Origin of the sequence: Brevibacterium atlanticum, assembly GCF_011617245.1 — a bacterium.
Lineage (GTDB): Bacteria > Actinomycetota > Actinomycetes > Actinomycetales > Brevibacteriaceae > Brevibacterium > Brevibacterium atlanticum.
The window spans coordinates 745,920-861,262 of sequence record NZ_CP050152.1 but is presented as its reverse complement, the minus strand read 5'-3'; the positions used below and the strand labels follow the sequence as shown (position 1 = coordinate 861,262).

At 64.5% G+C, this 115,343-nt stretch carries 95 protein-coding genes (2 of these 95 cut by a window edge); 34 read left to right on the top strand and 61 right to left on the bottom strand.

What is annotated here, in order from left to right:
• Positions 1-325, top strand: the 3' portion of a protein-coding gene (locus tag GUY23_RS03675) for an IclR family transcriptional regulator (RefSeq protein ID WP_208085461.1). 266 nt of this gene lie to the left of the window's left edge; the window shows 325 of its 591 coding nt (coding positions 267-591); its start codon lies off the left edge, out of view; it ends in the stop codon at positions 323-325.
• Between the two features lie 480 nt (positions 326-805).
• Positions 806-2,035, top strand: coding sequence for a cobalamin-independent methionine synthase II family protein (locus tag GUY23_RS03670; protein ID WP_166969843.1), 1,230 nt, complete (start codon positions 806-808; stop codon positions 2,033-2,035).
• Between the two features lie 131 nt (positions 2,036-2,166).
• On the opposite strand, the gene GUY23_RS03665 is transcribed toward GUY23_RS03670, so the two are convergent.
• The 7 genes from GUY23_RS03665 to GUY23_RS03635 form a co-directional block, all read right to left on the bottom strand.
• Positions 2,167-3,567, bottom strand: a complete 1,401-nt coding sequence (locus GUY23_RS03665) for a TIGR01777 family oxidoreductase (protein ID WP_166969841.1) — start codon at positions 3,565-3,567, stop codon at positions 2,167-2,169.
• Between the two features lie 128 nt (positions 3,568-3,695).
• Positions 3,696-5,270, bottom strand: a complete 1,575-nt coding sequence (betC, locus tag GUY23_RS03660; RefSeq protein WP_166969839.1) for a choline-sulfatase — start codon at positions 5,268-5,270, stop codon at positions 3,696-3,698.
• A gap of 17 nt (positions 5,271-5,287) precedes the next feature.
• Positions 5,288-7,462 carry a BCCT family transporter gene (locus GUY23_RS03655; RefSeq protein WP_208085459.1) on the bottom strand — a complete coding sequence of 725 codons (2,175 nt, stop codon included), beginning with the start codon at positions 7,460-7,462 and terminating at the stop codon, positions 5,288-5,290.
• A gap of 338 nt (positions 7,463-7,800) precedes the next feature.
• Positions 7,801-8,115, bottom strand: coding sequence for a DMT family transporter (locus tag GUY23_RS03650; RefSeq protein WP_166969837.1), 315 nt, complete (start codon positions 8,113-8,115; stop codon positions 7,801-7,803).
• The gene (locus tag GUY23_RS03645; RefSeq protein ID WP_166969835.1) at positions 8,112-8,471 is read right to left on the bottom strand and encodes an SMR family transporter; all 360 of its coding nucleotides are present in this window, start codon (positions 8,469-8,471) and stop codon (positions 8,112-8,114) included. The genes GUY23_RS03650 and GUY23_RS03645 overlap by 4 nt, the downstream gene beginning before the upstream one ends.
• Positions 8,468-9,025: a TetR/AcrR family transcriptional regulator gene (locus GUY23_RS03640; protein ID WP_166969833.1), complete on the bottom strand. Its 558-nt coding sequence runs from the start codon at positions 9,023-9,025 to the stop codon at positions 8,468-8,470. Before GUY23_RS03640 ends, GUY23_RS03645 begins: the two co-directional genes overlap by 4 nt.
• Positions 9,026-9,076: 51 nt before the next feature.
• Positions 9,077-11,383 (bottom strand): S9 family peptidase, encoded by a 2,307-nt coding sequence (locus tag GUY23_RS03635; protein WP_166969831.1) that lies wholly within the window; start codon positions 11,381-11,383, stop codon positions 9,077-9,079.
• Positions 11,384-11,645: 262 nt separating this feature from the next.
• Here GUY23_RS03635 and GUY23_RS03630 point away from each other — a divergent pair, with 262 nt between their 5' ends.
• The 3 genes from GUY23_RS03630 to GUY23_RS03620 are packed head-to-tail and all read left to right on the top strand — an operon-like array spanning position 11,646 to position 14,906.
• Positions 11,646-12,686: a Bug family tripartite tricarboxylate transporter substrate binding protein gene (locus tag GUY23_RS03630; protein WP_228282719.1), complete on the top strand. Its 1,041-nt coding sequence runs from the start codon at positions 11,646-11,648 to the stop codon at positions 12,684-12,686.
• Entirely contained in the window at positions 12,683-13,357 is a 675-nt protein-coding gene (locus GUY23_RS03625; RefSeq protein ID WP_228282717.1) for a tripartite tricarboxylate transporter TctB family protein, read from the top strand. The genes GUY23_RS03630 and GUY23_RS03625 overlap by 4 nt, the downstream gene beginning before the upstream one ends.
• A 1-nt stretch (position 13,358) precedes the next feature.
• Entirely contained in the window at positions 13,359-14,906 is a 1,548-nt protein-coding gene (locus GUY23_RS03620) for a tripartite tricarboxylate transporter permease (protein WP_166969825.1), read from the top strand.
• 216 nt (positions 14,907-15,122) lie between these two features.
• Here GUY23_RS03620 and GUY23_RS03615 read toward each other — a convergent pair whose 3' ends face one another.
• Positions 15,123-16,658 (bottom strand): MFS transporter, encoded by a 1,536-nt coding sequence (locus tag GUY23_RS03615; protein WP_166969823.1) that lies wholly within the window; start codon positions 16,656-16,658, stop codon positions 15,123-15,125.
• 141 nt (positions 16,659-16,799) lie between these two features.
• On the opposite strand from GUY23_RS03615, the gene GUY23_RS03610 reads away from it, so the two are divergent.
• Together GUY23_RS03610 and GUY23_RS03605 are read left to right on the top strand one after the other, a co-directional pair.
• Positions 16,800-17,321: a TetR/AcrR family transcriptional regulator gene (locus GUY23_RS03610; RefSeq protein WP_166969821.1), complete on the top strand. Its 522-nt coding sequence runs from the start codon at positions 16,800-16,802 to the stop codon at positions 17,319-17,321.
• 351 nt (positions 17,322-17,672) lie between these two features.
• The gene (locus GUY23_RS03605; protein WP_228282715.1) at positions 17,673-18,482 is read left to right on the top strand and encodes a hypothetical protein; all 810 of its coding nucleotides are present in this window, start codon (positions 17,673-17,675) and stop codon (positions 18,480-18,482) included.
• 127 nt (positions 18,483-18,609) lie between these two features.
• Here the strand turns inward: GUY23_RS03605 and GUY23_RS03600 are convergent, their stop codons facing one another.
• A complete protein-coding gene (locus GUY23_RS03600; RefSeq protein WP_166969819.1) occupies positions 18,610-20,430 on the bottom strand; it encodes a flavin-containing monooxygenase in 1,821 nt (606 codons plus the stop codon).
• A 187-nt stretch (positions 20,431-20,617) separates the two neighbouring features.
• On the opposite strand from GUY23_RS03600, the gene GUY23_RS03595 reads away from it, so the two are divergent.
• On the top strand, positions 20,618-21,778 hold the full coding sequence (locus GUY23_RS03595; RefSeq protein ID WP_166969817.1) for a helix-turn-helix domain-containing protein: 1,161 nt from the start codon (positions 20,618-20,620) through the stop codon (positions 21,776-21,778).
• 3 nt (positions 21,779-21,781) lie between these two features.
• On the opposite strand, the gene GUY23_RS03590 is transcribed toward GUY23_RS03595, so the two are convergent.
• From GUY23_RS03590 to GUY23_RS03580, 3 genes are all read right to left on the bottom strand, one after another.
• The gene (locus GUY23_RS03590; protein WP_166969815.1) at positions 21,782-22,828 is read right to left on the bottom strand and encodes an NAD(P)-dependent alcohol dehydrogenase; all 1,047 of its coding nucleotides are present in this window, start codon (positions 22,826-22,828) and stop codon (positions 21,782-21,784) included.
• A gap of 167 nt (positions 22,829-22,995) precedes the next feature.
• Positions 22,996-23,409, bottom strand: a complete 414-nt coding sequence (locus tag GUY23_RS03585; protein ID WP_166969813.1) for a VOC family protein — start codon at positions 23,407-23,409, stop codon at positions 22,996-22,998.
• 127 nt (positions 23,410-23,536) lie between these two features.
• Complete coding sequence (locus GUY23_RS03580; protein WP_166969811.1) at positions 23,537-24,397, bottom strand: helix-turn-helix transcriptional regulator; 861 nt, start codon at positions 24,395-24,397, stop codon at positions 23,537-23,539.
• A gap of 86 nt (positions 24,398-24,483) precedes the next feature.
• Here GUY23_RS03580 and GUY23_RS03575 point away from each other — a divergent pair, with 86 nt between their 5' ends.
• Positions 24,484-25,116, top strand: a complete 633-nt coding sequence (locus GUY23_RS03575; RefSeq protein ID WP_166969809.1) for a GntR family transcriptional regulator — start codon at positions 24,484-24,486, stop codon at positions 25,114-25,116.
• 136 nt (positions 25,117-25,252) lie between these two features.
• Here GUY23_RS03575 and GUY23_RS03570 read toward each other — a convergent pair whose 3' ends face one another.
• From GUY23_RS03570 to GUY23_RS03555, 4 genes are all read right to left on the bottom strand, one after another.
• Positions 25,253-25,909 carry a flavin reductase family protein gene (locus GUY23_RS03570; protein ID WP_166969807.1) on the bottom strand — a complete coding sequence of 219 codons (657 nt, stop codon included), beginning with the start codon at positions 25,907-25,909 and terminating at the stop codon, positions 25,253-25,255.
• Positions 25,910-25,982: 73 nt separating this feature from the next.
• The gene (locus GUY23_RS03565) at positions 25,983-27,377 is read right to left on the bottom strand and encodes a purine-cytosine permease family protein (protein WP_228282713.1); all 1,395 of its coding nucleotides are present in this window, start codon (positions 27,375-27,377) and stop codon (positions 25,983-25,985) included.
• Between the two features lie 189 nt (positions 27,378-27,566).
• Positions 27,567-28,853, bottom strand: coding sequence for an adenylosuccinate synthase (locus GUY23_RS03560; RefSeq protein WP_166969805.1), 1,287 nt, complete (start codon positions 28,851-28,853; stop codon positions 27,567-27,569).
• Between the two features lie 148 nt (positions 28,854-29,001).
• The gene (locus tag GUY23_RS03555; protein ID WP_166969803.1) at positions 29,002-29,523 is read right to left on the bottom strand and encodes a DinB family protein; all 522 of its coding nucleotides are present in this window, start codon (positions 29,521-29,523) and stop codon (positions 29,002-29,004) included.
• Positions 29,524-29,726: 203 nt separating this feature from the next.
• Between GUY23_RS03555 and GUY23_RS03550 the strand changes: the two genes are divergently transcribed.
• The gene (locus GUY23_RS03550) at positions 29,727-30,977 is read left to right on the top strand and encodes an aminotransferase-like domain-containing protein (RefSeq protein ID WP_166969801.1); all 1,251 of its coding nucleotides are present in this window, start codon (positions 29,727-29,729) and stop codon (positions 30,975-30,977) included.
• Positions 30,978-31,074: 97 nt separating this feature from the next.
• Here GUY23_RS03550 and GUY23_RS03545 read toward each other — a convergent pair whose 3' ends face one another.
• From GUY23_RS03545 to GUY23_RS03530, 4 genes are all read right to left on the bottom strand, one after another.
• Entirely contained in the window at positions 31,075-33,648 is a 2,574-nt protein-coding gene (locus GUY23_RS03545; RefSeq protein WP_166969799.1) for an ABC transporter permease, read from the bottom strand.
• Positions 33,645-34,493, bottom strand: a complete 849-nt coding sequence (locus GUY23_RS03540) for an ABC transporter ATP-binding protein (RefSeq protein WP_166969797.1) — start codon at positions 34,491-34,493, stop codon at positions 33,645-33,647. The genes GUY23_RS03545 and GUY23_RS03540 overlap by 4 nt, the downstream gene beginning before the upstream one ends.
• A 130-nt stretch (positions 34,494-34,623) precedes the next feature.
• Positions 34,624-35,466, bottom strand: a complete 843-nt coding sequence (locus GUY23_RS03535) for a response regulator transcription factor (protein ID WP_166969795.1) — start codon at positions 35,464-35,466, stop codon at positions 34,624-34,626.
• Positions 35,463-37,088 (bottom strand): sensor histidine kinase, encoded by a 1,626-nt coding sequence (locus GUY23_RS03530; RefSeq protein WP_166969793.1) that lies wholly within the window; start codon positions 37,086-37,088, stop codon positions 35,463-35,465. The genes GUY23_RS03535 and GUY23_RS03530 overlap by 4 nt, the downstream gene beginning before the upstream one ends.
• A gap of 253 nt (positions 37,089-37,341) precedes the next feature.
• Here GUY23_RS03530 and GUY23_RS03525 point away from each other — a divergent pair, with 253 nt between their 5' ends.
• From GUY23_RS03525 to crcB, 3 genes are read left to right on the top strand one after another with little or no spacing between them, the layout of a single operon-like run.
• Positions 37,342-37,605, top strand: coding sequence for a hypothetical protein (locus GUY23_RS03525; protein WP_166969791.1), 264 nt, complete (start codon positions 37,342-37,344; stop codon positions 37,603-37,605).
• Entirely contained in the window at positions 37,602-38,096 is a 495-nt protein-coding gene (locus GUY23_RS03520; RefSeq protein WP_166969790.1) for a fluoride efflux transporter FluC, read from the top strand. Before GUY23_RS03525 ends, GUY23_RS03520 begins: the two co-directional genes overlap by 4 nt.
• Entirely contained in the window at positions 38,093-38,473 is a 381-nt protein-coding gene (gene crcB, locus GUY23_RS03515) for a fluoride efflux transporter CrcB (RefSeq protein ID WP_166969788.1), read from the top strand. Before GUY23_RS03520 ends, crcB begins: the two co-directional genes overlap by 4 nt.
• Positions 38,474-38,512: 39 nt before the next feature.
• On the opposite strand, the gene GUY23_RS03510 is transcribed toward crcB, so the two are convergent.
• The gene (locus GUY23_RS03510; protein WP_166969786.1) at positions 38,513-39,691 is read right to left on the bottom strand and encodes an aromatic acid exporter family protein; all 1,179 of its coding nucleotides are present in this window, start codon (positions 39,689-39,691) and stop codon (positions 38,513-38,515) included.
• Positions 39,691-41,055, bottom strand: a complete 1,365-nt coding sequence (locus GUY23_RS03505; protein WP_166969784.1) for an alpha,alpha-trehalose-phosphate synthase (UDP-forming) — start codon at positions 41,053-41,055, stop codon at positions 39,691-39,693. Before GUY23_RS03505 ends, GUY23_RS03510 begins: the two co-directional genes overlap by 1 nt.
• A 295-nt stretch (positions 41,056-41,350) precedes the next feature.
• Between GUY23_RS03505 and GUY23_RS03500 the strand changes: the two genes are divergently transcribed.
• Complete coding sequence (locus GUY23_RS03500; RefSeq protein ID WP_166969782.1) at positions 41,351-41,623, top strand: GlsB/YeaQ/YmgE family stress response membrane protein; 273 nt, start codon at positions 41,351-41,353, stop codon at positions 41,621-41,623.
• Positions 41,624-41,836: 213 nt separating this feature from the next.
• Complete coding sequence (locus GUY23_RS03495) at positions 41,837-42,493, top strand: TetR/AcrR family transcriptional regulator (protein WP_166969780.1); 657 nt, start codon at positions 41,837-41,839, stop codon at positions 42,491-42,493.
• Between the two features lie 171 nt (positions 42,494-42,664).
• Here GUY23_RS03495 and GUY23_RS03490 read toward each other — a convergent pair whose 3' ends face one another.
• The gene (locus GUY23_RS03490) at positions 42,665-44,194 is read right to left on the bottom strand and encodes an MFS transporter (RefSeq protein ID WP_166969778.1); all 1,530 of its coding nucleotides are present in this window, start codon (positions 44,192-44,194) and stop codon (positions 42,665-42,667) included.
• Between the two features lie 84 nt (positions 44,195-44,278).
• Positions 44,279-45,355 carry an NADH:flavin oxidoreductase/NADH oxidase gene (locus GUY23_RS03485; protein ID WP_166969776.1) on the bottom strand — a complete coding sequence of 359 codons (1,077 nt, stop codon included), beginning with the start codon at positions 45,353-45,355 and terminating at the stop codon, positions 44,279-44,281.
• A gap of 232 nt (positions 45,356-45,587) precedes the next feature.
• Here GUY23_RS03485 and GUY23_RS03480 point away from each other — a divergent pair, with 232 nt between their 5' ends.
• The gene (locus tag GUY23_RS03480) at positions 45,588-45,911 is read left to right on the top strand and encodes an ArsR/SmtB family transcription factor (protein WP_166969774.1); all 324 of its coding nucleotides are present in this window, start codon (positions 45,588-45,590) and stop codon (positions 45,909-45,911) included.
• A 564-nt stretch (positions 45,912-46,475) separates the two neighbouring features.
• Here GUY23_RS03480 and GUY23_RS03475 read toward each other — a convergent pair.
• The 3 genes from GUY23_RS03475 to GUY23_RS03465 form a co-directional block, all read right to left on the bottom strand.
• Positions 46,476-46,934, bottom strand: coding sequence for a cupin domain-containing protein (locus GUY23_RS03475; protein WP_166969772.1), 459 nt, complete (start codon positions 46,932-46,934; stop codon positions 46,476-46,478).
• Between the two features lie 100 nt (positions 46,935-47,034).
• Complete coding sequence (locus tag GUY23_RS03470) at positions 47,035-48,261, bottom strand: acyl-CoA dehydrogenase family protein (protein ID WP_166969770.1); 1,227 nt, start codon at positions 48,259-48,261, stop codon at positions 47,035-47,037.
• An 8-nt stretch (positions 48,262-48,269) separates the two neighbouring features.
• Complete coding sequence (locus GUY23_RS03465; protein WP_228282711.1) at positions 48,270-48,758, bottom strand: MaoC/PaaZ C-terminal domain-containing protein; 489 nt, start codon at positions 48,756-48,758, stop codon at positions 48,270-48,272.
• A 168-nt stretch (positions 48,759-48,926) separates the two neighbouring features.
• Between GUY23_RS03465 and GUY23_RS03460 the strand changes: the two genes are divergently transcribed.
• Positions 48,927-50,480 (top strand): acyl-CoA carboxylase subunit beta, encoded by a 1,554-nt coding sequence (locus tag GUY23_RS03460; protein ID WP_166969768.1) that lies wholly within the window; start codon positions 48,927-48,929, stop codon positions 50,478-50,480.
• 114 nt (positions 50,481-50,594) lie between these two features.
• Here the strand turns inward: GUY23_RS03460 and GUY23_RS03455 are convergent, their stop codons facing one another.
• Complete coding sequence (locus GUY23_RS03455; RefSeq protein ID WP_166969766.1) at positions 50,595-51,473, bottom strand: SDR family NAD(P)-dependent oxidoreductase; 879 nt, start codon at positions 51,471-51,473, stop codon at positions 50,595-50,597.
• A 171-nt stretch (positions 51,474-51,644) separates the two neighbouring features.
• Here GUY23_RS03455 and GUY23_RS03450 point away from each other — a divergent pair, with 171 nt between their 5' ends.
• The 8 genes from GUY23_RS03450 (at position 51,645) to GUY23_RS03415 (ending at position 60,789) form a co-directional block, all read left to right on the top strand.
• A complete protein-coding gene (locus GUY23_RS03450) occupies positions 51,645-52,280 on the top strand; it encodes a TetR/AcrR family transcriptional regulator (RefSeq protein WP_166969764.1) in 636 nt (211 codons plus the stop codon).
• A gap of 168 nt (positions 52,281-52,448) precedes the next feature.
• Positions 52,449-53,978: a class I adenylate-forming enzyme family protein gene (locus GUY23_RS03445; RefSeq protein ID WP_166969762.1), complete on the top strand. Its 1,530-nt coding sequence runs from the start codon at positions 52,449-52,451 to the stop codon at positions 53,976-53,978.
• Between the two features lie 122 nt (positions 53,979-54,100).
• Entirely contained in the window at positions 54,101-55,864 is a 1,764-nt protein-coding gene (locus tag GUY23_RS03440; RefSeq protein ID WP_166969760.1) for an acetyl/propionyl/methylcrotonyl-CoA carboxylase subunit alpha, read from the top strand.
• A complete protein-coding gene (locus GUY23_RS03435) occupies positions 55,864-56,739 on the top strand; it encodes an HpcH/HpaI aldolase/citrate lyase family protein (RefSeq protein WP_166969758.1) in 876 nt (291 codons plus the stop codon). Before GUY23_RS03440 ends, GUY23_RS03435 begins: the two co-directional genes overlap by 1 nt.
• 10 nt (positions 56,740-56,749) lie before the next feature.
• A complete protein-coding gene (locus GUY23_RS03430) occupies positions 56,750-57,202 on the top strand; it encodes a MaoC family dehydratase (protein ID WP_166969756.1) in 453 nt (150 codons plus the stop codon).
• Between the two features lie 108 nt (positions 57,203-57,310).
• Complete coding sequence (locus GUY23_RS03425; protein ID WP_166969754.1) at positions 57,311-58,687, top strand: MFS transporter; 1,377 nt, start codon at positions 57,311-57,313, stop codon at positions 58,685-58,687.
• A 27-nt stretch (positions 58,688-58,714) separates the two neighbouring features.
• Positions 58,715-59,542 (top strand): fumarylacetoacetate hydrolase family protein, encoded by an 828-nt coding sequence (locus tag GUY23_RS03420; RefSeq protein WP_166969752.1) that lies wholly within the window; start codon positions 58,715-58,717, stop codon positions 59,540-59,542.
• A gap of 140 nt (positions 59,543-59,682) precedes the next feature.
• Positions 59,683-60,789 carry an alkene reductase gene (locus tag GUY23_RS03415; RefSeq protein WP_166969750.1) on the top strand — a complete coding sequence of 369 codons (1,107 nt, stop codon included), beginning with the start codon at positions 59,683-59,685 and terminating at the stop codon, positions 60,787-60,789.
• A 127-nt stretch (positions 60,790-60,916) separates the two neighbouring features.
• On the opposite strand, the gene GUY23_RS03410 is transcribed toward GUY23_RS03415, so the two are convergent.
• From GUY23_RS03410 to nagB, 12 genes are all read right to left on the bottom strand, one after another.
• Positions 60,917-61,597, bottom strand: coding sequence for an EthD domain-containing protein (locus GUY23_RS03410; protein WP_166969748.1), 681 nt, complete (start codon positions 61,595-61,597; stop codon positions 60,917-60,919).
• Between the two features lie 33 nt (positions 61,598-61,630).
• On the bottom strand, positions 61,631-62,401 hold the full coding sequence (locus GUY23_RS03405; RefSeq protein ID WP_166969746.1) for an SDR family NAD(P)-dependent oxidoreductase: 771 nt from the start codon (positions 62,399-62,401) through the stop codon (positions 61,631-61,633).
• A gap of 88 nt (positions 62,402-62,489) precedes the next feature.
• Complete coding sequence (locus GUY23_RS03400) at positions 62,490-63,929, bottom strand: aldehyde dehydrogenase family protein (protein ID WP_166969744.1); 1,440 nt, start codon at positions 63,927-63,929, stop codon at positions 62,490-62,492.
• A 25-nt stretch (positions 63,930-63,954) separates the two neighbouring features.
• A complete protein-coding gene (locus GUY23_RS03395; RefSeq protein ID WP_166969742.1) occupies positions 63,955-65,010 on the bottom strand; it encodes a zinc-dependent alcohol dehydrogenase family protein in 1,056 nt (351 codons plus the stop codon).
• 93 nt (positions 65,011-65,103) lie between these two features.
• Positions 65,104-66,087 (bottom strand): helix-turn-helix transcriptional regulator, encoded by a 984-nt coding sequence (locus GUY23_RS03390; protein ID WP_166969740.1) that lies wholly within the window; start codon positions 66,085-66,087, stop codon positions 65,104-65,106.
• Between the two features lie 30 nt (positions 66,088-66,117).
• A complete protein-coding gene (locus GUY23_RS03385; RefSeq protein WP_228282709.1) occupies positions 66,118-66,438 on the bottom strand; it encodes an EthD family reductase in 321 nt (106 codons plus the stop codon).
• Between the two features lie 596 nt (positions 66,439-67,034).
• Complete coding sequence (locus GUY23_RS03380; RefSeq protein ID WP_166969738.1) at positions 67,035-67,496, bottom strand: DUF3151 domain-containing protein; 462 nt, start codon at positions 67,494-67,496, stop codon at positions 67,035-67,037.
• 89 nt (positions 67,497-67,585) lie between these two features.
• On the bottom strand, positions 67,586-68,500 hold the full coding sequence (locus tag GUY23_RS03375; protein WP_166969736.1) for a hypothetical protein: 915 nt from the start codon (positions 68,498-68,500) through the stop codon (positions 67,586-67,588).
• Positions 68,497-69,576, bottom strand: a complete 1,080-nt coding sequence (locus GUY23_RS03370) for a glycosyltransferase family 2 protein (protein ID WP_166969734.1) — start codon at positions 69,574-69,576, stop codon at positions 68,497-68,499. Before GUY23_RS03370 ends, GUY23_RS03375 begins: the two co-directional genes overlap by 4 nt.
• A gap of 85 nt (positions 69,577-69,661) precedes the next feature.
• Positions 69,662-70,561, bottom strand: a complete 900-nt coding sequence (locus GUY23_RS03365) for a CoA transferase (protein WP_166969732.1) — start codon at positions 70,559-70,561, stop codon at positions 69,662-69,664.
• Positions 70,561-71,589: an alpha/beta fold hydrolase gene (locus tag GUY23_RS03360; RefSeq protein ID WP_166969730.1), complete on the bottom strand. Its 1,029-nt coding sequence runs from the start codon at positions 71,587-71,589 to the stop codon at positions 70,561-70,563. The genes GUY23_RS03365 and GUY23_RS03360 overlap by 1 nt, the downstream gene beginning before the upstream one ends.
• Positions 71,590-71,632: 43 nt before the next feature.
• A complete protein-coding gene (gene nagB, locus GUY23_RS03355) occupies positions 71,633-72,415 on the bottom strand; it encodes a glucosamine-6-phosphate deaminase (protein ID WP_166969728.1) in 783 nt (260 codons plus the stop codon).
• Positions 72,416-72,644: 229 nt separating this feature from the next.
• Here nagB and GUY23_RS03350 point away from each other — a divergent pair, with 229 nt between their 5' ends.
• From GUY23_RS03350 to GUY23_RS03340, 3 genes are all read left to right on the top strand, one after another.
• Positions 72,645-73,832, top strand: coding sequence for an SPFH domain-containing protein (locus tag GUY23_RS03350; RefSeq protein WP_228282706.1), 1,188 nt, complete (start codon positions 72,645-72,647; stop codon positions 73,830-73,832).
• 334 nt (positions 73,833-74,166) lie between these two features.
• Positions 74,167-74,667, top strand: a complete 501-nt coding sequence (locus GUY23_RS03345) for a MarR family winged helix-turn-helix transcriptional regulator (protein WP_166969724.1) — start codon at positions 74,167-74,169, stop codon at positions 74,665-74,667.
• Positions 74,668-74,700: 33 nt separating this feature from the next.
• The gene (locus GUY23_RS03340; protein ID WP_166969722.1) at positions 74,701-75,123 is read left to right on the top strand and encodes an organic hydroperoxide resistance protein; all 423 of its coding nucleotides are present in this window, start codon (positions 74,701-74,703) and stop codon (positions 75,121-75,123) included.
• 279 nt (positions 75,124-75,402) lie between these two features.
• Here GUY23_RS03340 and GUY23_RS03335 read toward each other — a convergent pair whose 3' ends face one another.
• Positions 75,403-76,608 (bottom strand): NAD(P)-dependent malic enzyme, encoded by a 1,206-nt coding sequence (locus tag GUY23_RS03335; RefSeq protein ID WP_166969720.1) that lies wholly within the window; start codon positions 76,606-76,608, stop codon positions 75,403-75,405.
• 875 nt (positions 76,609-77,483) lie between these two features.
• Between GUY23_RS03335 and GUY23_RS03330 the strand changes: the two genes are divergently transcribed.
• The gene (locus tag GUY23_RS03330) at positions 77,484-79,991 is read left to right on the top strand and encodes an HNH endonuclease signature motif containing protein (protein ID WP_166969718.1); all 2,508 of its coding nucleotides are present in this window, start codon (positions 77,484-77,486) and stop codon (positions 79,989-79,991) included.
• Between the two features lie 222 nt (positions 79,992-80,213).
• Here the strand turns inward: GUY23_RS03330 and GUY23_RS03325 are convergent, their stop codons facing one another.
• The 3 genes from GUY23_RS03325 to GUY23_RS03315 form a co-directional block, all read right to left on the bottom strand.
• Positions 80,214-81,650 carry an MFS transporter gene (locus GUY23_RS03325; protein WP_166969716.1) on the bottom strand — a complete coding sequence of 479 codons (1,437 nt, stop codon included), beginning with the start codon at positions 81,648-81,650 and terminating at the stop codon, positions 80,214-80,216.
• A gap of 71 nt (positions 81,651-81,721) precedes the next feature.
• Positions 81,722-82,624, bottom strand: a complete 903-nt coding sequence (locus GUY23_RS03320) for a CoA-transferase subunit beta (protein ID WP_166969714.1) — start codon at positions 82,622-82,624, stop codon at positions 81,722-81,724.
• Positions 82,621-83,535 carry a CoA transferase subunit A gene (locus GUY23_RS03315; protein ID WP_166969712.1) on the bottom strand — a complete coding sequence of 305 codons (915 nt, stop codon included), beginning with the start codon at positions 83,533-83,535 and terminating at the stop codon, positions 82,621-82,623. Before GUY23_RS03315 ends, GUY23_RS03320 begins: the two co-directional genes overlap by 4 nt.
• A gap of 172 nt (positions 83,536-83,707) precedes the next feature.
• On the opposite strand from GUY23_RS03315, the gene GUY23_RS03310 reads away from it, so the two are divergent.
• Both GUY23_RS03310 and GUY23_RS03305 read left to right on the top strand, forming a co-directional pair.
• Positions 83,708-84,613, top strand: coding sequence for a LysR family transcriptional regulator (locus GUY23_RS03310; RefSeq protein WP_166969710.1), 906 nt, complete (start codon positions 83,708-83,710; stop codon positions 84,611-84,613).
• 197 nt (positions 84,614-84,810) lie between these two features.
• Positions 84,811-85,542 (top strand): histidine phosphatase family protein, encoded by a 732-nt coding sequence (locus GUY23_RS03305; RefSeq protein WP_166969708.1) that lies wholly within the window; start codon positions 84,811-84,813, stop codon positions 85,540-85,542.
• 307 nt (positions 85,543-85,849) lie between these two features.
• Here the strand turns inward: GUY23_RS03305 and GUY23_RS03300 are convergent, their stop codons facing one another.
• The 9 genes from GUY23_RS03300 to GUY23_RS03255 all read right to left on the bottom strand — a co-directional run bounded on the left by GUY23_RS03300 (position 85,850) and on the right by GUY23_RS03255 (position 103,579).
• Entirely contained in the window at positions 85,850-88,183 is a 2,334-nt protein-coding gene (locus GUY23_RS03300; protein ID WP_166969707.1) for a helix-turn-helix transcriptional regulator, read from the bottom strand.
• A 303-nt stretch (positions 88,184-88,486) separates the two neighbouring features.
• The gene (locus GUY23_RS03295; RefSeq protein ID WP_166969705.1) at positions 88,487-90,001 is read right to left on the bottom strand and encodes a hypothetical protein; all 1,515 of its coding nucleotides are present in this window, start codon (positions 89,999-90,001) and stop codon (positions 88,487-88,489) included.
• A gap of 528 nt (positions 90,002-90,529) precedes the next feature.
• Positions 90,530-91,954 (bottom strand): copper amine oxidase, encoded by a 1,425-nt coding sequence (locus GUY23_RS03290; RefSeq protein WP_228282704.1) that lies wholly within the window; start codon positions 91,952-91,954, stop codon positions 90,530-90,532.
• Positions 91,955-92,004: 50 nt separating this feature from the next.
• On the bottom strand, positions 92,005-95,514 hold the full coding sequence (locus GUY23_RS03285) for a choice-of-anchor G family protein (protein ID WP_166969703.1): 3,510 nt from the start codon (positions 95,512-95,514) through the stop codon (positions 92,005-92,007).
• Between the two features lie 550 nt (positions 95,515-96,064).
• Positions 96,065-97,603 (bottom strand): HTTM domain-containing protein, encoded by a 1,539-nt coding sequence (locus GUY23_RS03280; protein WP_228282702.1) that lies wholly within the window; start codon positions 97,601-97,603, stop codon positions 96,065-96,067.
• Positions 97,604-97,755: 152 nt separating this feature from the next.
• Entirely contained in the window at positions 97,756-100,302 is a 2,547-nt protein-coding gene (locus GUY23_RS03270; protein ID WP_166969701.1) for a choice-of-anchor G family protein, read from the bottom strand.
• A gap of 451 nt (positions 100,303-100,753) precedes the next feature.
• Positions 100,754-101,437, bottom strand: coding sequence for a response regulator (locus GUY23_RS03265; protein WP_166975531.1), 684 nt, complete (start codon positions 101,435-101,437; stop codon positions 100,754-100,756).
• 58 nt (positions 101,438-101,495) lie between these two features.
• Positions 101,496-103,175, bottom strand: a complete 1,680-nt coding sequence (locus GUY23_RS03260) for an ATP-binding protein (RefSeq protein ID WP_228282698.1) — start codon at positions 103,173-103,175, stop codon at positions 101,496-101,498.
• Entirely contained in the window at positions 103,172-103,579 is a 408-nt protein-coding gene (locus GUY23_RS03255; protein WP_166969697.1) for a hypothetical protein, read from the bottom strand. Before GUY23_RS03255 ends, GUY23_RS03260 begins: the two co-directional genes overlap by 4 nt.
• 202 nt (positions 103,580-103,781) lie before the next feature.
• Here GUY23_RS03255 and GUY23_RS03250 point away from each other — a divergent pair, with 202 nt between their 5' ends.
• Positions 103,782-105,128: a cation:dicarboxylate symporter family transporter gene (locus GUY23_RS03250; protein ID WP_166969695.1), complete on the top strand. Its 1,347-nt coding sequence runs from the start codon at positions 103,782-103,784 to the stop codon at positions 105,126-105,128.
• 197 nt (positions 105,129-105,325) lie between these two features.
• Here the strand turns inward: GUY23_RS03250 and GUY23_RS18900 are convergent, their stop codons facing one another.
• The 8 genes from GUY23_RS18900 to GUY23_RS03210 all read right to left on the bottom strand — a co-directional run bounded on the left by GUY23_RS18900 (position 105,326) and on the right by GUY23_RS03210 (position 114,485).
• Entirely contained in the window at positions 105,326-105,970 is a 645-nt protein-coding gene (locus tag GUY23_RS18900) for an RES family NAD+ phosphorylase (RefSeq protein WP_166969693.1), read from the bottom strand.
• Positions 105,967-106,560 carry a hypothetical protein gene (locus tag GUY23_RS03240; RefSeq protein WP_166969691.1) on the bottom strand — a complete coding sequence of 198 codons (594 nt, stop codon included), beginning with the start codon at positions 106,558-106,560 and terminating at the stop codon, positions 105,967-105,969. The genes GUY23_RS18900 and GUY23_RS03240 overlap by 4 nt, the downstream gene beginning before the upstream one ends.
• A 77-nt stretch (positions 106,561-106,637) precedes the next feature.
• The gene (locus tag GUY23_RS03235; protein WP_228282696.1) at positions 106,638-108,302 is read right to left on the bottom strand and encodes a hypothetical protein; all 1,665 of its coding nucleotides are present in this window, start codon (positions 108,300-108,302) and stop codon (positions 106,638-106,640) included.
• 47 nt (positions 108,303-108,349) lie between these two features.
• Entirely contained in the window at positions 108,350-109,429 is a 1,080-nt protein-coding gene (locus tag GUY23_RS03230; RefSeq protein WP_166969689.1) for a cupin domain-containing protein, read from the bottom strand.
• Positions 109,430-109,477: 48 nt separating this feature from the next.
• On the bottom strand, positions 109,478-110,455 hold the full coding sequence (locus tag GUY23_RS03225) for an alpha/beta hydrolase fold domain-containing protein (protein ID WP_166969687.1): 978 nt from the start codon (positions 110,453-110,455) through the stop codon (positions 109,478-109,480).
• Complete coding sequence (locus GUY23_RS03220; RefSeq protein ID WP_166969685.1) at positions 110,452-112,299, bottom strand: FAD-dependent monooxygenase; 1,848 nt, start codon at positions 112,297-112,299, stop codon at positions 110,452-110,454. The genes GUY23_RS03225 and GUY23_RS03220 overlap by 4 nt, the downstream gene beginning before the upstream one ends.
• A complete protein-coding gene (locus GUY23_RS03215; protein ID WP_166969684.1) occupies positions 112,296-113,543 on the bottom strand; it encodes an MFS transporter in 1,248 nt (415 codons plus the stop codon). Before GUY23_RS03215 ends, GUY23_RS03220 begins: the two co-directional genes overlap by 4 nt.
• A 57-nt stretch (positions 113,544-113,600) precedes the next feature.
• A complete protein-coding gene (locus tag GUY23_RS03210) occupies positions 113,601-114,485 on the bottom strand; it encodes a fumarylacetoacetate hydrolase family protein (protein ID WP_166969682.1) in 885 nt (294 codons plus the stop codon).
• Positions 114,486-114,547: 62 nt separating this feature from the next.
• Here GUY23_RS03210 and GUY23_RS03205 point away from each other — a divergent pair, with 62 nt between their 5' ends.
• Together GUY23_RS03205 and GUY23_RS03200 are read left to right on the top strand one after the other, a co-directional pair.
• Positions 114,548-115,279 carry a FadR/GntR family transcriptional regulator gene (locus tag GUY23_RS03205; protein WP_166969680.1) on the top strand — a complete coding sequence of 244 codons (732 nt, stop codon included), beginning with the start codon at positions 114,548-114,550 and terminating at the stop codon, positions 115,277-115,279.
• Positions 115,280-115,299: 20 nt separating this feature from the next.
• Positions 115,300-115,343 carry the 5' portion of a DUF3500 domain-containing protein gene (locus GUY23_RS03200; RefSeq protein WP_166969678.1) on the top strand. 1,213 nt of this gene lie beyond the right edge of the window, so the window shows 44 of its 1,257 coding nt (coding positions 1-44); it begins with the start codon at positions 115,300-115,302; the stop codon falls past the right edge of the window.

Genomic DNA, 115,343 nt, shown 5'->3' with positions numbered 1-115,343 from the left:
ACTGTGCCTCGTCAGCGAGTCAGCCCCACAGGAGCTCCACGTCGAACTGCGCGAGGGAACACTGCTCCCCTTGGCAGACGGCGGCACGGCCGCACGAGTCATCAATGGCGAAACCTCGACCGACGGGTGGGTGCTCACCGTCTCGGAGCGCACTCCCGGGCTGACCAGCATCAGCGCTCCGATCCATTCCGGTGACGGGCTTCTCGGCGCCGTCTGCATTGTGGCTCCCGTGGCCAGAGTCAGCAGCGACCTCGGCGAACTTTACGGCACGCGTCTGCTCGTCACAGCCTCTGCCATCGAGCGCGCCCTGCATCCCGTCGCTTGACAGTTCAGTCAGCTCAAAAGAATAGTCGGTCCTCCCATCACATCAGCGAGTTCCGCCCAGCCGATGATTCGTGACGCCAGCTGCGATGCCGGGATCAGTAGGGCCGCTGGTTCTCCTGGCAGTTCGGATCCTGGCTCTGTTGAGATGAAGGAGCGGGCCGAGTCTGCTTTGCCGCCGATCGAGGATGAGCCGCGCTGCCTAGTCGCCGCGGCCAGCGCCCCGCTGGGTGACATGAGCGCGGAGGGGCCATTGACGATGAACATGCGGGCCACAGTGAGCGCCGACAGCGAGGACGACACCGATCAATAGGATCCACCAGCGGCGATTGCGCACGATGTTCCAACCGCAGAACACCGCCGGCACACGTGACCCAAGATGACAGGGAGCACACATGCGCGATCACGAATGTGATTGCCTGAAGGGGACTGCTGCGGCACAACCGCCGCGGCCGAACTGCACGATCGACCAGAGGAGTCAGACATGGCGACGATTCGCACATCCCACGCAGGATCCTTACCCCGCACCCCCGAACTCATCGAGGCGAACAAGGTCAAACACGCCCAGTACACCGCTCGCCTCGCCGGCGAGGAGGTCACCGAGGAGCAGACGCGTGAGTTCGACGAGCTGCTGGCCGCCAGCGTGACCGACCTCGTCAAGCGCCAGAAGGATCTCGGCATCTCGCTTCCCAACGACGGCGAATACGGCCACGCCATGTCCGCCGATTTCGACTACGGCGCATGGTGGCACTACTCGTTCACCCGCACCGGCGGGCTCGAACTCGACGACGTCGACAAGTGGGATGCCCCGGCCGTCCGCTCCGAACCGGGCAATCCCGTGCTCACGAGCTTCGGCGATCGCCGCGACCGCAACCTCTTCCCGAACGTCTACTCCGACGCCGAGGCGGGCACCGACACCGGGCAGCAGCCCCAGTTCCCCAAGGCCACCGGTCCGATCTCCTACATCGGCCAGGAGCAGGTCGCCAGTGACATCGCCAACCTCAAGGCCGGCCTCGCCGCCGCCGGTTACGACGAGCGCGCCGGCTACATCAATGCGCTGTCCCCCGGCTCGGCGTCCCGCATCGCCAATGAGTACTACACGTCCGATGAGGAGTTCATCTGGGCCTGGGCCGATGTGCTGCGTGAGGAATACCTCGCCATCACCGAGGCGGGGCTGACCGTCCAGATCGACGATCCCTCCCTGGCCGAGAACTTCGACCAGATCAATCCGGAACCGTCGTTCGACGACTACCGGAAGTTCATTCAGGTGCGCATCGACGCACTCAACCATGCACTGCGCGGCATCGAGCCGGCTCAGGTCCGCATCCACACCTGCTGGGGTTCCTGGCACGGACCGCACGTCACCGACCTGCCGTTCGCCGAGATCGTCGACCAGGTGCTCACGCTCAATGCCGCCGGCATCACCTTCGAAGCCGCAAACGTCCGTCACGAACATGAATGGCGGATCTGGGAGGAGAAGAAGCTGCCCGAGGGCAAGTACATCATCCCGGGCATCGTCTCCCACGCGACCAACGTCGTCGAGCATCCCGAACTCGTCGCCGAACGCATCGGCCGATTCGCCAAGCTCGTCGGCCCCGAGAACGTCGTCGCCTCCACCGACTGCGGCCTGGGCGGACGCGTTCACCCAGAGATCGCTGTTGCCAAGCTGCAGTCGCTGACCGAAGGTGCGGAGATCGCCTCGAAGCGCTTCTGACCCGGATCTGCAGACGGAGCTCAGTAAACAGAGCTCAATCAGCAGAACCTCCAGAAACTGACGTCCCCTCCGTTCGGTTGGTGAACCGAGCGGAGGGGACTTCTGCATCTGCGGGCAACTGCGAGGGACTCTCACGCCCCGTGGCCGAGCTCCTCGTCGAAGCAGTCCGACAGCGTCGGCTGGGCGAAGCGATAGCCGGTCTCCTGCAGCTTCTCCGGCACCACCCGCTGATCAGCCAGGGCGAGTTCCTTCGCCCCGTCACGGCCGAGCATGAGCTCGGTGATGAAACCGGGCGTCGGAATCCACGCGGGTCGGCGCAGGTGGGCGGCGAGCGCCTCGGCGAATTCAGCCTGCGACACGAGCTCGGGAGCGACGGCATTGACCGGACCGCGCACATAGTCATAGAGCACCGCGTGCACATAGGCGCGGGCCACGTCGTCGAGGGAGATCCAAGCCAGGGCCTGCTCACCGCTGCCCAAGCGACCGCCGGCGCCGGCGAGGAACAGCGGCGCCTGCAGTCTGAGCAGCCCGCCCAATGAGCTGAGCACGACTCCGGTGCGGATCGACACGCGCCGGATCCCGGAGTCCTCGACTCCCGCCGCGGTCTCTTCCCACTTCTGGCACACCTCGGCGAGGAATCCATCGCCGACCGGCCCCGATTCGTCGACCGGCTCGTCGGCCTTCGACCCGTAGTAACCGACTGCCGAGGCGCAGACGAAGGCCGAGGGCCGCTTGGCCTCGGGCAGGCTGCGCATCGTTTCGACGAGCAGCCTCGTCGAGTCGATGCGCGAGGACCAGATCTCGTCCTTCGCATGTTTGGTGAACCGCGTGGCGATCGAGCGCCCGCCGAGGTGGACCACCGCATCCGCCCACGCGAGGTCCCGCGGGTTGAGGATTCCCAGGTCTGGATTCCAGTGCACCTCATACGGGAACTTCGGGGTCTCGCGCACGAGGAGTCGGACGAAATGTCCGGCGGTGGAGAACAGTGCGGCCACCTGCCGGCCGATCAGACCGCTGCCGCCGGCGATGAGGATGCGCTTCCCCTTCTTCCTGGTCAGCAGGGGCGCGTTCGTGGACTCGAGGAAGTCGATGTCCATGAGCATCCGCCGGTGCCGAGCCTCGAAGGTGACCTCGAGGTAGCGGGTGAGGCCGCGATCGACGACGTCGAAGCCCTGCGGTGCCATGGAGAATGCAACGTGGTCGTCGATCTTCGTTCCGCCCGCCACCGAGGTGAATTCGTGCGTGTGCTTCCACTGGCTCAACGGCCCCTTCTTCAGCTCGTCGACGAAGGAGAACCGCGATGGTCCTTCCGAATGCACCGAGCTGAAGGGTCGCCGCACGAGGCCGTAGGTCCCGGGCACGCTCGTCTTCACCTGCGCCACCGAGCCGGGGGCGATCGGAGGATAACTCTCCTCGACGATCTCCTGCGCCCAATGCGGTGAGAGTCTGGTCAGAGCACCCGGCTGAGCATGCCAGTCGTACGTGGTCTCCGCGCCCAGCGGGACTTCAGATGTCCACTCGAAGTTGGTCATGGCATCCCTCCTACTCCGAATGATGCCACCGGAATCTGAGGGTGTGACCGACAACTCGCCCAAGCGCAGATGAATTGTCGGCCGAGGCAGCCTCACCGTGATCGCCCTGCCGCGCAGCCGACCTCCGCTCAGCCGTCGGAGGCGGGGATCTTCCCGAAGCGGAAGGCCGACCAGAAATCCCCGCGTACGTAGCCGTGCTCGGGCTCGGGGTCGAAGTCCCAATGCCGGACCGTGCCCACCTTGAGCGCATCGGCGACGAGCTGTCGGCTGCGCTGTGAGCCGAGCACATGCTCTTCGAGGTGGTCGAGGTCGTAGCGCGATTCGAGTTCGGCGCGCATCGCCGCCAGCGTCTCGGCGTAGGCAGGATCCTCGGCACGGTTGACCAGTTCGTCCGGATCCGCGGCGAGATCGAAGAGCAGCTCCGGATCGCCCGGGCACAGGGTCAGCTTGCTATCCCCGCGCACGAGGGTGACCTGCGGACGGTAGGTGCCCTCGGCGAAGTATTCGATGACGACGTCTCGGTCCTCAGCGCCGAGCTCACCGGCGGCCTCTCGGCGGGCCGATTCGAGCAGAGACGTTCCGACGAGGCCCTCATCGATCACCGAGGTGGCCGTGCGTTCCGCATCACCCGCACCGTTCGCACCCCCGCGGGCGATCTCGACCAGGGTGGGTGCGAGGTCGACGAGGCTGACCGGGTTGCCGTAGCGGCCGGGGGCGACCACCTCGGCGGGTCCGTTCATGATGATCGGCACCCGCGAGGACCGCTCGTAGGGTGACATCTTGAACCACAGCCCCTTCTCCCCCAGCATGTCGCCGTGGTCGCTGGTGACGATGATGACGGTGTTCTTGAGAAGGTCGAGCTCCTCGAGTCGCTGCCTGATCGCACCGACGTGGTCGTCGATGTAGTTCACGGCCGCATAGTAGGCACGGCGGGCCCGGCGCACGTCCTCGATGCCGGGTTCCCGCTGGTCGAGGCCGCACATCGTGCGCAGCCGGTGGCTGTGCGGATCCGCGGCGGCATCGGGGACCTCGGGGTGGGCGGGATCGGGGATGTCCACCTCGGCGAATCGATCCCAGTTGGCCTTCGGCGGCTCATACGGGTCGTGCGGGTGGATGAACGAGGTGACCATGAGGAACGGCTGATCGGTCCCGGCCGCCTGGTTCGCGCGTTTGCGATCGTTGAGGTGGCGCAGGGTTCTGAAGATCACCTCATCGTCGAAGTCCTGCTGCACGTTCGCCGTCGCCGCGCCGGCGGTGAACACGGGGTCGGCTTCGTGGTACCACTGGAGCTTCTCTTCCAGCGGACGGTTCCAGTCGGGGACCATGTCGAGGTCGGCCGGGTAGACGTCGGTGGTCAGGCGCTGTTCGAATCCGTGGTGCTGATCGGGGCCGATGAAGTGCATGCGCCCGATGAGCGCCGTGTGGTAGCCGAGCGTGCGCAGCCGGTGGGCGAAGGTCGGCACCGAGGCTGCGAAGTCGTCGCCGTTGTCGAGGCAGTCGACGTCGGCGGGCATCCGACCGGTCATCATCGATGCCCGCGACGGTGCGCACAGCGGAGTGTTGCAGTAGGCGCGGTCGAAGACCGCACCTTCGGCGGCCAGCGCGTCCATGTTCGGGGTCAGTGCCGCCTGGTCGCCGTAGCAGCCGAGGGATTGCGCCGCCATCTGGTCGGCTTGGATGACGATGATATTCGGGGTGGTCATGGTGGTTCTCTTTTCGGTCAGGAGCGGGATTCGGGGGCGGAGTCGGAATCGGCTACCTCGGGGTCGGGGGTCCAGCCGTCGTCCCAGGTTCCGGTCTCGTAGTCGTAGCCGACGGGGTCGCCGTTCTCGTCGGTGCGCTGGTACCAGTCGGTGTAGTCCTCGTGCTCGGAGTCGATGCTCCCGTTCGCACCGTCGCCGGGCTCGGTGGGCACGACCTGGAGGGCGAAGTCGTCGCCGTAGCGGTCGGCACCGTCGACGACGGCGTTGTCGACGGCATTGAGCGCGTACTGCCGTCGCAGCGCGAGCGGATCCGTCCGCAGCTCCTTGAACCACGCGAAGATGATGAAGAGCATGATGACCGCGAACGGCACGGCTGTGACGATGACGAGCTGTTGGAGACCTTCGAGCGCGCTTGCATCTCCCAGGAGGAGCATGACGACGGCGATGCCGGACATCACGAGGCCCCAGAACACGACGACCCACTTCCTCGGTTCTTGGTCACCACGGCTGGCGAGCATGCCCATGACCACCGAGGCGGAGTCGGCGGAGGTGATGAAGAAGATCGCGAGGACGATGATCGCCACGAAGGGCAGCCATTCGACGTAGGGCAGGTTGTCGATGAGGGTGAAGAACACCTCGGGGGCTTCCATGCTGTCGCTGAATCCGGCTGCACCGTCACGGTACATCGAGATCGAGGTCCCGCCCATGATCCCGTAGGCGACGAAGAGCAGGGTCGAGGGAATGAAGATCGTGCCGAGGATGAACTGGCGGATGGAGCGGCCGCGGGAGATGCGGGCGATGAAGGTGCCGACGAACGGCGACCAGGATATCCACCAGGCCCAGTAGTACACGGTCCACACCGACTGGAACTCCTGCGTCTCGCTGCCCCACGACAAAGACCGCCCCATGAGGTCGAAGAGGGAGCCGAAGTACTCCATGAGCGACGAGGGCAGCAGGTTGAGCAGGAAGAGGGTCGGACCGAGGAAGAGCACGAGCGCGACGATGCCGACTGTGAGGATGATGTTGATCGACGACAGGTATCGGATGCCCTTCGAGACACCCGAGACCGCGGAGATGATGAAGCCGATGGTGAGCACGAGGATGATGACGACGAGCATGTTGTTCGTCATCGGTCCCGCCCCGGAGACGATGCTCACGCCCGTGCCGATCTGCATCGCCGCGATGCCGAGTGCTGCCGCCGTGCCGAAGAGCGTGGCGACGATGGCGAAGATGTCGACGAGCTTGCCGGCGAAGCCCTCGGTCTGCCGTTTGCCGAAGAGGGAGACGAAGATCGAGGACAGCAGCAGGGAACGTCCGCGCCGGTAGGCGGCGTAGGCGATCGCACCGCCGACCAGCGCATACATCGCCCACGCGTGGAAGCCCCAGTGGAAGTAGGTCTGTGCCATCGCGCCGTGGAGGGCTTCGGTCGTCTCCGGGTCGTTCGTCAGCGGCGGCGGGCTGATGAAGTAGGTGAGCGGTTCGGAGGGCCCGAAGAAGAGCACGCCGATGCCGATGCCCGCCGCGAAGAGCATCGCGACCCAGGAGAAGGTGCTGAACTCGGCCTTCTCGCTGTCCTTGCCCAGCGGGATCTTGCCGTAGGGCGAGAACGCGAGGATGAGGAGGGCGACGAGGATGACGATCGCGACGACGTTGAAGAACCAGCCGACGTTCATCGTCGACCAGTCATACGCCGCCTTCGCCACCGAGGCGACGCTGCCCGAATCCGTGATCCCCCAGATGACGAAGGCCACCGTCAGCGAACCGGCGATCGCGAAGATCACCTTGTCGAGGGAGTACCGACGACGCTGCTCGTCGATGGCGATCCCGGGTACGAGGATCGGGTGGGTGTTGTGCGGGTACTGCGTGTTCGTCTCGGTGTTCGTCTCGGTCGAGGTGCCGTCCTGGGGGCTCTCGCCGTAGGGGTACCGCGGACGTGCGTAGTCGAGTTTGCCGAGGCGTTTGCCGGTCTCACGGCTGACGCGCTTGGCGTCGGCACCGACTCGACGGGCGTCGGCCTTGATCCGCTCGCGGGAGACGCGGCGGTCGTTCGGCTGTGCCTCGGCGGCATCGGGCGCGGACGCAGTCGAGTCGGTGCGGGCGGAGTTCGCCCGTTCGGCGTTGTCGTCCGCGGAAGCGGACGGTCTCACATCCGAGGAGTGTTCCTCGGATCCGGGGGTGGAGTCATCGGACATAGGCGATGGCCCTTTCTCATTCGCAGGAGTGACTGGAGATCAGACATGACGGATGATCGAAAGTTCCCGGATCGCTCAGGGTTCGCTGCCGCACCATCCGATCGCCGCGCCTTCCCACGAATCGTTGGCATAGCCCTGTGTCGGGCGTGGAGCGGCGCTGTTCGGACGGGTTCGACCGCGGTCGGGTGCCGCGGTGAAACCTCTGTGTGCCATAGTTTCGGACGATAACAGTTCGCTGAGAGCTTCTCAAAGGTTTTCTTCACACACGAGACAGGACGGTTCTGCGCTGACAGTCAGCGCCGCCTCGGGGGCACCTCTTGAGAGCCTCGCGGGCGGGGTCATCCGGCTTCGACGAGGATGACGCCGACGACGATGCAGCCGATGCCGATGAGCGCGCGACGCGTCAGCGGGTCCTTCCAGATCACGCGCGAGAGCAGGCAGACCAGGGCCACGCCGCATGCGGCCCACAGGCCGTAGGCGACGCCGAGCGGCATGCCGGCGGCGAGTGTGCGGCCGAGGAGCAGGAAGGCCGCGGTGTAGCTGATGGCCACGGGGATGAACCAGATCCTGCGCTGCAGTCCGGCGCTGGCGCGCAGACACAGGGTACCCGCGACCTCGCTGAGGATGGACAGAGCGAGCCAGACCCAACTCATTCGGCCACCTCCGCCTCAGCTGTCTCGTGTGCCTCGGGGCTGCCGGATTCGACGAGGATGACGCCGATGATGATGACGGCGATGCCGATGATCGCACTGATGCTCAGCAGCTCTCCGAAGAACACCACCCCGAGCATGGCGACGAGGGCGACCCCGCTGGCCGACCAAGTGGCGTAGACCGCGCCGAGGGGCATCCCGAGTCGCTGGGTGAGGCCGAGGATGAAGAACGCGGTGGCGTAGAGGACGACGATTCCGGGGATCCAGATCGGATCGGCGACGGAGGCGCGCAGCATCAGGGTGGCGGCCACCTCGGCGAGGATCGCCGCCGCGAGGAGCAGGAGTCGGCGGGGGCTCATCCGGTGCCCTCCTGCTCGGCGGTGTCGATGAGGCCGAGCGCATGCTCGCGCACCGGGACGAGATCGGCGGCGGGGAAGACTCCGGTGGCTTCGGACATCCACGCGCCGTCGGCGCAGAAGCGAGCCGCAGTGAGCAGCGAAACGACGGTCGGGTCGAGACCCTCGACGTCGAACCAGGGGCCGAGGTGGTCTCTCCAGGCCTGCGCCAGTGTCGGGTGGTAGAGCGCGTCGGAGAAGATCCAGTAGTCGGCTCGGGAGACTTCGACGGTGGTGGCGACGGCGACGTAGGCACGATGGCGCTCGAAGCTCGAGAGTTCCTCGGCCGGTCGTCCGGTGTGCTCGCTCAGCATCTGAGCCCAGTGCGCGGCGGCATGGTCGACGAGGCCGAGCATGAGCGCTTCCTTCGACGGGAAGTGATACATCAGCCCCGGTTTGGTCAGGCCTGCTGCCTGTGCGACCGACTCGAGCGAGATCGTCACGCCCTGGATGGTGCCGTTGTCTTCGGCGAGGGTCTTCGCCGCCTCGAGGATGCGTTCACGTGTCGTCGTCTTCACGCCGCCACTTTACCATCCGGAAGGTAAAGTACGGGCGTGAAGATGCTCACCTCATGGTTCGATCTCGACGTCCGATCGGCCGAGCACGTCGAGGATCCATGCGAAGTCGAACGCGGTGTCCTTCCACGTGTCGTAGCGGCCCGAGGCACCGCCGTGTCCGGCGACCATCTCGGTCTTGAGCAGGACGTCGGCGCCGACCTCGCGCAGACGCGCCACCCATTTCGCCGGCTCCACGTAGAGGACCCGGGTGTCGTTGAGGGAGGTCACGGCCAGGATCTTCGGGTAGGCCACCTCGGCGATGTTCTCATACGGGGAGTACGAGCGCATGTACTCATAGACCTCCGGGTCGTGCAGGGGGTCACCCCATTCCTCCCATTCGATGACGGTCAGCGGCAGTTCGGGCATGAGGATCGAGGTGAGAGCGTCGACGAACGGCACGTGCGCGCTGATGCCGGCGAAGAGTTCCGGTGCCATATTCGCCACCGCGCCCATGAGCAGTCCACCCGCGGAACCGCCCGTGGCGACGAGTGTCTCCGGTGCGGTCCAGCCCGTGTCGACGAGGTGGCCGGCAACGTCGATGAAATCCGTGAACGTGTTCCGCTTCGTCGTGGTCTTGCCCTGGTCGTACCAGTGCCGCCCCATCTCCCCGCCGCCGCGGACGTGTGCGATCGCGAAGACGACTCCGCGGTCGAGCAGCGAGAGCCGACTGACGGAGAAGTACGGATCCATGCTCGCCTCGTACGAGCCGTAGCCGTAGAGGACGAGCGGTGCAGGCGCGACGGGGACCGGTTCCGGCTCATTCGCCGAGGTGGTCGCCCCGGCATCGTTCGCCGAGGTGGTGAGCGGAACGAGGTCCTTGCGATAGACCAGTGAGATCGGAACCTGTGTCCCGTCCTCGGCAGCGGCCCACAGCAGAGCCTCGTCGTAGGCGCTGAGCTCGACGGAGCCGAGCACGGGCTGGCGCTTGAGGACCGTGTCAGTGCCGTCTGCGATGCTGTGCTGATAGATCACAGTCGGTGTGGACATGGAGGTGAAGAGCACTCGGATGCTCGTCTGCGCAAACTCAGGGTTGCCCGCGAGTCCGAGGGTGCCGGTCTCCCGGTCGAAGGGCAGCTCACGCAGCGGACCGAAGGGGGAAGTGCTGGTCGACGCTGCGTCATCGCCGGCGGGTGTGGTGAGGCGGACGGTGCCGACCCGGGCGAAGCCCCCGCGACGGTAGCTGATCGCAATGAAGTCGGCGAAGGCATCGACGTCTTCGAGGCGCAGACCGTCGATGCCGTCGATGACGGGTCGGCCAGATGCGGTGGGTTCAGCGACAGGGACGTCGATGAGTTCGAAGTCGGCGCGGTTGCGGTTGTGGGTGATGAGGAACCGGTCCTCACCGCCGATGACGGCGTGTTCGACGTTGTATTCGACACCGTCGACGCGAGGCCAGACGGCCTGCGGTTCGGCTTCGAGGTCACTGGCGTCGAGACTCCAGTAGCCGGTGGTGGTCTTCGAACCGGTGACGACGAAGAGGTATTTGCCCGAGCGGGTGAAGCCCGCGCCGACGAAGTAGCGCTCATCGGGCTCGTCGAAGATGCACACGTCGTCGCTGCTGTCGGTGCCGACGAGGTGGCGCCAGACCTTTTCGGGCCGCCAGGCATCGTCGACGGTGGTGTAGAAGACGTATTGCCCGGTCGGGTCGAGGGATGCTCCGGCGAAGGTGCCCTCGATCGTGTCGGTGAGGTCGGCCCCGGTGGCGAGGTCGCGCAGTCGCAGGGTGTAGCGTTCGTCGCCGCTGGTGTCGACGCCGTAGAGCAGTCGGCTGCCGTCGTCGGAGAGCGAGAAGGATCCGAGTGCGAAGAACTCCTGCCCCTCGGCCGCGACGTTCGAGTCGAACACGACCTCTTCGCCGGGAAGCGCATCCTCGCCGACCTCCGGTGGGGTCCAGTCGTCGGGCCCGGTGACGGGCACACGGACGCTGATGCCATAGTCGAGTCCGGCCTTGGTGCGGGAGAAGTACCAGAAGCTACCGCGCCGGCTCGGCACGGACATATCCGTCTCCTTGATGCGGGTCTTGATCTCGGTGAAGATCGACTCCTGCAGTCCCTCGAGATGGTTCGTCCGCGCTTTCGTCCAGGCGTTCTCGGCTTCGAGGTGGGCGATGACCTCCGGCGACTCCTTCTCCCGCAGCCACTCGTAGTCGTCGACGAAGGTGTGTCCGTGGTGGGTGCGTTCGACGGGGACCTTCTTGGCCACAGGCGCCGAGGTGGGCGTCACACCAGCGCCGGTCTTGGAGTCGGCATCGTTGCTGGAGTCGGCATCGTTGCTGGAGCCCACCGTGGAGCCTGCCTGTTGAGAATCGGAGTGCGTCATGCCCCTACCCTAGCGACTGCAATGATCCTCACTTACCGCTGCGGTCGAAGATCACGCCTCCCACGACGAGATTTTCCGCCGCAGCGATAAGTGAGCGGTAAGTGAGCGACGAGCGGCGAGTGCGGCGACAATCATCCATCGCGCAGAATGCACACAACGCAATCAATGAGCAGAATGCGCTGAGTGAGCACAACCTCGCTGTCCCCGCCCAGCGACCTTTAAGGTGAGTCTCACATCACACTTGTCTTCAAAGGAGAAGTCCGTGCCAAAGGCGCCACCTCCCGAGGATTCCGAATCCTCTCCTCCCTCACATCCCACGCGTCGCATGTTCGGTCGCATCGCCTACGGGGCGATCGCTCTGGCCGCGATCGGAACGGCGACGACCTACTCGGTCAGGGCCGCCTCGGCGAAGGGCGATCTGACCTCGAATCTCACGCTCATCGCCCCGGCCGGCGCCGGCGGCGGTTGGGACGGCTTCGCCCGTGAGACCCAGCAGTCCATGCGCGTGACCGCCCTGGCCAACAATGCGCAGGTCGTCAACATCCCCGGGGCCGGCGGCACCATCGGCCTCGGCAAGTTCTCGACCATGCACGGTCAGGCCGATACGATCCTGGCGACCGGCACCGCCATGACCGGCGGCATCGCACTCAACAAGTCCCCCGTCGGCTATGACGACACCACCCTGCTCGCGCGGGTGGCCGAGGACTACGACGTGCTCATCACTGCCGCCGATGCCCCTTACGACACGATCGACGATGTCATTGCGGCGTGGAAGCAGAAGCCGAAGGACTTCGTGTGGACGGGCGGCTCGGCCGGATCCGTCGACCACCTGACCATCGCCCAACTCGCCCTGCTCGGCAAGATCCCCGCCTCGGACATCACCTACATTCCGAAGTCCGGCGGCGGTGAGGCGATCCAGACGCTGCTCTCGGGCACGACCGACTTCGCCTCCTGCGGCTTCAACGAGGTCTCCGACCAGATCGACGCCGGACGGGTCAAGGCCATCGGCGTGGCCGCTCCCGAACGCGTCAAGGGCTTCGAGGATGTGCCCACCATGTCCGAGCAGGGCTACAAGGTCACGCTGACGAACTGGCGCGGCTGGCTCGGCGCCCCGGACATCACCGGCGACGAATCCTCCCAGCTGCTCGAGGTGCTGGGGAAGACCCGCGACAGCGACGCATGGAAGGACGCCCTCGATCGGAACCAATGGACCGATGTGTGGCTGACCGGCGACGAATTCGCCGAGTTCATCAAGGAGGACACCTCCCGGGTGGAGAAGCTGCTGAAGGAGCTGGGACTGTGAGCACGCAGACGAAGACGAACACGGCCAGGACGGGCCACCTCGGCGCAGGGACCTGGTGGCAGGGCCGGTCGGGACTGCTCGTTCCGCTCATCATGGGCGCGTTCTCGACCTATCTGCTCGTCGGGCTGCTGACCATGGAGGTCGCCGAGGATGCCGATAAACCGGGGCCGCAGTTCTTCCCGATGATCATCATGATCGCAGGCTACGTGCTCACGGTCCTGTTGGTCATCGCGTATATCCGCAACCCCGAACCGGTCGACGTCGCCGACGATGTACCGGCTGAGGCCGAAGAGGACACGGCGTTCTCGACTCCGGTCACCTCGGCGGTGGCGGCCTCTCGCCTGTCCCCGCATGAGGAGGACGAATCCGAGGATGACCGACGGGCGCTGGCCGCGGCGCGGGCAGCCGATGCGAAGCACCGCACGCACTCAGACTTCGTATCCCTGGCCTGGGGCGCCGGCGGTTTCGCAGCCTTCGCCCTCATACTCGAATTCGCCGGCTGGATCATCGCCGCCGCGCTCCTGTTCTGGTGTGTAGCCCGGTCGATGGGCTCGAAGAAGCCCCTGTTCGACCTCACGCTGGCACTGACGTTCTCGTCCCTGGTCTACATCGCCTTCTCGGTGCTGCTGGGGCTCAACCTTCCTTCGGGAATTCTGGGAGGCGGGTTCTGATATGGACGCTCTCATGTCCCTCTTCGAGGGCTTCTCACACGCCCTGACTCCGATGAACCTGCTGTGGGTGCTCGTCGGCTGCTTCCTCGGTACCGCCGTAGGCGTGCTGCCGGGTCTCGGATCGTCGATGGCGGTGGCGCTGCTGCTGCCGATGACCTTCGCGCTCGACCCCACGGGTGCGTTCATCATGTTCGCCGGTGTCTACTTCGGTGGTCTCTTCGGCGACTCGACGATGGCCATCCTCATGAACACTCCGGGTCAGGCCTCGGCGATCGCGTCGACCTTCGAAGGCCACAAGATGGCCAAGGCGGGCCGAGCACCGCAGGCACTCGCCACGGCCGCGATCGGCGCCTTCATCGGCGGGTTCATCTCCTGCTGCCTCGTCGTCTTCGTCGCTCCAGCGCTGGCGGATCTGTCGACGAGCTTCGGCCCGGCCGAGTTCTTCGCCCTTGCGCTCTTCGCCTTCGTCGCCACCTCCTCGGTGGTCGCCGACTCTGTGCTCAAGGGTCTCATGGCACTGGTTCTGGGCATCGGCTTCACCGTCATCGGCATCGACTCGGTCTCGGGTACGGAGCGCTTCACCTTCGGCGTTCCCGAGCTCTTCGACGGTGTCTCTCTGGTCACGGTGACCGTGGGTGTGCTGGCCCTCGGAGAGGTGTTCTTCATCGCCTCCCGGATCCGCCGTGAGGCGAAGGACAACACGATCAATTCATCGGGGCGCCCGTTCCTCTCCCGCAAAGAGGTCGGCGAGGCGCTGCCGGCGTGGCTGCGCGGCACCGCGATCGGTCTGCCCTTCGGTGTCATCCCCGTCGGCGGTGCCGATGTGCCGACGTTCATGGCCTATGGTCTCGAGCGCAAGCTCGACTCCCGCCGGAAGGATCCGCAGTTCGGCAAGGGTGCGATCCGCGGTCTGGCCGGCCCCGAGGCTGCCGGTTCGGCGACGACGGGCATCGCCATGGGTGCGCTGTTGGCTCTGGGTCTGCCGATCTCGGCGACGGCGGCGATCATGCTCGCGGCGTTCCGTCAGTACGGCATCCAACCCGGCCCGCTGCTCTTCGACCGCTCGCCCGAGCTCGTCTGGGGCCTGCTGGCCAGCTTCTTCGTCGCGATGATCGTGCTGCTCATCATCAACCTGCCGTTCGCTCCCCTGTGGGCGAAGCTGCTGAAGATCCCGGACCCGTACCTCTACGGCGGCATCGCGGTCTTCTGCGGCCTGGGCATCTATGCGACCTCGTCGTCGACGTTCGAGCTGCTGATCCTACTGGCCATCGGCATCATCAGCTTCGTGCTCAAGCGCTACGGTGTGCCGCTGGCCCCGCTGATGATCGGCATGGTGCTCGGACCGCTCGCCGAGTCGAGTCTGCGCGACGCCCTGCTGGCCTCCGGCGGTCATGCGTCGACACTCGTGTCCTCGCCGATCACGGTCGTCATCTACGTCGTCCTCATCGCTGCGCTCATCTACACCGGCGTCGGCCGGGTACTGGCGCGCCGGCGGCAGAAGGTCGCGGCGCAGAAGGCCCCCGCTTCGGCGACTTCGTCACAGAGCTGAGTCTCGCAGGGCTGAGCCACAGCGCAGAAGGCGGCCGATCCCATCATGGGGTCGGCCGCCTTCGTCATACCTGCGGCAGCTGGCTGAGCGCACCCTCCCCGCCTCGTTCAAGCGGCAGCGACAACCGTCGATAGGTGCACGGTTCGACAGAAGAGCGCCGTCTTGAACGAGGACGCCGGCCCCGGCCGCCGGGTGCCGAAGGTCACCCGTCGCCGCCTATGCGTCCTGGCCGGCGCTGCCGGGCATAAGGCGATCCGCTCCCTTGAGCCCGAAGCTCGTGAGCACCGCGGCGATGAGGACGAGGACGACAGCGGCACCTGCGGCCCACTGCACGCCGAGGTCGAAGGCGTTCACAGCCGCCTCGGTGATCCGCTCCCCTGCGATCGCGGTCATCCTTTCAGCGTGCTCGAGGGCGGAGCCGAGCGTATCGAACTCCGAACTGCTTGCTCGGTCCCCGATCGCCGACTGCAGCGCGGATCCGTAGACGAAGGTCGACAGTCCCCCGAGGACGGTGGTGCCGAGCACCGACCCGAATTCGTAGGCGGTCTCCGATATCGCCGAGGCGGCACCCGCTTTGTGCGCCGGCACTGCGGCGAGGATGAGGTCGTTCGTGATGACCTCGGCCGCGCCGAGACCGATGCCGAGGATGAGGAAGGCCAGCAGCATGCCTGCCACCGAATGTTCGGGCACGAAGGCGACGATGCCCATCCCGATCGCATTGAGTGCCAGCGCGCACGGCACGACGACCCGCGGCTCGAAACGCGCGACGATCGGCACGGCGAGGTAGCCGGCCGCGATCGAGGTGGCCAGCCCCGGGATGAGTACGAAAGCCGCCTCGACCGGTGAGAGGCCGAGCACGAGCTGAAGCAGCTGGGTGCCGAAGTAGAGGAATCCGGCCAACCCCATGACGCTCAGCAGGTTCGAGGCCACCGCCGAGGTGAAGACTCGGTTGGTGAAGAGTCTGACGTCGAGCATCGGATTCGGCGTGGCCAGCTGGCGGAGCACGAAGCTCGCTCCGGCGACGATCGCCACGGACAGGCTGGCCCAGAAGAGGAGGTCGATGCCTGCGGACATCGCGTGTTTGATCGCGTAGACGAGTGGGGCGAGGGCGAGCATCGACAGCACGATGGAGAACAGGTCGAAACGACCAGGGTCGGGGTCGCGCGATTCGGGCAGAAGCAGTGCCGCGGCCGGAATGAAGAGGGCGATCAGCGGCAGGTTGATGAAGAATACCGAGCTCCAGTGGAAGTGCTCGAGCAGGATGCCGCCGAGGATCGGGCCGAGCGCGGCACCACCGGAGAACATCGCAGCCCAGGTGGCGATCGCGATCCGGCGGTCCTTGTCGTGGAAGAAGATATTGCGGATCAGCGACAGCGTCGAAGGCATGAGTGTGGCGCCGAAGAGACCGAGCAGGGCGCGGGCGAGAATGAGCATCTCGGCCGACGTCGAGAACGCAGCGAGCAGTGAGGCCGCTCCGAATCCGGCAGATCCGATGATGAGCAGCTTCCGACGGCCGACACGATCACCGAGGCTGCCCATCGCCACCAACAGACCGGCGAGCATGAGCGGGTAGATATCGACGATCCACAGCAGCTGCACCCCGGTTGGGTGCAGCCCGGTACTGATAGCGGGAATGGCGAACCCGAGCACCGTGTTGTCGATGGAGATCAGCAGCACAGGGATCATGAGCACAGCCAGGCCGGCCCATTCGCGCCGGCCAGCGCGCAGCTGTGGAGTGAGTGTCGTCGTCATGGACTCTACTGTACCGTCTGGACGGTATAGTTGAAAAGTGGTGGCGCCGCTCTGAGTGGAACGCGCAGGCAGTGCGCAGACGGCACCGCCGAACCGACGCACCGAGGATCCCGTGTTCGCATATCGACTAGGCTCGTGAGCATGGCACGCAATCCGACCGAGACCCGTGAGAAGCTGCTCGACGCTTTCGACACCCTCCTCGACGACCACGGCACGTCGGGAACGACGCTCGACGCGGTGGCCGCGAAGGCGGGAGTCTCCAAGGGCGGACTGCTCTATCACTTCGGGTCGAAGGCGGAACTCATCAAGGGCAGCCTCGAGAGGCTCGACCGCCTCGTCGCAGAGGATGTCGAGGAGATGAAAGCCGCCGGCGATCGTCTCCACTACTACTATCTCGAAACCTCGGCGGAGGTCGGCACTCCCCTCGACCGCAGCCTCATCGCCGCCGGATGCCTGGCCTTGGAGAACGAGGATGCGAAGGCGACGCTGCGGCGCACACGTGAGGCCTGGTTCAACACGCTCAACGACCACCTCGGCGATGCGGATCTGGCGATGACGATCCAACTCATCGGCGACGGCATGTACTTCAATCAGAACTTCGGGCTCTCGCAGGACGAGGCGCTTGAGCATGTGAAGCGGATTCTCACGCGCCTGGGACTGTGAGTAGAGATCCCCTTCGTCGGGCTCTCACACTTCCCGAGGGTTGAGTTCCGGACGATCCGTGCGGGAAACCTGCGCCGAATCCCGCACTCATCGTCCTGAACTCGGTTGGCGATTTCCTATCGACTCAAGCGCGACAGCCTGTGGATAGCGAAACTTCATCCACAGGGTCAAATCTCACCGTTCAGTTCTCCCGCCGAATGAACGATGCTGATGCCTATGTCCAATGGTGCCCGCTGGCAGATGCATGACTTCGCGCAAGTGTTTCGTACCCGAGATCATGGCGCACGAGGAATCACCAGACACAGCGTCTACAACTCCGCACGCTACGAGAAGGTGCTCCCTGGCGTGCGCATGGACAAGGAGAGATTCGACCGACGCCCGACTCCGATCTGGGCCGATGCGGATTGGCTCTTCGATGCACAAAGACTCCGAGCAGCACTCCTCCTCTATCCGGGCATCGCGGCCTGTCATGCGATGGCTGCTCGACTCTATGGATGGCCGCTGCCGTCGAATTGGCTCACCCCACAACTCCACCTCGCTACCGCGAATCCGAACTTCCGAATCCGACTCGCCCAGGCCACCCTCCACCGCACGGCGTCGATGTCGGTCAGGCAATGGTTCGGCCTACCGATCATCTCCCCCGAAGATGTCTTCATCGGCTTCGGCGGCGACCTACTTCACCGCGATCTAGTCAAACTCGGCGATGCGGCCGTCGGCAACTGGCACGGCCCGCCCCAGATCGGACTCGACGAGCTGCGCAGCTGTGTGCTCAATCGACCGTTCGTCCGCGGTCGACGACGGCTCGTCGATGCCCTCGACCGCGTCCGCGAATCGGTCGACTCTCCACCGGAGACTGACCTTCGACTGTGGGCCGTCGAAGTTGGCCTCCCAGAACCTGTGGTTCACCCGAAGGTTCATTGCCACATTATTGGGCGTGTGGTCGAACCGGACCTCGGCTACCCGGACGCCAAGCTCGCTTTGGAGTACGAAGGTGCCCACCACTTCCAATCCAAGCGGCAGCGTGTGAGCGATCTCAACCGTGATGAGGGACTGCGCGCCGAGGGATGGACCGTCCTACATGTGACGAGCACCGTGAACTATCGTCAGCTCGAGACGAAGATCCGCCACTATCTGGGGCTGCCCGATCCGCACAAGCCTTAGATGTACCCTGCTCGAGCGCATCAGACCGCCAAACACAGCGAGTTCCGGACGATGCGTGCGGGAATAGGCGCTGGCATCCCGCACGGATCGTCCGGAACTCGCCGGAATCAACCCGCCCACCTCGAGTTCAGCTCAGGTGGTGAACCTCCTGCAGGCCGTAGACGGGAGTGTCGATCCCCTCATAACGCGCTTTGAGCTGCAGAGCGAGGTAGAGCGAGTAGTGCCTGGCCTGGTGGAGGTTGCCGCCCATGAACCACAGGTTCTCCTGTTGCGTGGGCTTCCACATGTTGCGCTGCTCGCCCTCCCACGGACCCGGGTCCTTCGTCGTCTCCGAGCCGAGGCCCCAGCATTTGCCGACCTTGTCCGCGGTCTCCTGGTCGACGAGGTCGGCGACCCATCCATTCATCGAACCGTAGCCGGTGGCGTAGACGACGAGGTCGGCGGGCAGTTCGGTTCCGTCGTCGAGCGCCACAGCATCCTCGGTGAGGTGGTCGACCTGCCCCTTGACGAGCTTGACCCTGCCGTCGGCGACGAGCTCGGCCGAGCCGACATCGATATAGTAGCCCGAACCTCGGCGCAGGTATTTGAGAAACAGGCCCGAATCGTCATCTCCGAAGTCGAGGTCGAAGCCCGCCTTCTCCATCCGCTCGTAGAAGTCCTTATCGCGTTCCCGGATCTGGTCGTAGAGCGGGATCTGGAATTCGTGCATGATTCGGTACGGCAGCGACGCGAAGATGAGATCGGCCTTCTCCGTCGTCACTCCGTTCTCCAACGCACGTTCTGAGTAGAGGTCGCCCATCGCGATGTCCACGAGCGAATCGCTCTTGACGATGTGCGTGCTCGACCGCTGCACCATCGTGACGTCGGCTCCGTGTTCGTACAGCGCTCCGCAGATGTCGAAGGCCGAGTTGTTGCTGCCGATGACGACGACCTTCTTGCCCGCATAGGCATCCGGTCCCGGGTGCTGAGAAGAGTGCTGCTGCTCGCCCTTGAAGACGTCGGCGCCGGGGAACGTGGGAATGTTCGGTTTGCCCGACATCCCCGTCGCCATCACCAGATGCGTCGGGTGCAGCGTGAGCTTCTCCCCGCCGCGGTCGATCTCGACCGTCCACCGGCCGGCCTCTTCGTCATAGCTCGCCGAGGTGGCTTTCGTGGCCGACCAATACGGAATCTCCATCACCTTCGTGTAGGACTCGAGCCAGTCCGCGATCTTGTCCTTCGGCGCGAACACCGGCCAGTTGTCCGGGAACTTCATATACGGCAGGTGGTCGTACCAGACCGGATCGTGCAGGCACAGGGACTTGTACCGTGAGCGCCATTGGTCGCCGGGCCGATCCCAGCGGTCGATGACGAGGGAGGAGACCCCGAGCTGCCGGAGGCGAGCGCCGAGTGCGATTCCCCCCTGTCCCCCGCCGACGACGAGGATGTACGGGTCGGCGGTGTGACCCCAGGCGGCGTCCTCCTCGGCGAGCTTTTCCGACCAGCTCTTGCGGTCAGGGTCCACGCCGTGCTCGGCTCCTTTGATCCTCCGGGGGCCGCGCGGCTCTTCGTGCCCGGTCAGCTCCTGCAGGGAAGTGAGCAGAGTCCAGGCTTTGGTGCCATCCTCGTCGATGAGGCGGACGAGTCCCTTGCCTCGCCCCACCGAGGTGGCGAATGTGAACCAGGCTTCGGTGACTCCGTTGTCGGTGGCCGCCGGTTCGGAGAGTTCGAATTCGGACGGTGAGACGCGGTCGAGGTTGCGCGAGAGCAGATCGGTGACGCCGTCGGGATTCTCCACCGTCTTGAGGTTCCAGGTGAAGGACACGAGGTCCCTCCAGTAGCTGGTGGTGGCGAACAGGCCGGCCGCGGCGGGGATGTCACGGTTGGCCAGAGCGGATTCGAAGTCCTCCAGCCACTTCGTGGCGATGTCATCGGCCGTCTGCTGCGGGCGTTCGATCGTCGTGGTCATCTCTCATTCCTCCTCGTTGAGTTCAGTGAGTCCACGCTAAGCCGCAGACATAGGGACCGAAAGAGTTGCATCGAGTTGCACGGCGGACGCGTGGTTCGACGACCGCACTCCTGTCGTGGTTCGGCTCCCCCGCGCCGAGGAAGCGCACCCCATGGCCAGGCGGACCGGCCGCACCTATACTCAAGGCATGCTTCAGCCGGATCTGGCGCATCTCGCCAGGGATCTGACACGCATTCACGATGCTGTGATCACCGGGGCCTCGCCGCCGGTGCAACCGCGCGCGCTCGTCAAGCGCTCGTGGGACCGAATGCTGCGTTTGGGCCTCGACCCGGCCGGCGCCAATCGTCGGGTCGTCGACGACGAAGCAGAGGTCGAATCGCGTCGGCAGCGGTCGCGGCTGCGGCTCGTGGTCGAGGAGATGCGCTCGGTGCTGCTTCGCGCCCCGGACGCCGCACCGTTCATCCTCGTCGTCACGGATGCCGACGGGGTCATTCTGTGGCGGGACGGGGCCGTCTCGGCCAGGCATCAGGCCGATAGCCTCGGCTTCGTCGAGGGAGCGCACTGGTCGGAGTCCGTCGTCGGCACGAATGCCATCGGCACGGCTCTGGCCGAGGAGACCGACGTCCAACTCTTCTCCGCCGAGCACTTCGAATCGACCCAGCACCCCTGGTACTGCAGCGCGGTGCCCGTGCACGACCCGCACACCGGGGCACTCTTGGGAATCGTCGACATCAGCGGGCCGGCCATGACTCTTCATCCGGCGGTGCAGTCGCTGGTGACGACGGCGGTTCGCCTTGCCGAGGCGCGGCTGATGATCGCCCAGCAGGAGCAGTTGAACAGTCTGCGCGACCGGATGTCGGCGATGCTCGCAGGCTCACCCGGTCCGGCGCTGGTCGTCGACGATGAGGGCTGGGTGGCGTATCAGCAGGGAGTGCGCAGCCGGGACCGCATCGAAGCGCCCGCACCGGATCGATCAATCCTCATCCCCGGCGCGGGCCTGTGCCTGCCCGAACGGATCACCGGCGGTTGGCTGCTGCGGCCCACCGGCGAACGTCGCGCCTCGGTGAACCTGCGGACCGCGGCGGATCCGCCCGTGCTCGACATCGATTCAGGAGCGGATCCGTTCGTCGTTCCGCTCACGCCGCGGCGTGCGCAGATTCTGGCGGCGGTCACCTCGGCGGGGGCGACCGGCATCAGTGCCGCTGAGCTGAGCCGGCATCTCTACGGTGACTGTGACCATGTGGTCACCGTCCGCGCCGAGGTGTCGCGTCTGCGCCGCTCGATCGGGGCACTGCTCGCGACCCGGCCCTACCGGTGGGCGGACGGGGTGAGCGCGCGGGTGGAGTGAGGGTCAGCTTCCGTGCGGGACGACGACGGCACGGCCGGAGAGTTCGCCCGCTTGGAGCTTGCGGTAGGCTTCAAGCCCGTTGTCGAGGCTGAAACGCTCGACCTCAGGGACGATCTGTCCGGCTCGGTACATGTCGACGACCTCGTGGAGGTCTTCGATCGTGCCCCAGTAGGTGTTCGTCAGCGTCGCTTCGTAGGGATTCGTGAAGAACGACCATTCGTACGTGCCGCCGCCGATACCGACGATCGTGCATCTGCCCATGCGCGCCAGCGACTGCGCAGCAACAGCGACTGTCGCCGAAGCGCCGACAAAGTCGAAGGCCGCGTCGACGCCTCGGCCGCCGGTGATCTCTCGAATTCGAGCGACCTGGTCATCACCGCCGCCGACGGTGATTGCGCCGGTGGCTTCAGCCTTCGCCATGGCGTCGGGTTTCATGTCGGTGGCGATGATCGTTGCTCCAGTCAGCGCAGAGAGGATCTGCACTGCGATCTGGCCGAGTCCGCCCAGTCCGATCACGAGAGCGAAGCGCCCACCGTCGGCAAGGTTCGGCAGCGAGTTCTTGATTGCATGGTAAGGGGTCAGGCCAGCGTCGGAGAGTGGCGCCGCAGCTACCGGGTCGGCATCGTAGAGCGGCACGAGGTTGCGGGCGGGGACGGTGACGTATTCGGCCATGCCCCCGTCTCGACCGAGTCCGATACCGAGGTAAGGGTTTGTGGCGGCGTTCTCACAATAGGTGTCCTGGCCGCGCGAGCACGCGCGGCAGCGACCACAGCCGATCGGCCCATAGACGAGGTAGGCATCGCCCTTGGTGAATCCGGAGACACCGGGCCCGAGTTCTTCGATCCATCCTGAGTTCTCATGACCGAGGACAAACGGCGGCGGCACAACACCGGGGCTGTCCTTCTCGAACTCGTTGTAAACGGCGACATCGGAGTGGCAGGCGCCGGCACCGGCGACCTTGAGCAATACTTCACCGGGTCCGGGTGTCGGTATGTCGATGTCCTTGAGGGTGGGGAAGGTCTTGAAGTTGTCGAACACGATCGCTTTCATCGAGTGATCTCCTCTCGTGTCAATCGGGGCAGGGAATGCCGTCCCAATTGACACACTAGACCTCGCGACAGATGCACGGCCGTTGATATTGCCTGGTGGACGTGACCGTTTCAGCACCGAGACAGTCGGCAGCTGACTCCGCCCAGTCCTTCAAGTTGTCTCGATGCTCACTCTGCGCCTGACCCACGGTAGGTGCCCACCGACCACAGCACGCCTTCGGGGTCCTGGATGGCGAAGTCGAGAGATCCGTAGTCCTGTTCGGTCAGTCCCATGACCTCCGTGGCGCCGGCACCGAGCGCCCGGGCGTGCAGTTCGCGGACGTTGTCCGCAGCCAGATAGACCGACCCGGAGGCGACGCCGGTCTTCGTCATCACCCCTTCGTCGCGGGCGGAACCGAGCATCACTCCGCCACCGGCCGGCCACCGCAGCTCGGCATGCTCGACACGGTTCGGATCGTCAGGATTCGTGTATTCGGCGATGACCTCGAAGCCGAGCGCTTCCTGCAGGAAGGCGATCGCCGCCTTGGCATCGCGGTAACGGAAGGTGGGCCAGACATTGGCTCCCTGGTTGGTCTCCGACATGGCGGTTCCTTTCTCTCTGTCTGTGCGGCCGGGCCGGTCTGCCCGGCCGCTTCCACCATCGTCGACGAAGTGAGTGCCCGATGTATTGGAGAAATGGGAACTCGCCGAGGCGGCTCCCGAGTTCCGCTCACACGGGAGTTGCGCGCGTGGCACCGTCATCGGACGCGGAGTCATCGACCGCGGACAGTCGCGCCACATCGTCTCCGCGCAGCCATCCCTGCGGGTTCGTTCCGGTCAGCGCTCTGAAGTCCCGGTTGAGATGCGATTGGTCGGCGTAGCCGCAGGTCGCAGCGATTTCGGCCAACGGGACCCTGCCCGCGGCGATCAGCCGGCGGGCGCGGTCGAAGCGCAGCACTCGGGAGGCGTCTTTCGGACCGATCCCGAGCTCAGACCGGAACTGAGAGGCGAGGTGACGCCGGCTCCACCCGATCCGATCGGCGATGAGAGAGACGGGAAGCCCGCCCCGGTCGGAGGCGATCTGTCTCCACGCTTCGACCACCTCGGCGCGGGGATTCCGCCGGTCGTCAAGGCACCGGATGAGCACATCATCGATGGCGTCGAACCGGCTCGGCCAGCTCTGCGCCGCATTGACCCTGTCATGGAGCTCGGCCGCGAGAGGCCGGGAAACCACGTCGAGGTCATAGGTGCGATGGGCGAAGTCAGCGGCCGGGGTGCCGAAGAGTGCTCGCGGGGCGAACGGGCCGAAGTTGATCTGGATGCCTGCCATCGTGCCGCTGTGCCGAATGAGCGTCGAACGCAGGTGGAGGCCGGCGAGGAGCACGTCGTAGCTCTCACGCTCCCCCGTCCGTGGATCGACCTGGCACAGGGGTTCGTCGATCGCGACGATGAACGTCAGCGCACCCGAGGGCAGACCGAGGTGCGTCCCCGCAGGGACGCCTGCGATGTCGTAGCCGACGTAATCGCCGACGAAGGGCCGCAGACGCGGATGCGGGGCACGAACGAGGTCATCGGATCGCACCGCGGACATGTCGTCAGTGTAGACCCGCCTCGGCGGCCGAAGTACAGTAAAATCGCCTCAACTGCCCCTGCACTTCAACGAACGGTTCCCCCGCATTGACTCTCTCCGAACAGGCCTATGGTGCCATCGAGGACATGATCATCCACGGCAGACTCGAGGCCGGGTCCTACGTCACGGAGAACCAGATCATTGAGAAGGTCGGCCTGGGTCGGACGCCGATCCGTGAGGCCCTGCAGCGGCTCTCGCACGAACACATGGTCACGATCCGTCCGCGCAAGGGCATCTACATCCCCATCCTTGACTTCGAGACCGAACTGCGCATCCTCGAGGTGCGACGCGAGCTCGACGTCGTCGCCGTCCGCCTGGCGGCCAAGCGCGCCACCGAGGAGCAGCGGAGCCAGATGCGGGCCATGGCCGAACGGCTCGATCACCTCGACGCCGACCTCGCAACCTATGCCGAGACCATCCGCGAGACCCACCAGCTGCTCGCCGATGCGACGAAGAACCCTTACCTCATCGAGTCCATGTTGCCGCTGCAGAACCTCTCGCGGCGCTATTGGGTCTCAAACATCGCCGACCCCGCTCCGGAGATCGCGACGAGTTCTGCCTGCCATGCGCGGATGCTGCGCGGAGCGGCAGACCGCGACCCTGAGTCCGCCGAGGCGGCCGCCTACGAACTCAACGACTACCTCGTCGATTTCGCCACCCGGTCCGCCCGGGATTCCTGACACCGGCAGAGTCCCGCCAGCATCGATTCCTGACACCGGCGGGAATTCGACTCAAGCCGACCCTCAACGCAGTGAGGCCCGGAGCCAGGCTCCACGCCCAGCTCCAGGCCTCACTCACGAGGCGAACGCGACTGCCTCAGGTCGGATTCCCCGACAGCCCCGCCTGCGCGTCCCCATCGGCACCCGGCACACGCATCTCGAACGTCTCGGTGACGACGGTGTAGTCGAAGTAGCCCATGCGCGCGATCGGCTTGGCTTTGAGGATGTCGATCTTGCCGTCCTCGGTGACATAGTCATCGTTGAGGTGGATGCGCTCGACCGAGGCGTAGACGATGTCGATCGACCCGACCTTCGAGTTGCCGGGCAGACGGTGGGTGGAGATGTACTTGCACTCGTACTGGAACGGGCTCTCGGCGATCATCGGAGTCGCAGACAGGTCAGCCGAGCGACGAGTGACGTCCATCTGATCGAACTCGGATTCGTGCGCATCCATCACCTGGGCACTGATGTTGACCTGCTCCCGCAGATCCCACGTGGCCATGTTCCACACGAACCAGCCGGTCTCCTCGGCGTTGAGCACGGTGTCCTTGCGACGGCCGTCGGGGTACTGGTTGGCCGCGAACATCACCATCGGCGGATCGAACGTGAGGTTCTGCCATTGACTGTACGGAGCGATGTTCTCGACCCCATCAGCGCTCACGCTCGAGAGCCAGCCGATGGGACGCGGCACCGTCAGCGCCTTGAACGGCGAGTGTTCGAGGGGGCGGTTCTTCGACGAGGGATCGTATTTCATCTGGACTTTCCTTTGTTGGGGTTCGAAGTGGAAGCGGTGGTGCCGGCACCGGAGGCCGGGACAGGGGCGACGCTCAGACTGCGGCCGCCTTCACCCGACGACGCAGGTTCCCGGTCATGAGGTAGTAGAGGACCGCGGAGACGACGACACCGAGAATCCAGGCGATCTCCGCACCGTTGAGCAGGTAGGCGATCGGTCCGACGTAGATCGCGCTGTTCATGAACGGAATCTGGACGATGACGCCGGCAAGGTAGGCGACGTAGGCGATCCAGTTGAACTTCCCATAGATCCCGTTCGGATCGAACAGGCCCTTGATGTCGTACTTCTTATTGCGCACCAGATAGAAGTCGACGAGGTTGACCGCCGACCACGGTGTCATGAAATACAGGAGGAAGAGCAGGAAGTTCTGGAACACGGTGAGGAAGTTCTCCGAAGCGGCCAGGGCGATGGCAAGGGCCACAGCAGTCACGCCGAGGATGAACAGCGTGCGCGTGTACGACTTCAGATGGTTCTGCTTGGTGAAGGCGGAGACGATCGTCGTGATCGACATGAACCCGCCGTAGGCGCTGAGCGTGTTTCCGGCGAGCTTGCCGAGGATGACGGCAAGAAGGACGATGACGCCGATCTTCCCGGCGAGGTCGGTGATGTAGCCGACCTCGCTGCCGCTGAATGCGTCACCGCCGAGGAACGCGGCGAAGGCGCCGACGGTCATCGCGAGGCTAGCACCGAGGACGCTGCCGAGGAACGTCCAGCCGACGGTGGCGTTCTGCGAGGTCGTCTCGGGCAGGTAGCGGCTGTAGTCGGCGATGTAGGGGCCGAAGGTCAGCTGCCACGAAGCCGAGAGCGAGACACCGAGGACGAACGGCGCCATCGCGAATCCGTTGCTCGCCGTGATGGTCTCTCCCATGTCGCCGGTGACCATGACGACGATGAGCCAGACGAAGACGATGGCGCTGAGGAATGCCGGCAGATGCGAGAACCGGTGGATCCAGCGGTAGCCGACGATCGCCGAGAGTGCGCAGAAGACCGCGAAGAGGATCGCCCCGAACTGCGGCGAGACGTGGAACAGCAGCCCGAGCGCCTGACCACCGAGGACGAGCCCCGTGGCATAGAACCCGACGTAGATGAAGAGCGCGAGGACCAGTGGCAGGATCGCGCCGTAGAAGCCGAACTGGGCCCGGCTCTGGATCATCTGCGGCACCCCGAGCTGCGGTCCCTGCGCCGAATGCAGAGCAGTGATGTACCCGCCGAGGATGTTGCCGAGCAGGATCGCCGGAATCGACCACAGGGCGGAGTTCCCGAGGATCGTCATGAGCGCACCCGTGACGAGAGCGGTGATGGAGCTGTTCGCGGCGAACCACACGAAGAGCAGAGAGATCGGGCGTCCATGTCGTTCGGACGGCGGGATGTAGTCGATGGATCGCTTCTCGACGAATCTCGGTTGAGGCTCGGGTGTAACAGTCATCATGACCTCCATTGCACGGCTGCGTTGAGCTCGGTGCGTGAAATATATCACCAATATATCTTAGGTCACAATACCTCGGCACCCCATTCGCGCTGAAAGGGCGACCGCAGCATCGAGAGGCGACTCCGGTGAGTCTGCCCTCGACACTGCGGTCGCCCTTTGATGAAACCAGCCGGGCGGCCCCTATCCCCTTCAGTCCAGCAAGTCGTGGCGCACGATCGACTGTTCGCGGTCGGGGCCGACGCCGATGACCGACATCCGGCAGCCCGAGAGCTCCTCGAGCGCGAGCACGTACTTCTGCGCATTCTCCGGCAGATCATCGAAGGTCCGGGCCGTGGTGATGTCCTCGGTCCACCCGTCGAAGTACTCGTAGATCGGTTTCGCGTGGTGGAATTCGGTCTGAGACACCGGCATCTCGTCCTGACGCTGTCCGTCGACATCGTAGGCGACGCACACGGGGATCCGGTCGATGCCGGTGAGCACGTCGAGCTTAGTCAGCACATAGTCGGTGAAGCCGTTCGTCCGAGCCGCATAGCGGGCGATGACCGCGTCGTACCAACCGCAGCGGCGCGGGCGGCCGGTGTTCACGCCGAACTCCCCGCCGGCCTTCTGCAGGTATTCGCCCATCTCGTCGAAGAGCTCGGTCGGGAAGGGCCCAGCCCCCACCCGCGTGGTGTAGGCCTTGACGATGCCGACGACGCGATTGATCCGCGTCGGTCCGATGCCCGTGCCCACGCAGGAACCGCCTGCAGTCGGGTTCGATGAGGTGACGAACGGGTAGGTGCCGTGGTCGACGTCGAGCATCGTCGCCTGGCCGCCCTCCATGACGATGACCTCTCCGCGGTCGAGCGCCTGGTTGAGCATGAGTTCGGTCTCGGCGACGTAGGGGCGCAGCCGCTCGATGAAGGGTTCGAAGTACTCGACGATCTCTTCGACGGACACGGCCCTGCGGTTGTAGACCTTGACTAACAGTTCGTTCTTCTGCCGCAGAGATCCCTCGATCTTCTGCCGCAGGATGGACTCGTCGAAGATGTCCTGCACGCGGATTCCCAGACGCCCGATCTTGTCCATGTACGCCGGGCCGATGCCGCGGCCGGTGGTGCCGATGGCGCGCTTGCCGAGGAACCGTTCGGTCACCTTGTCCAACGTCTGGTGGTAGGGCGCGACGAGGTGGGCGTTGGCCGAGATCCGTAGCTTCGAGGTGTCGGCGCCGCGGGATTCGAGTGCGTCGATCTCCTCGAAGAGTGCCTCGAGGTTGACGACGACGCCGTTGCCGATGACCGGGGTGACGTTCGGTGAGAGGATTCCCGCCGGCAGCAGCTTGAGTTCGTACTTCTCTCCCCCGACGACGACTGTGTGACCGGCATTGTTCCCGCCGTTGGGCTTGACCACATAGTCGACGCTGGTGCCGAGGATGTCGGTGGTCTTACCTTTACCTTCGTCGCCCCACTGAGCGCCGACGACAACGATTGCTGGCATGAGAGTACTTCACCTCGAAGTGAAAGGGGATGTCATTACTCGCTAAGTCTACTGGGTCACACTGACGTGACCGTCAATGGGAGCATTCCCTCGCCGAGGCGGCGCTTCCGTCCGCACCCACCCGCCGTCGGCGAGCCGTCACCCGCCGTCAGCGCGCGGCCGGGTTCCGTGCGGCGAAGATCTGTTCACGGAGGATGTCCGCATGCCCGCAGTGCTGGGCGAGCTCGCGCAGCACGTGGAGGAGCACCCATCGCAGAGGCAGCGGCCCGGACCTGTGTCCCGTGAGCACGGTATCGAGCGGCATCCCCTCCACCGCGGCATGCGAGCGCTCGACCGCCGCCCGGTAGTCGGCGCTCACCGAGGCGATCGTGTCAGAGGAGTCGAGCAGGAACGAATCCCGGGAGTCCTGCGGCAGTCCGTAGTCGATCCGGCTCCGTCCCGTCACCGTCTCGCCGAACCACACGGTCTCGACGAACACTGCGTGCTTGAGCAGGGACAAAAGCGTCGTCCGGCTCGGCACGAGGGAGCGTCGGGCCTCCTCCTCGGTCAGACCCTCCACGCTTCCGAGCAGATGGCGTCGATGTCCGTCGATGAACGCCGAGAACTGTGCTCCGAGGTCGCTGTCGCGCACATCGGAGGGTCTGGTGGCGCCGAGTCCGGTGTCGGTCATGTACCCAGCCTAGAGCCACCTCGGCGAGAGTCGACAGACCTCATCGCCGACTCGCCCGCACACTCCCGCGATCGACTTCCTTGTTCGGCAGGTCACCCGGCCCTATGCTGAGGTCACCACGTAATCCGTCGTTCGGGCAGGAGCCTTCTGAACGTCGCCGGAGCAGTCGACTTCAGGGCATCACCGCTCAAAGGAGGTCGCTCATGTCCACCACCTCAGTGAACCTGGCCACGAATTCTTCGCAGAACCCGGCCCTGCCCTACGCCAGCCGCCGCGACAAGCTCGTCGGATCCGTCATCGACGCCTCCACCACGCTGCTGGCCGCCTACGATCACGACATCGTCAAGTTCGGGATGGGCGCTCCCGCTCCGGACATGCTGCCGGCCGATGACTTCGCGCGAATCGCCGGCGACGTCTTCTCGCCGGCGAACTTCACCTATGGGGAGACGAAGGGCGAACCGGTCCTCCTCGAGGCCCTCCACGAATATCTCGCCTCCACCGAGCAGATCCCGACCGAACAGCAGGGCAACCTCGATCGCCTCCTCATCACCTCGGGCGGCATGCAGGGCCTCGACCTCGGGTTCAAGCTCTTCGTCAGCCCCGGCGACCTCGTCGCGTGCGAGTCCCCCACCTACACCAACGGTTCGGCCACGGCCATGAGCTACGAGGCGGAGATCCTCGAGATCCCCGTCGACGAGGACGGCATGCAGGTCGAGGCACTCGACGAGCACACCGCCCGCACCGGTCGGGCGCCGAAGGTCATCTATACGGTGCCGACGTTCCAGAATCCGGCCGGGGTGACGATGTCCCTGCCCCGCCGCGAACGTCTGCTGGCCTTCGCCCACCGGCACGGTTCGGTCATCATCGAGGACAATCCTTACGGCATGCTCCGCTTCGAGGGCGAGTCGATTCCCGCGCTGAGCGATCTCAGCCCGAACGATCCCCTCATCTTCGGCGTCCACACCTTCTCGAAATTCGTCGCCCCGGGACTGCGGGTCGGCTGGATCGACGTCGACCCCGCCGTCCGCGACCTCGCCGTCAATGCGAAGCAGACGATGGACACCTGCGCACCCGTGCCCAACCAGCACCTCATCGCCCGCTGGCTGTCCGAGGGCGGTGCGGAGACACACGTGGCGACCTTGCGCGAGACCTACCGGGAGCGCAAGATCACCATGGCCGACGGCCTCCAGCGCCACTTCCCCGGCGAGGTCAGGGCCACCGATCCCGACGGCGGGTTCTTCCTGTGGGTGACCTTCGAGGACGAATCGATCAACACCGAAGCGCTCATGCCCACCGCCTTGGAGGAGGGTGTCGCCTATATTCCGGGCCCCGCGTTCTCCCCGGCCGGGCACTTCTCGAATGCCCTGCGCCTGTGCTTCGCCTCGAACACCCCCGACCGCATCGACGAGGGCCTGCAGCGTCTGCGTCGGGCGCTCGATCGCCAGCGCGGCTGAGTCCCCGACCTTCGCCGAGGCGGCCCGCCCCGCTCATGCACGGACGCACCGCGGCCCCGACCAGGTCGGAACCGCGGCGCGTGCCGGGGCCGTCGGCTCACTCCATGCTCATGCCCTTGGCCGGAGCGATGCGCGACATCGAGCGGGCTGGGATCGCCGAGGCGAGGACCGCAGCGAGGATCGCGGCCACCGCAATCAGTCCGACCTGGCCCGGCGGCACGGACAGCACCGGGTCCGAGCCCGCCGGGGTGATCGAGGCGGTCCCGACCCAGCCGAAGAACGTCCCGACGCCGGCCCCGACGACGAGGGCGATGACCGTCATCAGCAGCGATTCGATGGTGATCATCCGTGACATCGCCCGCCGGGTGAACCCGAGTGCACGCAGCAGCGCGCCCTCCCGGCGTCGGTCGATGACCGAGAGCGTGAGCGTATTGCTCACCCCGATCACCGCAATGACCACGGCGGCGGCGAGCAGTCCGAGCACCACGGCCAGCGCCACCTGGAACATCGACGCGAACTCCGCGCGATTCTGTGCCGGTCCCGCGTCGGCCTTCACCCCGACGGCGTCGAGTTCGGAACCCAGCGCCTCGACCTGAGACGTCGACGCATCGTCGGAGATCTTCGCCCAGGTCTGCTCGCCGAGGTCGTCCCCGGCGGCAGCATCGATGTGTTCGGCGTCCTCCCCGCTCACCAGGGCCGTCCCCGCGGGGACGTCGTACGAGGTGACGACCTTGAGCACGGTCTCCTTCCCGCCGATGCTGATCGTCGCGGATCCGCCGTCGATATCGTCCGCGGAATCATCGATGCCCACCGACGTCGGGTCGAGCATCACCGTGCCCTGGTCGACGTCGTATCCGTCGCTGCGGACGACATCGGTATCGGCGGCCGCCTCGGTGCTGGTGATCGCAAGATCATCGGAGCTTGTGTGTCCGTCGACCTCCACCGAGGCGGAGGCGGCAGGAACGTTCACCCGGTCCTCGACGATCGGAGAGTCATCGAGCACGGATTCGGCCTTCTTCCCGATCCCAGAGCTGGCACCCGACCCAGCACCAGATCCCGCACCGGCCTCCGAGACCACGAGGTCGACGGGCGTGTCCTTCGCGGTCGCGAGTTCGAGTGTGCGCTGCAGGCTCGCCGAACCGACGACGACCGCGGTGACCAGCGTGATGCCGATGAGCAGAGCTCCCGTCGTCGAGGCGGTTCGTCCGCCCGCTGTGCTCGCCGATCGCCCGGCCAGCTGCACGCTCGGCGAGCGCCGGGTGACGAGCGCGAGGATCCGGGCGAGCAGTGCCACGAGCGGCGGCACGAACACCCGCGTGCCGAGCAGCAGCGCCACGAAGAGGGCGAAGCAGCCGAGGATGCCGAGCACCACGGACTGGGAGGTGGCACCGGCCAGGCAGACTCCGATTCCGATCGCGCCGACGACGATCGCCAGGCTCAGGCGCACCCAGCGGATGCGCGGAGCTGCGGCAGGCACATCCACGGGGCGCAGAGCCTCGATGGGTGAGACCCGTGAGGACCGGATCGCCGGGATGAGTCCCGCGGCGACGGTGACGAGGATGCCGACGGCCGGACCGACGATGAGGGCCGCGGGGGTCACGGCCACCTCGCCGAATTCGGGCATCCAGAACGCTCGCGCGGCTGCCGAGAGTCCCCATCCGAGGAGGTATCCGAGGCCGAGGCCGAGCACGGATCCGATGATGCCGAGGCTGAGACTCTCGACGATCGCAGCCCCGCGCACTTGCGACCGTGAGGCGCCGACGGCGCGGAAGAGGGCGAGCACGCGGGTACGAGAGGCGACGAGCACATTGAAGGTGTTCGAGATGACGAGCGCGGCGACTCCTGCCGCGAGCAGACCGAAGGCGATGCCGATCGTCGAGAGCATATCGGTGGAATCGGAGAGCGATTCGAGCTGGTCCTCGACGACCTCGTCGACGGTCTGCACCGTCGCGGCGTCACCGACCCCGGCCTCGGAGACGGCGCTCGTGACCGACTCGGCGAGTGTGTCCCGGTCGGTTCCCTCGTCCGCGACGACTCGGATCGAGTCCGGGACGAGTTCGCCCGGCGCCGACTTCAGCCCCGCGTCGGTGAGGTAGAGGTCGATACCGGTCGACGAGGAGCCGGGCATGATTCCGGAGACCGTGAGCGTCGGGCCGTCGTCCGAACTGCGGCCCGAACCGTCGAAGGTTCCGAGGGTGAGCGTGTCGCCGACGCCGACCCCGAGAGTCTTCGCGTCGGCTTCCCTGAGCATGACGTCGTCATCGTCGGCGGGGGCCGATCCCTCGAGGAGGTCCTGTTGGCCGTCGGGGACGTTCGTCGCCGTCCCCGACACCGAGGTGCCTGACGAGGTGACCGAGACGAAGGCGGATTCGGTGAGCTGGGCGCTCCTCACACCCTCGGCGTCGGAGATGGTCGACGCGAGCGATTCGGTCAGCGGAGAGGACTCTGCCCCAGCGTCGACCGTGGCTCCCTCATCAGCGGAGTCGGCCGCGGTGACTGCGACATCGGCGCCGGCCCATTCGGCCTGCACCTGGTTGCGCAGGGTATCGCCGAAGGCCTGGGAGAAGAGGAGGGAGGCGACGATGAAGGCGACCGAGACGGCGATCGCGATGACCGCGGCCCCGAGCCTTCCTGAGGCGCCGCGCAGATTGGACCAGGCGATGCGGATCATCGGGCACCTCCCGACAGCGGAGCGGATCCCGCCGAGGGGGTGCCGGCAGCAGTGGAGCCTGCCGGGACGGTGCCGCGTGCCTGTGCGTTCGTCACGTTCATCAGGGCAGCGGCCACGGAATCAGGGTCGGGCGAGGTGAGTTCCCCGGCGAGACGGCCGTCGGCGAGCAGGACGACGCGATCGGCGCGTGCGGCGGCGCGCGGGTCGTGGGTGACCATGACGACGGTCTGGCCGAGTTCGTCGACCGAGGCCCGCAGGATGCCGAGCACCTCCTCTCCGGCGTTCGAGTCGAGGTTGCCGGTGGGTTCGTCGGCGACGATGACATCGGGCCGGGCCACCAGCGCCCGGGCGACGGCGACGCGCTGCTGCTGGCCGCCGGAGAGTTCGTGCGGTCGGTGCTTGAGACGCTCACCGAGGCCGAGGAGGTCGACGATGCGGCGGAACATCTGCCGGTCCGGTTTCGCCCCGGTCAGCTGCGAGGGCAGGAGGATGTTCTCCTCGGCGTTCATCGCCGGCACGAGGTTGAAGGACTGGAAGACGAAGCCGATGCGGTCGCGGCGGATCGCGGTGAGGCGGCGGTCGCTCAGCTTCGACAGCGGGGTCTCGCCGATGAAGACCTCACCGGAATCGGGGGTATCGAGTCCGGCGAGCATGTTGAGCAGCGTCGACTTCCCGGATCCTGAGGGTCCCATGATCGCGGTGAAGCGACCGGTTTCGATGTCGAGGCTGAGGTTGTCGAGTGGTCGGACCATCGCGTCGCCTTCGCCGTAGGTCTTGCGCAGGCCGATCGCCTGGATCGCGGATGGGGACTGTCGGGGGTCGTGATTCGTCGGTGTTGTGTTCATGCCTCCACTCTCGTCGCCGCCCCCACCTGGGCGCATCGGACCGGAGGATGGTCTTCGAGGAACTCAGCGGCCGCCTCGGCGATGGAGTGTCATACCTGGGGATGACACGCGCGCGAGGACCCCGCCGGGTTCACTGTCCGGGGCCGACGAGTCCGGCTTCGTAGGCGAGGACGACGGCCTGGACACGGTCCCGGACCTCGAGCTTCATGAGGATGCGGCCGACGTGGGTCTTCACCGTCGGCTGCGCGAGAAAGAGCCGCTCGCCGATCTCTGTGTTCGACAGACCGGTGGCGATGAGCACGAGCACTTCCCGCTCGCGCGGAGTCAGCGATGCGAGCCGGCGGGCATCCGCGTCATCGAGCAGCGGCGTCGACGCCGGGCCCGCCCGGTGTTCGCCTGCCGACGGTCCGTGCCCGCCCGGATCCACCGGTCCGTGCCCGCCGTCCGCCGACCCGTGTCCACCTGCGCGTCCATGTCCGGCTGCCTCCATCGCAGCAGGATCACCGCCGCCGAGGTGGGGCAGCAGCTGATTGTCGAGCAGGCGTCTGGTCGTGGTGGGGGCGATGACCGCTCCCCCGTCGACGACGGTGCGGATCGAGTCGAGGAGAACCTCGGGCAGGGTGTCCTTGAGGAGGAATCCGGAGGCTCCGGCGCGCAGCGCTCGCAGGGCGTAATCGTCATCGTCGAAGGTCGTGAGCACGATGATCTTCGGGGTCCGGATCTGCCCGGAGTCGGCGAGCGCGAGGATCTGTTCGGTGGCGTCGATCCCGTCGACGCGCGGCATCCGCACGTCCATGAGCACGATGTCGGGCTGCTGCGTCCGGATGGTTTCGACTCCGGCCGCACCGTCGCCGGCCTGGCCGACGACACTGAGGTCCGGCTGTGAGTCGATGACCATCGCGAAGCCCGCACGCACGAGGGACTGGTCGTCGACGAGGACGACGCGCAGTGCCGCGTCAGTGTTCTCGCTCATCGTCGGCCCTCTGCCTCGGCGTTGCTGGGGGCGACCGCCGAGGCATCGCTCGGCGCGGCCGCCTCACCATCGGCCTCCGGCGCACCCGCCTCGGCGACGTCGCCCGGCACACTCGGTCCGGCGACGTCCGCCCGCGCACCCTCCCCAACGGAGGCAGGGGCAGCGCCGAGCCGACGCGCCACCGGGAATCGGGCCTCGACGAGGAATCCCGTCGTCGATCCGAAGGCGTGACCGGGCACATTGCCGGAGGCGAACCCGGGCACGTCCCGACGGGAGTCATCCTGACCGACTGTGCCCCGCCCCGACTCCTTGCCGCCCGGACGTCCGACGCCTGTCGACCGGATCGGGCGGGCCGTCAGCGAACCTCCGTAGAGTGAGGCACGTTCGCGCATGCCGACGATGCCGTGGCCTCGGCCGCCCTGAGCACCAGCACCCCCGACACCGTTCACACTGCCAGCGCCGCCGGCACCGCCCCCGTCATCGCTGATGCGGGTGATGAGATCGTCGCCGTCGAGCTGCAGCGACACGTGCGCGCGGGCACCGCTGCCGGCGTGCTTGAGCACGTTCGTCAACGCCTCCTGGACGATGCGGTAGACAGCGAGCGACGCGCCGTCGGGCAGCAGGTCGTTCTTCACCGTCTCGACTCCGACGAGTGAGACCGCGAGCCCCGCCGAACGCAGATCGCTGACCAGCGAATCGAGATCCGAAATAGCCGGCAGCGGTGCCGCCGTCCGACCGGAGTCCTCATCGGAGCGAAGGAAGCCGAGCAGGGATCGGGTCTGCGCGAGCGCGTCCCTGCCGGTCCCGGCGATCGTCTCGAGCACCTCGGCGGCCTTGTCAGGATCCGCTTTCGCAGCGAAACGCCCGCCGTCGGCCTGCGCGATGATGACGGAGAGGGAATGGGCGATGACGTCGTGCATCTCGCGGGCGATGCGCATGCGTTCGGCGTCGGCGGCCAGCCGTGTCTCCGATTCGCGTTCCTGTTCGAGCAGGCGATTGCGCTCCCAGATGCTCTCGAGCTCCCGGCGCCGGCGATAACCGACTCCGCCGAGCAGCCAGGCGATGAGTACGATCGCCGCAGACAGCGCCACCACCGTGCCGAGCAGCAGGTACGACCCCGCTTCGAGGGGCCTGGATCCGGGGCCGATCGTCGACTGCAGGAGCACGAGGTAGATCCATCCGCCCAGCAGCACCGAGCCGGTCAGTCCGAGGCCGAGCACGATGCGTCCGTGCACGCGGCTGCCCCATGCCGTCGTCGAGAAGACGGTGAGCGGGACGGCGATGACGCCGAGGTTGGGGCCCGTCATCGTGATCACGCCGAGCAGGAAACCCGAGGCGATGACCGACGAGCTGAGCAGGGGGCGGGTGCGTCGCAGCGCCAGCGGAACTGTCTGAAGCAGGGCGATGGCGATCTGGACGAACGGCGGCACCATGGACACGACGTTCGTCTGCGCGATGGAGACTGCAGTGAGGACGCCGAAGAACGTGACGGGCAGTGCCCAGACGAGCGAGTCGAGGATCCAGGGACGCGCTGTGAGGTACCTCCGCAGGCGGTCGAATCGACCGGGACCTCCCGTGTCTCTGTCCGACGAGGCGGTGGCCGGGTAGGTGCGGGACTCCATGGCTCTCATGCTAGTGGGCCGGGCTCACCCGCCGCATCATACCCAGGTCTGAGCTCCGCCCAGTCTCCTCATATGTCACAATGTAGAGGTCTCGTGTGCGTCGATTCCGGCGCGTGCGCGTCGCGGCGGTGGGGCTCGCCGCACCCAACCTCGGCTTCTGCGATTTCCGAACCGGAGAGACACTCCGAACCCGGAGAGCCGACAACAGTCCCTACCTCAACCGGCGCCAGCATGCCCGAAAGGTAGGAAACAGATGACCCCCCAGCCGGATACAGGCGAACAGACACGACCGGACACGCGCACCCGCTTCGTCGTCGGCCTCGTGCCCGATCAGCCCGCCGAGGTGCTCGAGACAGCCGCGACCTTCGCCGAACGCTTCGACGCCGACCTCGATGCCGACATCCTCGCCGACATCTCCCGCACTCTTGAGGGCAGGAACGTCGCATGGTCGACTCGGGTGCTCGCCGGTGGCCCCACGTGGGAGCTCGATCGACTCGCGGAGGCGGAGCGGGCATGAGCCGCCCGGTTCACCTGCGCGCCTCGTACCTCGGTCTCGCCGTCCTCGGCGGCACGGTCGGGACCGCCGCGCGTGAGGGCATCAGCCTCGCCGTGCCCGAGATCGACGGGATCCCCGTCGCGATCTTCGGCATCAACATCCTCGGCGCGTTCCTCCTCGGACTCCTCCTCGAATCACTGGCCCGCCGCGGACCCGACGTCGGCGTGCGCAGGACGCTGCGCATCCTCGTCGGCACCGGATTCATGGGCGGATTCACCACCTACAGTGCACTGGCCACGGATGCCGCGAGCCTCCTCGGCGATGGCCGTGCCGGGCTCGGAATCGGCTACGGTCTGGCTACCGTCCTCATCGGCGGGCTCGCCACCTGGGCCGGGATCGCACTCGGAACCCTCAGACGCGGTGGCCCGGGTGCGAGCGAGGTGCCCTTGGATCCCGATCTCGCCGACATTGGCGACACCGCCGACGCTGCCACGAACAGGGGTCCGCGATGAGTGTTCTCCTGTTCTCGGCGATCGCCGTGGCCGGCGGCCTCGGAGCGGGGCTGCGGATGATCCTCGATGGGCTCATCAAGTCCCGCACCACCGGGCCGACCCTGTGGGGCACGATCGTCATCAACGTCTCCGGGTCGCTCGTCCTCGGATTCCTCACGGGCCTGGCCGCGCAGGCGCTGCTGCCTGAGTCGTGGCATCTCGTCATCGGCACGGGTTTCCTCGGCGGGTACACGACGTTCTCGACGGCCAGCGTCGAAACGGTGCGCCTGCTTCAGGAGCGCAAGTGGGCGATCAGCCTCGTCAACGGCCTCGGCACCCTCATCGTCGCGACCGCGGCGGCGGGGTCGGGACTGTGGCTCGGCGGCATCGCCTGGTGAACTCTGGCCGTCACCTGGCGAGTTCTGGCTGTGTGGTCCTCAGTTCTCTTCCCGGGCTTCCCGTGCCGATGCGACATCGTCGACGATGATGACGATATGGCGCAGGCTGGTGATGAGCGAACCGTAGAGCGGCCAGGAGGTGGCCGGCAGGTTCCCATCGGATGACAGCTCCCTCGCCAGCGACTCGAGGCGGTCGAAGACAGGTTCGACCTCGGCGTCGGGATCGGCGATCGACCGACCGGCGTCGGCGACGATCGCCGACCACTCTTCGCGGAACCGGGTGTCCCAGGCACCCTCGGCGTAGGAGGCCTCACGCAGCGTGCGGGCGAGGTTGCGCAGGTGCGAGATGCCTTCGTCGACGCGCTGCAGAATGTTCTCGTAGCTCTCCCTCGACGCCTGATCCGCCTCGACCTGATGCCGCTTCGTGGGTCGGGGAACGGTGATGCGGGGGTTGCCGCGTCGGCTCTCCCGCGCGAAGCGGACCGAACCCCATGCGGAGTCGATCTCCCGGCTCATCTCCTCGGTGCGTTCGAACCAGTCCTCGGCCTGGTCGGTCTCCCACGACCGGCTGAATTCCCTGGACATGTCGATGAGCACCTCGCCCATCTGCTCGTTGATGCTGTCGATGTACCGCGCCGCCTGCTGGTCGCGCACGGGCGGGATGACGATGAGGTTGACGGCGAGACCGATGCCGACGCCGAGGGCGATCTCGAGGATCCGGTCGAGCAGCAGAGGCTGCTGCGAGTCGAACCCGGAGCCGAGGATGAAGATCGCCGTCGTCGCGATCGCCACCCCCTCGTCGCGCAGCCAACCCACCCGCGATCCGACCATGCCGACGAAGAGCGCGAGCGCGAACGTCCACAGACTCACCCCGAGGAAGTGCCCGATGAGGAAGGAGACGCCGACGCCGATCGTCGATGCCACCGTCGACTGGATGCCCCGCGACAGCGACCGGTAGACCGTCGCATGCACGGTCAGCAGGGCCGTCCACGGTGCGAGGAACGGCATCTGCGAATCGAGCACCGCGCCGGAGAGCCACCACGCCAGCGTGGCCGCGAGGACGGTCTTGAGGATCTGGAAGAGGTCGGTGATGGATTCGGGACGGCGGACGTAGCCGGCCACCCGGTGCACGATTCCTTCGGAGGGCTCCTCGGCGGACCCGGTGGACCCAGCGGACGCGGTGGACACGACGGTCTCCTCTGCTCGGCGACTGGGCATCACGAACGTCCTCGCAGGTCTGCTCCACACGAGCCTGCTCCGCGCAGAACTGTTCCCCGCAGGGTCTCAAGGAACGTCTCCGCCCATCTCTGACTCTCATCCGAGGCTACCGCTTCGGCCATGGCATCGATACGGAGTGCGGCGTCGTGAGGATCGAGCGTCATCGCCGTCATGATCGCGTCAGCCAGGCCGGGAGTGTCGTGCGGGTTGACGACGACGGCGCCGTCGAGCACATCGGCGACCCCATCGAACTCCGAGACCACCACCGCTCCCCCGCGTCCGCGCCGCGCAGTCACGTACGTCTCGGCGCCCAGCCCCATCCCCTCCCGCAGGGGCGTGGAGAGGTAGACATCTGCGGCGAGGCAGAGCCCGATGAGCTTCTCATCAGGAACGTCGCGGTGCTGGTACATCACGACCGGTCGGCCCAGTCCGGCGAAGCGCCCGTTGATATGGCCGATGTACCGCTCGATGTCCTCACGCAGCCGCTCCCCGACCGCGTCGGGGGTCCGCGGCGGGATGACGACCTGGAGGAAGCCGACCGTCCCCGGGTCGAGCCTGCCGTCTTCGAACAGAGAGCTGATCGCGTGGAGACGGTGCATGACGCCGCAGGTGGGATCGAGCCGATCGACGGAGAGCAGGAGAACACCGGGATCGCCGAGGTGGCTGCGCAGACGCAGATGGTCACCGCGGTCGGCCACGGCGTCCGCGACCGCAGCGGTGGTCGCCGCATCGATCGACGTCGGGGCCGATCTCAGCGACGGCAGCGAGGAGGCCTGCAGATCCGCGACAGGAGCGAGCGCTGCGGCGACGTCGGCGAAGTTCATCCGATCGCTCTGACGGTGGAATCCGAGGACATCGGCGGCCAACAGCCCGCCGAGCATCTCCTCGCGCCACGGGAGCTGGGAGAAGGTCGGAAGGCCGGGAAAGGGCACATGCAGCGAGAAGCCGATGGTCAGATCGGGCAGCAGCTGTCTCAGCAGCTTCGGTACGAGCTGGAGTTGGAGACCGTGGATCCATACGGTCGCCTGCGTATCTGCGACAGCGGCGGCCGCCTCGGCGAATCGGGTGTTGACCTCACGGTAGGCGGTCCACCACTGCTGGGAGAAGCTCAGCGAAGAAGGATCATCGTGGTAAAGCGGCCAGAGCGTTCCGCGAGTGAGGCCGAGACCGTCGGGCTCGATGCATGCGGCCGACTCGGCGAGGAGAACCGGACGCACCGGCAGATCGGGGCTCTCCTGGCACTCCGGGTTCTCCTGGTGCTCCGGGTTCTCCGGGCACGGCTGCGTGCTCCCGCCGACCCAGATGCCGTCCTCGGCGCGGGTCAGAGCCGCGAGCGCGGGGGTGATCGCCGCGCCGGTCGGCAAGTCCTCGCACTCACTTCGGCCCGGAAGCCACGGGGAGACCATCACAAGGGAATGCCGTCCGGACATCTCAGTCACCGTCCTCTCCGATCGTTGGTGCCGTTCCTCCCGACCACTGACCCTGCTCCTCCTACTGACCTATGTTTATGTTGTAATCGTACAATGTGTCAGCAGAATTGACGCTATCAGCACGATGGAAGATTTGCGAGATTGTCACGCGGAATTATCGCTGTTAGTGTCGATTACACCATAAACACTCCTCCGACGCTCGGAGGATCACCGTCGAAAGGACACCCCCATGGGCTTCTTCGCCTATCTCATCCTCGGACTCATCGCCGGGGCCATCGCCAAGCTCATCCTGCCGGGGAAGCAGGCCGGCGGGCTGATCGGCACCCTCATCATCGGCGTCATCGGCGCCCTCCTCGGCGGCTGGCTCGGCAGCGCGCTCTTCGGCGTCGGAGTCGATTCGTTCTTCGACATCTCGACCTGGCTGTGCGCGATCGGCGGCTCGATCATCGTCCTCATCGTGTGGGGACTCATCACCGGTCGCTCGCGTCGGGCAGCCCGCTGAGCGGATCCGACTGAGTCAGACCCATCGACAGTCCATCCCCTCGGACTCGGACTCCCGGTCGGCCGCCTCGGCGACCGACCGGGAGTGCTCCCCACGCAGCGGTCGCCTCCTTCCCGGGACGGCTGCCGACGATCCGGCTGAGTGTAGGATCGCTGGGACGGGCCGCGCACGAGACTCGCGGCCCTCCGCAGATCAGCGAAGTGAGGAGAGACCATGGCCCGCCGACGCCTGAGCCGCAGCGATGTCGTTCAGGCCGCCGTCGCCTACATCGACGAGTACGGGGTCCGATCACTGACCATGCGCCGTCTGGGTGCAGCACTGGATGTGGAGGCCATGGCACTGTACCGCCACGTTCCCGGACGGGACGAGCTCATCTCCGCCGCGGTGAGCGAGCTCATCGACGCCCTCTTCGACGACGACCTCATGCAGAACGCGCCCGGCTCCTGGGAGGAGTACCTGCAGTGCGTGGCCAACGCCACCCGCCGCATGGCGCTCAACCACCCGCGGATGTTCCCGCTGATGATCACGCAGCCGCCCGAAGCACCCTGGCTGCGTCCGCCGCTCCGGAGCATTCGCTGGGTCGAGCACTTCCTCTCATCGCTCAAGGGCTTCGGATTCTCCGATGCCGCGGCCGTGGATGCCTACAAGGCCTTCACGAGCTTCCTCCTCGGCGACCTGTTCCTACAGGTGTCCGCAATGGGCATCGACACCCCGACTGCCCCCGAGGCAGGTGACGAGGAGGAGAACCTCGAGGACTACGCCACCGTCAGCCGCCTGCAGAATCTGCTCGCCGAGGACCACGCCGACCGCGAATTCGACGATGGCCTCGACGACCTCATCGAACGCATCCGCACCTCGCTCGACTCCTGACAGACGCCCGACTTCCGACAGACGCTCGACCCCTGACGGGCAGGGGTCACCCGCGCAACTCGGTCACCGGGCCTTCTCCGGCGATTGTTGAGCCCGCCCAGCACCGTCCCACCTGAATCGCACCGTCCCATCTGAATCGCGGTGGAGCGTCCCGCCGAAACGGCTGGTTCGTCAGCTCTTCGCGAGCTCCTCGGCGCGCTTGGCCTTCTTCCGCCCGCGCCCCAGGTCGATAGTGCCGATGATCCCGGCCGCAATGATGATGAGCGCGATGACTGAGAACCCGGCGATGATAGCCGCTGCGTAGCCGGCCAGGGACTGGAAGGCGAAGAACACGGCGGTGACGACGGCGATGCCGATCGCCGTGCCCACGCGCTGCCCGGTCTGCATGATCCCGCCCGAGGTGCCCGCGTACTCGACAGGCACCTCGGCGAGGGTGAGCGTCTGGTTGGGGCTGATCGTCATGCCCTGTCCGATGCCGAGCACGCCGAGGGAGGCGAGCATCCACCAGATGCTGATCCCCCAGGTTTCGTGGGCGAGGACTATGAGCGCCGAGGCGACGACTCCGGTCAGGGCGATCCCCACCCCGAGGACGACCATCTTACGTCCGAAGGTGAGCACGACCCGACCGGCCGCCTGCGCACCCGCCGCCGAGAGCAGGGCCGAAGGCAGTCCGATGAGACCGGCCTCGAGGGCGGGGAAGCCGAGTCCGTTCTGCAGGTAGAGGGCGACGATCACCCACACGCCGGGCATGCCGACGAAGTACACCGAGGACAGGTAGGCGCCGTAGGCGAAGCTGCGGGTGCGGAAGAGCTGCATGTCGACCATCGGTGAGCCGCCTTGGCGGGAGTAGCGGTTCTCCCAGCGGACCCAGCCGATGACGACGACGGCACCGATGGGCACGAGGAGGTAGATCCAAGCACCGAGGCTGCGCTCGAGGAACGGGAGCATGACCAGCAGGGTTCCAACGGCCAGGAGGAGGATGCCGATCGGGTCGAAGTCGGCGCGCGCCCGGCTCTTGCCGCCCGCTTCGGTGTCGTCTCCTGTGGTGTCGCTCGAGCTGGCGGCGTTCGAGCCGGTGTCGTGCGAACCGTTGTCGCTGCCGACCCAGGCGCTGCGCGGCAGCCAGAGGCGACCGAGGACGATCGCGATGAGCGCGATCGGGACGTTGATGAGGAAGGCCGAACGCCAGCCCCATTCGTCGCCGAGGATCGCGATGAGACCGCCGCCGAGCACAGGGCCGATGCCGACGGAGACGCCGACGATGGTGCCGAACATGCCGAAGGCGCGTCCGCGGAGCTTGCCGTGGAAGTACTGCTGGATCATACCTACGCCCTGCGGGCTGAGCAGGCCGGAGCCGACGCCCATGACGATGCGGGCGAGGTTGAGCATGAGCGGGTCGGGGGCGAGTCCGGCGATGAGGGAGCCTGCGGCGAAGACGCCGACGCCGATGACGAAGAGTCGCCCGCGGCCGAAGAGGTCGCCGGCGCGACCGGCGGCGACGAGGAAGACGCCGAAGGCCAGGGTGTAACCCGAGAGCACCCATTGGATCGCAGAGTTCGAGGCGCCGATCGAGCGCTGCATGTCGGGGAGGATGACGTTGACGATCGACACGCTCAGCAGCGACATGAACATCGGCACGAGCATGACCGCGAGGATCTTGCGCTGTTCGGCCGACATCACGGACTCAGAAACATTACTCATTCATATATTTCTACTCCGCCCCGATGCTACGCACAATCGGTCCCCGTGGTGCGATTGCTCACCACCACGGGGACCGAACCGACCTCAGCTGTACGCGCGGTGGTACTGCGCCGGACGGTAGTCGATGTCGTAGCGCAGCGCATCGGCGGCCCGGAGCGCGAAGTTCGGGTCGCGCAGGTACTCGCGCCCCACGAGGATCGCATCGGCCTGCCCGGTCGCCAGGATGTGCTCACCCTGGAACGGCTCGCTGATGAGTCCGACCGCTGCGGTCGGGATCTCGGCGCGTTCGCGCACTCCGGCCGAAAGGGTCGTCTGGTAGCCGGGTCCGACGGGGATCTGCGCCACGACGTTGCCGCCGGAGGAGACGTCGATGAGGTCGACGCCGTGGCCCTTGAGCCAGCCGGCGAGTTCCACGGTGTCGTCGAGACTCAGCCCGCCCTCGGTCCAGTCCGTGGCGGACAGCCGCACGAACACGGGCACCTCGTCGCCCACCTCGCCGCGGGTGGCATCGACGATCTCGAGAAGGAGTCGGGCACGGTTCTCCGGCGAGCCGCCGTAGGAGTCGGTGCGGGTGTTGCTCAGCGGGGACAGGAACTGGTGGAGCAGGTAGCCGTGGGCGGCATGGAGCTCGACGAAGTCGAACCCGGCGTCGATCGACCGGCGAGCCGACGCAGCGAAGGCCTCGACCACCTCGGCGATCTCCGATTCCGTGAGCGCACGGGGCTCGGCGAGTCCGTCGAAGGCCAGTGCGGACGGGGCAACGGTCTGCCATCCGCCCTCGTTGACAGGCACGCTGCCCGAGCGGTCGGTGCCCCATTCCGGGAAGGTGGAGGCCTTCCGGCCGGCGTGGGCGAGTTGGATTCCGGCGGCGGCTCCCTGCGAGTGGACGAAGTCGACGATGGGGGCCAGGGCATCGCGCTGCGTATCGTTCCACAGGCCGAGGTCGCGAGCGGAGATGCGGCCCTCGGGAACGACTCCGGTGGCTTCGACGATGATGGCGCCGGCTCCGCCGCGGGCCATCGAACCGTAGTGGACGGCGTGCCACGGGGCGGCGACTCCGTCTTCGCCGGTCACCGAGTACTGGCACATCGGCGGGACCCAGATCCGGTTGCGGAAGGTCAGTCCACGCAGGGTGAGCGGTTCGAACAGCAGATGAGACATAAGACCTCGGAATCGTGTCGAGAATTTCGGTTGCAGCATTCGGCTGGAAGCGCTCAGGAGGACGCATTCAGCTGGAAGTATGAGATTCTTCGTACTTCGAACTGACACATTACTACGAGAGAATTCGTACTACCAAATATCTCGTACAATGAAGACGGAAGATGACACGATCGCGACAGCGACATCCGGCAGAAGTCAGCCGGCCACGACGAGAGCGAAGGGATGCCCTCGAATGCGCATACTGGACCATCCGACTCGCGAGGAGATGCGGCTCGACACCGTCCTCGCTGCCCTGGCCGATCCTGTTCGCCGAACTGTCGCCTGTAAGCTCAACGACGTCTTCGGTGATCACGCGTGCGCGACCTTCGAGCTGCCGGTGTCGAAGTCCACGGCGACCTATCACTTCCGGACCCTGCGCGAGGCCGGCGTCATCCGGCAGGAGTACGAGGGCACGAAGATCATGAACTCCCTGCGCAAGGACGACCTCGACGCTCGGTTTCCCGGCCTCCTCGACGCCGTCTTCGCAGCGCAGGCCATCGAACGCGCCGAGTCCTGAGCGCCCTCGCCGCAGCGCCGGCACCGCGGCAACGTGTCCTCAGCGCCAACGTTACGGTAACGTCGCGTCGGCTCCACCGAGACTCCAGCTCCCGCCTTGGACATTCGCCTCAATAGATCTGCCCCCAACGAAAAGCAGCCCAACCTACGACAGAAAGCACGGTTCGCAACCAGTGCCATCTGTCGCAGATTGGGCCGAAAGCGAGTCGACCACCAAGGATCGGTCACTGCTCACTCCCCGATACGGGCGGCTCCTACGCCTTCGCCGATCGCAGCCTCGGCACATGTCGCGTGGCTCTTGCAACAGAAGCCGAAGAGTCCCGCATGCTCATCAGGGCCAGCATCGGAATCTTGTAGCGCTTGTACGCCCTCGTATCCACAGAACCTTGAGAGCTGTTCTCGCTTACAGCCTGTCCGAGGAAGGTGTGTATTGCACTTCAGCTCAAGCACCTCCGGGGCTGCGAGACAACGCCCACAGCCCCAGAGTGATCAGACGACAGTCGGCAGAAAACTCCAACATAAGCGCAACGCTTCAGCAGGGAATACCGCTTGCCGATTGAGAAGCTTACGACCGATAGTCGATCTCCACGTCAGCGATATCCTGGTCTTCCAGGTTGACGACGATGTTGTCTGGAGTGCGCGTGGTCATCCAGATCAGCTCTTCGGTCTTGCTCGCATTGCCCTCGATATGGGGCATGTACGGAGGCACGAAGACGAAGTCCCCTTCCTCCATGTAGACGATCTGCTCGTAGCGCTCACCGTAGCGGATGAAACCGCGGCCCTTGAAGATGTAGCCTCCGGTCTCGGCCTCGCCATGATGATGCGCGGCCGAAATCTCACCGGGGCCGGTGTGGACCTTGCCGAACCAAAGGTTCGATGCCTTCGAGTTCTCACGCGAGACCCCGGAGACGCGACGGGCATTCGCCGTCTGCCCCGGAGCCTCATGCAGGTCGTCTGCCCTCTGCACGGAGAAGAGATCGACGTTGCGATTGATATCGAATCCGTCGTTGTCATTCGTGGTCATGGTGCTTCCTTTCGTTCTCGTTCTGCTTTCAGTGCGGACCGACGCCCTGTCTGCCGGCCCGATACTCGAAGCTCTCCCCCGCCGAGGCGGAACAATCGACTCATGTCGACCTAGGGAGCCCGAGGTGTCGTTGTGCGAGCTGATTGCGAATCATCTCGTCCGTCAGCGGTGCGAATGTGTACAGGCGCGCGTCCCGAAAGTAGCGCTGCATGGGCAGGTGTCGGTGGAATCCCCACCCGCCCATCACCCGCATTCCGATGTCGGTGGCAGTCGTCGCGGCCTCCGAGGCGGCGAGCTTGGCTAGACCGGAGAGGTTCTCGACCGCTTCCCCAGAGCCCTGATCGGACATCTCCGCTCCGTTGTAGAGGAGGTGACGAGCCGATTCGGTCCGAGTGAGCGCGTCGACGAGGGGATGCTGCAGGCCTTGGAACGAGCCGATCGGCCGCTCGAATGCGTGCCGGCCATTGGCATAGTCGACCGCATAGGACAGCGCCCCGCGAGCGATGCCCAGCGCGACCGCCGCACCGTTGAGTCGTTCGCCGTTGAGCGTGGCAAGCACGTTCCGGAACCCGGATCCGACCTCGCCGAGGATGTTCTCCGCCGGCACTGCGACGTCCTCGAGGACGACGTCGGCCTGCTCGAGGCCGCGGATGCCCATCGTGTCGATCGGCGTCGTCGTGATGCCTGGGGTGTCGCGGGGAATGATGAACATCGAGATTCCGTCGATGCCCGATCTCTCCACCGCCGAGGTGCGGGCGAGGAGGATGATGAAGGTCGCCGTCGATGCTCCGCCGATCCATTTCTTCGCACCGTTGATCAGCCAGGTTCCGTCGGGGCCCTGGCGTGCCCACGTGGCCATCTGCCGTGCCACATCGGTGCCGCCGGCGGGTTCGCTCAGCCCGAAGGACATTCGTGCCGAGCCGGCGAGCAGGGGGCTCAGCCATTCGGACTTCTGCTCAGCTGTGCTGTATCGGTGGAGAAGTTCGACGCCCATGTATTGGACGACCACGCTCACGCCGATCGAGGTGGCGCCGGCACCGAGCTCTTCGAGCACCGTGACTTGGCTGGAGTGGCTGGGGCCTCGGCCGTCGAGGTCCGCTTCGAGCCCGACCAGCCCTTCGGCGGCGAGCGCCTCGTAGAGCTCGAAGTCATAGGTTTCGTCTTCGTCGTGCCGCCTCAGACGCTCCGGGCCGGTCACGGCATGGAGGGTTCGGCGCACTCGTGTGCGCAGGTCGGTGATCGCGGGGCTGTCGATGCGTGTCGAGAAGCTCACTTCGCCGTCGACGCCCGCGCCCACTGCTTGCAGGGCACTGTCAATCGTTGTCATCGGACTGCTCAGTTCTCCGAGTCATCGCGGCGGGAGATGAGGAATGAGCTGCGGAAGGTCATCACGGTCGACCCGTCCTGCTTCCTCACCTCGTAGGCCAGTGACCACAGGCCACGGCCCGGCTTGCTCGTAGGGCGCGTCTCGACGACGGTCGCCTCAGCGTGGATGGTGTCATCGATGAACACAGGACTCAGTGCGCGCACCTCGTCGAGACCGAGCCAGGCTTCGACGTGGGTGAAGTATCCGGTCTGCGTGAGCAGCCCCAGTGCCACGGACAGTGTCAGCGGTCCGTGGCCGATCCTCTGCCCGAATGGGGTGGTTGCTGCATATTCGGAGTTGAGATGCAGCGAGACCCAGTCCCCGGTCAGCCCGGCCCATTGGACGAGGTGCGCGTCCGTGATCGTCAGCCCCGGGCTGACGACGACATCTCCCTGAGTCAGGTCTTCCCAGAAATGATCAGGTCGACCTTTGACCTGTCCGACTGCCACTGTGTCCACGATTCTCCTCCGTTCTTCACCGCGAGGGAGCGCCTCGGTGGTGACGATCGATTTCTTCTCATCTCCCGACAACTATAGACTAGCGAACGCTTGTTCGTATACTGTTTTGTGAAAAGTTCCGCACTCACAGATGGCAGCGAACCACACGCTGCACCGAAGGAGACAGCAATGACACAGGTCAGCACCACAGCCGAGCCGACAGTGCATGATCGACTCAAGGACAGCATCGCCGCCGCGCAGCTCGGCGGATCCGAGAAGAATCGGGAGAAGATCAAGAAGTCGGGCAAGCTGCTTGTCCGCGAGCGACTGGCGGAGCTCTTCGATGACGAGGAGTACATCGAGGACGGGCTCCTGGCCCGCTTCGAGGACGGGCTGCCCGGCGATGCCGTCGTCATCGCCTTCGGCAATGTCGACGGGCGCGAGGTGTGCGTCATCGCCAATGACTACAGCGTCAAGGCCGGCACATGGGGCAATCGCACCTTCGAGAAGATCACCATGGCGCAGAAGAAGGCCGAGGAAGCCGGCATTCCCATCGTCTACCTCTTCGACTCCGCGGGCGCCCGCATCGACGAGCAGTTCGAATCCTTCGCCGGACGAAATGCCTGGGGCAACATCTTCTACAACCAGGTTCAGATCTCCGGGCGGGTGCCGCAGGTCTGCGCACTGTTCGGCCCCTCCCCCGCAGGCTCTGCCTACGTTCCTGCTCTCTGCGACCTCACCATCATGGTCAGAGGAAATGCGACGGCTTACCTTGGGTCGCCCCGCCTGGCCGAGATGGTCACCGGCGAGCAGGTCACGCTCGAGGAGATGGGCGGAGCGGAGATGCACTCCACCGTCTCGGGCCTCGGCGATGTCCTCGTCGACGATGACAGCGAGGCGATCGCCTCGATCCGCGTCTGGCTGTCCTTTCTGCCCCCGAACTGGAACACCACCCCTCCCATCGCCGAGGCGGTCGCTCCTCGCGAGGGTCGCACCATCGAAGACATCGTCCCCCTTCGCGAGGCCGAGGTCTTCGATATGGAGGAACTCGTTGAATCCCTCGTCGACGAGGGCACCTGGTTCCCGTACAAGGAGCTCTTCGCTCCCGAGATGCTCACTGGCTTCGCCCGGATCAACGGGCGCCCCGTCGGTCTGGTCGGGAACCAGCCGACCCACATGGGCGGATCCATCTTCCCCGACTCCTCCGATAAGGCCGCACGCTTCATCTGGATCTGCAATGCCTACGGGATCCCGATCATCTTTCTCGTCGACATCGCCGGGTACATGATCGGCTCGGAGGTCGAGCGGCAGGGCATCATCCGCCACGGCGCGAAGATGATCTTCGCGGTGTCGGAATGCCGAGTTCCTCGCATCACCGTCCTCGTCCGCAAGGCCTATGGCGGCGGCTACCTGGCGATGTCGGGCGCCCCGATGAACCCCGATGCCGTCATCGCCCTGCCGACGGCGCGTCCCGCGCTCATGGGTCCGGATGCAGCGGTCAACGGCGTGTACTATAACCAGATCCACGCCATCGAGGATCCCGAGGAGCGCAAAGCCTACATTGCCGAGAAGCAGGCCGAGTATGCCGAGAAGATCGACGTCTTCAAGATCGCCAATGCCAACGCCGTCGAGGCGGTCGTTCCGGCCAACGAGCTCCGCTCGGATCTAACTCGCAGGCTCGGCCTCTACAGCAAGCGGAAGACCGCCCCCATCGAGCGCCGGCAGGCTATCACCCCAGCCTGACCACACCAAGAGCACGAAGAGGCCGGGCCGTCGTCACGACGGCCCGGCCCTTTCATATCCTCACCAGCGGGCCTCGCCCTCACCGGCAGGCGAGACTCAAGTGCACCATGCCCTTCAGCGGAATGATTCAGGCTTGTCGTCGAAGAGCCGGAAGACCTGTGTCGCGCCACCGTCGATCATGAGATCCGCACCGTTGATGTTCTTCGCAGCGTCGCCGAGCAGGAACTCGATGTATGCACCGATTTCCTTCGGATCGATGATATTTTCGGTCGGAACCTTGGCCTTGACCTGATCTCTGACCGCCTGGATGACCATCGTGGTGTCGACGACACCGGGGCAGATGTTGTTCACGGTGACGCCTGTGCCCCAGAAGTCCAACAACAGCGAACGCGTCAGGTTCGACAGCCCCGCCTTCGAAGCGGCATAGCTGGGGTACGGGTAGCCCGTGGTCCCGGCAATGGAGGAGATGTTGATGACTCGCCCCCAGCCTCGTTCGGCCATGCCCGGCGCGAAGTGGCGGATCATTCGGAATGGGCCGTTGAGATTGACATCGATGACTCCGTCGAATGACGATCCGTCGTGATCGACCAGGTACTTGCGGTCGAGGAGCCCCGCCGCGTTGACGAGCACGTCGATCCCGCCGAAATCGCGATCGATCGCAGCCGCGAGTTCGGTTACCGAGTCCTCGCTGGTGACATCGACCGGGTAGGCATAGCTCTGCCCTCCGCTACTCGTGACCCTCTCGCTTGCCGCCTCAGCCGCGGCAAGGTTGACGTCGGTGCAGATGAGGGTGTGACCTGCCGATGCCAGGGTCTCATTGATCCCTCTGCTCATGCCGCCCCCGGCCCCCGTGATGAGTATCCGGCGCGGCACCGAACCGTCCAGGTGGTTCGACGGAGACAGTGCGGCTTCGTTCTCTTCGGCCACGATGAATGCCCTTTCTGCAGGTTCGAAATGAATGAACTTGTCCGGCTCAGCGATGGCATGGGCCATGGCCTCACGGCGGAGCCGCCAACATCGACCAGGTTCACAGCCGAATGGCTAAGGATACCGTCACGAACAAGCGTTAGTTTTTGAGTCTGCAAGAATGGACCCATAATGTCAATGCCTGTAGCCGAGCCCACCGCCCGGCAGTAGGCCAGCAGAGAACGAAAGGCGACAGCAATGGCAACGAAAGGTGAGCAGACCGCCGCCGCAGTCAAGGAGAAGGCGACTGACTTCTTCTTCGTCAAGGGATTCTCCGCAACGACGCTGCGTGAGGTCGCCTCCGCTGCCGGAGTGAAGGTCAGCAGTCTCTACAACCACATCTCCAGCAAGGAAGATCTGCTGCAGCAGGTGATGGGAAGCTTCATGGACGACATCCTCGCCGACACCGAAGACGCCCTCGAAGGCGAGACAGACGCAATCGGCAGGCTGCTGAGCATCGTCGACAGCCACCTCCGATACCACGCCACTGAAGCACGCAAGGTCTTCATCGGCAACAACAACCTCCGCTTCTTGCGCCCGGAGGCTCGGGATGAAATCACTGCGAAGCGCAGTGAGTACGTCCGCCGCATCCAGGACGTCATCGAGGAGGCCGGACGAGCAGGAGTCGCAACCATCCTCGACTCCCGCCTGCAGGCTTATGCGATCGTCGCCCTCGGTACGGACGTCGCCACCTGGTACCGCCCCGACGGTCGCCTATCCCTCGACGAGATCGTCGACATCTACTCGAAGATCGCCTTGCGCGGACTCTCCGTTCCAGATGCCGACAAGCGTGTCGACGGCAGAAGTGCACCGCGCGCCGAACCTGTCGCCTGATTCCACCCTCTCACCGCCGAAGACGCCCCTGCGCCCTTGCAGGGGCGTCATCTTTTCACATCAATCGTCATACACCCCTTGCGTCTGATTCCCGAACAGATTATTGTTACGGACGAACGCTTGTTCGTTTATCTGCAGAATGATCTGCAGAGCTGCGGGAGGAAAGACTTGCACACAATCAACACCTGGATCGAGCTTAACGCCCAGAAGCATCCCGAGAAGGAGGCCCTGGTCGGCGTCGATGGTCGCGTAACCTTCGCTGAGCTCGCCGAACGCTCGTGGAGCCTTGCCCGCGGCCTGCAGAATCGTGGTGTGAAGTCAGCGATGAACATCGGCGTGATGGGATCAAATACAGTTTTCAATGCCGAGATGTTCTTCTCCGTCGCGGCCGCCGGCGGCGTCTACGTCGCCTACAACTGGCGCTGGTCGGCGGTCGAATGCGCCCAGGGGATCGCGGAGACGGCCGCCGATTTCATCATCGTCGAGGCGCAGTTCGACGATCTGGTCGACCGCGCTCTGGCAAAGCTCGCCGAGACTCATGACCGGCTGCCTCAGGTGATCCGCGAAAGCGAGATCGCCGCGCTTCGCACCGGCACTGGCCCCCTCGTGTCTGACACGACTCTCGACTCTCCACTGTGCATCCTCTATACCGGAGGGTCGACGGGCACACCCAAGGGCGTCGTACTCTCCCACCGCGCCGCTGTGGCCAATGCATTCAACGAGATGATCGACTGCCGCGTCGGCACTCGAGACAACGAACGCGGACTCATCGTGACCCCGTTGTTCCACACCGCGGGCCTCCTTTGCTGGCTCGCCACACACTTCATTGCGGGAGCCACCAGCGTGCTTGCCCCGAAGTTCGATGTCGAGGCCTTCGTCGAGACTGTCGAACGTGAACGCATCACCAACACGTTCCTCATTCCCAATATGGTCCGCAAGATGCTCGATCAGCGGACCTTCGACAACCCGGTCCTCAGACAGAACCTCAAGGCCGTGCACACCGGAGCCGGTCTGCTGCGCATGCCGGACAAAGAGCTCTTCGCCGAGATGCTCCCGGACGTCGATCTCTATTTCCGCTACGGACTCACCGAAGCCGGACCGATGGTGACCCGCCTGCTCGCCGACGACATGCTCAACCCCGAAGTCGACGGGTCGATCGGTCAGCCTTACCTCATGGTCGACGTCGAGCTCCAGGACCTCGAAGGAAACAAGGTCGCCGTCGGCGAACTCGGCGAGATCTGCGTCCGCAGCCCGTCCCTCATGCTCGAGTACTACGGACGACCCGACCAGACGGCCGACGCCCTGCGAGACGGGTGGCTGCGCACAGGAGATCTTGCAGTCGTCGATGAACACGGGTATTTCTTCTTCCGCGACCGTCTCAAGGAGATGATCAAGTCCGGCGGTGAGAACGTCTACGCCGCCGAGGTGGAGCAGGTCCTCTATCTGCACCCCTCAGTCCTCGAGGCGGCAGTCGTGGGAGTTCCCGACCCCGAATGGGACGAGGAAGTCCGAGCAGCAGTCGTGCTGCGTTCGGATCTCACCGCCACCGAAGCGGAGCTTCGAACCTTCATGCGCGAACATCTGGCCGGCTACAAGGTGCCGAAGACGATGGTCTTCATCACCGCCGAGGAATTCCCCCGCTCCCCCGCGGGCAAGCTCGTGAAGTCCGAGCTCAAGGAACAGCTCGGCTGGGTCTGACGCCCTACTGCCACGCCCAGCGTCGCGAGCCAACACTTCAGACGCCTCTCAATCCCAACCGGTCGGCAACAGGCTGATCGGCATCCATCCACATTCGCTCTTCGTCGAAGGGGAGTTAACCCATGTTCTCAAAGATCCTCATCGCCAACCGGGGTGAGATCGCCGCACGTATTATCGACACGTGCGCCCGCCTCAATGTGGCCACCGTCGCTGTGCATTCGAGCGCGGACGCCGCATCCCTGCACGTTCGTCGTGCCGACCAGGCCATCGACCTCGGAGACGGGCCCGCCAGCGAGAACTATCTCAATCCGCAGGCCATCGTCGAAGCAGCACTGAAGTCCGGTGCTGACGCCATCCACCCCGGGTACGGCTTCTTGTCGGAGAACGCCGGGTTCGCCCAAGCCGTGGCGGATGCCGGATTGGTGTTCATCGGACCCTCTCCCGCCGCGATCTCCACGATGGGAGATAAGGTCGCCTCGCGTGAGGTGGCCACCCGGGCAGACGTCCCCATGGCGCCCGGTTCGAACGGCGCCGTCGAATCCGCCGAGGCGGTCCTCGAGTTCGGAGAGAAGCACGGCTATCCGGTCCTCGTCAAAGCCTCCGCCGGCGGCGGTGGGCGCGGAATGCGCCGCATCAACGGCCCCGACGAGGCGGTCGAGTCTTTCGATGCCGCCGTCCGAGAGGCCACCGCTGCCTTCGGCAACGGCGAGGTCTTCGTCGAGCGCTACCTCGTCAAGGCCCGCCACGTCGAAGTCCAGATCGTCGCCGATTCGCACGGCGCCGTCGCGGCCCTCGGCGACAGGGACTGCTCGGTTCAGCGCCGGCATCAGAAGCTCATCGAGGAATCGCCCGCGCCGGGGCTGTCCGAATCGATGCGCACGAACATGGGCGCGGCCGCAGCACGCTTGGCCGACGCGGTCGGCTACCAGGGACTGGGTACCGTCGAGTTCCTCGTCGAAGGCGAAAACTTCTACTTCCTCGAGATGAACACACGCATCCAGGTCGAGCATCCGGTGACCGAGCTCGTCACCAAGGTCGATCTCGTCGCCGAACAGCTGCGAGTCGCCGCAGGCGAGCACCTGAGTGAGTCTGTCACCAACCCTCAACCGGTAGGTGCGGCCATCGAGGCACGTATCAACGCCGAAGACGTGGCAGGCGGACTCTTCGTCCCCTCCCCCGGTGTCATCACCACGCTCGAGGCTCCGACTTCCGAACACGTCCGCTTCGACACCGGCTATGAGAGCGGCGATGAGGTTCTGCCCCTGTACGACAGCCTCATCGGCAAACTCATCGTCTGGGGGCAGGACCGGGGCGCCGCGATCGACGGCCTGTTGCAGGCGCTCGACGAACTGCACATCGAAGGTGTCGAGACGACGGTTCCGGCTGCCCGCAAAATCATCGACGCCGCGGACTTCCGCTCCGTCGCCCACTCCACGCTGTGGCTCGAGAACTCCTTCGACTTTTCCACCGCAGACGACGACACGCTCTCTCGCAATGAGGTCGAGGTCAATGGGCGTTTCTACATCATTCCGCAGTTTCCCGACGATCCTGGCGCGCAGCTCGCCCGCCCAGCGGCCGAGTCGACATCCGAGAGCGACGGTGGCGAACGTCGCCGCCGCTCACCGAGCGCGCGCCGTCGCCGGTCGGGCCCGGCCTTCGACGGCACCGTCAAGGCTCCCATGCAGGGCACGATCGTCAAGGTCAATGTCGAACCCGGTGCCAGCGTCACCGCTGGTGAGCCGCTGTTCGTCCTCGAAGCGATGAAGATGGAGAACCCAGTCGCGTCGCCCATCACAGGGACCGTCGACAATGTCTTCGTCGCCTTGGGTCAGTCGCTGTCTGCCGGAACCCAGCTGGCTGCGATGTCGGAAGGCGGGGCCGCCTGATGAAGCCCGTGCGCTCCGTCCTGTTCGTGCCCGGTCATCGCCGCTCGATGATCGACAAGGCACTGGCGTCGAAAGCCGATGCACTCATCCTCGACCTCGAGGATGCGGTCCCCGAAGCTGAGAAGCAGCTGGCTCGTGACACCGTTGCCGACGTCCTCCGGACCGCCCCAGGCACAGGTCCCCAGATCCTCGTACGTCCGAATGCTCTCGACACCGAACACTTCGGTCGCGACGTGGCAACCGCGGCGGCTTCGACCCTGACGGCATTCCTGCTGCCGAAGCTCTACGGCAGGGACGACGTCGTGGCCTTCGACTCGCTCGTGACCGCGGCCGAAATCTCTGCCGGCATCGCTCGCGGCAGCATCGGCTTCGTCCCCTCCCTGGAGACAGCCGCCTCGGTGAATCGAGTTGACGAGATCCTCACCGGACCCCGGGTGGTCGGCGTCATGGCCGCCGCAGCGAAGAACGCCGACATCTCACGCGAAGTTGGCTTCAACTGGTCTGCTCAGGGCACGGAAACGCTGTACCTGCGTAGCAAGGTCGTCGTCGCGGCGCGAGCGGCCGGGCTGCGCATCATCGTGCTGGGTCTGTGGCAGGAGCTCGACAATCTCGAGGGCCTGGCGCAGTTCGCCACCGACAATTGCGATCTCGGTTTCACCGGGCAGGTGCTCATCCACCCCAAACACATCGACATCGTCAACGACGTCTACGGACTCAGCGCTGAGGAGGCCGACTACTATCGCGGACTCGTCGCCGCATTCGAATCCGGAACCGAACAGGGTCTCGGAGCCGTGACCTACGCAGGCGAGCACATCGACCTCGCCCACGCCAACCACGCCCGCCAGCTGCTGACGCTGGCCGGGCACGATCACTGAGGAGCCACCCATGTCAGGCATGTATTACGAAGACTTCGTCATCGGCGAGGTTCTCCGCCACGAGGTCACACGCACGGTGACCGAGACGGACAATCTGCTCATCACCACTCTGACGATGAACGTCCAGCCGCTGCATCTCGATGCGGAGTTCGCCGGCGAATCGATGTTCGGCAAGCAGATCGTCAACTCGATCTTCACTCTCGGACTCGTGACCGGCATCCCGGTGCAGGAGACCACGCTGGGAACCACTCTCGGCAACCTCGGCTTCCGCGAGGTCAGTTTCCCGAAGCCTGTGTTCTTCGGCGACACCCTGCGGGTTGAGACCGAGGCACTCGACAAACGCGAGTCGAAGTCTCGCCCCGACACCGGCATCGTCGGCATCGAACATCGCGGGATCAACCAAAACGACGAACTCGTGTGCACGGTCCGTCGTACAGCCCTGATGAAACGCCGTCCCGCCTGAGTCGACGACGGCACCTCCTCGCTTGCTGACTTCAGCATTTCGCTGAAGTCAGCCCGGGGAACCGCAAACGGCCGGGACAACTTGTCCCGGCCCAGAGGAAAGCAGTCAATGATGACAACAGAGAACTCCTCCCTAGCCGCCGGACCTGCGGCAACAGGCAATGAACCGGCAGAGGAAGCTCCGACCTTCGACCCCAAAACCGCCCGCAACGCGGTCTTCAGCGGAACGTTCGGCACAGCCCTCGAATGGTTCGACTTCGCCGTCTACGGCACGCTGTCCGCCACACTCTTCCCGGCACTCTTCTTCGCCGACGTCGACGCCGACACCGCGATCCTCGCGTCGTTCGCGACCTTCGGCGCCGGCATGGCCGCACGCCCGCTCGGCGGGATCTTCTTCGGCGCCCTCGGCGATCGGATCGGTCGCCGCAACGTCCTCATGTTCACCCTCGTCATGATGGGCTCCGCCTCGGTGCTCATCGGTCTGCTTCCGCCCGCCAGCTTCATCGGCATCTGGGCGCCGACCCTCCTGGTCATCCTGCGTTTCCTGCAGGGATTCGCGCTCGGCGGGGAGGCCTCGGGTGTCCAAGTACTCGTCACCGAGCATGCTCCCGCCGACAAGAGAGGGATGTACGGAGGTATCCTCGCCGTCGGGTCACCCGTGGCGCAGACCATCGCCTCTCTGACATTGACCGGATTGGCACTGTTCCTGAGCGAAGAGACCTTCGAGAGCTGGGGATGGCGGATTCCGTTCCTCATGGGTGTCCTGCTCCTGGCCGTCGGAGTGTGGATCCGCCGCAGCATCGAAGAGACGCCGGCCTTCCGCGAGAGCCAGAAGCGGGCCTCGGAGAAGCAGGCTCAGGAAGAGCCGCAGGAGAAGGCGCTCAAGGTCATCATCAAGCGTCCCGGTACCGTCATCAAACTCGTGTGCTCCTGGGCTGCATCGGCTGGATTGTTCTGGATCTGCGTGACGTATGCCGTCAACTACCTGACGAGCGTGCTCGGCTACGACAACTCGATCACCTTCAGCCTGCTCGTCATCGCCAACCTCATCTCCATCCCTGCCGCCATTCTCGGCGGTCGGGTCAGTGACTTCATCGGGCGAAAGAAGACTTTCTTCATCGGGCTGGCGATGCAGGGAACCGCCGCCGCGTCGATGTTCCCCATCATGAACTCCATGAACTACCCGCTGTCGGTGGCCGTCATCGCTCTCGCTCTCTGCGGCATCCAGACCACTGCAGCGGTGCAGGCTCCCTTCTTCGCCGAGTCCCTCCCCACGCGCATGCGCTACACGGGGTCGGCCCTGGGCATGACCTTCGCGGGACTGATCTTCGGAGCTCCGATCCCCTTCATCGCTGCCTGGATCTTCCAGCACAGCTCCCAAGGCACGACCGCCCTGACCGCGATCGGCGTCGGGCTCGTCGTGATCTCGGTGATCGCCGCGGCGACCCTGCCGGAACGGTCGAAGGAAGCGCTCCACGATGACTGAACCCACGATGATCGAAGGAAGGCAAGAATGACCAGATTTGCCCATTTCCTCACGCCGAACGGTGAACCCCAATTCGCCGAGGTGGCCGGAGACCTGCTCGTTCCGCTGCAGGGGATCTCGACGCTCGGACCCGAGATCACGCCGGAGGTCCTGTCCTCGGCACAGCGGTTGGACGAGGCTGCGGTGCCCTCAGTCGACGTCCGACTGCTGCCGGCCTCGCCCGATCCGGCGAAGGTGCTGTGCGTGGGACTCAACTATGCCTCGCACGTTGCAGAGGTCAACCGAGAGATGCCGGACTACCCTGTCCTGTTTCCCAAGTTCGCGAGCAATCTCATCGGCCCCACAGACGACATCGTCGTGCCAGCCGAATCGACCGGTCCGGACTACGAAGGTGAGATGGCGGTGATCATCGGCCGTCCAGGACGCCGGATTGCCGAAAAAGACGCCTTCGATCATGTCCTCGGATTCTCCGTGTCCAACGATGTGAGCATGCGCGATTACCAGTACAAGTCGCATCAGTGGCTGCAGGGCAAGGCCTGGGACGATTCGACGCCGCTCGGTCCCCATATCGTCACCCCCGGTGAGGTCGACCTCGCCGCAGCCGGGATCAGGACCACCGTCAATGGGCGCACGCTGCAGGAGGCCACATTGTCGATGATGATGTTCTCGGTCCCGACCCTCATCTCAACGATCTCCGAGTTCACCCGCCTGGATGTCGGCGACGTGATCCTGACGGGAACGCCGGCAGGTATCGGCAGCAAACGGGACCCCAAGGTCATCCTCCGCAACGGCGATACAGTTGCTGTCGAAATCGACGGCATCGGCCGTATCGAGAACACGGTTGTCACCAAGTAGACCGTTCGGTCAGGTAGGCCGCTGAGCCGTCCTTCCTTGGTGCTGTCAACCGCAGGTACGACTCGGTCCGCCCGACGTCTCCGTTGCACCCTTCCCTCTGTTGTACAGACATCTCAGATCACCGACGACAAGGAGAACAGATGAGGGGATCAAGCAGCCTCTTCGAACCGATCCGAGTCGGCGAGCAGGACCTGTCCAGCAGGATCGTCCTCCCGCCGCTGACGCGCAGCCGCGCCACAGATACCGGCCTCGCGACGAGCCTCATGGCCCAGTACTACAGGCAGCGCTCGGGCGCCGGACTCATTATCGCCGAAGGCACAGTCGTGCTCCCTCAAGCGACCGCGTATCCACGCGTCCCCGGAATCTACTCCGAAGAGCAGGTGGCTTCGTGGCGGCCCGTCGTCGAAGCCGCGAAGTCGAACGGTTCCACCATGTACTGCCAGTTGTGGCATGTGGGACGGCAGTCGCATTCGAGCGTCCAGCCGGACGGGCTGCCGCCGAAGGCACCATCGACCGTGGCGATCACCGGCCAGCAGTACAGGAGTCCGGGCGGGCCTGTCCCCTATGAGGTCCCGCGTGAGCTCATCGAGCCGGACATCGCAGAGATCGTGGACGCGTTCGGCCGGGCCGCCCGCAATGCACTGCGCGCAGGGTTCGATGGCGTGGAGCTTCACGGCGCGAACGGCTACCTGATCGAGCAGTTCCTCGATGACGGAATCAACCTCCGCACCGACAAATATGGGGGCAGCATCGCGAACCGGATGCGGTTCCTCGAGGAGGTGCTGCAGGAGGTCTTCGAACACGTGCCACCACACCGGGTCGGTGTACGGCTTTCTCCGTCGTCCGACTGGATGGACGCCATCGACTCAGACAAGCGCACCCTGTTCAGCACCGTCATCAGGCGATTGGACGAATGCGGGTTGGCCTACCTCCACCTCGTCGAGCCCGGAATCGCCGGAGCCACCTCGGCCGAGGAAAGCAGTTCGGCGATTCCGACGTCCGAACTTGCTCAGTTGTTCACGGGTCCCGTCATCGTCACTGGCGGTCATACGTTCCACTCCGCACAGGAGCTCATCGATCGTGGAGTCGCCGATATGGTCGGATTCGGAAGGCTGTTCATCGCCAACCCTGATCTGCCGACACGGTTCGCCGTCGGAGCACCGTTGCAGGAAGTCAGGAAGAAGGGTCTGTACGGAGGGGCCGCAGAAGGTTATACGGACTATCCGAGCCTCGCGGCCGAAAAGTAGATCTCGACACCGAACGTCAGAACAACGCGGCCGGAGAGTGATCATCACTCTCCGGCCGCGTTCAGTTCTCGCCGCAGATTCGTCCGGTGTTATCGGACGGCCGCTGTCCGCTGACGACGCCGCACGGTCACCTCTCTGCCGATTGTCCGGAACCCGGGACGATCTGCCTTTCGGCAGCAACGTAGACGTGAATATTCTCCATGGCTGCTGTGAGTCGTTCTGACTGCGCAGTAAGATTCTGCGCGGCAACGTTCGCAAGTTCCCATGAGGCAAACCCCAGAGTGAGGGCAACGTCCGGAATCTTCGGTTCGCTGCGCAGCGCTTCCCTGCGAAGCAGCTGCGGATTCGAGTCCAATCGGTTCGCTTCCGAACCAATCGCATCTGGAAACTGCTGAGCTGCGTCACTCAGCCAGCTCCCCGCGAACCGGGGGTCAGCACCCTCGGCCGACAGGCCGAGTACCCATACCTTGAACGGCCATGGCGGATGCGGCGCACCACCGAGCACAGGGCCTCCTGTCAGCCCCGCAAGAAACCTCTTCTCGTCCTCGATCAGCCTGTCACCCACCGGCGAATCGCTGGCGGCATGGACAACGTCCGCCTCGTCGAACCACAGTTCCACGATGCCATCGACACGGTAGGCATCCCCGGCGTTGACATCAGCAAGGTGTTCCTCGACATGGTTCTGGAGGTAGCAGGCAAGACCGGGCAGGTCCTTCGCGATGCCAGCGTGAGTAGTTGACCAGTGGTCACTGAATTGTTCAGTTGTCAGCTCGGGTAGCTTTTCCAGATATGTGATTCGTTTGAGCATCGCTCGTACCTTTCTGTGAAAGACTCAGGTCGCTCAACCCAAGAATCCACCGTCGACGACGAGAGTCGTTCCCGTCACGGTCTTTGAGAGATCAGAAGCGAGATAAAGGACCGAGCCCGCAATCTCTTCCGGAGTGTTGTACCGTCCCAGGGGAATGCCCTCGGCGATCGCCTGTGCGGCGACAGCGGCGTCGGCATGTCCGGTCGACTGCTTCGCGATTCCGTCCTGCAAAGCGGTCTGGGTGGGCCCCGGATTGAGTGTATTCACCCGAATCCCGCGCGACGCAAGTTCTTTGTACGCGGTGCGCATCAATCCGACCTGTGCATGTTTCGCCGCCACATACGGCGCGGTCTCTGCGTAGCCGCTCAGACCTGCTGTCGAGGAGGTGATCACCACGCTACCGCCATCGGCCACGAGCGGAGTGGCGTGCTTGAGAGTGTGGAAGGCACCGAGGACGTGGACGTGGAGCACCTTGAGGAACTCGGCAGAGTGCTGACGCTCGATCGGAGCGACCGTACAGCCGATACCGGCGTTGGATACGATGATGTCATAGTTGCCCCACCGATCTGCCCCCGCTGTGATGGCATCAGCGAGCGCGTGTTCGTCCGTGACATCCGCAGCTGCGTTCGAAACCGAGTCATGGCCAAGTTCCCGACGAACTTCGTCCAATTGGGGCTCATTCAGGCCGATCACGTGCACCTTCGCTCCATTCGCGACGAAGAGTTCGACGATCGACCGACCGATTCCGCTCTCACCTCCGGTGACGAGGGCCGTCTTTCCTGCTAACTGAGCGTGTGTCTCCATCCTCACGGTCCCTTCTATTTTCGGTGATGTACGCCGCGCGAGAACGGGTTGCTCAGTTCTCGCGCGGCGCTATTGCATGTTGCCTGGTTCAGGCCGTCGGCAGAATGCCTCTCATGACGATGTTCTTGATCTGCGTCATCTCTTCGAGGGTGTACCGGAATCCTTCTCGCCCGATGCCGCTCTTCTTATATCCTCCGAAGGCGCTCAAATCGGGGCGGTACAGATTGCCGCCATTGATGGAGACCATTCCTGTCTCCATCCTGCTCGCGACATCGAATGCCGTCTTGTAGTCGCTGCTGAACACCGCACCGCCGAGTCCATAGGAGCTCTGATTTGCGAGGTCGATTGCCTCGTCGACGGTAGAGAACTTCATTACCGAGTACACCGGGCCGAAGATCTCTTCGTCGATGGCGATATCAGACGTCGTGGCGATTTCGAGCACCGTCGGTTCGACCAGGGCACCTTGCCGGGTACCGCCCAACCTCACTGTGGCTCCTGCGGCGACAGCCTCATTGACCTGGTCTTCGACTTTCTTGGCCGCCCTTTCATCGATAAGGGGACCTACCTCAGTGTTCGGATCGGTGGGATCGCCCAATGTCTTCCCGCTGACTGCATCTACTAGCTTGTCGACGAATTGAGCGTAGACGGAATCGGCAACCATGATGCGCTTCGTAGCCACGCAGACCTGACCATTGCCATAAAGGCGGCCCATCGCTGCCTGTTCCACGGCAAGATCGACATCGGCATCGTCACAGACGATGAACGCATCATTGCCGCTGAGTTCGAGGAACGCGCGTACAGAATTTCGGCCGGCCGCTGCACCGATCTCTGCACCGACGGCGCTGGACCCGGTGAAGCTGACGGCGTCGATGCGGTCGCTACTGGTGAGCGCCGACCCGACCTCTGAACCGTAGCCAGTGACCACCTGCAGAGCCGCTCCGGGAACTCCGGCCTCGTGGAGCAGTTCAGTGAGACGGATGCAGGTGAGCGAGTCCTTCTCCGGCGGCTTTACGATCATCGCGTTTCCACCGGCGAGGGCAGCACCGACTTTCTGTGCGTACAACTCGACGGGGAAGTTGAAGGCCAGAACTGCCACGATGACGCCCAGGGGCTCGCGACGGGTCAGCAGCAGATCCGCTTCGAGTCCAGGCTGAACGTCCAGGGGAATCGCTTCGCCGAACAATCGTTTTGTCTCTTCGGCGAAACCGGTGAAGATCCGCATCGAAGTGGCGAACTCGCTCTTGGCGTGGGCGAGGATCTTGCCGCTTTCGGCCGCGAGGAGCTCAGCGAGTTCCTCTTCATGCTTCTGCGCCAACTCGACGAATCGCAGCAGGATGCGACTGCGCTCGTGCGCGGGGACGCGCCCCCACTCCCGTTTTCCGGCCGCGGCCGCGTCGAGGGCCTGTGCAACGTCGTCACGCGTGCCTTCGGGAATCGTATCGATCAGCTTGCCTGTAGCCGCGTTGATCGTGTCTATCGTCTGACCCGACTTTGCGTCGACCGCGCTGCCGTTGATACTCATTTTCATGATCGATCTCCTGTTCTGCTGGTGATTACCACTTGTTGAGCACGGAGACACCGGCACCGCGGTATTCGCCCAGAGAGGCGAGCACGGCGGCGGCTTCGTCCAAGCTGACCCTGTTGGTGACCAATTCTTCGGGGCGGAGGATGCTGTTCTCTACCATGCGCATCATGTCCGGATAGCGACCGATCGGCATATTGGCAGAACCGATGATCTGCAGTTCCTGGAGGACGATGGCGTCGATGGGCACAGGAATCAGTCCCGCCTCAGCGTTGGAAGTCATCCCGAGCTGAAGCATCCGCCCACGTTTGCGCAGCGAACCGATGGCGGCCTGGCACGTGGCCGCGATTCCGAGTGCATCGACCGCGACATGGGCACCTCCGCCAGTGATTCCGCGAATCTGCTCCGTCACATCGCCGTTCGTGGCATTGACGGTGGCTACTGCTCCGAGCTCACGGGCCAGTTTCAGAGCGTCTTCGTTGATATCGACTGCCACCACGTGCGCGCCTGAGGCAACGGCTATATGTATAGCGGACAGCCCTACTCCCCCGCAGCCGTGCACGGAGACCCACTCACCTGGGCGGACAGCGGCCTGATCCACGACGCCGTGGAATGCCGTCATGAAGCGGCAGCCGAGGCCCGCCGCGGCATCGTACTCGACGTTGTCAGGCAGTTTGATGACGTTTCGATCACCGTTGGGAACATTGACATAGCGACCGTAGCCACCCCAGTAGTCGGTTCCGGCGAAAGTCACATGTTCGCAGACGTTCTGATGTCCCGTAAGACAGTATTCACAGCTTGCGTCTCCGTGAGCATGAGGGACCATCACCCTGTCGCCGGGTTTGAATCGAGTGACCTCCTTGCCGACCTCCTCGATGACGCCGGAAAATTCATGCCCCATGACGTGTGGCAGCTCGAGGTTGAGCCCGATCCAGCTCCAGTCGCCCATCCACAGGTGCCAGTCGCTGCGGCAGATGCCGTTGGCTTCTACCCTCACGATGACGTCGTGCTCCGACTTGAGTTCTGGATCGGGTACTTCCATGACTTCAAGGTCCTGGTTGAAACCGGTCAGCACCAATGCTTTCATTCTTCTCACTCCTCGTTGTGTGGGATGCAGATCTTCGTCGATCTCGTAATGTCACACTAGGATTCGTGGCAGCGGAGCGCTTTCGCTTCAGTGTCAGCAGATATGTGGAAGAGTGCCAATCGTCAACGCCTGCTGCCGATATTCTCCCGGTGAGATTCCGAATTTCTCGCGGAATCTCGTGTAGAAGGTCGACGCCGACAGGTAGCCGACTGTGTGCCCGACCGCCTCGAGCGTTAATGTTGAAACCGTCTGATCGAGTATTCGGGCGGCGGCCGTCAGTCGTGTTTCCTGCAGCAACGAAGAGAAACCGGCCCCACATTTGTCGAGTGCTCTGAACAGGGTTCGTCTTGAGACATGCAGACTTCGGGCCAGGTCCTCGGCAGTGAAGTCGTAGCGAGAGTATTCGGCCTTGATGACCCGACTTGCCTCCCGGTAAAGCACCTCGGCGTTTGTCTCATGCCCTTGCTGGCCAATCGACATCGCAGCCAACGATGCCAGGGCCTCCACTGCAGGAGATTCCAGGGAGCGCAGGGAGTTTTCGCCTGCTTCTTGGGCCTGAGAGAACGCGCTGCCGAGGAAGCACATCCACGGCACTGCCTCTGCACTGCTGCACAAAGAGGCTCCACGGAAGTCGCGCCGGACACCACGCGATTGCAGTCGGCTTTCCAACCGCTCGGTGGGAACGTGAATGACGAGTTGGCCAAACTCGTCCGAGCAATTGACTTCGTAAGGAGCGTCGAGATCAAGAAACATGATGCTGCCGGGGAGCAGGTCAGCCTCGATGCCTCTCTGGATTCCTCGGCCCCGGCCCTGGAACTGCCAAATCATGATGGTGGTTCCCACATCACTTTGTGCAATGTCGCGTCGGACACGTGACGCTGTCAGCGCCGTCCCGCGAAAACTGCAGGCGCTCAACCGCCCGAAGGAAGAAGTCGACAGAGAGCCTGAGAAACTCCTCCGACTGTCATCACGAAACTCAAGCCGCGTATGTACGTCATCGACGGCAGAATCCCACTCCTCAATAGAGCTGCGTGAGATCTGGTCCCGATCGAGTACTGGCGCTTGCGCGGGAATCATAACGTTCCTCTCTGAACGTTGGACGGCGGACTACAACTGCACCGCGAACTCATCTGCCAAGAACCATTCGACCGATTCGAGGAACTGGTGCTCGTGGTCGAACATAGCCTCGGCCTCGGTTCCAGCAAAAGCGACCTTGACGTCGTCGATCGAGTCGAACCACAGCTCGGCCATTCCGCTGTAGGGCCACTGCTTCCGATGGTCGATGGCAGGGCTCTGGGTGTATCGGCGAATATGTGGAAGCCTTCTGACATACACAGGATGTTCGATCTGCCATTCGTCCAGAAATTCTCTACGGCCCAACCCGCTTTTGGCTTTGACGACCGCTACTACTTTGACCACTTTGTCCACCTTTCCTCGTCAATGGCGCTGCAGCCGCCGAGGGACAAGATCACTTCGACGTCCCGGCAACCATGCTCAGGACCCGGCGCGATGAGATTTAGGTAGCAATAGTTTTACAAACAAGCGTTCGTCCGTCAAGGTTGGACCCTGCGATGCGGATCCGCAGTTAGAGTTTTCAACGTCGAACACAGCGCCCGGCAGATGGCCGCTGAACTGTCGGGCGGGAAGCGGCTCTCTCCGAAATAGCTGGCGGCCCGGCCGACGATGAAAGACACCAGTTGAAATATGACTATTCATCGTCGACCGCGCCCCCGTCAGAACGCTTCGCACGTGCGCCGTCCGCGACCGACTACAGAGCCCCCACAATGGGTCGCATCAACCCGGCGCAACACGGAGACGAGGTCTCTGCCCACGCGAACAAGAGATGAGTGGAGCCAGATTGCACGTCTACTCGCAAGTAGAGGACAATCTGGCTCCACTTAGCTTGGATTCAGCGGCCCCGTCGGCGCCACGGCACAGTCAGCACAGTCGGTGCAGTCACTGGCAGCACATTCGACGCGACCGGCGGCGCCGCAGCGCCAACGCCGCGTCAGATCGGCTTCCGCTCACTCCCCGCGGCCGATGGCCTCGACGGCGTGCGGGTCGGACGAGGCGAGGAACTCTTCGATGCGAGCAGCTTCCTCGCCCTCGCCGATCGCACCGGCGGCACGGCCGAGCGCGTAGAGGGCACGGAGGAAACCGCGATTGACCTCGTGGGAGTATGGGATCGGGCCGGCGCCGCGCCAACCGGCGGCACGCAGGGCGTCGAGTCCGCGGTGGTAGCCCACACGCGCATAGGCGTAGGCGTCGACGAGGCGACCTTCCTTGTGCGCCTCATCGGCGAGTTCGGCCCACGCCAGGGATGAGGCGGGAAGCACTGCTGCGACGTCGATGGGCTCCTCACCGGCGTCGATGCGCTTCTTCGCCTCGACATCCGGGTGATCCTCGGGCAGGTAGGTCGGCTGCGGGCCGAGCTGGCTGGCATCGAGATTCCCGATGTGCGAGGGGTTTCCGATCGGCTGGGTCATAGCGTCTCCTTTTCGTCGAGGTTCGTCGTGGTTCTCGTCATGGGTCGTGGTCATTCGCACCGAGGCGGCTCCCCGCCCCAGCGCCGGTATCAGTCGGTCTTCATCTCCGACGGCAGGACCGTGTACGGGTTCGTGCTCAGCGCACCGGTGGCGCCTTCGTCGGCGAGGTTGTCGAGCTGCTTCTTGTTCTTCGCGTCGGTGGCCCAGACTTTCAGGTCGGATTCGGCCCAGGACGACACGGCATCCGCAGCGACGGCGACCGCGGTGTAGCCGGCACCGCTGAGGTCATCGGGCGAAGTCTTGGTGTAGTCCCCGGTGAACATCGCGTCGATGTCGGCATCGGCGGCGGCACGCGCCACCTCGGCGTCATCGGTGCGCACGATGGTCGAGTCGGTCAGCTCCGCCTCGGTGATGGTCTTCAGCGCGGGTCCGGCCACCTCGGCGGTGTCGATGGCGGGCATGATGACGGTGTCACCGCCGACCTCATCGACGAGGTCGTCCCAAGTGATGGTCTTCCCGGCTTCCGTGTCCTTGCGCGAGGGCGTGATCGTGGCGTCGGCGAATTCGGCGGCGGTGAGTTCGTCGAGGCCCTTCTTCAGTTTCATCGACTCGGTGGCCGTCTCGGGGTTCGCTGCGACGATCGTGCCGTCCCCCAACGCGGTCAGGGTCGGGGCGGGCAGGTAGCCGAACTTCACGTTCTCGGTGAAGGCGCGCTTCGAGTTCGCCGGGTACACCGCGGATCCGCCGTCGAGCGCGGCGACGGCCGGCGGGTTGAGCGAGTCGACGGTCAGCCGATCCTTCGACCCGAAGACGTTGACTGCGACGACGCCGATGACGAGGAGGACGACGACCCCGCCGGCCCACAGGGGCGCGTTGAATCTCTTCGGTTCCGGGCGGTCGGGGACGGGGACGCGATCACGGGATTCGGGGTCGACCGAGGGCAGCGGATCGGTGAAGCTGCGACCGTAGCGGTCCTTGTCCAGCCGACGTTTCTTCTTGCTCATCGGCTGCTGTCCTTCGTCGCTCCGGCACCGGTGACCAGGCCCTTGAGGAATCCGGCACCCCAGCTCAGGTGCATGGTGGGCAGGACGATGCCGAACCAGAATCGTTCCCGACGTCCGCAGTCCTTCGCCGCCGAGGCGGTGGCGAGAATCCCCGCGATGTAGCCGAAGCTCGGGACGTGGATGAGTGAGGTGAAGCGGCGAAGGAACTTCGGCCACCGCTTCGTGGTGCCGGTCAGCTGGAGCAGGGTTTCGATGACGGCGGCGACCATGCCGAGCACGAGGATCGGCGGGGCGAAGTAGCGCAGCGAGTTCTTGCCCCCGTAGCGGCGGATGAGTTCGGCCCGCCAGATGCCGGTGGCCCAGAACTGCTGGGCGATCTTCGACCAGGTGCCGCGCGGCCAGTAGGTGACCTGCATGTCCGGGTTGAACCAGATGCGGCCGCCGGCGGTGCGGATGCGCAGGTTGAGTTCCCAGTCCTGTCCGCGCTTGATGCCTTCGTCGAAGCCGTCGAGGGTGTCGAAGACCTCACGCCGGTAGACGCCGAGGTAGGCGGACTCGGCCTCCCCGGCTTCGTCGCCGGAGTGGTAGGCGGGGCCGCCGAGGCCGACCGGGGACATGTAGGCCCTGGCCACGGCTTTCTGGAAGGAGGTCTTGCCGCGGGCGAGCATCAGTCCGCCGCAGTTCGCAGCCTTCGTCTCGCGCAGGGTGTCGATGGCCTGCTGCGTGTAGTCGGGGCTGAGTCCCGAGTGCGCGTCGACGCGGATGATCACCGGGTGGTGGGTCGCGCCGATCGCGAGGTTGAGTCCGATCGGGGTCGCCGCCTGCGGGTTGTCGACGGTCTGGATGCGGGAGTCGGTCGCGGCCATGGCGGCGATGATGGCGTTCGTGTCGTCGGTCGAGGGGCCGAGGGCGAGGACGACTTCCTTGTCCCCGTCGTAGTCCTGGGAGAGGATCGTGGTGATCGCCTGCCTGATGTGTTCGGCCTCGTTGAGCACCGGCATGATGTAGGAGACGCCGGGTTTCTCTCCCAGCGGCGGCAGACCCTCCGGGGTCAGGATCTCAAGTACTTTCGACACGCCCTCAATCTTGTCACACGCGCGCGGGCGCGGTCTTGAGGGGGCGCTCAGGTGGGCGGGCGCGGCCCGGCCTTAGTCGATGGGCTCAGTTTCCGACGATGGCCTCGATCGGCAGGTCGTGTTCTGTTGCGAAGGCCGCCCAATGGGCGGTGGGTTCGCCGGCGAAGGCCCGTTCGAGCGTTTCGTGATCGGCCCCGAGGTTCGCCGCGAGCGCCTTCGCGAAGTGCGGCTCCAGGCAGGCGACCGCCACGTGTCCGTCGGCAGTGGCGTAGGTGCGATAGAAGGGAGTTCCCCCGCCGAGGTGGCCGCCCGGTGAGCTCAAACCGTGCCGTGCCGGCCCTGCCGCCCACGCGGCCGCCTCGTCGAGGACGACCCGCCGAACAATTCCGCCCGGTGCACTGCCGTCACCCGTGCCGCCCACGACCGCGCTGCCCGCACCTGCACCGTCTCCGACCCCAGCACCACCCTGCCGCACATCCCGCTCCCGCAGACCGGCGAGCGCCTCGAGCGCAGCGTGCTCGCCGCCGAGCACATCGGCGACGGGGATCGTCGGCATGTGCCCGGGCACCAGAGTGGCGTGTGCCGCCTGGTAGGTGAGGTCGTGGCCGGGCACGTCGGCGCGGTCCCCGGCGAAGCCGACGATCTCGACATGGACGAGCGCGTACTCCTCGACGAGGTCGGGCAGCCCGAGCGCGGCAGCGGCCTTCGGTCGCATCGCGGTGAGCAGGATGTCCGCCTCGGCGGCGAGCTCCCGCAACCGAGCGAACTCAGCAGGATTCTTGAGGTCGAGCGTAAGGATCTCCTGCCCCGCCGTCAGTTCCGCATAGTAGGCGGGCACACCCGCTTCGAGGGCATCTCCCGACGGCGACTCGACCTTGATCACGTGTGCCCCGAGGGCCGTCAGTCGCGCGGCGGCCAAGGGCCCGGGAAGATTGCCTGCCAACGAGATCACTGTGATTCCGTCAAGCGGTTGAGCACTGCTCATTATTCCTGATCTCCTTCACTCGTCACTTCCCCGATCTCTTCGATTTCCTCGCCGGCCGGGCCTCCCGCATCAACGCCGGCGGCATACTCCTGCGCGCCCTCAATCACGACCGCAACGATGGCGTCCGGATGCGATTCGGGCAGCCAGTGCGATGCGCCTTCGAGCGGAACGAAGCGGTAGGGCCCGTCGACCCAGCGGGCGCTGAGTTCGGCGGTGGTCCGAGTGAACGCGACGTCCTCGCTGCCCCAGACGAAGTTCGTCGGCACCGTGATCGGGGTGCTCGGTATCCGGTCGTCGAGCGCCATGGCCTGGTAGTACTTGAGCACGGAGATGAAGGCGCCCGGTTCGGAGAAGCGCTCCACGTACGAAGCGGCGAGCTCATCGGGCACAGCGCCGCCATAGAGTCCGATGAGCCGCTCACCGTCATTGCGCAGCAGGGAGTTCGCCACTGCCTCGGGGTGGTCCTGGATCGAGCGCATGTAATCCATCCGGGCGTACTGCTCATCATCGGTCTTCAGCTGCTTGCCCAGCGCTTTCGGGTGCGGGGTCGAGACGACGGTGCACGTGTGCAGGCGCTGCGGATGGTTCGCGACGAACGGCCACGCGACCACGCCGCCCCAGTCGTGGCCGACGAGGTGGAAACGCTCGATTCCGGCGGCCCGGGTCACCTCGTCGAGGTCGGCCACCAGATGCGATACCGCGTAATCCTCGACAGCATCGGGGCGCGCACCTGGCGAATATCCTCGCTGGTCATAGGCGAAGACACTCATCCCCTGCGCGAGGAGACCGGCAGCCGTGTCCTCCCAGCACGAGGCGTACTCCGGCCACCCGTGCACCAGCACCGCATCGCCGAGGCTGGGGTCAGGTCGCGTCGGCGTCGCGCGGAAGGCGCTGAACTCGCCCCGCGAGGTCCGCACCGTGAGCGCTTCGGCCGCAGCGGCGGCAGGCAGCTCCCGCAGGCGCGCCGCCACCGAGGCATTGTCGAACGGGAAACCGAGCCGATTCCCGTCGGTTGTCGATGACGTCATGCGTCCCCCTCCTCGCTGAAGGTGTCCTGTCCCGCTCTCGGGCTCAGAAGTTCTGCCACTCCGGCTTGTTCTCATAGGCATGTCGATAATAGTCCCCGAGCTGCAGCCGGGACGCGGCCTGATCGTCCACCAGGACAGTCACATGCGGGTGCAACTGCAGCACGGTCGCCGGCCACATCGCCGAGATCGGGCCCTCGACCATCTGGTGCACGGCCTCGGCCTTGTTCCCGCCGACGGCGATGAGCACGAGGTGCCGCGCCTCCATGATCGTGCCCAATCCCTGCGTCAGGCAATGGTTCGGGACGCGGTCGATGTCGTCGTCGAAGAACCGCGCGTTGTCGGCTCGCGTCTGCCGGGTCAGGGTCTTCACTCGCGTCCGCGAGGCCAGCGAGGATCCCGGTTCGTTGAACGCGATGTGACCGTCGGTGCCGATCCCGAGGATCTGCAGATCGATTCCACCCGCCTCGGCGATCATCCGCTCATAGTCCGCCGCGGCGGCCGCGAGGTCGTCCGCGGAACCGTCGGGCCCGTGGACGGCCCCGTCGGGGAAGTCCACACGGGTGGCGATCGCGGTGTCGATGACGTTGCGGTAGCGCTGGGGATGATCGTCGGCGATGCCGACGTATTCGTCGAGCATGAACGCCTGCGCATGCGTGAAGGACAGCGCCGCCTCGGCGTGCCTGCGAGTGAGCTCATCGTAGATGCGCAGGGGACTCGACCCGGTCGCCAGACCGAGCACGGGGGCAGCCTCGGTGCGCAGCAGCCGTTCGATGGTATCGGCGGCCAACAGCGCCAGGGTGTCCTCGTCGGCGATGACGACTTCCATGACCTCTCCCGTCTCCCCTGGTCAGCCCCTTCTTCGGGGCAGCTTCTGGGCACCATTCTATGTACCGCTCCTCCAAAGCCCACAGCTCCCTGCTCGAGCCCCGAGCGACGAGCGACGAATTCGAAAGCCGCACAGCGACCTTGCCGTATACGCAACGGCGTCGGACTACTAGGGTGGTAGACATCAGCGGTCGCTGCGCGACCGACAACCACGACCCATGGGGGTAGTCATGACTGGACTCGCGGTCACCATCGCCGTAGTCATCGTCATCCTCGTCGTCGCCGTTCTGCTCTTCGGCAAGCTGCGCACGAGCATATTCTTCACGGTGAAGACGCAGGAGAACGTCGTCGTCGAACGTTTCGGCAAGTTCAAGAAGGTCGCGAAGCCGGGGCTGAATACGAAGATGCCGCTCATCGAGACGTTGAGCCGACCGATCTCGCTGCGCGTCCAGCAGCTCGAGGTCAACATCGAGTCGAAGACGAAGGACAATGTCTTCGTCACCGTGCCCGTCGCCGTTCAGTACGTCGTCGAGGAAGACAATGTCGCCGATGCCTACTACCGGCTGGCGAACTCCGAGGAGCAGATCCGCTCCTATGTCTTCGACACCGTCCGTTCGGCGCTGTCGGGACTGACACTCGACACCGCTTTCGAGTCGAAGGACGACATCGCCGAGAACGTCGAGCGCCGACTGTCGGAGTCGATGAAGCGCTACGGCTTCAAGATCGTCAGCACTCTGGTCACCGACATCACTCCGGACCCGCGAGTCCGGGATTCGATGAACTCGATCAATGCCGCTCAGCGCGACCGGGTCGCCGCGCAGTCCCTCGCCGAGGCGGACAAGATCAAACGCGTCACGCAGGCTCAGGCCGAGTCCGAGGCGATGCGCCTGCACGGTGAGGGTGTGGCCGCTCAGCGCAAGGCGATCGCGACCGGTATCGCCGAGCAGTATGCGAAGCTGCAGGAGGTGGGCATCGACAAGACGGCCGAGCAGCTGCTGATGATGACCCAGTACTTCGACACCATGCAGAACGTCGCCCAGGAGGGCCGGTCGAACGTGCTGTTCATGCCCTCGAACCCGGGCGGCCTGGGCGAGATGGGGCAGGAGATCAGGAACGCACTGTTCGCCGCCAATGCCGCCGAGGATGGGGCGGGCTTGGCCGCGCCCGAAAGCAGGTACGGCTCGAGTCACCGCACCGAGCGTCGCAGCGTACCGCCGCAGCCGACGACGCCGCCGAGTTCGGGTGAGTCCGGTCAGGATTCCGGTCAGGGGTATGGCCAGGGATCAAGTCAGGGATATGGACAGGGGTCAGCTCAGCCGGACGCACAGTCGCTGAAGTCGCGAGCACAGTCGATCGCCCAGCAGTGGACGAACGGCCAGCAGCCTCCGAACGGTCAGCAGCCGCCGCAGAACCCGTAGCAGTAACCGGCGCTGAGCCCGCAGGACCGACCGGCCGCCGACCCCGCATCATGGATGAAGCGCCACATCGAGGGCGGAGCGGCACTCCACGGGCCGAACCGACAATATTCGCGGGAACATCGCCCACGCCAGACCGCTGAGGGGCGGGCGAAGAGAGATCTTCGCCCGCCCCTCAGTCGTATTCAGCGCTGTATTCGCCGCACCGTTTTCAGAACCGCCCAACCCACGCCCCGAGCAGGGTCACCGCGCTCAACGACCACTTCCCGATCCTGATCACAACACCCATTCCGCCATATTGGTTGTGCACAATTGAATTGTGTGCAACCATTGCCATATGAACCCGCTCGATCTCGACAGGCAGCTCTGCTTCGCCCTCTATTCGGCGTCGCGTGCGATGACTGCGTCGTACAAGGATCTGCTCGCCGAGCTCGGCATCACGTATCCGCAGTACCTGGTCATGCTCGTGCTGTGGGAGAACGGCGCCGAGTCCGACCACCCGGAGTCGAAGAGCGCCGAGCCGGACATTACGGATCCGGAAGGCGTAACGGTCAAGCGCCTCGGCGAACGTCTGCAGCTGGATTCGGGCACACTCTCCCCTCTTCTCTCGAGACTCGAGAAGCTCGGGTTCATCACACGACATCGATCAGCCGAAGACTCGCGCAGCGTCTTCGTTCGCCCGACCGCCGCGGGCGCGGCGGCCAAGGAACGCGCCGAATGCGTGCCGGCTCGCATCGGAGCGCGCACGCAGCTCGATCCCGACGCACTGCCCGTACTGCTGGAGACCCTCCGTACGCTGACAGGCAATCTCCGCGGGGATCACGCACCCACCCCCTGAACCCACACTGCACCACCGATGAAAGGAAGAATCATGAAGGCTCTCTACACCGCAGAAGCACTGGCCACCGGCGAAGGCCGCGACGGCCACGGCCGCACGAGCGACGGAAAGGTCGATGTCGATCTCGCGACTCCCACTGAGATGGGCGGCAGCGGCAACGGCACCAACCCCGAACAGCTCTTCGCCGTCGGCTACGCCGCCTGCTACCACTCGGCTCTGCGCCTCGTCGCCGGTCAGGCCAAGGCGAACGTCGATGACTCGGCGGTCGGCTCGCGAGTGAGCATCGGAAAGAACAACGAGGGCGGGTTCCAGCTCGCCGTCGAACTCGAGGTCACCCTCCCGCACCTCGACAAGGCCGAGGCTCAGGCTCTCGCCGACAAGGCCCACCAGGTCTGCCCGTACTCGAACGCGACCCGCGGCAACATCGACGTGACCATCACCGTCACCGACGACTGACTGGACGCGGCACGCGGCAAGTCCTGGGCGGCACGCGGCTAGCGGTGGGCGGCACGGGCCGCGTCGACGGCGGCTCGAGCGGGCCGAGCCTCCGACCGGCCGACACCATCCCGCACCGACAGCCTCACTCCACCCCGTCCCTGCGGGTGGTATTACGGCTAACGGTGAGTGATGCTCCACTACCGGGGCACACGCAGAAGGGCGGGCGAGGAAGTCGAAACTTCCTCGCCCGCCCTCAGCTGTGTGCGGACTCAGCTCGAATAGAGCCCAACCGAAGCGTCAGCGCTCGGTCATCGCCTCCAACGCGGACTTCTCGACCGCCTCGGCGACGGCCGGGGCCACCCTAGAATCGAGCGCACCGGGCACTACGTACCCCGGAGCCAGGTCATCGCCGACGAGATCGGCGATCGCACGGGCCGCGACGAGTTTCATGTCGTCGGTGATCTCGCTGGCGTCGGCGTCGAGCGCACCGCGGAAGATCCCGGGGAACGCGAGAACGTTGTTAATCTGATTCGGGAAGTCGCTGCGCCCGGTGGCCACCACGGTCGCGTACTTCGCGGCGATATCGGGGGTCACCTCGGGGTTGGGGTTCGACAGGGCGAAGATGATCGCGTCGTCGGCCATCTTCTCCAGGTGAACCTCGTCGATGGTGCCTCCGGAGACGCCGATGAAGACGTCGGCTCCGTCGAGGGCCTCGCCGATCCCGCCGGAGATCCCGCGCGGATTGGTTGATGCGGCGATGGCCTGCTTGGTCTCGGAGAGGTCGGCCCGGCCGGATTCGACGATTCCCTTGGAATCGAGCACAACGACGTCACTGACTCCAGCGTCGGCGAGGATCTTCGCGACGGCCACGCCTGCAGCACCGGCACCGGAGACGGCGACGCGGATGGAATCGAAGGGCTTGTCGACCACGCGCAGCGCATTCGTCAGCGCGGCGAGGACGACGACGGCGGTGCCGTGCTGGTCATCATGCATGACGGGGATGTCGAGGGCTTCCTTGACCCGATCCTCGATCTCGAAGCAGCGTGGAGCGGAGATGTCCTCGAGGTTGATCGCACCGAAGGTCGGAGCCATGCGGACGATGGTCTCGACGATCTCGTCGGTGTCATTGGTGTCGAGCACGATCGGGATCGCGTTGAGCCCGGAGAACGACTTGAACAGGGCGCACTTGCCCTCCATCACCGGCAGTGATGCGGCGGGGCCGATGTCACCGAGGCCGAGCACAGCCGACCCGTCGGAGATGACCGCAACGAGGCGGCCGGTCCACGTGTGCGTGCGGGCCAGCTGCGGTTCGTCCTTGATCGCAGTGCAGACCTTGGCCACTCCCGGGGTGTAGGCGATCGAAAGATCACGCTGGGTCTCGAGCGGGCTGGTCAGCTCGGCGGACAGCTTGCCGCCCTCGTGCGCAGCGAAGATCTCCTCATCGGTGATGGGAGCCTGCGAGTTCTGAGCGGCGGAGGTCGAGTTGGAGGCTGTGGTCGTCATGGTTGGTCCTCGTGGTTGATGCGGCGGGCGGGCGGATGCTCTGCTGCCGGCAGTGATCGTCTGGCCGCGGGCCATCGCTGGCACGACGTCGGACTCCCCCGAATGGGTTCGCCGTGGCGGTCGGGACGAAGAACTGGTCACCAGTGAAGGATGGTGCGGTGACGCCTGCGCGCTCCGTGGTGTTCGCCCTTGGTGAAGGGCGCCGCGGCTGCGCGCTGTGCGGATACGGCTCGCATGTAGGCGAGTACCGACCTCATGGGTCGCATCCGGCAACCCGATCAGCATAACCGATGAGGTGAGCTGTTTCACCCGGAAATCCCACCCCCGCCGAGGTTGTCCCTCGTTTCGGTGGCATGTTCTCCGAACCTTTGACTGGGTTCCGATCTCCCGATCTCTGCCGGGTATCGATCGTTAGTGCCCTGGCCGGATTGCGACCTCTCGCGCAATGGCCGGGCTTCGATCCCCGGCGTCCTGGCCGGGCTTCGATCCCCAGCGCCATGGCCGGATTCCGCGATACGCAGGCGGGAGCCGCTCCAGCGCCAGGCGGTCGACGAGCTCGTGTCAGCCGACCGTCACATTCATGTCAGCCGGCCACAGTTCTCGTGTCAACCGCTCGTGAACCTCGTGTCAACCAGCCGCAGTTCTTGCGTCGGCCTGCCGTGAACCTCGTGTCAGCCGGCCGTGGTTCTTGTGTCAGTGCCGGATGCGAAGATGGTCGGACAACGAAACCACTGGTCACTGGTCATCGAAACATATTCGAAACTATTTTTATTTTTCTATTGTCATCGCTCACTTGATCGATTATCATAGTGGTAACAGCTTTTCAAATCAGCTCCACATCTCCGACAACGAAGTCCGAGGCAGGTGAAATCGCAATGAAGGGCACCAAGGCACGTTCGACCGGGTCGAACGCAGACACAGCAGAGACAACGGCGGCCTCGCCCCGCTTTGCCATCCGCTTCGAGTCGAACATGTCCCGCTTCGCCGAGGCGGCCGTGGCCTCCGACCGCGCCCGTTTCGAAGTCCTCGAATCGGCTTCCGCCGTAGTTCTCGAGCAGATCCTCCTCGACTACGAATTCGCCGTCCCCGAAGGCGCCCAGCCGTTCCGTTGCACGACGATCGCCGGGACCCTGGACCGCCTCGCCCAGGAGGAGAAGACTGCGACCGATCTCGAGCCCAGCACGACCGCAGCCGTCGCGCCCTCGACCGCGATCCTGCCTTTCGATGAAGCGTTCGCTCGCTCGCAGACTGAGACGGCCACTGCAGAAGCCGAGGACGACACCGCGTCGGCGCTGCCGGACTTCCCCGCGTTCGACCGCCGCATGTGCTTCTCGCAGTGGGTCTACGAGAATGTGGACGCAGAGGATCTCGTCGAGATCTCAACGGTGCTCGGCACCAACGCCGCACGCACCAACCGACAGATGGCGTGGGCCATGACGATCTTCTACGGTCTCCCCCGCTTTGCCGACCGCGTGCGCGGCGGCGAGTTCACTCAGGCACACGTCGACGTCGCCGCCCAGTTGTGCGCGAACGTGGCGTTCGAACATCTGCCCGAGCTCGATGCCTTCCTCGCAACCAAGCGAATCGATATCACCTGCGAGACCCTGCGCAAGGCGCTGGCCAAGGCGATCAGCCTCCTCGTACCCCCGTCCGACCTGACCGAGGTCGCCGCCAAGCGTCGTCGCGTCGACGTCGAGGGACACAAGGACGGCTCTGCCAGCCTCATCGTCAGCGGCCCCTCGGCCGAGATCTTCTCAAGCTATGACCGCATCACCGGCATGGCGCTGGCCGTGCATGGGAAGAACAACACCTCATTCGACCTCCCGCCCGGGGTCGCCGTCAGCGACGAACGGTCCATCGACCAGCTCAGGTACGACCTGTTCATCCGGCCTGTGCCGGAGCTGAACGTCAAGGTCGTCTCCGTCGATCCCGTCACGGGGTTCCAGACGACGAACGAGGCATCGCTGCTCGATGCGAACGGCGAACTCGTTGCCGGCGTGGATTCCGAAGACGGCCTCGCCGACTTCGCCAAGAAGGTCGCAAATCATGCGGCGAGTGCGGGATCGTCGAGCGACCCGGCCGTCGCACCGAAGACCAGCGGCGCTTCTGGGCAACAGTCTGTCCCGGCTCCGACGAACGACCAGCCCGACGCTGAGGCTGTTGCCGACCGCTCTGCCGGTTCCGCGTTCGGCGCCGACGAGGATGACCGTGGTCCCGTGGAGTACTGGGTGAAGCTGCGCATGCCGACGACCCAGCAGTGGCTGTCGCACCAGGCCGCCACCGTGGTGACCGTGCCGTTCCTCAGCCTGACCGGCGACTCTGACCTTCCCGGAACGTTCGCCGACGGTTCGCCCGTGCCCGCCGACGTTGCCCGCACCATCGCGGGACGGTCGAAGTCCATCCAGCGGATCCTCACCGATCCCGCCACCGGGACACCGATCGATGCGAAAGCCACGAGCTACGTGGTTCCGCAGGATCTGCGGAAGACCCTCATCGAGCAGTGGACGGTCTGCACCGTCCCGGGCTGCTCACGCCGGGCGGAGCGAGCGGAGATGGACCACGTCGTCCCGTTCTTCCACCTCGCGCCCGCCAAGGGCGGTCTGACCCGGTTCGGAAACCTCCATCCGCTGTGCAAGAAGCACCACGCGCTCAAGACCGCCGACCGTTATGGCGTCGCCATGCCCAAGTCCGGCGAGGTCGAGTACAGATTCCGGCACGGAATCTCGACCACTGTGGTCGCGCCCGAACAGCCGATCAACATCGCCCACGCCCTCGAGATCGCTGCCCTGGCACAACTGCGCCTCAAGCGGTGGAGTCTGCCCGCAGAGGTGGTCCCGCCTGCACCGCAGGTGCTCGAGCTCATGCCCGGTGAGTCGACGATTCGCGACCGGGACGAGAAGAAGCGGCTCGAGGCAGCGCGCGAAGAACGGGAGCAGCGCCTGTCGAGAGCGTTCGCGAAGCAGCGAGCCGCCCGGAAGCGGCTGCGACTGCAGCGCTGTCTCGACTGGGAGAACTCTGTCTTCCAGCCCTGCCTCCCCGCCGGAAGCAACCCGTCGGCGCTGAAGCAGCTGACCGGAAACGCCCGGTACGCGCGCGTGGTGAAGTGGTACCGCCTCTCGGGACTCGATATCGAAGACATTCCCTTCGATCCCAACGGGCCCGACGACCCCAAGGATACGACCGACCCCAATGGGTCCGCCGGAAGCACCCGCGGCAGCAGCACCGGCCGCACTGGCACCGGTGACTCTGACGACACCACAACACGGCCCGAGCGCACCGCGAGGACCGCGGGCCGCAGAGCCGACGATCCCTGGGACCGCCACTTTGCGCCCAAGAAGGTGAACTGGGACCACGACCTCACGGTCGATCCCCCACCGTTCTGACCGCGGGCCTCTGCCCGCCCGGCTGCGCAGTTCCACCCAACCGCCCGGCTGCGCAGTTCCACCCAACCGCCCGGCCCCGTGATTCCACCCAATCGCACGGTTCCCCTGTTCCACCCGACTGCACAGTCCCACCTGGTCGCACAGTCCCACCCGACCGCACGGTCGCACCTGGTCGCGCCGCCTCATCCTGATGCGGCGCTCATCGCCCAGCGAGTGGAGACGTCAGCTGTCGATCGGCTCGATGTTCCTATCGCTCACCGCCGCTGCCGGTCGAGCGCTCTTTGCATCGATCCGCGCGTCATCCACCGCATCGGCTTCGACGGTGAGGTCGCGACCGCGTGTCTCGGGCGCGAAGAGTCCACCGAGGAGGCCGCAGCTGGCGAAGAGGATGAGGACGATGGCGACGGGCCACCAGGATTCGGTGATCACCGCAACGAGCGAAGCCGCGATCACCGGCGCCAATCCGCCCGAAACGACGGATCCGACTTCCTTGATCGTGGTCATGAACGTATAGCGGTGCTTCGATCCGAACATCTCGACCAACCAGCTCGACTCGACACCGTAGAGGTTCGGCAGAGGACCGCCGACGAACACCGCGAAGACGGCAGCGATGATGATCGGATTGCCCGTTTCGATGAGCAGCATGGCGGGGATCGAGAAGAGGATCTGGAACAGCGTGAAACCCAGGAACACCGGACGCCTGCCGAGCTTGTCGCTGAGCTTGCCGAAGTACGGCACGGTCCCGAAGCCGATGACCGTGCCGATCATGATGCCGGTCGTGACCACCGCAGAATCGACGCCCGTCGTGGTCACCACCCACCCGACCATGAAGCCTTTGACCAGGTAGACCGCGGAATTCTCACCCATGCGGATGCCGAGGGCGAGTAGGAACGACTTCGTCGACCGGCGCGCCTCGACAAGGATACTCGCTTGGGCATCTTTGTCCGCGGCCACCTCGGCGCGGCGCTCCTTGGCCTCCTCGAACACCGGGGATTCCTTGACCTTCGTACGGATCGCCAGCGCCACGAATGTGGTGACGATGCTCAGCAGGAACGGGACCCGCCAGCCCCAGCTGAGGAAATCGTCGTCCGGCAACAGGGTGAGCAGTGTCCACAGGACAGTGGCCAGGAAGATTCCGCTGTTCGTGCCCATCGCGACGATCGCTCCGAACAGTCCCCTGCGCCGCACCGGCGAGGATTCGACCAAGAGCACCGAGGCACCCGCGAGTTCGGCCCCGGCCCCGAACCCCTGGACGAGTCGGAGAACGACGAGCAGCAGAGGGGCCCAGACGCCGATCTGCGCATAGGTCGGCAGAAGGCCGATGCCCATCGTCGCTACACCCATCATCGACAAGGTGACGATGAGCACGATCCGACGTCCGTGCTTGTCACCGACCAGGCCGAAGACGTATCCGCCGATCGGCCTGACGACGAAGCCGGACCCATAGACGCCGAGGCTGGAGATCAGCGCGACGGCGGGCGTTTCGTTGGGAAAGAAGAGCGGCCCGAAGACCAGCGCCGAGGCGAGCGTATAGAGCGTGAAGTCCATGTACTCGAGCGAGCTGCCGAGCCACGATGACCATGCGGCACGGCGCAGCTCCGGACGAGTCACGTTCGGATCTGGAGGGGAGGCAGTCGAGCTGTGTGTCTTCATTGACATGGTTCCAACCTTCTTCGGTTCAGCGGAAGCAGATGCGTATGCGGTTCAGCGGAAGCAGATGCGTATGCGGTTCAGCGGAGGTAGATACGTGTGGGATCGAGCTGTTCTCGCAGCAGCGACAGCTCGTCGACACTCGGCGGCTGCGTCATTTCGAGGTCGGGCGAGACCTGGAGATTCCACCCCGTCTGCCGCACCACCTCGGCGGGGTCGACGCCGGGATGGACGGCGGTCAGGGTGAGCTCCTCGTCGCGAGCAGACCTCGTCATGATGCCCAGGTCGGTGATCACGTGGGTGACGCCGGCGCCGGCGGGCATGGAACCGACCTCCGCCTCGGCGGCCCTCTTCGGCCCCGGTGACGTGACGAAGTCGAGGTTCTCGACGAAGGTGCGCGGGGTGTGCCGACGCATGACGAGGAAGATCTCGGCCGCGCCGGCCATGGCCTCGATGGCACCGCCCGATCCCGGCAGGCGACTGTCGGGATGTTCCCAGTCATCGCCGATGAGCGTGGAGTTGAGGTTCCCGTACTTGTCGACCTGCGCGGCGCCGAGGAATCCGACGTCGATGCGCTGACCTTGCAGAACGTAGTTGAACAGGTGGGTCATCGGCATCACCGAGGCGGCTCCCGGGACCAGAATCGAGTCCGAGATGCTGCGGGGCATGGCGGGCGGTCGGGCCCCGGTGACTCCCGATTCGTAGACGATCTCAACGTGCGGCGCCACGGTGTGCTGCGCGAGCGACACTGCCAGCGTGGGCAGTCCGTGTCCGGCGAAGACCACATTCCGTCCCGCCAGAGCCCGGGCAGAGTGCACGGTGAGAAGCTCGCTGCTGGTCACCTCATCGTGTGGGGACTGCGCCCCGGTGCCAGTTGCTCGTGACTCAGTGACGGACGGCTGTGTCGTCGTGTCGGATAGCCGTGACTCAGCGTCGACCGACCGCGCCTCGGCGTCAGTTGTTTCGTGTGTACGCAGACTCATGCTCGGCCTCCATAGTTCACTGGTGTCGAATAGGCATCGTGGATCGTGTTCGTGTCGAAGTAGTCCGATCCGAGACTTGCGAGGAATTCGTCATGGTCGCTCGTGCCGCGGATGTTGGTCTCGAGCCAGTCCTGAACCGCCTCTGGGTCCCGGGCGAGCGCCGACCACTGGCGGGAGAAGTCGTCGTCGCGATCGTAGTAGCCCTGGACGGAGTGCGGATGCGAGCCCCGGGGAACGGCGACCACGGCGTCGACGACGTGTGCGGGTACGATCGTCCGGTTCGGGTCGGAGCGGATGATGTCCTCGTCGACGATCTCCTCGACGGTGACGATGAGACGTCGACCGGCGAACGCGGCCTCGGTCTGGATGCCGAGCATGCCCCAGGCCTGGACGTTCCCGTGCTTGTCCGCTCGTTGGGCGTGGATGATCGTGAGGTCGGGGTTGAGAGCGGGCACGACGTGGATATCGGGCCCTCCGTAGGGGTCGGGCACCGACTTGATGCGCGGATTCTTCGCCGGCAGGTCGCTTCCCCGGTAGGAGGCGATGGGCTGGAAGGGCAGCTTCGCGGCACCGGCCTGGTAACGGGCGACCATTCCCCCGTGGCTGTATTCGTCGAACCACAGAGGTTCCGGATCGGACTTCTCGACTCGTCGCCTGAGCTCATAGAGGGATCCGGCCGAGCTGTTGGCGACGAATGAGGAGATGAGGCCGCGCAGGCAGTTCGCGCCGAGGAGCTGATCGACGATGACATCGCACGACATCCTGGCCAGGATGAGGTCGGTGAACCCCTGGCGAATGATCTCGTGAGCGGCGGCAACCGGAACGATGTGCCCGAACCCTTCCAGCGCGACCGTGTCTCCATCGTTGAGATAGGTGCTGATCGCCTCGGGAAGACTCAGCGTCTTGTCCATCGTGTTCCTCCTCGAACCTCTGACGTCTGTGACCTGAGTCATCCTTTCAAATTGATTTATGCTGGTCCAATACCTTTAATGAGGATGATTAAGTCTCACCTGACATAAATGACCGAGCGATGGCTGGAGCGCCGAAATGGGCAGTCAGCACACCAGAACGCATGACACGACCATGGATGCCAAGCAGATCAGAGCGTTCCTCGTCCTGGCCGAGGAGCTCCACTTCGGTCGCGCCGCCGAACGCCTGCACATGACGCAGCCGCCGGTGAGTCGGCTCATCCGCAATCTGGAGAAGGCCCTGTCGGCCCAGCTCTTCGAGCGCAACACCCGATCGGTGCGGCTGACCACGGCCGGTGAGGCGCTCGTTCAGCCGGCGAGTGACATTCTCATGAGCCATCAACTCGCCGAGGCGGCCGTCAAGGCCGCGGGAAAGGGCGAGGTGGGTCATCTGCGACTCGCGTTCACCGGGATCGCCGCCCACACGCTGGTGGGGCGTCTGTCGAAACTGGTCGGCAATACGCACCCAGGGATCCAGCTGAGTCTGCAGAGCGCGTCGTTCGCGCTGCCGTCGATCGAGGGAGTCGCCGACGGCTCGTCCGACATCGCCTTCGGGCATTGGCCATTCATTCCCCAGACGGTGCAGACGCGGATGATCGCCGAGGAGGCCCTCGTCGTCGCCGTCCACAACGGTCACCCACTGGCCGGCCGCGATTCCGTGTCCATGGCCGAGCTCGAGGGAGTGGACTTCATCACCCTGCCGTCGAATCCCGGCTCGACGACCATCGAGCGCCTGTATTCGCTCTCACAAGCGGCGGGGTTCAATCCGAATGTCGTCCAGGTGGCGCCGGACAGTTGGACGATTCTGTCACTGGTCGGCGCCGAGTTCGGCTGCTCGGTCACGGTGTCGTCCGTGCCGAACAACTTCACGTTTCCCAATGTCACGTTCATCCCGCTCGATGACGAGCAGGGTCCCTTTCCTCTGCTCATGTCGTGGCGGAAGCACGATGACAGTCCGGCTCTGCGGGAGGTTCTGCGCCTGGCCGAGCAGGTGTTCCCGCACCCAGCTCCGCCAGAATGACAGCAGCGGGTGGCACTCCGATCCGGAATGACGACAGTCGGCAATGCCCGGGACCGGAATCAGACCATCGGGAGACTCCCATTCCAGCCTCCCCGAAGTGGTCCGTCCCGACTTCGCACTATCGTCCCGTACACTCGGGAGCAGTGAACGATCGATTGAACAGTATTCCGAGCATCACGACGAGGATGTGGTGATTCATGAGCGTGCTCTACCTGGTCCGGCACGGACAGGCCTCTTTCGGCACTGATAACTATGACCGTCTGTCCGATCTCGGCAAAGAGCAGAGCCGCATCACCGGTCGCTTCCTCGCCACGCAGGGTGTCGAACCAGCGAGAGTCGTCCATGGCGAAATGCTCCGGCAGCGCCAGACCGCCGAGGGAATTCTCGAGGGCCTCGGTCGCAGCGTCGGCTCCGGCACCGACGCCGAGGACAGCACGGGCCTCGGGATCAACGCCGGCCCAGTACAAGACACCCGCACCCTCCTCACCCCCGAGATCGACCCCGGCTGGAACGAATACAACGCCTGGGAGCTCACCGCTGCCCTGGAGGAGACCGACCCGCGGGCCAAGCACGATTCGAAGATCTTCCAAGCCGAGCTCGAACGCGGCTGCGCCCGTTGGGCCTCGGGTGAGCATGACGAGGACTATTCGGAGTCCTACCGAGCGTTCACCGACCGCGTCGACGCCGCCCTCGACGCGGCCTGCGCGGCGATGGGCTCAGGACAGTCGACGATCGTCGTCTCCAGTGCCGGAGCCATCGCCTGGACCGCGGCCAGGTTGATCGGCGGCGATTTCGATCAGTGGAAAGCGTTCAACCGGGTGACCATCAACACCGGAATCACGAAGATCATCACCGGTCGCGGAGGCACCAGCCTCATCTCGTTCAACGACCACGGGCACCAGTCACCGGAGAACGCGACCTACCGCTGAGGCGGCCGCTCGGCCTCGTCGTCCGCTCCCGAACCCGGCTCGGCCCACAGAATCAGGACGCACTCACACCACCGATTCCACGCCGCACGCACCGTGTCAGTCGTTCGCTCTGCGCCGACCATCCGTGCCGCCTTATCGCAAAAGGTCTCGAGGACCGCAGACAGCACGCTAGTCGCACCGTGCTTGAGGCAACGGTCGATGACGGAGGAACTGTACGCGTATTCGGAAAAAGACCACAGCGGAGCCCTCTGTCTCGGTCCTCCTGGCCGAAAAGGCAGGGATCAATAAGGCAGTGTACTCTGTACTCTCAGTCCGAAGACGCAGACCCTCCTCCGGACGCTTCGGTCAATGAGAGATACCCATTCCGCTTCGCGTGTTCGAGCATTTCGGCACGGCTTCCCACACCGAACTTCTTGTACAGCGCGGACAGCCGATTTTTCAAAGTCCCGGCGACGACCCCGAATTCGCGAGCGATCTGTGGTACAGGTTTCTGGGAATCGATGGCGAAGAGCAGCGAAAGTTCTGCAGACGACAGCTCGATCTCTCGATCGACCGAGACGCGCAGAGTTTCCGGAAGGTCCAGCAGTCGTTCCTGCAAGTATTCGACCGACAGGTTCGGTTCGTCGAATGTCTCAACCAGATCGGTCCAGGCCGAGCGGGAGGCGGTAGCCTCGATGAGCGCCGACCTCGAGGATTTCGACATCTGCGCAATCGGCATCAGTGTCGATCCGATGATGCAGTAGTCGAGAACGTGGCCAAAACTGTCCACTGCCGCGCTGTCCTGACCTTCGTGATGCAGGAACGCGGCGCGAAGTGCCGCAGCGCATCCCTTGAGCCGAGGGCCGTCTGCGCTGTTGAGGACACGAGCAGTGTACGACCACAGCTGGTCACGCTGCCCGAAGACGAAGCTCTGGCGCGCTTTGACCAGGGAATACGCGGGATGAGTCGGAGGCATCTGGGTCGCCAGGTCCTGGATCGGCTTCGTCTCCCCCGCCGCCAGATACACAAAGCTCGCAATATTCACAATTCCGGAGTATCTGGTGTTCGACGAACTCGTCATCGGCGTATTCCGAGCGGCAGCGTTGTCGATCAGCTCTTTGGCTGCGATCGAGGCTCGGCCGGTGTAGACACGGTAGAGACTCTCGGCAATTGTGGGAAGCGAGCCGAGCCCCGTCACGGTTCCCGCATGCCTCAGTTTCCCAAGTGCTGTTCCGGCTGAATCCAGGTCAAGTCGGTCGAGACTCCTCATCGCATCGAGACATTGCCACTTATGCTCGCCTGGCAAGGTTTCCATACCGAATATTCGCGCCTTGTCCCTCGCAAGAGTGAGATTGCGGCCCATCTCTTTGCCGTGCCCGTGGCCGAGATTCGCCAATGCGAGCTCCACATAGCCGGCGAGCATCGGGTGCCACGAGTTCGGCGCATAAGTTTCGGAGTACTGAACGACCCGCTGGAGAATCCGCAAGGCCTCACCGAATCGTCCCGCTGAAACCAAGTTCTTGCCATGCTCGAGATTGAGGCCAGCTTGCATCATAGCTGCGGGTCCGGGCCCTTCGACATCGCGATTGCGCAGCAGTTCGCGCCCCAAGTCGATCGTCCGCAATGCCGCCTCGTAGTCACGGTTCGATCGATGAAGACGCGCCTCCGCCGTGGTGAGCGTAGCGATCTCATCCACGCTGAGGGCAGCGCCATTCCCGGCCGAGAGCAAGCCGTGCACGCTCGGAACCACAACGCTGTCGAAATCTGTCAACGGCACCAAGCGTGTGCTGTCCTCGGTTCCGAGACGACTGCGCATCGAATCCATCCTTCGCGCAGCACTCCTAGCCAATGCGAGAATCGGCCTTTTGGCGATGACGTGCGCGGGCACTGAGAGAAATGCGTCGACCGCGTTGGCCACGTCGTCGAACACATTGATCGACCGTCGCGTCCACATCTGCTCGAGGAGTTCCCAGTCTTCTATTTCGACGACGAGGTCGAGGAATTCGTCATACCCCGGCACGTCGCTCGCCTTCGCCCTTGCATAAGCGTTGTCGATAGCGATGCTGAATGCTTCATGCGGACTCCTGTGGAACTCGCCTGCCCACGGCCCGGTGATCCGACGCATCAATGAGCGTATGAGACCAGGAACGGCCAGCATGCCGTTCTCTCTGGATTCGACGACCAGCAGGCCCTCGGCAACAAGCTCAGAAACCAACTCCGCAGATGTTGCAGTCACAGATGACTCGGCCTCCGCCACGTCATAGGCATCGTGAACGAGCCCGATCGTCGGTGCGGTGATCTTCGGAAGCCAGGAAAACAGAGCCAGTAGAAATAGGGGCCGCGCCTGTGCCCCTCCGACCGAGAGGCGAGGCGTCAGCGAGGGCAGAAGCAACGCGCCGATCTGGCTCTGGCCGATGTCAGATACCCGAATTCCAGCACGATATGCGGAGTCGACGAGGGATTGGGCAATGTCGATTCTTCCGGCGCTGCATCGAAAAAGATGCTCGGTTCCGGTTGCACTGAGATCACCTCGATGTCTGAGCGCTTTCGCGAATGACTCTTGGTCTGAGATCAGGGGGCCGAAATAGCTTTCGAAGGCGTCTTTTCGACGAGGAGGGGATGATTCTTCGCTGTTGTCTTGGTTGGGTTCACTGATTGGCAATGATGAAGTCTTCTCTGTGCTGTCGGCGGGGCGCCGTGGCAGTGGGGACTGCCGATGTGAGGGGAAACGTGCAGTGCTACGTACACATATATAGCACAGCAAGCTGACCGGTCTGTCGAGGTATAAGCTCAGCAGACCGGTCCTCATCATATGTCGGCCCCGCTTCCGGTAAGGAAGCCGTCGGCGTTGCTAGGCGACCAGTGAACCATTGTCAGCTCAGTTGAGCCTCAATGGCCGCAATCAACGAATACTGGAGTGAGGCTCAGGTCTATCGGACGGCCTCTCGCTTCCTCCCCTCACAACCTATGCAGGCTCGGGCTCTGACTGGATGGATGTCGAGTCTGTGCTATTCGGTTCGTCGGACTCAGATGGCGCGGGATCGCTCGGTTCGTCGGACTCGGACGGCGCGGGATCGCTGGGCTCATCGGGCTCGGACGGCGCGGGATCGCTGGGCTCATCGGGCTCGGACGGCGCGGGATCGCTGGGCTCATCGGGTTCGGACGGTGCGGGATCGCTCGGTTCCTCGGGTTCGGACGGCGCGGGATCGCTCGGTTCCTCGGGCTCGGACGGCGCGGGATCGCTCGGTTCCTCGGGCTCGGACGGCGCGGGCGAGTCAGGTTTCGTGGGATTCGAGCTGCCGGGCGAGCCAGGCTCCTCAGAGCCGGTCTGATCGGGTTTGCCGGGGCGGTCGTCCGACTTCTTCCCGCTCGAGGACTCTCCACGGGTGCGATCGTCATCGCCGCGCGAAGAGGTGGGACCTGAACGATCTCGATCCACGCCCTGCGAAGACTCGGGAAAAGGCGGATCATTCGTGTCGGGGGAATTCGATTCTGCGCGCCCATCGTCGGATGACTGCCCAGACGATGGGCTGTGTGCTCCGGCACCATCACTGTTGCGTCCTGCCTCCTTCCCGGCCGAATCGGAGGATGGTTCGACACCCGTCCGAAACCCAGAGTCCTCGCTGGATATCGGCGAAATCGAGAGGCCGACCAGTGAACCGAGCAGTCCGATACATGCTGCCGCCACTGGAATCAGTACAGGTTTTGGGAGGCGGAAGGGTGAGCTGTCTTTCTCGACCTCTGCGTCTTCCACAGCCCCCGCAGCTTCCGCTGCTGGTTCGGGGCCGGATTCCCCGTCCTCGTTCTCCTCCGGGATAGAGGCGACTTCCGCCGCTTCCACCGCCAGGGGAACCGATGAAGCCGGAGGTGAATGCGGGCGGTCATTGAGGGTGTCGGCGAATCGCTCGATAAGAGTCGGGGAAAAGAGCAGAGCAGGAATAAGTGCAGTGCGCAGCTCAGTCGCACTCAGGGCAGGTCCAATCTGCGCCTTTTGCCACCGCCGCCGCATCTCCTGCCGGGCACGCGACGTCAGACGGGTCGCGGTGTGCACGGTGACGTTCAGCCTCTGAGCAACATATGCGGGCGGGAAATCTTCGACTTCTCGCATCCACAGAATTCGCTGCCAATTGTCCGGGAGACTCGAGAAGACGCTTGCCACATTGCGGTGCAGAACCCAGGACCTGGAGACATTCGATGCCTCCTCCGTCAGGTCGTGACGAGCGGCTGCCTCGCCAGTCGCACGCACAATGAGTGCCTCGAGTTCCTCTGAAGTCGCGGGCGGGGCATCAAGAACCTGTTTGAGAACGACCAATAGCGCAGCGTCATGGATCACCCTGGGGATCGACTGCTCATTCGTCGAACTGTCGATGCGCCGACGATAGATCTCCGAAAAAGCGCCGACAGTTCCGGAGCCGATGAGCCGGAGGATCTCCTCGTTGGTGAAAGCGGCAAGATTCTCGTCAGGTTGATGCTTGTGCACGTCTATCCGGTCCTCATCGGTCTCGACAGAAGCAGGTTGCAGGAGCCGCGCTGCCCCCAATGGCAGAGCCTCCGATCAGCGGCGCGCTCTCATCACAGCAGTTTATCGCACATTTTCAAGATCGTTTGCACAAAATGACTATTCACTTCCGCAAGTATGACTCGATCGTGAACCTCGACCCAGATCGATCTCCGATGGCAGCCGAATGAACTGACGGAAACAAGTTACTTACAGGCATTCTTGAGTATCGGCGGCCAGGACGACCAAAGCGCCGGGGTGACTCGCAGACAGAGAATGAGCCCCTCTTGGACGCGCGCTCACACACGCCCAAGAGGGGAAACGCGACCGCACTGAGGATGCCGCCACGAAAGCGCCGATGTACTCATGAGATTTACCGACAAAGACAGACTAACTTGCCTAAAACCATGATTCAACGCGCATCTCATAAAGCAAGACAATTTCGGCGTGTAATTTTCATGACTCTTACATGACCCAATCATGACTCCGCTATGGAAGAGCGCCTCGTACTCAATTGATCGGCTCTTGGTTCCATTCGGAGTCTGGCACCCCGTTGACCCCTTCGTGGCCCTTGGGCAGGTCGAACCTCTGCGCAGTGAGATCCCTGGGCAGCAGTGAGAAACCTTGCCAATGCATCTCCATAGGTGACTGCTCCTCATCTCTGGGCACATGATGGAATCCGACTGCCACCCACGAGACGACATCGTCGAGGTCCTGGTCCTTTCCGTCTTCAACGAACTCCTGCACTCCCCTTCCGCAGTCGCCTCGATTCTTCGTTGCATAGAGCTCACAGTCGTTGTGATTGGTGAACCCTACGTCGTAGCCGATGTCATCACCGTGCGTGTGGGAATGCTCAGCATCGTCGACGAACTCGAACGAGTCGGTTTTGCCGATATCGATCTGGTAGGAGATGGGGTGTCCGTCATCGTTGAGACGGTTCGGGTTGAGCACTCGCCACCACCGGCGATCCTGCCACCGAGCCGTAGTTGGATGGTCGACGTCTTTCAATTTGCCTGTGAGCTTTGGGGACTCGGCACCTCTGTCCCCTGTTTCATCGGCGTCGAACTGCTGTGCGCTCATGCCTCCGGTCCCACCGAGACCCCACCGTATTCTCCAGACGGCGTTATGTGAGTGGTTGGCTGCGTGCTCGTGGTCTCCGACATCCCATCCGTGATCTTCATCGGTGTAGTCGACTGGAGACAGATCTCCCGTTGCTCCGAGCTGAACGCTGATGGAGCCGTCGGCACCGAAAGTGTATTGCGAGACGTATTCGTACCAGCCGACTCGAGAGACTGTCGACAATTGCCAACCATTCTTGCGGGCACTCGCTGGAGCGACTAGGTCGCTGGAGTGGTAAGCAAGCCCTTCATCGACTACCTCGGAACAAAGGACCTTCCTCGTCTCCGATTTACCGTATGAACCATCACCGATCTTCGGGATGCTTGCTGACTGAAGTCTTCCCCCACACGCGTCGTCGCTGAGTGTCTTCATTTTGCGTCCGCCGAATCCGGATTCAGTGATATCGGAGGTGAGACGGTCTCCGGTGTCATAAGGAACCTCAAGCTGTGAGATCGACATCGTGTCGATGACACGGATCGGGTCTTCACCTGGTGGAGTTATGTAGATGTCTGAGAGCGTCAGCCCGAAGTCCGGATGGACACCCCAACACATCGTCCATGTGGCTCCACTGGACAGCGACTGCGATACTTTCTGCTTGGGACTCTTGCAGGAGATGTCGGCAGTGCTCTGTTCGTTCTTGCCCTGCTGTCCAGAGTGAGAACTGTCGCCCTTGGTGCAGGCCGTGACGATGAGCAAGAGAGACAAAACTCCAGCAGCGATCTGTGTCAGTCGTCTGTTCACTTCGGTATCGATCCCCAGAAGAAGCCGCCCCGCACGGGCGGAAAGCCAAAAATGGTGGACGGGTGCGATGATCATGTGAGCGAATGATCACCGCACCCGAGTTCATCTCATCTCGACGATGAGCGTCACACGGTCGTCTTGCTCCTGAACGTGTAACGTGCAGCTGCACCAACAGCGATAAGCGCTGCGGCAGCCAGGAAGATCGGCACAATCTCCCCACCGGTTCGCGGCAGATCGCTGCTCACCCCTTCGTCACCCCCGGCGTTCGACGAGGCGTTCGCGTCGTCACCCCCGGCGTTCGACGAGGCGTTCGCGTCGTCACCACCGGCGTTCGACGAGGCGTTCGCGTCGTCACCACCGGCGTTCGACGAAGCGTTCGCGTCATCACCACCAGCGTTCGACGACCCGTTTGCGTCATCACCACCAGCGTTCGACGACCCGTTTGCGTCATCACCACCAGCGTTCGACGACCCGTTTGCGTCATCGTCGGCCTCAGCGGAGGTCACCTCGATGGACGCCGCGGCTTCGGCGCCATTGTCATCGGAGCCGACCACCGCGAAGTCTCCGGCTGTGATTTCGGCGGGTACGGGCAGCTTCGTGCCCTCGGGGACGTCGCCTTCTCCATCGGTCGTCACAGTGACAGCCTCACCGAGGTCGCCGGAAGCGTCGCCGGACTTCGATGACTGCGTCTCCAAGCGAATGCTGACCTCGGAATCAGGCAACCAGCCGCTGCTCGTCACTGCGGTTTCATCACCGGCCGGAACCGGTGTCGTCGCCTCGATTGACGGAGCATAGACCTCAACAGTGCCCTCAGCAGTCGCCTCGTTCGACGCTGTGCCGGTCACGGTGAGTTCTCCCGCCTTGGTGTCATCAGGTACCTGAATCTTCGTGCCTTCGGGCAGAGCGCCCTTCCCATCGGCCGTAGCGATCACTGGGCTGCCGACGACGTCTCCATCAGCGTTCGCGAGCTTCAGTTCAACTGAGGTGTTCGCTTCCCAACCAACGCTCTTCAGCGATGCTTCTCCACCTGCTGGAACCGGCGAAGAAGCATCGATCGAGGGCTCAGCAACTGTCACGGATGCGTCGACCTCAGCCTTGTTGTCGTCGGTCGCTCGCACCGTGAAGTCGCCTGGTTCGGCCCCCTTGGGAATCGTGAGGACCGTGCCCTCCGGCACGCTTCCCTTGTCGTCGGTGGTCACATCCACTGCATCACCAACGTCTTTTCCGTCAGGGTCGACAAGCTGCAGCGTGACATCACTCGTCGGAAGCCAGCCGGTGCCCTTCACTGCCGTGTCCTGTCCGGGAACCACTGGGGACGTCGTCTCGATCGCCGGGGCGTAGACGGACACTGTCGCCTTCGCGGAGTTGTCGTCAGGATCGGTCGCCGTCAGTGTGTAGTCCCCAGCAGCCGCATCGTCGGGAATCGGGAGCGTCGTTCCCTCCGGCACATCGCCTTCTCCGTCGGCTGTGACCGTCACCTCGTCGCCCACCGACTTCCCATCGGGATCTGTCAGCTCGAAGGTCACGTCGCTATCCGCAGACCATCCACGTGAAGCCACGTCGATGTCAGTACCCGCCGGAGCGGGAGAGGTCGCAGATACGACAGGGGTTCCAGCCTCGGCGACGGTGAGAGGCGCATCGATGTTCGCTCCGTTGTCATCACTGCCGACGACGGTGAAATCACCTGGCTCGGTGCTGTCTGGCACCGTCACGCAAGTGTCGTCGGGCAGAGCGCCGTTCTTGTCGGCAGTGGCTGTGACAGGCTCGCCGACCGGCTTTCCGTCTGCGTCGGTCAGCTGAACCGTGACCTCCGAATCAGGGGCCCATCCTCCCGAGGTGATCGCAGCGCAATCGCCAGGGTAGACGGGACCCGCGACGGTCAGATCAGGTGCGTAGACCGTCACCTCGCCTTTTCCGGTCTTGCCGTCGGGGTCAGTGCCGACGATGGTGAAGTCACCAGGGGTGACATCGGCAGGAATCGGAAGAACTGTTCCCTTCGGGAAGTTGCCGTCGCCATCGGTCGTCACCGTGATGGGATCGCCGACCGGTTCGCCGTCAGGACCGTTGAGGTCGACAGTGATATCCGTGTCCGGTGCCCAACCAGTGGAGTCCAGCGTCGTCTCTCCACCTGCAGGGGCAGGCGACGAGGTGTCGATCGACGGTCCGTCGACGGATTCATCGCATGAGTCGGTGCGAACGCCCGCGTTGCCGATGCCCAGACGTGCCGTGCCATCGCCGACGCCGAGGCTCAGTGCAGAGACTTCCACACCATTGACCGTGGTCGAACCGTCGGCCGCGGTGCATTCCGTCGTCTCCTGATGGTTGATCTGCAGCGAGACGAGGTTATCGGCTATCAGTTTGAGGAATGGGTCAAGTGCCGCACGAATGGGCACTGTCATCATGTCCGTCTTGATCGTGGTGAACGCCTTGTACAAGAGGCCCGAAGGATCGGACAGCTCGTCGTAGACCGGGCCCATCACCGTATCCATGGTTTTCATCACGGTGTCGATCGTTCTGCAGGTGACAGTGCCGGTAGCACCCGCCGCGTCGCAGAAGTCGTTGCTGACCTTGCCTGTCAGGTCCATATCCCATCCGGCTTTCGTGCCGTCCGGGGCCGTGATGTCCACGTTCACGGTCGCACTGCGCAGCGACTCGATGGCCGTGTCCACGGCAACGTCGATCACCTTCTCGATGACGTCGTGGACGCTGCTGGCGATGAACGGATAGGTCTCGTCATCGATCAGTTCGGTGTTGGGATCCTGATTGTTCATCCCTACGGGCCGATCGATCACACCGTCGTCGTTGCCGCCGATGCGTCCGACGTCGACTTCGATCGACCCTTCCCCGAGGTCGATCGTCGCGAGTCCGTCATCAGTGCTGATCGGTTCAAGCAGAATTGCATCGAGAACGTCATCTTTGATGCTGCTCTTGACACTGGTGTCCACAGTCATACCCGGAAGGAGATCGGTCAATCCGAGCGCGTCGTCGAGCGCATCGTTGACTTCACCCTCCATCTCTCCGGCCGCATCCGAGACACCATCGCCGGCATCGTCGATCGCCGGGGAGTGCAGTTGCAGCTTGGCATCGCCGACTCTGTACTGACCATACTTTCCGACAGAGTCGGGGTCTTGGAATTCGCCGTCGATCGCTTCGACCCAGGCACCTCCGAGCCCGAGACTCAGATCGGCCTGGTCGATCAGGCCATCGGTGACATCGGATGACCCGCTCGCCGACACGATCGAGAGCAGGTCGACCTGCGCCGTTCCGAAATCGCTGTCCTTCCCATCGAGACTGAGCCCGCCATCGGCACCGACGATGCCGGACACGGCCTTGCCGTTCTTGGCATCAGTGGCAGCCGATTCGCTTTCGACAGCTCCAGCCTGGCCGAAGTCGATGAAGTCGTCGACTGGTATCTGGTAGCCGGCGCCGAAATCGATGACTTCGTCTCCGCCGATTGCACCGTTGAACGCTTCGCGGTTCGGTCCCGGATCCGACTTCGAACCGGCTTTCGACTGCGCCGCAGCGATGAGATCCTGAGAATCAAGGCTCATGCCGGCGACACTAGCCTCGGCTTCAGTCGGATCGTCAGGATAATTGTCGAGCCCCAGCGCCGAGGCGCTGGTCGTGCCGACCATCACTCCGACAACGCCAAGAGCCAATCCTGAAAGTGCCCATCGTGGAATTCTTCTTCGCCGAGTCTTTTCCGTGGAATTCAGACGGCGTGAATGGACGTGTTGAGACACGTTTAACCTCCAAATTTACGCATTTGAAAGGTTCCGCTCCCTCAGATGTCGGATTTTGATCCAACGAACGTGACCCGCAACCTATTCTGTCGAAACTTCCAGTAAGTGTCTAGAGTCTTTCAACCCCGGATGAAGCTCGCACACAGGGTCACCGCTCCTCGGCGCTTTCGGAGACCGAGCTCAACTATCGCCCGATTCCGCCAGGATTCGGGGAACAATCGCCCCTGCAAGGGCTCCGGAGACCTCGGCCAACGACGCCGGACCTGGTTGAAACACACCAGAAATTCTCCACCTATTGTCCACATTGCGATACGCGATCGAATTCGATGGAACAGAAGTTTTCACGCAACCCAAGTTGAGTAACATAAATGCGCGCATGAATGAGTTGCGGAAGTCAAGTAAAGTTTCTTTTTGATCAGACTCGTTTGTCTATTATTCACGATCAAAAGACACCCGACTTTGTCGAATGCTCGTTCCCAGTGGGCAGGTCGGCAGCCCTGACCGAATGTCTCGACCCCGGCGAGTCGGAGTGCCACCAACTCTGCAAGCGTGCATCGAGATTGGCGAAGCTGTTGTCCCGGATGAAGATCGCGTCGACAGCAATCATCGTCAGCGAGAACCACGGTAATCCCATCAGCAACGCGATCCCCAGGTGGAACGACAGAATTCCGAGAAGCCCGGCGATCCTCGTCCAACGGTTGAAGAGCATGAACGGGAAGGCGCATTGGAACAGCACAGATGCCCAGGAGATGACCACCACCATCGGACCCCACGCCGTGACAAGATCCGAGAGCACCGGCCATGTGCCGAACTGCTGGGTCTGCAGCGGGTTGTAGACGGCGAAACCATGCTGCCACGCAGCACCACCGGCCTTGTACAGACCGCCGGACATGTAGATCGCACACACCTGAAAGGCGAGGACCACGATGGCGAGATTGTTGGCCATGATCAGCACCCACCGCCGCTGGCTTCCGACTGCTGTGCCATGTGCATCGGGATCGGTGCCGAATGCGTCACCTGCCACGCCATCGACGCTGAGGACTCGGCGAGATCGGCGAGCTCGACGACGCGCGTCCAACGACCACCGTCGAGTGGTGTCGGCGAAGAGCAGAGCGATCAGAAACATCCGGTAGGCGTTGTCGCCCTGATCACCGGCGCCGTCGTTGAGTTCGATGAAGCTGACCCACAGTACCAGGTAGAACGGCAGAACAATCCGCGTGCGCCAGCCCAGAGTGATGACGATGGCGAGGATCGCCAGGCCGATCATCATTGCCGTGAACAGCGGGGGAACCGTCACCGCCCGATGGAACAGGGAGAACAGCCAGATGTCCGGGAAGTCGCTCTTCGGATCCGCGATCTCTCCGCTCCAGGCGTTTCCGACGCCGAAGGCGTAATGACGGGCGTTGAAATTCGTGAGGATGAGGCCGAGTCCGGTCAATCCGATGAGGATCCGCGTCACTGCCAAGCCATAGGTCGCGTGATAGCGCCCGGTGAGCAGAACCTCGAGCCGATCCCAACCTCGTGCGACCGCCGTGCGCGCCTGGGTCGAGAGCGGCACAATCTCCATGTTCGCCGAATCGATCTTCGCCGAGGCGGTGCGCACGTCGTCACCCCACACGGCTCTCGCGACCTGAGTCGCATATGCTGTGGCCACATGTTCGCTGTCGAGGTACCCACCGACAGCACCATCGGGGTCCTCGTACTCGCGGAGTTTCGTCGTCAGACGGTCCACGGAGTCGCCGCCTCTGAAGGAGTCAAGCTTCACAATCGCTTTCTGATCCTCCGGCTGGTCATCCCAGGACCCCTTCAGATCCGAAGCCACGCCGATGCCCAACCCGGCCGATCGCGGTGGGAAGGGCTTGTCGGTCGAATGGTCCAGCTCGACATCGGTTGCCCGCATCCACCCGGTGACTTCTTCCCCGCTGCTGATCTTGACCACCGCACGAGGCCGGGCAACGGCCTCAGCCGTCGTATCGTGCATCACACATCCGGATTCTGGTCGGCCGTTTCGGCAAATTCGCCTGTCTTACACAGCCGGTTTCAGGAAGTCTCACACACAAGGCCAGGTGGTGGGAGCGAAGCGAAGACTTCGACCCCACCACCTGGCCAGTGCGATCAGCGGCTCATACTGTTTCAGAGGCCACTGCGATTACGATGACGGCGAGTCGCGTAGACCGCGGCCGCACCACCGGCGATCAACAATGCGGCGAAACCGGCCATGGCCAGGGTGCCGTCTGCACCTGTCCTCGGAAGGTTGCCACCGTCGCTGTTGTCCGAAGCGTCCGCGCTTGCACCGGCTTCGACATCGGCCGACGCGCTTGCGGAGGCAGAGGCGCTTTCATCGGACGAGGTATCTGCCTCGTCGCCGTCAGCCGAAGCGCTGGCTTCCGCAGCGTCAGCGTCGTCATCGGATGCTGCCGAGGCGTTTGCCTCGTCGGTCGAATCCGCTGCAGCCGAATCGTCGGCATTGGCAGCAGCCTCAACCGAAGCCTCGTTGGACGAGTCAGCAGTTGATGCCGCGGATGCTGCTGCAGCCGGATCAGCATCGGCAGCGGCCGAGGATTCAGCGTTCGTCGAATCCGAGTTGTCCGCATCGGCTGCGGCGTTCGATGCCTTCTGTGACGAAGCGTTCGGATCGGAAGTCGCATCAGCCGAGGTGTTCGAAGATGCGTCCTCAGTGGCTGCCGATTCGGCTGCCGCTTCGGCATTCTCGTCAGCTTCTGCCGACGCTGAATCGTTGGCATCGTCATCGGCAGCCGCCTCTGACGCCGCCTGGGCAGCTGGGTTCGAATCGTCGTCGGCATCTGCGGACGCCGAAGCCGAGGCCGCCGCATTCACGTTGACGTTCGAGTCAGCATCATCGGCTGCCGAAGCATCCGGGTCAGCGTCCGCATCGGGGTCAGCCGAAGCGTCTGCATCAGTCGTATCGTCCTGATCGGCAGCAGCGCTGTCATCGGCATCTGCGTCATCGTCGCCCGGGGCTTCGTCAGCCGTCGCGCGAACCGAGGACGACGCGAGGTCGACATCGATCGCGTCGGACTCGGGAAGCAGTTCCAGGCTCACAGCGTTGACGGTGAATCCGGGGCCGTTTTCGCCATCAACCCGGCTCGACTCCAACGAGGACTGAGCCGACGCCTGTCCACCCGAGGGATTGGGCGACTGCTCGTTGATCGTGAGGTCGACGACCTGGTTGAGGCCGCTGAGGACCGGGTCAAGTCCGTCCAGGACGGGATCGACGAGATCGGTGACAGCACCGGTTACGTCTTCAGTCGTCGAGTCGAGGACTCCCCCGATGATCGGCTTCGTGACACCGAGGACTGCCTTGACGACCGGTCCGGTGATGGCGTTGACCACAGTACCGACAGGTACGCCGGCCAATGACAGGTCAGTGTTGACGACAGGCTCGGTGTCGTCGGTACCGGCCAGCTGGCCCAGCGTGGCGTCTACAGTGACCTTGCCGTCGGCCGCGGGGATTCCGGCGGCCGTGATGCTCGCGGGCAGCGCGATGTTGAGATGAACATCGTTGAGTGCGTCGGTCAGAGTCTCGTTGACCCGGCCCGACAGCGCACCGAGGGCGTCGGCAACTGCGTCAGTGATCTTCTTCGTGGTGTCGGCGGTCAGCACCTGAGTGTTCGGGTCCAGACCGTTGAGGTCCTCACCGTCGGCACCCTTCACGACCTTGGCGAGGTCGATCTTGATGTCGCCTTTGGCCAGATCGATCGAGACGATTCCTGATTCGTCCTCGAGCTTCTTGTTGACCACGTTTTCGACGACGCTGTTGAGCGCATCGCCGGTATCGACGGAGACCTTTGTATCCTCTCCGCCGACCTTGACAGTGGCGAGTCCCGCATCGACGTCGAGGCCGAGGCCGGCGAGTTCGTCGACCAGCCCTTCGTTGCCGATGGCGTCGTCAAGGGAACCGCCGACACCGTCGATTGCATCGGTGAGTGAACCGGAGAGGTCACCCACAGCAGGGCTGGAGACAGTGAGGGTTCCGTCGGCGACGACGTATTCGGAGTCGGTGGTTTCACCATCGCTCTCGGCGGTCGATCCGATCGCACCCAGTTCGAGGCTGAGCTCGTCAACGATCTGGTCAGTGGCACCGTCAAGGTCCAACTGGCGCAAGAGCGAAGTCAGATCGACCTTGGCGTTGCCGAATTCACCATTGTTGATGTCGTCGAGGTTGAGCGCACCGTCCTTGCCGACAGCACCGGCGCTGGCCTTAGCCGCGTCAGCGGCCGAAGCGTGTCCGTAGGAGTTGAGCGCCCCCGCCTCGCCGAGTTCGAGAAGTCCGTCGCCGCCCTCATTGCTGATGAGCGGGAGGTCGACGCCCGGGAGTTCGAGCCCGAGGGACTGCAGGACTTCCAAGTTCAGCGGTGTGCTGTCCTCGGCATCGTTGGAAGGAGAGCTGCTGTAGGCCGAGAGTGCATCAACGGCATCCTCGGAAAGCAGGTCCGCGTCGATCAGCTGCCCGAAGGCCTCTGAGTCCTCTTTCGGATTCTTTTCATCGGCCACACCAGGTGCCGTCGTCAGCAGGGTCAGCCCCACTGCGGTTGCGGCAGCCACCGTGCCCGCAGCGATCTTGCGGCCGGTCGTGGGCCGGCCTCCGAGCATCTTCATAGTCCTCCACATCGGTATATCTTCTTGATCAGTCGCAGACAGCAGTCTGGACGGAAACATGCAGTTTCCTGGCAGATCGCAGACAACATTACGGAATCATTGATGAGTAATCATTACGTCATTGGCAACGTTATGGTTCCGTTATATTTCAAAATTGATAAGTTCACAATGCGGACAGATCCCACAGGGCCAGATGCTTGATGTCGGAGCGACGTTCACCAACTCACGCCCCTGATCTGCGCCTACATGGAGCTCATCAAAGGGAAGACGAGTGACTCGCGGATCAGCGCTCGCGTGTTCACTGAAATTTCACGACAAGGCCACTAGTAACAAAAATGTAATATTACGCTTCGTGACTTTCTCGTGGAAATTCAACGATTCCTGTCAACACCTCGGTGATCCGTCAGCTCCGCCTTGCTCCGCGAGGTTCGCCCAGCGCTGAGGTCCCTCGGCCAGCGAGCTCATCAACGGCTCAGCCTTCGTCCGGCGGTGTTGAACATACGCTGTGGGCTCACACCCAGCGGTATTCGTACTCCGGTCGGCCCGGGGTTCCGTGCCTGGGTTGCTTGACTGCCTGCTTCGTCGCCACCAGGTGCTCGAGATAGCGGCGCACTGTCACGCGGGAGAGATCCAAGCGCGCCCCCACCTCGGTGGCAGACACCCCCGACCCAGCCGCCGACCCACCTGCGCCTGTCGGCCCCGTCTCGCGCACTACATCAGCCACCGCAGTCAGGGTCTCGGCGATGAGTCCCTTCGGCAACCGGGTCGATGACACCGACCGCAGTGCGGAGAGCGCATTGTCCACCGACGCCTGCGTCGCCAGCAACCCGGATCCGGTGAGTCCGCGCCGGAACTCCCGCTGATTCTCCAACTTCTCCCGGAACATCGCGAAGGTGAACGGCTTGATGAGGTACTGCGTGATCCCCGTCGAGATCGCCGACCGGATCACCTGCAGGTGCCGCACCGCGGTGATCGCGATGATGTCGACGTCCTTCCCGCGCGAATTCAACCGCCCGGCGACCTCGAGCCCGTGCGAATCAGTGAGGTTCATATCGAGCAGAACGATGTCGACAGGCGTACCCGCAGCGTCGAGTTCGTCGAACCGTTCGATCGCGTCGTGCCCGCTCAGGCAGATCCCAGCCACCTCGAACCCGGGCACCCGTTCGACGAAGTCCGCATGCGCCTGCGCGGTCATCGGGTCGTCCTCGACGATGAGCACACGCAGCGCGGCATCATCGCTGACTGCGGCATCATCACTCACGTCCCTCACCTCCTCCAGAGATCGTATCGCCCAGCGGCAGGGTCACCGTGAAGATCGCCCCACCGTCGGATTCGACCTCGATATCCCCGCCGAGGCGGCGCACCGCCTGCCTGACCAGCACCAGTCCGAATCCGCGTCCGCCCGGACCCTCGACATCCGATTTCGCAGAAGCGCCGAGGTGGAAGAGCGCGTCGATCTCATCGACGTCGACCCCCGGCCCGGAATCGGCGATCGTGATGATGAGCTCCGAATCCGCGGCGACGAAGTCCGCCCACACATGCTTCTCGGCCGAATCGGCGGCAGCATCGAGGGCATTGTCGATGAGGTTCCCGGCCACGGTGACGAGGTCCTTGGCATCAAGGCTCTCCGGCGGCAGCTCTCCGGTCGCCGTGACCTCGAGTTCGATCCCGCGCTCGTGCGCCTGCGCGGACTTGCCGATCATCAGCGCCGTGATGAACGGTTCGTCGAGCGAACCGACGAAGGAATCGGTCAGCCGCTGCGCCTCCTGCTTGTCCCTGACCGCGAAGTCGAGCGCCTCCTGACTGCGCCCGAGCTCGATGAGCGTCGAGACCGTGTGCAGCCGGTTCGCGTGTTCGTGGGTCTGCGCCCGCAGCGCCTCGGACAGGGTCGTCATCGTCGCCAGCTCCCCCGTGAGTTCCTGAATGTCGGTGCGATCCCGCAGGGTCGCGACCGTTCCCCCATCAGGACGTTTGCCTGACTCGTCATTCCCGCGCGGCTGGCTCGCCTGCTTCTGGCTGATGACGAGCACACGATCATCGGTGAGGTGGATTTCGTCGACGGCGACCCGGCCGGAGGTGAGAAGGTCACGCACGGATTCGGGGAGGGCCACCTCGGCGAGGGTGATGGGGGTCGACTCATCGGATGGGGGCAGACCGAGCAGGGCTGCGGCCTCGTCGTTGTAGAGGACGAGCCGGCCGGAGTCATCGACGAGGATGAGCCCCTCGCGCAGGGAATGCAGGGCCGAATCGTAGAACGCGAAGAGACGCTTGAGCTCTTCGGGTCCGTAGCCGAGCGTGACCCGCCGCAGATACCGAGCCAACAGCCAGGAGCCGAGCCCGCCGAGGGCGAGCGCCGCGAGCGCGACCATGATGATCTGCGGCAGCGACGCCGCCTGTGCCACCGACAGGGTCTCGAGCGTCACGCCGACGGCGACCATCGCGGTGACCTCGCCGTCGGCGTCTTCGATCGGCACGATCGCGCGTACGGACGGCCCGAGTGTGCCGACATATTCTTCGGTCTCGGACTCACCGGTGAGGGCCTTCGCGGTGCTGCCGAGGTACGTCCCGCCCAGCTGATCCGGATCCGGATGGGTGTAGCGTGTGCCGTCGCGGTCCATGATCGTGATGAAGTCGATGTCGGCGGTCCGGATCACGCTCAGCGCGTAGGGCTGGAGCTGCGCCGTGGGATCGTCCCCGGTCACCGCCTCGGTGACGTAGGGATCGTGGGCGAGGGTCTCGGCGATGGAGAGCACCCGTTCGCCCGTGGCGTGGCGGATGTTGTTCAGCGTCGTCACGTAGCTGGTCACCGACAGGGCGGTGCAGACGATGACGATGAGGACGAGCTGGACGAGGAAGAGCCTGCGGGCGAGCGGGCCGCCTCGGGGGCGGAAGCGATCCCGACCCCGCCGAGGTGGGGCCGGGGTCGTCGTCACTTCTTGCCGCTGCCCGAAATCAGAAGAGCGAGGCCGATCGCGGCCAACCATGTGTCCTTGGCGACCGCGGTGCCGTCCTCGGAGGGGCGGATGCCGTCGTCCTTGGTCATCGAGTCGATGGCGAAGTAGTTCGCGACGAGGCCCGCGGCGAACGTCGTCAGCGCGGCACCGGCGATGCGGGTCGGCACGAACGGCAGGAGCAGGGCGGAGCCGACGGCGATCTCACCATAGGAGAGGAACTTCCCGAACTGGGCGGCGGTGAGGTTCTCGACCACGGGCACACCGTTGGCGGCCATCTGCTGGAGGCCGGCGGCGGCGTCTTCGTCGATGCCGAGCTTGCCGATGCCCGAGTTGAGGATGAAGGCGCCGGGAACTGCGCGCAGGAGTGCGGTGCTGATCTTCACGAGAGTGCTCCTTCTTCGGTGTGTCCTGTCACCTCCACATTAGTCGTGAACGGCGTCTGTGAACACTATGAACGCAACCGAGACAGCAATCACATTTCCTGCCAGAGTAGTCGGGTACATCACCACCGCGGCCAGTCGTCGCGCGCGATCGGGATCCACCGCAGGAGCCCAGGAGCGGAAAGAACCCACTCAAGGAGGAGAGATGGCAACGTCGCCACCGAACGAAAACACCACCACACCGCGCAAGAAAGACCGCACTCACTGGCTCTACATCATGGTCATCGTCGCCGTGTTCGCCGGTGCCGCGATCGGTCTGCTCGCCCCTGATGCGGGCATCGCTCTCGAACCGCTGGGCACGGCCTTCGTGGCCCTGATCAAGATGATCATCGCCCCGGTGATCTTCTGCACGATCGTCCTCGGCGTCGGCTCCGTCGCCCGTGCGGCCACCGTCGGCAAGGTCGGCGGCCTGGCGCTCATCTACTTCCTCATCATGGCGACGTTCGCCCTGGTCATCGGCCTCGTTGTCGGCAACTTCATCCACCCGGGTGATGGCCTGCACCTGACCCCGTACGAGGAGTCCGGCGGCGGAGATGACGAAGGCGGCATGGTCGCGTTCCTCATGAGCCTCATCCCCGGCGACATCCCGGTCCTGCCGACGCTTGTGCTCGCACTCCTCGTCGGCTTCGCGCTGCAGTCGATGGGCAAGGCCGGCGAGCCTGTCCTCACCGGCATCAAGCACATCCAGGCCGTGGTCTTCAAGCTCATGATGATGATCATGTGGGCCGCTCCCGTCGGTGCCTTCGGTGCGATCGCCGCGGTCGTCGGCAAGACCGGCTGGGCCGCTATCGGTGCGATGGCGACCCTCATGGGCGCCTTCTACCTCACCTGTGCGCTGTTCATCGTCATCGTCCTCGGCGGTCTGCTCAAGATCGTCACCGGGCTGAACATCTTCCTGCTGCTGAAGTACCTGGCACGTGAGTTCCTGCTCATCTTCTCCACCTCGTCGTCCGAGTCGGCTCTGCCGCGACTGATCGCGAAGATGGAGCATGCGGGTGTCTCGAAGCCGGTCGTGGGCATCACGGTGCCCACCGGCTACTCGTTCAACCTCGACGGCACCGCGATCTACCTGACCATGGCCTCGCTGTTCGTGTCCTCGGCGATGGGCATGCCGATGTCGATTCCCGAGCAGATCTCGCTGCTGGTGTTCATGATCATCGCGTCGAAGGGTGCGGCGGGAGTCACCGGTGCGGGCCTGGCCACCCTGGCTGCTGGTCTGCAGTCGCACCGCCCCGAGCTGCTCGACGGCATGGGCGTCATCGTCGGCATCGACAAGTTCATGTCCGAGGCCCGTGCGCTGACGAACTTCACCGGCAACGCCGTGGCCACCCTGCTCATCGGCAAGTGGACGAACGAGATCGACCTCGATCAGGCTCGCGCCACGCTGTCGGGTCAGAGCCCGTTCGATGAGCTCTCGCTCCAGCCTGACGTTCACGGTGCGTCGACGAACGCGTCGGAAGGCGGCGAGAAGGAGAAGGTCACCGCGAACTGACCTCCGGTCGCTTCCGCACCACAACCACCGCGGGTGCCGTCGTCCTCATCGTGAGGATGCCGGCACCCGTGGTGTTTCGTCTCCCCTCGCCGAGGCGGCTCGACCCTGACATCGCGCGTTTCCTGGTCGTCGAGGATCGGTTTCAGAGGCCCACAAGTGAAATCCCTTCTCTTGGGATGTCACTTGTTGGCATACGGTCACCGAATGGGCCAGCCCAACCGATTTCGGACTTTCACAGCCATGACGCGAACATCGTCGTGCTCGAGTGTGCGGGAAAAACTCGGCGTTGCCGGAAATGCGGAGACAGCCCGGGTGAACAGCACCACCGCAGGGTCGCCCAAGACAGCAGAAGGAACCGAGAGACCGTCGATCCGATCACCTAGCTGATCATGGATCGCCGCAGCCCACGCTCGGCATGTACTCTTGGGTGCCTGCGGAAGCGAGGCTGAGGCACCATGGCGTATCGCCCAATCCCCGGATCCTTCGCCACCGGTCAGATTCAGCAGCTCGAGCGGTCGGCTTGGGACCCATCCCGATAGTGCCCTGTTCGAGGTGAGAGTGATCGACCGACTGTCCTGGAACACCTCGGCGAAACAGGTGACGTAGCTGGATGCCGCGTAGGACACTCCGGCTGTCGAGGGTGAACCCAGTGGGCCATTGTGCGGATCCCACCGCTGGCTGCGGATCGGTCCCGTCCAGCGAAGATCGTTCCACGCCGCCGGATGCGAGCCCGACGTCGTATGAATTCGCCACAAGGCACCGGTGTACTGGTAGACGGTTCCTGAAGGAAGCGACAGTGGAACCGAAGGTGCGTGTGGGTTCTTCGGTCGAGTGGGGCTCACTCGTACTCCAGCTCAGCAACCAGCGTGGACACAGCTTCAACGGCGCCGCCTGCGCTCAGCCACTCAACTGGCGACCTGCCGTCGAGCTCTTCGTTCCCCTCTGTCATGAATTGCTGAATCGTCAGGGGGTGTACGTATTGCGGGAAGTTCGGGATGATTGCCCGCAGCCCCGGAACCACCTGCTGGCCATCGAACTGCCAGGCTGGAAACAGAGTGGTGCGTCCACTGCTGGTCGGCAGGGCGTAGAGGTCTCCAGCCAATTTCGAGCGACGAATACTCGCGCCGTGCCGTCCCAGGAGCTCGGATACCTCAGCAGTGGTCAGGGCAGAGCCCTGTGCCTTCTGTTCTGCGAGTGCTCGGTCCCCAGCGATCTGGACCCGTGCGGATTCATGAGCCTGCGGGGTCAGATCCTCTTCTGTGAGATCAGTGGCTTCGAGCAAGAAGGACCGTTCACCCGTGGACAGAGGCTCCGAGGCTGGGTCGGTCATCTCTCGGAGGATATCCATGAAGGCATCGACACTCAGCGGGTTGCCCCGGCGGCTCAGGGCGGACTCGAGACGTGCCGTGTGGTCAAATGCCTCAGTGCTCATACACACAATGTTACGCCGTAACTCAAAGCAACACTAGAGTGACATTCGTCGGGAGAATACCGCCCGTTACCAGCACCTCACCCCTTCGACATCACAAATACCGTCACCGAGCTCCCCGCTAGGTCCATCCGAAGCGTTCCGTCCTCAGCGACGCCTCCAACCCCATCGCTCGGCGATGCCGATGAGCTCGAACCCGCAGATGCCCCGGCCGACTCCGACCCCGAAGCCCCATCCCCACTGAACGGAACATCATCAGGCAGCGGGTTCGCCGGCACCACCTGCGTCGCGCTCTTGACCTCATTCGATTCCCCATACACCTGCGACGCGGAATCGACAGCAAATCCTGACGGCATCGACAGAGTCACCGGATTCCCACCGACGTCGGCAGCATCGTTGGCATTGATCACCGTCGTCACCAGCGTGCGCCCGTCGTTCTTGACCACGGTATAAGCGCTCATATTCCCCCCGCCCTTAGCCGAGGTCGAAGTGAACTCCCCGCCGACGCTCGGCGCGAGCAGCCGCAGCCCGAGCATATTCGGCCGCGCCTGAAATGAGTTCGACCGGTCCCCATGATCGGCCGGATCGCAGATGAGCGACATCGGGGCTCCGCCGTTGCAGGCCCCGAGCATCGAATGCATCGCCATCCGCTCTACCCCGAGGGTCGCCGCATAGAGCGTGTAGTCGGCCGCCCACAGCGCCGAGGCATTCGTCAGTGACGTGTCGTTCGTGCCCGGGCAGCTCGTCGGCCCTGTCTCCTCGAGCCACAGCGGCAGATCAGCCGCGTCAGCTTTGGACTTCCCAATCCCGAGGTTCTTCTTCGCCGCTTCCTTCGCCAACGGGTCGATGAGGTTCGCGGCCTGCGGTCCGCGACCGGGCACCTTCGTGGAGTCGCATTCGTAGAGCTGGTACCAGTGCTGGGACAGCGCCGTCTTCTTCTTCACGTCCGAGTCCGCGAAGGCCGTCATCCACGCCCCGTCGTAGACATCGGGGCCGATGATCGGCGCATCGGGGCGTTTCGCGTGGATCGCCTTGACATACGCCTCGAGCTGACCCACGTACTTCTTCTCGTTCCACCCCTTGCCACGCACCGCACCGCCTGGCACATCGTCGATGGTGTACCCGTTCGGTTCGTTGCCGATCGCCAAACCCACGAGGGAATCGCCGAGGATGTCGACCGCGTGCGCGGCCATGTCCGCTCCGCGACCAGGATCAAAATTCCCCAGAGGGATGCCGATGGTGACCGTCGAACCGGTGGCATCGACGAGCTTCTTCAGCCGCTTGAGATCATCAGGGGTCACCGTGGTCTCTTCGTCGTGTGCGGGCTTCTCTCCCTTCGACGTCCAGAACGTCCGACGGTCGAGAGCATTGCCGCCGAATCGCAGCGCCGGTGACCCGAGTGACTTCAGCTCCTCGTCGAGGTTGGACTTCGCCGGATCGAGTCGTGGATCGGCCAGGTCGGTGGCTTCGAAGGAGACCCCGATATTGTCGGCGGCAAAAGCAGCGCCGGTCCGCTTGGAATCAACAGTGACAGTGGCGTCCTCGCCGGAAACGGAACCGGCGAACGACTGCTCGAATTCGGTCGGGGTCGGACTCGGCTCAGGCGACTGACTCGACGAAGAGGACCCTTCCGGATCGAACAGTGAGCAGCCCGACAGAACGAAGGCGAGCGCCGCCGCGCCACCCAGAACCCTCCACCCGAACTTCACGCCAATAACTCTGCCGTGTTCTTCCGGAATCGCCAACTCCCGCAGTGCCGACCAGCGCCACACAACGCTGTCGAAAAGAGAAGTCAGGCCTCTGGCGGCGGTCCCACCACCACGAGGTCGAGCTCTGCCTGAGCCTTCGCGAATCCTGCGGCCGGGAAGTGCGGCTCTCCGCCCTCGACCTGGACGTACTCATCGGTGGGCTCGTTCATGTACTCGAAGAACGGTTCGAACACCGGTGGTGTGAGCAGGCCGAGCATGTGCGTGTTGTTCGCGGCCAGAGAGAAGCTGTGGATCGTTCCTGCCGGCGCGTGGAGGAAGTCGCCGGGGGCAAGGACCACCTCTTCGCCGTTGGCATGAAGCTTGACCCGACCGCCGAGGCAGAGGAAGTTCTCCGAATGCTCCTGGTGGAAGTGCAAAGGAATGTAGGGTGCCTTGGCGCCCCTTGTGTCCATGGCGAAGAACCTGCCTCCGGTGTTGCGGGCGCGCACCGGGTAGGTGTTCATCTGTTCGAAGGTCTCGTAGCGGTCGCCGTAACCGGCCGCATTGACGAAGGGCACCTCGCCCTCGGGCAGATGATTGCCGGGCCGCTTCGCTTCGGATCCGCCGACAGGAGTTTCGCCGGACGAGGTGTCGTCTCCGTCGTGGATCGTGACCCCGTAACCCTCGGTGAGCTCGCTGCGCAGCAAATCGGAGACCGCCGAGGCGGGACGCCTGGAGAAGATGTGCGATCCCGTCGCTTCCCCGGCCTCGCTGGCCAGTCGGTGCAGCCACTCCTCGGTGGAGTAGAGGAACAGCGAGTTGAGCGTCGCCCCACCAGCGATCGAGAACCCGGTTCCGGCAGGGACCGAGGCCGAGTCCCCGCCGATGAGTCGGTGGGCTCGACCCTCGAGGGTGAGAGTCACCTCGCCCTCGATGACGTGGATGAACGAGTGCCCCGGAACCGACAGCGCCGGCGAGGTCGAACCGCCGGGAAGAGCGATCCGGTACAGCGCGAACTCCCCACCGGTGTCCGCATGCCTCGCCATCGTCGTGACGTGCCAATCGCCGAGGTGGTGGCGCAGGCCTTCGCCCGCAGCCAGTGCGAATGGGGCGAGCTCTCCGGGAAGTTCGTCACGCAGCAGAGCGGTCTTCTGGATGCTCTCCCAGTCGAATGCAGTGGTCATTGTCGGCCTTTCATCAGTCGTGGAACGGGGGTTCGGTGGAGTGCCCGATCAGCGCTCGGACCCGCCGAGGTGGTGGGTGAAGAAATCGCGGACGAGCGTGAAGGAGGCATGACGTCCGTTCGGGTCGAAGCTGCCGCGGTTGTCGGCGGTGAAGGGAGTCTCTGGTTCGGCCTCGAGACGGCCGTTGTCGAGTCGGACGCCGGGACCGAGCTCGAGCACTTCTCCCGGGTTGAAGAACCCATGACCGAAACCTTCGATGAGGTAGAGCAGGGACTCACCGCCGCGGGCACTGAGATATTCGTGGAGGCTGCGCGACTGATCAGCGGGGACTGCTGTGTCTGCGGTCCCGTGGAGGATGAAGAAGGGCGGCGGCTCGCTGACGTCGAGGTGCACAGGGCTCGCCTCGCGGGCACGCTCACGCAGGTCCTCGTATGCGGAAGCGGTGGGAGGAAGTCCGCCGAGGAGGTCCTCCTCTGGTGTGGCCGCGCGCCGGTCACCCGGCGCCGGCTCTGCCTCCTGTCCTGGTTCGGATGCCGGCAATCCTGGCAGCAGAGTCGCGATATCCGCAGGACCGTAGCCGTCGACGACGCAGGCCACCTCGGTGCTCAGTTCCTCGTCCTCGGTGGGGATCGTCTCTCCGGGCAGCCTCGGTGTGGGGGCGCTCAGGGCGGTGAACGCGGCGATGTGCGACCCTGCCGAAGAACCCCACAGGCCGATCGACTCACCGTCGAGGCCGAATTCGCCGGCGTTTCGGCGCAGCCAGCGCAGCGCCTGCCGCAGGTCGAGGACTTGGGCCGGATGTGGGTGTTCGGGGGCGAGGCGATAGTCGATGGAGACCATTGCGAAACCGGCCGCACAGAAGTGTCGGGAGAAGTCAGGGCGGGCCGTGCGGTCCTGCAGCCGCCACCCGCCTCCGTGGACCCAGACGATGACGGGCCATCCGGTCTCCGGAGGTTCGCCGGCGGGAACGTCGAGGTCGAGGAGCAGCTCGGGATGGTTCGGGTCGAATGCGATGGTGTGGGTCATGAGGCCTCCCTCTGATGGTTCGCACGACGCGGGGCTGAGTCGTCCGCTCGTTCGCGCGTGCGGTCTCCTGTCGTCGACGTCCCGACCGCCCTCAGCAGCGCCGAGGCGAGGACCGCGTCCGGTGACGCATCGCCGGTGCCACCACCGTCGGCAGCCTCGTCGTTCTCGGCAGCAACCGAGGCAGCAGCCGAGGCAGTGGCCGCGATATGGAGGTCCGGCCTCACGAGCACGAGGTCTTCGCCCCAATGCTCACGTGCTGCCTGGGCATCGGTTCCCGACAATCGGATGACCCGCAGTGGGATCGAGTGCTCTCGCGCTGTGCGCTCGACTGCTGCGGTGTCAAGGTGGGCGGAAGCATCGTCGGTGACGAACACGGTGAAGCCGCGCGCCTCGGGGTACACACTCGCCCCGTCGGCGAGGCGAAAGTGCGGGAGCAGGCATCCGGGCAGAGCCTGGGGTCGGTATTCGACGGCATCGACGAAGGGGACCGGACCTGGAGCGACGCGGGAGGTCCCGGCATACTCGTATCCGAGCACGAGCCCTTCGGAGTGGAACTCACTGCCTTTCACCGCCAGGGCCTCACGGACCTGTGATCGCACCTCATCACCCTCGGCACCGGCCTCGTCGAGCAGCGGGTCGACGAAGTCATAGGCGAGGGCCTTGCCGTTCGCCGCGGCGTCGGCGATCATCCGGGCTGCCACGGGACGCCGTTCCTCCTCATAGCTGTCGAGGAGGCTCTCCTCCGCCCAACCCTCGTGGACGGCGATGAGCTTCCATGCGAGATTCTCCGCATCGGAGATGCAGGTGTTGAACCCGTGTCCGCCCCACGGCGGATTGAGATGCGCAGCATCTCCGACGAGGAAGACACGTCCATTGCTCTCTCGGCCCCCGTAGGAGTCGGCGAGCAGCATCCGCGCAGTCCACGAATCGGTGGCGAGCACCTCGATGTCGACGTCGGGGCCGACACCTGCCATCGTGCGGATCGCTGCAGCCACCTCGGCGGGGTCGTCGATCGGTTCACAGCCCTGGAGGATGGCCCACCATGTGCCGTCGCGGTCGAGTTCGCCGATCATCCCCGAGGTGGTCTCGTTGACGATCCACCATTGCACGGCCGGGTCGATGCTCACCTGGTCGCGCAGCCTCGCCGAGGTGAAGACGACGTTGAAGTTCGGGCGCGGGGCACTCGTCCCCTGAAAGGCGATGCCGAGGGATTTGCGCACGCGCGACGTCCCGCCGTCGGCCCCGATGATCCACTTCGCCTCCAGTTCGACCGTGGCGGGACCCCCGCCGGCGTCAGCGCCGACACAGTCACCGTCGGCCGAGGCGACGCTGAGGGTCGCGGCTGACGGGGTCGCGGACGACAGAGACGCGACCGTCGGGTTCGCACCCAACGCTCGCACTCCGGTGATGTAGGTGATGCGGTCGCTGCACGCGGCCGCGTCCCGCAGCACCTGCTCGACCTGAGGCTGCGGGATCTGCTGACCGCATTCCGGGGAGAGATCGTAGTCGGCGTCGATGAGTTGGAACGCCTGGTGGAAGCGTCTGAGCTCGTGGCCTCTCAAGCTGGTGCAGAAGATGACGTCTTGGGAATAGGAGACGGGCAGTGCGGCCGTCTCACGGACTCTTTCGGCCAATCCGATGCCGGCCAGCAGCGACATGGTTCGCGCATTCGTGGTCTTGGCACGCGGACGCAGATGGTCGATCTCGGCTCGCGGTTCGAGGACGACCGAGTCGATGCCGGCGTCGGCCAGGCGCAGCGCCAGATAGGTTCCGCTCGGGCCGCCGCCGGCGATGGCGACGGTCGTGCGGGAGGGAACCTGGTCGAGTCCGTGGACGATGGTCACGCAGTGACTCCTTCTGCAGGCTTGGACGTGGCAGGGTTTGCGGTTCTCTCACGCAGGGGCATGGCGATGGCCGCGACCACGCCGAGCACGGCGGGGATCGCGAACCATAGGGCGGCAGCTCCCGGGGAGCCTCCGACGGTGGCGGCGATCGCACCATAGGTGGGGCCGGCGATGGCACCGAGGCGGCCGGCGGCGAGGGCCCAACCGAGCCCGGTGGCGCGGACCTCGGGCGGATAGTACTGAGCGATGTGATCGTTGATCATGTTCTGAGTGCCCATTCCTCCGACGCCGGCGAAGAAGATCGCGGCGAAGAGCAGCAGGTGGTTCTCCGTCATCGACACTGCCAGCAGCGACAGGGCCGCGATCGAGAAGCCGAGGATGACCATGTACTTCGGGGCCGACTGCTGGGCTATCCATGCAATGACCACGGTACCGATGATGCAGCCCAGCGAGTAGATCGACAGGAACGCGATCGAGGACTGTGCGGCGAATCCGGCACCCTGCATGATGACAGGCAGCCAGGTCGTGATCCCGAACATGGTCAGCATGCTGATCGCGCACACGATCCAGAACAGCAGCGTCGGGACGAGCTGACGGGCCGTGAACAGTCGCGAGACCCCCGACGCGCGGACACGACCGGCGGTGACGGGAGCAGCCTTCGCCGCAAGGAAGACCTCGGACTCGGGCAGCCACCGCCACACCGCGAGCAGCAGGATGAGTGAGAGCCCGCCGAGAGCATAGACCGGGCGCACACCGTGGTCGACGACGAGTGCGGTGGCGCTCAAGGCCCCCACGAGCGAGCCGACCGGCGGCCCGGTGAGCACTGCTCCGACGGCGAGAGAGACCTTGCCCTTGGGTGCGGACTCATTCGCAATGGCCACAGCGGTGGGCAGGACTCCGCCGACTCCGATACAAGTGATGAACCGGAAGACCGCGAAGACCGTGAAGTTCGGGGCAAGGGCGCACAGGATCATCCCGACGCTGAAGATGCCGAGCGAGGTCATCAGCAGCCGTCGCCGGCCGAGCCTGTCGGTCAGCGTTCCGGCAGCCAGGGAGCCGAGCAGCATACCGATGAGTGCGATGCTGCCGACGGTGCCGGCGAGACTCTTGGTCACACCCCAGTCCGGGTTGCCGAGGAAGCCCGGCAAGGTGGCGCCGTAGACGTAGAGGTCGTATCCGTCGCAGAGGAGAGCGATCCAGCAGATGAGGAGGATCGCCCACGTGGGGGTTCGCAGCTGTGTCATTGATCTTCGCCTTTGAAGTGGTGGTCTCGGACAGGACGGGTGGAGTAGGTCGCGGGCTCAGTTCGAACGGGCGGCGATGTGGTTCTTCAGAGTGCCGAGCTTGTCGACCTCGACTTCGACGGTGTCGCCGGGCTGGAGGAGCCATTCCGGCTGACGCGTGTAGCCGACGCCTTCGGGGGTGCCCGTGGCCAGGAGGTCGCCGGGCCGCAGAGTGAAGGTGCGAGAGATGAGCGACAGCGTCGAGGCCGGAGAGTAGACGATGTCAGAGGTGTTGCCGTCCTGGACGGTCTCGCCGTTGACCCGGGTCCGGACGCGCAGCCCGTCGGCGAGGCTGCCGACTTCGGAGGCAGGCACGATCGGGCCGAGCGGCCCCGAGTTGTCACCGTTCTTCCCGAGGATCCATTGGGAGGTGAGCTTCTGTGCGATCCGGGAGGTGACGTCGTTGAACGTCGAATAGCCGACGATCGCAGCCTGCGCTTCGTCCTCATCGGCATCGGCCAGGGTGGCGCCGACGTACGCGACGATCTCGCCTTCCCAGTCGAGGCCGCGTTCGTTGGCGGGCACCGGGATTTCGGCACCGTCGACGGTGAGGCTGCGGGTCCAGCGCGCGAAGAGTGTCGGGTGCTCGGGGAAGGCCTGCTCCTTGAAGCTGCCTTCGGCGTGGTGGGCGCGATAGTTCAGCCCGATGCAGATGACCCGCGCCTCGGGCAGCACCGGGGGCACGACACGGTAATCGGCGATGGCGACGACTCCAGTGGGCTCTGAACGATCGGCTCCTGCACGATCGGCTCCTTCACGCTCGGCTTCGCTTTCCGCCGCGAGGTGCGCATCGGCAGCGGACCAGAACTCCCGGAGTTCCCCGATCACACGTGCCTCGGTCGCAGACACCTGGTCAGCCACGTAGACGGTGCGGTCGGGAGCTTCCAGTCCGATGAGCTTCATTGCGTCTCCTCGCAGGGTAAAGAGCTTAAACATATGTATGTTTTGTATGGTTAAATAGAAATATGGCACAGATCACTGACGATGTCCAGAACTCCGCCGAGGCTCTCCTCCCCCGATCGGGCAGCCGTTCCCGTCCGCTGTCGCGCGGGGAGCACCTGGCCGAATCGATCCGCGACGCCATCCGTGAACGCGAGCTGGGTGCCGGCGACTTCTTCGGCACGCTTGAGACCATTCGCGAAGAGACCGGGTTGGCACGGACCACCGTGAGCGAGGCGGTCAAGCTCCTCCGTGATCGCGGTGTCCTCGTCGTCAGGCCCGGTCGAGGCGGAGGTCTCTTCGTGGCGAAGACGACCCCGATCGTGCGTCTGCGGCATACGCTCATGCGCGTCGAGGGCGATCCCGCCTCGGCCGCGGATGCCATCGAACTGCGCGAGTCGCTCGAAGAGCTCATCGCAGTGAAGGCCGCGATCCACCGGTCGGCTGCCGATTGTCGGCAGCTCGAGGGGATCCTTGCCGAGATGCGTGCGGCTCAGACGTGGGATGACTTCATGCAGTGCAACTGGAAGCTGCACGCGGCCATCGCGGCGATCTGCCCGAATTCGATGGCCCGACCTGTCTACGAAAGCACTCTGGGGTTTCTCTCAGGTGCTCACGCCGAGCAGGACGGCGAGGTCGACGCGAGCTACTGGGGCACTCGCCTGCAGGTGCACGAGGACCTCGTCGCCGCTATCGCCTCGGGTGATCTCGAGGCAGTGCGGGCAGCCGTCGCCGACCACGCCTCCTCACGCAGCTGAGTGTCGAAGGAGAGACGCAGATGATCGATGAGAACCCCACCCCGTTTCGGCAGTTCATGTATCC

Coding starts and splice junctions, on each gene's coding strand:
- GUY23_RS03670 (WP_166969843.1), top strand. CDS start 806: ATGGCGACGATTCGCACATCCCACGCAGGATCCTTACCCCGCACCCCC.
- GUY23_RS03665 (WP_166969841.1), bottom strand. CDS start 3,567: ATGACCAACTTCGAGTGGACATCTGAAGTCCCGCTGGGCGCGGAGACC.
- betC (WP_166969839.1), bottom strand. CDS start 5,270: ATGACCACCCCGAATATCATCGTCATCCAAGCCGACCAGATGGCGGCG.
- GUY23_RS03655 (WP_208085459.1), bottom strand. CDS start 7,462: ATGTCCGATGACTCCACCCCCGGATCCGAGGAACACTCCTCGGATGTG.
- GUY23_RS03650 (WP_166969837.1), bottom strand. CDS start 8,115: ATGAGTTGGGTCTGGCTCGCTCTGTCCATCCTCAGCGAGGTCGCGGGT.
- GUY23_RS03645 (WP_166969835.1), bottom strand. CDS start 8,471: ATGAGCCCCCGCCGACTCCTGCTCCTCGCGGCGGCGATCCTCGCCGAG.
- GUY23_RS03635 (WP_166969831.1), bottom strand. CDS start 11,383: ATGACGCACTCCGATTCTCAACAGGCAGGCTCCACGGTGGGCTCCAGC.
- GUY23_RS03620 (WP_166969825.1), top strand. CDS start 13,359: ATGGACGCTCTCATGTCCCTCTTCGAGGGCTTCTCACACGCCCTGACT.
- GUY23_RS03615 (WP_166969823.1), bottom strand. CDS start 16,658: ATGACGACGACACTCACTCCACAGCTGCGCGCTGGCCGGCGCGAATGG.
- GUY23_RS03610 (WP_166969821.1), top strand. CDS start 16,800: ATGGCACGCAATCCGACCGAGACCCGTGAGAAGCTGCTCGACGCTTTC.
- GUY23_RS03605 (WP_228282715.1), top strand. CDS start 17,673: ATGGACAAGGAGAGATTCGACCGACGCCCGACTCCGATCTGGGCCGAT.
- GUY23_RS03600 (WP_166969819.1), bottom strand. CDS start 20,430: ATGACCACGACGATCGAACGCCCGCAGCAGACGGCCGATGACATCGCC.
- GUY23_RS03595 (WP_166969817.1), top strand. CDS start 20,618: ATGCTTCAGCCGGATCTGGCGCATCTCGCCAGGGATCTGACACGCATT.
- GUY23_RS03590 (WP_166969815.1), bottom strand. CDS start 22,828: ATGAAAGCGATCGTGTTCGACAACTTCAAGACCTTCCCCACCCTCAAG.
- GUY23_RS03585 (WP_166969813.1), bottom strand. CDS start 23,409: ATGTCGGAGACCAACCAGGGAGCCAATGTCTGGCCCACCTTCCGTTAC.
- GUY23_RS03580 (WP_166969811.1), bottom strand. CDS start 24,397: ATGTCCGCGGTGCGATCCGATGACCTCGTTCGTGCCCCGCATCCGCGT.
- GUY23_RS03570 (WP_166969807.1), bottom strand. CDS start 25,909: ATGAAATACGATCCCTCGTCGAAGAACCGCCCCCTCGAACACTCGCCG.
- GUY23_RS03565 (WP_228282713.1), bottom strand. CDS start 27,377: ATGATGACTGTTACACCCGAGCCTCAACCGAGATTCGTCGAGAAGCGA.
- GUY23_RS03560 (WP_166969805.1), bottom strand. CDS start 28,853: ATGCCAGCAATCGTTGTCGTCGGCGCTCAGTGGGGCGACGAAGGTAAA.
- GUY23_RS03555 (WP_166969803.1), bottom strand. CDS start 29,523: ATGACCGACACCGGACTCGGCGCCACCAGACCCTCCGATGTGCGCGAC.
- GUY23_RS03550 (WP_166969801.1), top strand. CDS start 29,727: ATGTCCACCACCTCAGTGAACCTGGCCACGAATTCTTCGCAGAACCCG.
- GUY23_RS03545 (WP_166969799.1), bottom strand. CDS start 33,648: ATGATCCGCATCGCCTGGTCCAATCTGCGCGGCGCCTCAGGAAGGCTC.
- GUY23_RS03540 (WP_166969797.1), bottom strand. CDS start 34,493: ATGAACACAACACCGACGAATCACGACCCCCGACAGTCCCCATCCGCG.
- GUY23_RS03535 (WP_166969795.1), bottom strand. CDS start 35,466: ATGAGCGAGAACACTGACGCGGCACTGCGCGTCGTCCTCGTCGACGAC.
- GUY23_RS03530 (WP_166969793.1), bottom strand. CDS start 37,088: ATGGAGTCCCGCACCTACCCGGCCACCGCCTCGTCGGACAGAGACACG.
- GUY23_RS03525 (WP_166969791.1), top strand. CDS start 37,342: ATGACCCCCCAGCCGGATACAGGCGAACAGACACGACCGGACACGCGC.
- GUY23_RS03520 (WP_166969790.1), top strand. CDS start 37,602: ATGAGCCGCCCGGTTCACCTGCGCGCCTCGTACCTCGGTCTCGCCGTC.
- crcB (WP_166969788.1), top strand. CDS start 38,093: ATGAGTGTTCTCCTGTTCTCGGCGATCGCCGTGGCCGGCGGCCTCGGA.
- GUY23_RS03510 (WP_166969786.1), bottom strand. CDS start 39,691: ATGCCCAGTCGCCGAGCAGAGGAGACCGTCGTGTCCACCGCGTCCGCT.
- GUY23_RS03500 (WP_166969782.1), top strand. CDS start 41,351: ATGGGCTTCTTCGCCTATCTCATCCTCGGACTCATCGCCGGGGCCATC.
- GUY23_RS03495 (WP_166969780.1), top strand. CDS start 41,837: ATGGCCCGCCGACGCCTGAGCCGCAGCGATGTCGTTCAGGCCGCCGTC.
- GUY23_RS03490 (WP_166969778.1), bottom strand. CDS start 44,194: ATGAGTAATGTTTCTGAGTCCGTGATGTCGGCCGAACAGCGCAAGATC.
- GUY23_RS03485 (WP_166969776.1), bottom strand. CDS start 45,355: ATGTCTCATCTGCTGTTCGAACCGCTCACCCTGCGTGGACTGACCTTC.
- GUY23_RS03480 (WP_166969774.1), top strand. CDS start 45,588: ATGCGCATACTGGACCATCCGACTCGCGAGGAGATGCGGCTCGACACC.
- GUY23_RS03475 (WP_166969772.1), bottom strand. CDS start 46,934: ATGACCACGAATGACAACGACGGATTCGATATCAATCGCAACGTCGAT.
- GUY23_RS03470 (WP_166969770.1), bottom strand. CDS start 48,261: ATGACAACGATTGACAGTGCCCTGCAAGCAGTGGGCGCGGGCGTCGAC.
- GUY23_RS03460 (WP_166969768.1), top strand. CDS start 48,927: ATGACACAGGTCAGCACCACAGCCGAGCCGACAGTGCATGATCGACTC.
- GUY23_RS03455 (WP_166969766.1), bottom strand. CDS start 51,473: ATGGCCCATGCCATCGCTGAGCCGGACAAGTTCATTCATTTCGAACCT.
- GUY23_RS03450 (WP_166969764.1), top strand. CDS start 51,645: ATGGCAACGAAAGGTGAGCAGACCGCCGCCGCAGTCAAGGAGAAGGCG.
- GUY23_RS03440 (WP_166969760.1), top strand. CDS start 54,101: ATGTTCTCAAAGATCCTCATCGCCAACCGGGGTGAGATCGCCGCACGT.
- GUY23_RS03435 (WP_166969758.1), top strand. CDS start 55,864: ATGAAGCCCGTGCGCTCCGTCCTGTTCGTGCCCGGTCATCGCCGCTCG.
- GUY23_RS03430 (WP_166969756.1), top strand. CDS start 56,750: ATGTCAGGCATGTATTACGAAGACTTCGTCATCGGCGAGGTTCTCCGC.
- GUY23_RS03425 (WP_166969754.1), top strand. CDS start 57,311: ATGATGACAACAGAGAACTCCTCCCTAGCCGCCGGACCTGCGGCAACA.
- GUY23_RS03420 (WP_166969752.1), top strand. CDS start 58,715: ATGACCAGATTTGCCCATTTCCTCACGCCGAACGGTGAACCCCAATTC.
- GUY23_RS03415 (WP_166969750.1), top strand. CDS start 59,683: ATGAGGGGATCAAGCAGCCTCTTCGAACCGATCCGAGTCGGCGAGCAG.
- GUY23_RS03410 (WP_166969748.1), bottom strand. CDS start 61,597: ATGCTCAAACGAATCACATATCTGGAAAAGCTACCCGAGCTGACAACT.
- GUY23_RS03405 (WP_166969746.1), bottom strand. CDS start 62,401: ATGGAGACACACGCTCAGTTAGCAGGAAAGACGGCCCTCGTCACCGGA.
- GUY23_RS03400 (WP_166969744.1), bottom strand. CDS start 63,929: ATGAAAATGAGTATCAACGGCAGCGCGGTCGACGCAAAGTCGGGTCAG.
- GUY23_RS03395 (WP_166969742.1), bottom strand. CDS start 65,010: ATGAAAGCATTGGTGCTGACCGGTTTCAACCAGGACCTTGAAGTCATG.
- GUY23_RS03390 (WP_166969740.1), bottom strand. CDS start 66,087: ATGATTCCCGCGCAAGCGCCAGTACTCGATCGGGACCAGATCTCACGC.
- GUY23_RS03380 (WP_166969738.1), bottom strand. CDS start 67,496: ATGACCCAGCCGATCGGAAACCCCTCGCACATCGGGAATCTCGATGCC.
- GUY23_RS03375 (WP_166969736.1), bottom strand. CDS start 68,500: ATGAGCAAGAAGAAACGTCGGCTGGACAAGGACCGCTACGGTCGCAGC.
- GUY23_RS03365 (WP_166969732.1), bottom strand. CDS start 70,561: ATGAGCAGTGCTCAACCGCTTGACGGAATCACAGTGATCTCGTTGGCA.
- GUY23_RS03360 (WP_166969730.1), bottom strand. CDS start 71,589: ATGACGTCATCGACAACCGACGGGAATCGGCTCGGTTTCCCGTTCGAC.
- nagB (WP_166969728.1), bottom strand. CDS start 72,415: ATGGAAGTCGTCATCGCCGACGAGGACACCCTGGCGCTGTTGGCCGCC.
- GUY23_RS03350 (WP_228282706.1), top strand. CDS start 72,645: ATGACTGGACTCGCGGTCACCATCGCCGTAGTCATCGTCATCCTCGTC.
- GUY23_RS03345 (WP_166969724.1), top strand. CDS start 74,167: ATGAACCCGCTCGATCTCGACAGGCAGCTCTGCTTCGCCCTCTATTCG.
- GUY23_RS03340 (WP_166969722.1), top strand. CDS start 74,701: ATGAAGGCTCTCTACACCGCAGAAGCACTGGCCACCGGCGAAGGCCGC.
- GUY23_RS03335 (WP_166969720.1), bottom strand. CDS start 76,608: ATGACGACCACAGCCTCCAACTCGACCTCCGCCGCTCAGAACTCGCAG.
- GUY23_RS03330 (WP_166969718.1), top strand. CDS start 77,484: ATGAAGGGCACCAAGGCACGTTCGACCGGGTCGAACGCAGACACAGCA.
- GUY23_RS03325 (WP_166969716.1), bottom strand. CDS start 81,650: ATGTCAATGAAGACACACAGCTCGACTGCCTCCCCTCCAGATCCGAAC.
- GUY23_RS03320 (WP_166969714.1), bottom strand. CDS start 82,624: ATGAGTCTGCGTACACACGAAACAACTGACGCCGAGGCGCGGTCGGTC.
- GUY23_RS03315 (WP_166969712.1), bottom strand. CDS start 83,535: ATGGACAAGACGCTGAGTCTTCCCGAGGCGATCAGCACCTATCTCAAC.
- GUY23_RS03310 (WP_166969710.1), top strand. CDS start 83,708: ATGGATGCCAAGCAGATCAGAGCGTTCCTCGTCCTGGCCGAGGAGCTC.
- GUY23_RS03305 (WP_166969708.1), top strand. CDS start 84,811: ATGAGCGTGCTCTACCTGGTCCGGCACGGACAGGCCTCTTTCGGCACT.
- GUY23_RS03290 (WP_228282704.1), bottom strand. CDS start 91,954: ATGATCATCGCACCCGTCCACCATTTTTGGCTTTCCGCCCGTGCGGGG.
- GUY23_RS03285 (WP_166969703.1), bottom strand. CDS start 95,514: ATGGTCGGCACGACCAGCGCCTCGGCGCTGGGGCTCGACAATTATCCT.
- GUY23_RS03280 (WP_228282702.1), bottom strand. CDS start 97,603: ATGCACGATACGACGGCTGAGGCCGTTGCCCGGCCTCGTGCGGTGGTC.
- GUY23_RS03270 (WP_166969701.1), bottom strand. CDS start 100,302: ATGTTTCCGTCCAGACTGCTGTCTGCGACTGATCAAGAAGATATACCG.
- GUY23_RS03265 (WP_166975531.1), bottom strand. CDS start 101,437: ATGACCGCGCAGGCGCATGCGGACTTCGTCGAACGGGTGCCCGGGTTC.
- GUY23_RS03250 (WP_166969695.1), top strand. CDS start 103,782: ATGGCAACGTCGCCACCGAACGAAAACACCACCACACCGCGCAAGAAA.
- GUY23_RS03240 (WP_166969691.1), bottom strand. CDS start 106,560: ATGAGCACTGAGGCATTTGACCACACGGCACGTCTCGAGTCCGCCCTG.
- GUY23_RS03230 (WP_166969689.1), bottom strand. CDS start 109,429: ATGACCACTGCATTCGACTGGGAGAGCATCCAGAAGACCGCTCTGCTG.
- GUY23_RS03225 (WP_166969687.1), bottom strand. CDS start 110,455: ATGACCCACACCATCGCATTCGACCCGAACCATCCCGAGCTGCTCCTC.
- GUY23_RS03215 (WP_166969684.1), bottom strand. CDS start 113,543: ATGACACAGCTGCGAACCCCCACGTGGGCGATCCTCCTCATCTGCTGG.
- GUY23_RS03210 (WP_166969682.1), bottom strand. CDS start 114,485: ATGAAGCTCATCGGACTGGAAGCTCCCGACCGCACCGTCTACGTGGCT.
- GUY23_RS03205 (WP_166969680.1), top strand. CDS start 114,548: ATGGCACAGATCACTGACGATGTCCAGAACTCCGCCGAGGCTCTCCTC.